General features: G+C 57.0%; 120 protein-coding genes and 1 tRNA gene (1 of these 121 only partly in view). 71 read left to right on the forward strand and 50 right to left on the reverse strand.

The genetic code is table 11. From position 1 onward, the window contains the following. Window positions 1-4 precede the first annotated feature (4 nt). The 3 genes from ACR0EO_RS16925 to ACR0EO_RS16935 all read left to right on the forward strand — a co-directional run bounded on the left by ACR0EO_RS16925 (window position 5) and on the right by ACR0EO_RS16935 (window position 2335). A tRNA-Met gene (locus tag ACR0EO_RS16925) sits at window positions 5-81 on the forward strand. A 286-nt stretch (window positions 82-367) separates the two neighbouring features. Further along, window positions 368-1678 (forward strand): type IV secretory system conjugative DNA transfer family protein, encoded by a 1311-nt coding sequence (locus tag ACR0EO_RS16930; RefSeq protein ID WP_480691762.1) that lies wholly within the window; start codon window positions 368-370, stop codon window positions 1676-1678. A 183-nt stretch (window positions 1679-1861) separates the two neighbouring features. Beyond that, a complete protein-coding gene (locus ACR0EO_RS16935) occupies window positions 1862-2335 on the forward strand; it encodes a phage regulatory CII family protein (RefSeq protein ID WP_480691764.1) in 474 nt (157 codons plus the stop codon). A 109-nt stretch (window positions 2336-2444) separates the two neighbouring features. Here the strand turns inward: ACR0EO_RS16935 and ACR0EO_RS16940 are convergent, their stop codons facing one another. Genes ACR0EO_RS16940 through ACR0EO_RS16960 form a run of 5 tightly spaced genes read right to left on the reverse strand, consistent with a single transcriptional unit; the run spans window position 2445 to window position 6415 of the window. After that, window positions 2445-2828, reverse strand: coding sequence for a carboxymuconolactone decarboxylase family protein (locus ACR0EO_RS16940; RefSeq protein ID WP_480691766.1), 384 nt, complete (start codon window positions 2826-2828; stop codon window positions 2445-2447). 17 nt (window positions 2829-2845) lie between these two features. Further along, on the reverse strand, window positions 2846-3586 hold the full coding sequence (locus ACR0EO_RS16945; protein WP_480691768.1) for a sulfotransferase-like domain-containing protein: 741 nt from the start codon (window positions 3584-3586) through the stop codon (window positions 2846-2848). 18 nt (window positions 3587-3604) lie between these two features. Then, on the reverse strand, window positions 3605-4423 hold the full coding sequence (locus ACR0EO_RS16950; RefSeq protein WP_480691769.1) for a hypothetical protein: 819 nt from the start codon (window positions 4421-4423) through the stop codon (window positions 3605-3607). A 19-nt stretch (window positions 4424-4442) separates the two neighbouring features. Continuing rightward, window positions 4443-5531 carry an aromatic ring-hydroxylating oxygenase subunit alpha gene (locus ACR0EO_RS16955; protein WP_480691771.1) on the reverse strand — a complete coding sequence of 363 codons (1089 nt, stop codon included), beginning with the start codon at window positions 5529-5531 and terminating at the stop codon, window positions 4443-4445. After that, window positions 5528-6415, reverse strand: a complete 888-nt coding sequence (locus ACR0EO_RS16960; protein WP_480691772.1) for a MurR/RpiR family transcriptional regulator — start codon at window positions 6413-6415, stop codon at window positions 5528-5530. Before ACR0EO_RS16960 ends, ACR0EO_RS16955 begins: the two co-directional genes overlap by 4 nt. A gap of 68 nt (window positions 6416-6483) precedes the next feature. On the opposite strand from ACR0EO_RS16960, the gene ACR0EO_RS16965 reads away from it, so the two are divergent. The 8 genes from ACR0EO_RS16965 to ACR0EO_RS17000 are packed head-to-tail and all read left to right on the forward strand — an operon-like array spanning window position 6484 to window position 15460. Beyond that, window positions 6484-8937 (forward strand): FAD-dependent oxidoreductase, encoded by a 2454-nt coding sequence (locus ACR0EO_RS16965; RefSeq protein WP_480691773.1) that lies wholly within the window; start codon window positions 6484-6486, stop codon window positions 8935-8937. Beyond that, window positions 8937-10019 (forward strand): alcohol dehydrogenase family protein, encoded by a 1083-nt coding sequence (locus ACR0EO_RS16970; RefSeq protein WP_480691774.1) that lies wholly within the window; start codon window positions 8937-8939, stop codon window positions 10017-10019. The genes ACR0EO_RS16965 and ACR0EO_RS16970 overlap by 1 nt, the downstream gene beginning before the upstream one ends. After that, the gene (locus ACR0EO_RS16975; RefSeq protein WP_480691775.1) at window positions 10016-10594 is read left to right on the forward strand and encodes a dimethylsulfonioproprionate lyase family protein; all 579 of its coding nucleotides are present in this window, start codon (window positions 10016-10018) and stop codon (window positions 10592-10594) included. The genes ACR0EO_RS16970 and ACR0EO_RS16975 overlap by 4 nt, the downstream gene beginning before the upstream one ends. Continuing rightward, window positions 10591-11697 (forward strand): mandelate racemase/muconate lactonizing enzyme family protein, encoded by a 1107-nt coding sequence (locus tag ACR0EO_RS16980; protein ID WP_480691777.1) that lies wholly within the window; start codon window positions 10591-10593, stop codon window positions 11695-11697. The genes ACR0EO_RS16975 and ACR0EO_RS16980 overlap by 4 nt, the downstream gene beginning before the upstream one ends. Beyond that, entirely contained in the window at window positions 11694-11978 is a 285-nt protein-coding gene (locus tag ACR0EO_RS16985; RefSeq protein WP_480691779.1) for a cupin domain-containing protein, read from the forward strand. The genes ACR0EO_RS16980 and ACR0EO_RS16985 overlap by 4 nt, the downstream gene beginning before the upstream one ends. Then, window positions 11975-13081 (forward strand): mandelate racemase/muconate lactonizing enzyme family protein, encoded by a 1107-nt coding sequence (locus ACR0EO_RS16990; RefSeq protein WP_480691781.1) that lies wholly within the window; start codon window positions 11975-11977, stop codon window positions 13079-13081. The genes ACR0EO_RS16985 and ACR0EO_RS16990 overlap by 4 nt, the downstream gene beginning before the upstream one ends. Beyond that, window positions 13078-14181 carry a mandelate racemase/muconate lactonizing enzyme family protein gene (locus ACR0EO_RS16995; RefSeq protein ID WP_480691782.1) on the forward strand — a complete coding sequence of 368 codons (1104 nt, stop codon included), beginning with the start codon at window positions 13078-13080 and terminating at the stop codon, window positions 14179-14181. Before ACR0EO_RS16990 ends, ACR0EO_RS16995 begins: the two co-directional genes overlap by 4 nt. A gap of 1 nt (window position 14182) precedes the next feature. Continuing rightward, the gene (locus ACR0EO_RS17000) at window positions 14183-15460 is read left to right on the forward strand and encodes an aspartate aminotransferase family protein (RefSeq protein ID WP_480691783.1); all 1278 of its coding nucleotides are present in this window, start codon (window positions 14183-14185) and stop codon (window positions 15458-15460) included. A gap of 223 nt (window positions 15461-15683) precedes the next feature. Here ACR0EO_RS17000 and hemC read toward each other — a convergent pair whose 3' ends face one another. Then, the gene (gene hemC / locus ACR0EO_RS17005; RefSeq protein WP_480691784.1) at window positions 15684-16643 is read right to left on the reverse strand and encodes a hydroxymethylbilane synthase; all 960 of its coding nucleotides are present in this window, start codon (window positions 16641-16643) and stop codon (window positions 15684-15686) included. Between the two features lie 107 nt (window positions 16644-16750). Between hemC and hemE the strand changes: the two genes are divergently transcribed. Continuing rightward, a complete protein-coding gene (gene hemE, locus ACR0EO_RS17010; protein WP_480691785.1) occupies window positions 16751-17785 on the forward strand; it encodes a uroporphyrinogen decarboxylase in 1035 nt (344 codons plus the stop codon). A 36-nt stretch (window positions 17786-17821) separates the two neighbouring features. Here the strand turns inward: hemE and ACR0EO_RS17015 are convergent, their stop codons facing one another. Then, on the reverse strand, window positions 17822-18949 hold the full coding sequence (locus ACR0EO_RS17015; RefSeq protein ID WP_480691786.1) for a CaiB/BaiF CoA transferase family protein: 1128 nt from the start codon (window positions 18947-18949) through the stop codon (window positions 17822-17824). A gap of 126 nt (window positions 18950-19075) precedes the next feature. On the opposite strand from ACR0EO_RS17015, the gene ACR0EO_RS17020 reads away from it, so the two are divergent. The 7 genes from ACR0EO_RS17020 to uvrC all read left to right on the forward strand — a co-directional run bounded on the left by ACR0EO_RS17020 (window position 19076) and on the right by uvrC (window position 27131). Next, window positions 19076-20341: a TAXI family TRAP transporter solute-binding subunit gene (locus ACR0EO_RS17020; protein ID WP_480691787.1), complete on the forward strand. Its 1266-nt coding sequence runs from the start codon at window positions 19076-19078 to the stop codon at window positions 20339-20341. Between the two features lie 94 nt (window positions 20342-20435). Continuing rightward, the gene (locus tag ACR0EO_RS17025; RefSeq protein ID WP_480691788.1) at window positions 20436-21365 is read left to right on the forward strand and encodes an ABC transporter ATP-binding protein; all 930 of its coding nucleotides are present in this window, start codon (window positions 20436-20438) and stop codon (window positions 21363-21365) included. Beyond that, on the forward strand, window positions 21362-22123 hold the full coding sequence (locus tag ACR0EO_RS17030; protein WP_480691790.1) for an ABC transporter permease: 762 nt from the start codon (window positions 21362-21364) through the stop codon (window positions 22121-22123). Before ACR0EO_RS17025 ends, ACR0EO_RS17030 begins: the two co-directional genes overlap by 4 nt. Before the next feature lie 113 nt (window positions 22124-22236). Beyond that, on the forward strand, window positions 22237-23034 hold the full coding sequence (locus ACR0EO_RS17035) for a S49 family peptidase (protein ID WP_480691792.1): 798 nt from the start codon (window positions 22237-22239) through the stop codon (window positions 23032-23034). Window positions 23035-23202: 168 nt separating this feature from the next. After that, window positions 23203-24165 (forward strand): calcium/sodium antiporter, encoded by a 963-nt coding sequence (locus tag ACR0EO_RS17040; RefSeq protein WP_480691794.1) that lies wholly within the window; start codon window positions 23203-23205, stop codon window positions 24163-24165. 21 nt (window positions 24166-24186) lie between these two features. After that, entirely contained in the window at window positions 24187-24966 is a 780-nt protein-coding gene (locus ACR0EO_RS17045) for an SDR family oxidoreductase (RefSeq protein WP_480691796.1), read from the forward strand. Between the two features lie 290 nt (window positions 24967-25256). After that, window positions 25257-27131: an excinuclease ABC subunit UvrC gene (gene uvrC, locus ACR0EO_RS17050; protein ID WP_480691798.1), complete on the forward strand. Its 1875-nt coding sequence runs from the start codon at window positions 25257-25259 to the stop codon at window positions 27129-27131. Here the strand turns inward: uvrC and ACR0EO_RS17055 are convergent. After that, window positions 27128-28012, reverse strand: coding sequence for a DMT family transporter (locus ACR0EO_RS17055; protein WP_480691800.1), 885 nt, complete (start codon window positions 28010-28012; stop codon window positions 27128-27130). The two genes, uvrC and ACR0EO_RS17055, sit on opposite strands and share 4 nt — an antisense overlap. A gap of 183 nt (window positions 28013-28195) precedes the next feature. Between ACR0EO_RS17055 and pgsA the strand changes: the two genes are divergently transcribed. From pgsA to ACR0EO_RS17070, 3 genes are read left to right on the forward strand one after another with little or no spacing between them, the layout of a single operon-like run. Next, on the forward strand, window positions 28196-28864 hold the full coding sequence (gene pgsA, locus ACR0EO_RS17060; RefSeq protein WP_480691802.1) for a CDP-diacylglycerol--glycerol-3-phosphate 3-phosphatidyltransferase: 669 nt from the start codon (window positions 28196-28198) through the stop codon (window positions 28862-28864). A 3-nt stretch (window positions 28865-28867) separates the two neighbouring features. Further along, the gene (gene moaD / locus ACR0EO_RS17065) at window positions 28868-29113 is read left to right on the forward strand and encodes a molybdopterin converting factor subunit 1 (RefSeq protein ID WP_480675514.1); all 246 of its coding nucleotides are present in this window, start codon (window positions 28868-28870) and stop codon (window positions 29111-29113) included. A 1-nt stretch (window position 29114) separates the two neighbouring features. Beyond that, a complete protein-coding gene (locus ACR0EO_RS17070; protein WP_480691804.1) occupies window positions 29115-29558 on the forward strand; it encodes a molybdenum cofactor biosynthesis protein MoaE in 444 nt (147 codons plus the stop codon). A 50-nt stretch (window positions 29559-29608) separates the two neighbouring features. Here ACR0EO_RS17070 and ACR0EO_RS17075 read toward each other — a convergent pair whose 3' ends face one another. The 4 genes from ACR0EO_RS17075 to ubiA all read right to left on the reverse strand — a co-directional run bounded on the left by ACR0EO_RS17075 (window position 29609) and on the right by ubiA (window position 33563). Further along, entirely contained in the window at window positions 29609-30139 is a 531-nt protein-coding gene (locus ACR0EO_RS17075) for a hypothetical protein (RefSeq protein ID WP_480691806.1), read from the reverse strand. Between the two features lie 173 nt (window positions 30140-30312). Then, window positions 30313-30633 (reverse strand): hypothetical protein, encoded by a 321-nt coding sequence (locus tag ACR0EO_RS17080; protein WP_475207887.1) that lies wholly within the window; start codon window positions 30631-30633, stop codon window positions 30313-30315. A 1-nt stretch (window position 30634) separates the two neighbouring features. Then, a complete protein-coding gene (locus ACR0EO_RS17085; protein ID WP_480691808.1) occupies window positions 30635-32536 on the reverse strand; it encodes an OmpA family protein in 1902 nt (633 codons plus the stop codon). Window positions 32537-32600: 64 nt separating this feature from the next. Beyond that, on the reverse strand, window positions 32601-33563 hold the full coding sequence (gene ubiA / locus ACR0EO_RS17090; protein WP_480691810.1) for a 4-hydroxybenzoate octaprenyltransferase: 963 nt from the start codon (window positions 33561-33563) through the stop codon (window positions 32601-32603). Between the two features lie 12 nt (window positions 33564-33575). Here ubiA and ACR0EO_RS17095 point away from each other — a divergent pair, with 12 nt between their 5' ends. The 10 genes from ACR0EO_RS17095 to ACR0EO_RS17140 all read left to right on the forward strand — a co-directional run bounded on the left by ACR0EO_RS17095 (window position 33576) and on the right by ACR0EO_RS17140 (window position 43820). Then, on the forward strand, window positions 33576-34301 hold the full coding sequence (locus tag ACR0EO_RS17095) for a 16S rRNA (uracil(1498)-N(3))-methyltransferase (protein WP_480691812.1): 726 nt from the start codon (window positions 33576-33578) through the stop codon (window positions 34299-34301). Then, window positions 34298-35146: a GNAT family N-acetyltransferase gene (locus ACR0EO_RS17100; RefSeq protein ID WP_480691814.1), complete on the forward strand. Its 849-nt coding sequence runs from the start codon at window positions 34298-34300 to the stop codon at window positions 35144-35146. The genes ACR0EO_RS17095 and ACR0EO_RS17100 overlap by 4 nt, the downstream gene beginning before the upstream one ends. Beyond that, window positions 35143-35670 (forward strand): hypothetical protein, encoded by a 528-nt coding sequence (locus ACR0EO_RS17105; RefSeq protein ID WP_480691816.1) that lies wholly within the window; start codon window positions 35143-35145, stop codon window positions 35668-35670. The genes ACR0EO_RS17100 and ACR0EO_RS17105 overlap by 4 nt, the downstream gene beginning before the upstream one ends. A gap of 65 nt (window positions 35671-35735) precedes the next feature. Then, window positions 35736-37106: a glutamate--cysteine ligase gene (locus tag ACR0EO_RS17110; RefSeq protein ID WP_480691817.1), complete on the forward strand. Its 1371-nt coding sequence runs from the start codon at window positions 35736-35738 to the stop codon at window positions 37104-37106. A 71-nt stretch (window positions 37107-37177) separates the two neighbouring features. Beyond that, entirely contained in the window at window positions 37178-38251 is a 1074-nt protein-coding gene (gene pheS / locus ACR0EO_RS17115) for a phenylalanine--tRNA ligase subunit alpha (protein ID WP_480691819.1), read from the forward strand. A 62-nt stretch (window positions 38252-38313) separates the two neighbouring features. Next, window positions 38314-38643: a hypothetical protein gene (locus tag ACR0EO_RS17120; RefSeq protein WP_480691821.1), complete on the forward strand. Its 330-nt coding sequence runs from the start codon at window positions 38314-38316 to the stop codon at window positions 38641-38643. Between the two features lie 337 nt (window positions 38644-38980). Next, entirely contained in the window at window positions 38981-39775 is a 795-nt protein-coding gene (locus tag ACR0EO_RS17125) for a CE1 family esterase (RefSeq protein ID WP_480691823.1), read from the forward strand. 78 nt (window positions 39776-39853) lie between these two features. Beyond that, window positions 39854-42250, forward strand: a complete 2397-nt coding sequence (gene pheT / locus ACR0EO_RS17130; protein WP_480691825.1) for a phenylalanine--tRNA ligase subunit beta — start codon at window positions 39854-39856, stop codon at window positions 42248-42250. Window positions 42251-42331: 81 nt separating this feature from the next. Next, window positions 42332-42778 (forward strand): YtoQ family protein, encoded by a 447-nt coding sequence (locus ACR0EO_RS17135; RefSeq protein ID WP_480691827.1) that lies wholly within the window; start codon window positions 42332-42334, stop codon window positions 42776-42778. A gap of 235 nt (window positions 42779-43013) precedes the next feature. Next, window positions 43014-43820 carry a mechanosensitive ion channel family protein gene (locus ACR0EO_RS17140; RefSeq protein ID WP_480691829.1) on the forward strand — a complete coding sequence of 269 codons (807 nt, stop codon included), beginning with the start codon at window positions 43014-43016 and terminating at the stop codon, window positions 43818-43820. A gap of 187 nt (window positions 43821-44007) precedes the next feature. On the opposite strand, the gene ald is transcribed toward ACR0EO_RS17140, so the two are convergent. Further along, window positions 44008-45126, reverse strand: coding sequence for an alanine dehydrogenase (gene ald, locus ACR0EO_RS17145; RefSeq protein ID WP_480691831.1), 1119 nt, complete (start codon window positions 45124-45126; stop codon window positions 44008-44010). A 136-nt stretch (window positions 45127-45262) separates the two neighbouring features. On the opposite strand from ald, the gene ACR0EO_RS17150 reads away from it, so the two are divergent. Further along, window positions 45263-45721: an Lrp/AsnC family transcriptional regulator gene (locus ACR0EO_RS17150; RefSeq protein ID WP_480691833.1), complete on the forward strand. Its 459-nt coding sequence runs from the start codon at window positions 45263-45265 to the stop codon at window positions 45719-45721. A 3-nt stretch (window positions 45722-45724) separates the two neighbouring features. Here ACR0EO_RS17150 and ACR0EO_RS17155 read toward each other — a convergent pair whose 3' ends face one another. Continuing rightward, entirely contained in the window at window positions 45725-46621 is an 897-nt protein-coding gene (locus tag ACR0EO_RS17155; protein ID WP_480691835.1) for a CPBP family intramembrane glutamic endopeptidase, read from the reverse strand. A gap of 222 nt (window positions 46622-46843) precedes the next feature. Between ACR0EO_RS17155 and ppk2 the strand changes: the two genes are divergently transcribed. Then, window positions 46844-47761, forward strand: a complete 918-nt coding sequence (gene ppk2, locus ACR0EO_RS17160) for a polyphosphate kinase 2 (RefSeq protein WP_480691837.1) — start codon at window positions 46844-46846, stop codon at window positions 47759-47761. A gap of 50 nt (window positions 47762-47811) precedes the next feature. Here ppk2 and ACR0EO_RS17165 read toward each other — a convergent pair whose 3' ends face one another. The 3 genes from ACR0EO_RS17165 to rpsU form a co-directional block, all read right to left on the reverse strand. Beyond that, on the reverse strand, window positions 47812-48993 hold the full coding sequence (locus ACR0EO_RS17165) for a CAP domain-containing protein (protein WP_480691839.1): 1182 nt from the start codon (window positions 48991-48993) through the stop codon (window positions 47812-47814). Window positions 48994-49201: 208 nt separating this feature from the next. Next, window positions 49202-50335, reverse strand: coding sequence for a CAP domain-containing protein (locus ACR0EO_RS17170; RefSeq protein WP_480691841.1), 1134 nt, complete (start codon window positions 50333-50335; stop codon window positions 49202-49204). Between the two features lie 293 nt (window positions 50336-50628). Further along, entirely contained in the window at window positions 50629-50835 is a 207-nt protein-coding gene (gene rpsU / locus ACR0EO_RS17175; protein WP_005614280.1) for a 30S ribosomal protein S21, read from the reverse strand. 111 nt (window positions 50836-50946) lie between these two features. Here rpsU and ACR0EO_RS17180 point away from each other — a divergent pair, with 111 nt between their 5' ends. Then, a complete protein-coding gene (locus ACR0EO_RS17180) occupies window positions 50947-51639 on the forward strand; it encodes a COQ9 family protein (protein WP_480691843.1) in 693 nt (230 codons plus the stop codon). Between the two features lie 56 nt (window positions 51640-51695). After that, a complete protein-coding gene (locus tag ACR0EO_RS17185) occupies window positions 51696-52682 on the forward strand; it encodes an NAD(P)H-quinone oxidoreductase (RefSeq protein ID WP_480691845.1) in 987 nt (328 codons plus the stop codon). Window positions 52683-52715: 33 nt separating this feature from the next. Here ACR0EO_RS17185 and ACR0EO_RS17190 read toward each other — a convergent pair whose 3' ends face one another. Continuing rightward, window positions 52716-53573, reverse strand: coding sequence for a DUF2189 domain-containing protein (locus ACR0EO_RS17190; RefSeq protein ID WP_480691847.1), 858 nt, complete (start codon window positions 53571-53573; stop codon window positions 52716-52718). A gap of 192 nt (window positions 53574-53765) precedes the next feature. On the opposite strand from ACR0EO_RS17190, the gene ACR0EO_RS17195 reads away from it, so the two are divergent. Further along, complete coding sequence (locus ACR0EO_RS17195; RefSeq protein ID WP_480691849.1) at window positions 53766-54749, forward strand: quinone oxidoreductase family protein; 984 nt, start codon at window positions 53766-53768, stop codon at window positions 54747-54749. Between the two features lie 54 nt (window positions 54750-54803). Here the strand turns inward: ACR0EO_RS17195 and ACR0EO_RS17200 are convergent, their stop codons facing one another. From ACR0EO_RS17200 to ACR0EO_RS17245, 10 genes are all read right to left on the reverse strand, one after another. Beyond that, a complete protein-coding gene (locus ACR0EO_RS17200; RefSeq protein WP_480691851.1) occupies window positions 54804-55337 on the reverse strand; it encodes an outer membrane protein in 534 nt (177 codons plus the stop codon). A 270-nt stretch (window positions 55338-55607) separates the two neighbouring features. Beyond that, window positions 55608-56084: a YHS domain-containing (seleno)protein gene (locus tag ACR0EO_RS17205; RefSeq protein ID WP_480691853.1), complete on the reverse strand. Its 477-nt coding sequence runs from the start codon at window positions 56082-56084 to the stop codon at window positions 55608-55610. A 194-nt stretch (window positions 56085-56278) separates the two neighbouring features. Then, window positions 56279-56548 carry a hypothetical protein gene (locus tag ACR0EO_RS17210; RefSeq protein WP_480691855.1) on the reverse strand — a complete coding sequence of 90 codons (270 nt, stop codon included), beginning with the start codon at window positions 56546-56548 and terminating at the stop codon, window positions 56279-56281. Then, window positions 56545-57150, reverse strand: coding sequence for a glycerol-3-phosphate 1-O-acyltransferase PlsY (gene plsY / locus ACR0EO_RS17215; RefSeq protein WP_480691856.1), 606 nt, complete (start codon window positions 57148-57150; stop codon window positions 56545-56547). Before plsY ends, ACR0EO_RS17210 begins: the two co-directional genes overlap by 4 nt. Continuing rightward, window positions 57150-58430 (reverse strand): dihydroorotase, encoded by a 1281-nt coding sequence (gene pyrC / locus ACR0EO_RS17220; protein WP_480691858.1) that lies wholly within the window; start codon window positions 58428-58430, stop codon window positions 57150-57152. Before pyrC ends, plsY begins: the two co-directional genes overlap by 1 nt. After that, window positions 58427-58888, reverse strand: a complete 462-nt coding sequence (locus ACR0EO_RS17225) for a hypothetical protein (RefSeq protein WP_480691859.1) — start codon at window positions 58886-58888, stop codon at window positions 58427-58429. Before ACR0EO_RS17225 ends, pyrC begins: the two co-directional genes overlap by 4 nt. Beyond that, window positions 58885-59271 carry a hypothetical protein gene (locus ACR0EO_RS17230; RefSeq protein WP_480691861.1) on the reverse strand — a complete coding sequence of 129 codons (387 nt, stop codon included), beginning with the start codon at window positions 59269-59271 and terminating at the stop codon, window positions 58885-58887. The genes ACR0EO_RS17225 and ACR0EO_RS17230 overlap by 4 nt, the downstream gene beginning before the upstream one ends. Then, a complete protein-coding gene (locus ACR0EO_RS17235) occupies window positions 59256-59774 on the reverse strand; it encodes a hypothetical protein (protein ID WP_480691862.1) in 519 nt (172 codons plus the stop codon). The genes ACR0EO_RS17230 and ACR0EO_RS17235 overlap by 16 nt, the downstream gene beginning before the upstream one ends. After that, the gene (locus ACR0EO_RS17240; protein ID WP_480691864.1) at window positions 59771-60706 is read right to left on the reverse strand and encodes an aspartate carbamoyltransferase catalytic subunit; all 936 of its coding nucleotides are present in this window, start codon (window positions 60704-60706) and stop codon (window positions 59771-59773) included. The genes ACR0EO_RS17235 and ACR0EO_RS17240 overlap by 4 nt, the downstream gene beginning before the upstream one ends. Before the next feature lie 457 nt (window positions 60707-61163). Continuing rightward, the gene (locus tag ACR0EO_RS17245) at window positions 61164-61349 is read right to left on the reverse strand and encodes a hypothetical protein (protein ID WP_480691866.1); all 186 of its coding nucleotides are present in this window, start codon (window positions 61347-61349) and stop codon (window positions 61164-61166) included. Between the two features lie 149 nt (window positions 61350-61498). Here ACR0EO_RS17245 and ACR0EO_RS17250 point away from each other — a divergent pair, with 149 nt between their 5' ends. From ACR0EO_RS17250 to ACR0EO_RS17275, 6 genes are all read left to right on the forward strand, one after another. Then, the gene (locus ACR0EO_RS17250; protein WP_480692224.1) at window positions 61499-62263 is read left to right on the forward strand and encodes a uracil-DNA glycosylase; all 765 of its coding nucleotides are present in this window, start codon (window positions 61499-61501) and stop codon (window positions 62261-62263) included. Continuing rightward, complete coding sequence (locus ACR0EO_RS17255) at window positions 62263-62862, forward strand: metallophosphoesterase family protein (RefSeq protein WP_480691868.1); 600 nt, start codon at window positions 62263-62265, stop codon at window positions 62860-62862. The genes ACR0EO_RS17250 and ACR0EO_RS17255 overlap by 1 nt, the downstream gene beginning before the upstream one ends. Continuing rightward, window positions 62859-63479, forward strand: coding sequence for a LysE family translocator (locus tag ACR0EO_RS17260; RefSeq protein ID WP_480691870.1), 621 nt, complete (start codon window positions 62859-62861; stop codon window positions 63477-63479). The genes ACR0EO_RS17255 and ACR0EO_RS17260 overlap by 4 nt, the downstream gene beginning before the upstream one ends. Before the next feature lie 6 nt (window positions 63480-63485). Then, window positions 63486-64028 carry a molybdenum cofactor biosynthesis protein B gene (moaB, locus tag ACR0EO_RS17265; protein ID WP_480691872.1) on the forward strand — a complete coding sequence of 181 codons (543 nt, stop codon included), beginning with the start codon at window positions 63486-63488 and terminating at the stop codon, window positions 64026-64028. Between the two features lie 105 nt (window positions 64029-64133). Further along, a complete protein-coding gene (locus ACR0EO_RS17270; protein ID WP_480691873.1) occupies window positions 64134-65588 on the forward strand; it encodes an efflux RND transporter periplasmic adaptor subunit in 1455 nt (484 codons plus the stop codon). 5 nt (window positions 65589-65593) lie between these two features. Further along, window positions 65594-68992: an efflux RND transporter permease subunit gene (locus ACR0EO_RS17275; RefSeq protein ID WP_480691875.1), complete on the forward strand. Its 3399-nt coding sequence runs from the start codon at window positions 65594-65596 to the stop codon at window positions 68990-68992. Here ACR0EO_RS17275 and ACR0EO_RS17280 read toward each other — a convergent pair. Then, window positions 68989-69408 (reverse strand): NUDIX hydrolase, encoded by a 420-nt coding sequence (locus tag ACR0EO_RS17280; protein ID WP_480691877.1) that lies wholly within the window; start codon window positions 69406-69408, stop codon window positions 68989-68991. The two genes, ACR0EO_RS17275 and ACR0EO_RS17280, sit on opposite strands and share 4 nt — an antisense overlap. A gap of 4 nt (window positions 69409-69412) precedes the next feature. Next, window positions 69413-70225, reverse strand: a complete 813-nt coding sequence (locus ACR0EO_RS17285) for a protein-disulfide reductase DsbD domain-containing protein (protein ID WP_480691879.1) — start codon at window positions 70223-70225, stop codon at window positions 69413-69415. Window positions 70226-70370: 145 nt separating this feature from the next. Here ACR0EO_RS17285 and ACR0EO_RS17290 point away from each other — a divergent pair, with 145 nt between their 5' ends. Beyond that, window positions 70371-70925: a YqgE/AlgH family protein gene (locus tag ACR0EO_RS17290; RefSeq protein ID WP_480691881.1), complete on the forward strand. Its 555-nt coding sequence runs from the start codon at window positions 70371-70373 to the stop codon at window positions 70923-70925. Here ACR0EO_RS17290 and ACR0EO_RS17295 read toward each other — a convergent pair whose 3' ends face one another. Beyond that, a complete protein-coding gene (locus ACR0EO_RS17295; RefSeq protein WP_480691883.1) occupies window positions 70926-71876 on the reverse strand; it encodes an L-threonylcarbamoyladenylate synthase in 951 nt (316 codons plus the stop codon). A 138-nt stretch (window positions 71877-72014) separates the two neighbouring features. On the opposite strand from ACR0EO_RS17295, the gene ACR0EO_RS17300 reads away from it, so the two are divergent. The 7 genes from ACR0EO_RS17300 (at window position 72015) to ACR0EO_RS17330 (ending at window position 78526) form a co-directional block, all read left to right on the forward strand. Further along, window positions 72015-73718, forward strand: coding sequence for an acyl-CoA dehydrogenase family protein (locus ACR0EO_RS17300; protein ID WP_480691885.1), 1704 nt, complete (start codon window positions 72015-72017; stop codon window positions 73716-73718). Then, window positions 73718-74764 carry an MBL fold metallo-hydrolase gene (locus tag ACR0EO_RS17305; RefSeq protein WP_480691887.1) on the forward strand — a complete coding sequence of 349 codons (1047 nt, stop codon included), beginning with the start codon at window positions 73718-73720 and terminating at the stop codon, window positions 74762-74764. Before ACR0EO_RS17300 ends, ACR0EO_RS17305 begins: the two co-directional genes overlap by 1 nt. Before the next feature lie 4 nt (window positions 74765-74768). Then, window positions 74769-75221: a DUF6173 family protein gene (locus ACR0EO_RS17310; RefSeq protein WP_480691889.1), complete on the forward strand. Its 453-nt coding sequence runs from the start codon at window positions 74769-74771 to the stop codon at window positions 75219-75221. A 64-nt stretch (window positions 75222-75285) separates the two neighbouring features. Beyond that, window positions 75286-77124: a glycerophosphodiester phosphodiesterase gene (locus tag ACR0EO_RS17315; protein ID WP_480691891.1), complete on the forward strand. Its 1839-nt coding sequence runs from the start codon at window positions 75286-75288 to the stop codon at window positions 77122-77124. Beyond that, complete coding sequence (locus ACR0EO_RS17320) at window positions 77111-77671, forward strand: hypothetical protein (protein WP_480691893.1); 561 nt, start codon at window positions 77111-77113, stop codon at window positions 77669-77671. The genes ACR0EO_RS17315 and ACR0EO_RS17320 overlap by 14 nt, the downstream gene beginning before the upstream one ends. A 67-nt stretch (window positions 77672-77738) precedes the next feature. Next, window positions 77739-77873: an aa3-type cytochrome c oxidase subunit IV gene (locus ACR0EO_RS17325; protein WP_117870443.1), complete on the forward strand. Its 135-nt coding sequence runs from the start codon at window positions 77739-77741 to the stop codon at window positions 77871-77873. Window positions 77874-77893: 20 nt separating this feature from the next. Beyond that, window positions 77894-78526, forward strand: coding sequence for a hypothetical protein (locus ACR0EO_RS17330; protein ID WP_480691895.1), 633 nt, complete (start codon window positions 77894-77896; stop codon window positions 78524-78526). Here ACR0EO_RS17330 and ACR0EO_RS17335 read toward each other — a convergent pair. Together ACR0EO_RS17335 and ACR0EO_RS17340 are read right to left on the reverse strand one after the other, a co-directional pair. Next, on the reverse strand, window positions 78515-78847 hold the full coding sequence (locus tag ACR0EO_RS17335; RefSeq protein WP_480691897.1) for an AzlD domain-containing protein: 333 nt from the start codon (window positions 78845-78847) through the stop codon (window positions 78515-78517). The genes ACR0EO_RS17330 and ACR0EO_RS17335 overlap by 12 nt on opposite strands. Then, complete coding sequence (locus ACR0EO_RS17340) at window positions 78844-79560, reverse strand: AzlC family ABC transporter permease (protein WP_480691899.1); 717 nt, start codon at window positions 79558-79560, stop codon at window positions 78844-78846. The genes ACR0EO_RS17335 and ACR0EO_RS17340 overlap by 4 nt, the downstream gene beginning before the upstream one ends. Here ACR0EO_RS17340 and ACR0EO_RS17345 point away from each other — a divergent pair. Genes ACR0EO_RS17345 through ACR0EO_RS17365 form a run of 5 tightly spaced genes read left to right on the forward strand, consistent with a single transcriptional unit; the run spans window position 79559 to window position 83415 of the window. Continuing rightward, window positions 79559-80497: a formate dehydrogenase accessory sulfurtransferase FdhD gene (locus ACR0EO_RS17345; protein WP_480691901.1), complete on the forward strand. Its 939-nt coding sequence runs from the start codon at window positions 79559-79561 to the stop codon at window positions 80495-80497. The genes ACR0EO_RS17340 and ACR0EO_RS17345 overlap by 2 nt on opposite strands. Further along, a complete protein-coding gene (locus ACR0EO_RS17350) occupies window positions 80494-81024 on the forward strand; it encodes a hypothetical protein (RefSeq protein ID WP_480691902.1) in 531 nt (176 codons plus the stop codon). Before ACR0EO_RS17345 ends, ACR0EO_RS17350 begins: the two co-directional genes overlap by 4 nt. Further along, window positions 81021-81665, forward strand: coding sequence for a molybdenum cofactor guanylyltransferase MobA (gene mobA / locus ACR0EO_RS17355; protein WP_480691904.1), 645 nt, complete (start codon window positions 81021-81023; stop codon window positions 81663-81665). The genes ACR0EO_RS17350 and mobA overlap by 4 nt, the downstream gene beginning before the upstream one ends. Then, on the forward strand, window positions 81662-82153 hold the full coding sequence (mobB, locus tag ACR0EO_RS17360) for a molybdopterin-guanine dinucleotide biosynthesis protein B (RefSeq protein WP_480691906.1): 492 nt from the start codon (window positions 81662-81664) through the stop codon (window positions 82151-82153). The genes mobA and mobB overlap by 4 nt, the downstream gene beginning before the upstream one ends. After that, window positions 82150-83415 carry a molybdopterin-binding protein gene (locus ACR0EO_RS17365; protein WP_480691908.1) on the forward strand — a complete coding sequence of 422 codons (1266 nt, stop codon included), beginning with the start codon at window positions 82150-82152 and terminating at the stop codon, window positions 83413-83415. Before mobB ends, ACR0EO_RS17365 begins: the two co-directional genes overlap by 4 nt. Here ACR0EO_RS17365 and ACR0EO_RS17370 read toward each other — a convergent pair. The 3 genes from ACR0EO_RS17370 to ACR0EO_RS17380 all read right to left on the reverse strand — a co-directional run bounded on the left by ACR0EO_RS17370 (window position 83412) and on the right by ACR0EO_RS17380 (window position 85409). Next, window positions 83412-84404 carry a hypothetical protein gene (locus ACR0EO_RS17370; protein ID WP_480691909.1) on the reverse strand — a complete coding sequence of 331 codons (993 nt, stop codon included), beginning with the start codon at window positions 84402-84404 and terminating at the stop codon, window positions 83412-83414. The genes ACR0EO_RS17365 and ACR0EO_RS17370 overlap by 4 nt on opposite strands. A gap of 13 nt (window positions 84405-84417) precedes the next feature. Continuing rightward, window positions 84418-84888, reverse strand: coding sequence for a transcription elongation factor GreA (greA, locus tag ACR0EO_RS17375; protein WP_480691911.1), 471 nt, complete (start codon window positions 84886-84888; stop codon window positions 84418-84420). Window positions 84889-85028: 140 nt separating this feature from the next. Continuing rightward, on the reverse strand, window positions 85029-85409 hold the full coding sequence (locus ACR0EO_RS17380) for a VOC family protein (protein WP_480691913.1): 381 nt from the start codon (window positions 85407-85409) through the stop codon (window positions 85029-85031). Between the two features lie 87 nt (window positions 85410-85496). Between ACR0EO_RS17380 and soxR the strand changes: the two genes are divergently transcribed. The 4 genes from soxR to ACR0EO_RS17400 all read left to right on the forward strand — a co-directional run bounded on the left by soxR (window position 85497) and on the right by ACR0EO_RS17400 (window position 90362). Then, a complete protein-coding gene (gene soxR / locus ACR0EO_RS17385) occupies window positions 85497-85952 on the forward strand; it encodes a redox-sensitive transcriptional activator SoxR (protein ID WP_480691914.1) in 456 nt (151 codons plus the stop codon). A gap of 135 nt (window positions 85953-86087) precedes the next feature. After that, window positions 86088-87734 carry an electron transfer flavoprotein-ubiquinone oxidoreductase gene (locus tag ACR0EO_RS17390; RefSeq protein WP_480691916.1) on the forward strand — a complete coding sequence of 549 codons (1647 nt, stop codon included), beginning with the start codon at window positions 86088-86090 and terminating at the stop codon, window positions 87732-87734. A 104-nt stretch (window positions 87735-87838) separates the two neighbouring features. Beyond that, window positions 87839-89551: a tetratricopeptide repeat protein gene (locus ACR0EO_RS17395; protein WP_480691918.1), complete on the forward strand. Its 1713-nt coding sequence runs from the start codon at window positions 87839-87841 to the stop codon at window positions 89549-89551. Next, a complete protein-coding gene (locus ACR0EO_RS17400) occupies window positions 89541-90362 on the forward strand; it encodes a 4-(cytidine 5'-diphospho)-2-C-methyl-D-erythritol kinase (RefSeq protein ID WP_480691920.1) in 822 nt (273 codons plus the stop codon). The genes ACR0EO_RS17395 and ACR0EO_RS17400 overlap by 11 nt, the downstream gene beginning before the upstream one ends. Here ACR0EO_RS17400 and ACR0EO_RS17405 read toward each other — a convergent pair. Further along, on the reverse strand, window positions 90355-91353 hold the full coding sequence (locus tag ACR0EO_RS17405; RefSeq protein WP_480691922.1) for a polyprenyl synthetase family protein: 999 nt from the start codon (window positions 91351-91353) through the stop codon (window positions 90355-90357). The two genes, ACR0EO_RS17400 and ACR0EO_RS17405, sit on opposite strands and share 8 nt — an antisense overlap. Window positions 91354-91409: 56 nt before the next feature. On the opposite strand from ACR0EO_RS17405, the gene ACR0EO_RS17410 reads away from it, so the two are divergent. From ACR0EO_RS17410 to ACR0EO_RS17420, 3 genes are all read left to right on the forward strand, one after another. Continuing rightward, entirely contained in the window at window positions 91410-91625 is a 216-nt protein-coding gene (locus tag ACR0EO_RS17410) for a putative signal transducing protein (RefSeq protein ID WP_037316655.1), read from the forward strand. After that, complete coding sequence (locus tag ACR0EO_RS17415; protein ID WP_480691924.1) at window positions 91622-92395, forward strand: tRNA1(Val) (adenine(37)-N6)-methyltransferase; 774 nt, start codon at window positions 91622-91624, stop codon at window positions 92393-92395. Before ACR0EO_RS17410 ends, ACR0EO_RS17415 begins: the two co-directional genes overlap by 4 nt. Before the next feature lie 121 nt (window positions 92396-92516). Continuing rightward, a complete protein-coding gene (locus ACR0EO_RS17420) occupies window positions 92517-92681 on the forward strand; it encodes a YdcH family protein (RefSeq protein WP_170327212.1) in 165 nt (54 codons plus the stop codon). Here the strand turns inward: ACR0EO_RS17420 and yddG are convergent. The 11 genes from yddG to ACR0EO_RS17475 form a co-directional block, all read right to left on the reverse strand. After that, on the reverse strand, window positions 92678-93544 hold the full coding sequence (gene yddG / locus ACR0EO_RS17425) for an aromatic amino acid exporter YddG (RefSeq protein WP_480691926.1): 867 nt from the start codon (window positions 93542-93544) through the stop codon (window positions 92678-92680). The genes ACR0EO_RS17420 and yddG overlap by 4 nt on opposite strands. Next, complete coding sequence (locus ACR0EO_RS17430; RefSeq protein WP_480691928.1) at window positions 93541-94488, reverse strand: transcriptional regulator GcvA; 948 nt, start codon at window positions 94486-94488, stop codon at window positions 93541-93543. The genes yddG and ACR0EO_RS17430 overlap by 4 nt, the downstream gene beginning before the upstream one ends. Before the next feature lie 299 nt (window positions 94489-94787). Continuing rightward, a complete protein-coding gene (gene phbB / locus ACR0EO_RS17435) occupies window positions 94788-95510 on the reverse strand; it encodes an acetoacetyl-CoA reductase (RefSeq protein WP_170573393.1) in 723 nt (240 codons plus the stop codon). 187 nt (window positions 95511-95697) lie between these two features. After that, window positions 95698-96873: an acetyl-CoA C-acetyltransferase gene (locus ACR0EO_RS17440; RefSeq protein ID WP_480691931.1), complete on the reverse strand. Its 1176-nt coding sequence runs from the start codon at window positions 96871-96873 to the stop codon at window positions 95698-95700. Between the two features lie 183 nt (window positions 96874-97056). After that, window positions 97057-97890 carry an EAL domain-containing protein gene (locus ACR0EO_RS17445; protein WP_480691932.1) on the reverse strand — a complete coding sequence of 278 codons (834 nt, stop codon included), beginning with the start codon at window positions 97888-97890 and terminating at the stop codon, window positions 97057-97059. Between the two features lie 89 nt (window positions 97891-97979). Then, window positions 97980-98168 (reverse strand): hypothetical protein, encoded by a 189-nt coding sequence (locus ACR0EO_RS17450; protein WP_480691934.1) that lies wholly within the window; start codon window positions 98166-98168, stop codon window positions 97980-97982. A 92-nt stretch (window positions 98169-98260) separates the two neighbouring features. Then, window positions 98261-99232 carry a sterol desaturase family protein gene (locus ACR0EO_RS17455; protein WP_480691935.1) on the reverse strand — a complete coding sequence of 324 codons (972 nt, stop codon included), beginning with the start codon at window positions 99230-99232 and terminating at the stop codon, window positions 98261-98263. Next, window positions 99229-99615 (reverse strand): hypothetical protein, encoded by a 387-nt coding sequence (locus tag ACR0EO_RS17460; protein ID WP_480691937.1) that lies wholly within the window; start codon window positions 99613-99615, stop codon window positions 99229-99231. Before ACR0EO_RS17460 ends, ACR0EO_RS17455 begins: the two co-directional genes overlap by 4 nt. A 60-nt stretch (window positions 99616-99675) precedes the next feature. Then, the gene (locus tag ACR0EO_RS17465) at window positions 99676-100005 is read right to left on the reverse strand and encodes a hypothetical protein (RefSeq protein WP_480691939.1); all 330 of its coding nucleotides are present in this window, start codon (window positions 100003-100005) and stop codon (window positions 99676-99678) included. Between the two features lie 89 nt (window positions 100006-100094). Beyond that, window positions 100095-100460: a hypothetical protein gene (locus ACR0EO_RS17470; RefSeq protein ID WP_480691941.1), complete on the reverse strand. Its 366-nt coding sequence runs from the start codon at window positions 100458-100460 to the stop codon at window positions 100095-100097. A 67-nt stretch (window positions 100461-100527) separates the two neighbouring features. Next, window positions 100528-101094 carry a TlpA disulfide reductase family protein gene (locus ACR0EO_RS17475; RefSeq protein ID WP_480691943.1) on the reverse strand — a complete coding sequence of 189 codons (567 nt, stop codon included), beginning with the start codon at window positions 101092-101094 and terminating at the stop codon, window positions 100528-100530. Window positions 101095-101115: 21 nt separating this feature from the next. On the opposite strand from ACR0EO_RS17475, the gene argH reads away from it, so the two are divergent. From argH to ACR0EO_RS17495, 4 genes are all read left to right on the forward strand, one after another. Then, on the forward strand, window positions 101116-102504 hold the full coding sequence (gene argH, locus ACR0EO_RS17480) for an argininosuccinate lyase (protein WP_480691945.1): 1389 nt from the start codon (window positions 101116-101118) through the stop codon (window positions 102502-102504). Continuing rightward, on the forward strand, window positions 102504-102686 hold the full coding sequence (locus ACR0EO_RS17485; protein ID WP_480691947.1) for an argininosuccinate lyase: 183 nt from the start codon (window positions 102504-102506) through the stop codon (window positions 102684-102686). Before argH ends, ACR0EO_RS17485 begins: the two co-directional genes overlap by 1 nt. A gap of 297 nt (window positions 102687-102983) precedes the next feature. Further along, window positions 102984-104249, forward strand: a complete 1266-nt coding sequence (gene lysA, locus ACR0EO_RS17490) for a diaminopimelate decarboxylase (protein WP_480691949.1) — start codon at window positions 102984-102986, stop codon at window positions 104247-104249. A 36-nt stretch (window positions 104250-104285) separates the two neighbouring features. Beyond that, complete coding sequence (locus tag ACR0EO_RS17495; RefSeq protein ID WP_480691951.1) at window positions 104286-106829, forward strand: TIGR02302 family protein; 2544 nt, start codon at window positions 104286-104288, stop codon at window positions 106827-106829. A 9-nt stretch (window positions 106830-106838) separates the two neighbouring features. Here the strand turns inward: ACR0EO_RS17495 and ACR0EO_RS17500 are convergent, their stop codons facing one another. Further along, on the reverse strand, window positions 106839-107558 hold the full coding sequence (locus ACR0EO_RS17500) for a zinc-ribbon domain-containing protein (protein ID WP_480691953.1): 720 nt from the start codon (window positions 107556-107558) through the stop codon (window positions 106839-106841). Window positions 107559-107740: 182 nt separating this feature from the next. On the opposite strand from ACR0EO_RS17500, the gene ACR0EO_RS17505 reads away from it, so the two are divergent. From ACR0EO_RS17505 to ACR0EO_RS17520, 4 genes are read left to right on the forward strand one after another with little or no spacing between them, the layout of a single operon-like run. After that, window positions 107741-108418 carry a cell division ATP-binding protein FtsE gene (locus tag ACR0EO_RS17505; protein WP_480691955.1) on the forward strand — a complete coding sequence of 226 codons (678 nt, stop codon included), beginning with the start codon at window positions 107741-107743 and terminating at the stop codon, window positions 108416-108418. After that, entirely contained in the window at window positions 108415-109314 is a 900-nt protein-coding gene (locus tag ACR0EO_RS17510) for a cell division protein FtsX (RefSeq protein ID WP_480691956.1), read from the forward strand. The genes ACR0EO_RS17505 and ACR0EO_RS17510 overlap by 4 nt, the downstream gene beginning before the upstream one ends. Then, window positions 109314-110054 carry a lysophospholipid acyltransferase family protein gene (locus ACR0EO_RS17515; protein ID WP_480691958.1) on the forward strand — a complete coding sequence of 247 codons (741 nt, stop codon included), beginning with the start codon at window positions 109314-109316 and terminating at the stop codon, window positions 110052-110054. The genes ACR0EO_RS17510 and ACR0EO_RS17515 overlap by 1 nt, the downstream gene beginning before the upstream one ends. Then, complete coding sequence (locus tag ACR0EO_RS17520; protein WP_480691959.1) at window positions 110041-110646, forward strand: pyridoxamine 5'-phosphate oxidase family protein; 606 nt, start codon at window positions 110041-110043, stop codon at window positions 110644-110646. Before ACR0EO_RS17515 ends, ACR0EO_RS17520 begins: the two co-directional genes overlap by 14 nt. A gap of 127 nt (window positions 110647-110773) precedes the next feature. Here ACR0EO_RS17520 and lpdA read toward each other — a convergent pair whose 3' ends face one another. Continuing rightward, on the reverse strand, window positions 110774-111540 hold the 3' portion of the coding sequence (lpdA, locus tag ACR0EO_RS17525; protein ID WP_480691960.1) for a dihydrolipoyl dehydrogenase. It continues 622 nt past the right edge of the window; 767 of the gene's 1389 nt are visible here — the last part of the coding sequence; the start codon falls outside the window, past its right edge; it ends in the stop codon at window positions 110774-110776.

Below are 111540 nucleotides of genomic sequence, written 5' to 3' on the forward strand. Positions count from 1 at the left end.
CTGACGCGGGATGGAGCAGCCCGGTAGCTCGTCAGGCTCATAACCTGAAGGTCGTAGGTTCAAATCCTACTCCCGCAACCAGCGTCAAATAGTTAATATACCTCTCCAACTAAGAAAATCCGGCAATGGCTGCACCTCTTTAGGTTCATAACCTGAAGGCCGTCTGTACAACGCATAACGCAAGTATAAAGCAACCAAAGATACCGACCCTCATTTGGTATCAACACGCTCCCATATCCAAACTCAGAAAATCGCCCGGCCTCGATCAGGTCGTTACCGCGTATCAAAATGACCCCGGACATTTTGAAAGCAATTCGTGCACCAGTTAAATAATTCAAGGCTCTCGGAAAAGTACAGGAGCTTGAAGATGGGTGCACACTTTCCAACTCAACAAAACATCCGGAAAAACAATACCCCAGAACTACCACTAGGCAGAGAAATTAACCAAAACACACAAAAGTCTGCCGGGTTCCGATGCTCCGAAGAAATAAGTGATATTGCACCTCCGGATTGGGTCACGCCCCATCGAGAAGGCCATGTGATATCGATAGCTCCGACTGGCGCTGGAAAGGGGGCAAGCCATCTCATCCCAGCTTTGTTGACTTGGCAGGGTCCCGCCGTGGTTCTTGATGTGAAAGGTGAAGCTTGGGCCACCACTGCAACGGCACGCAAGAACATGGGACACGACGTCGTCCTGCTCGACCCGTTTGACTTCTTTCCCGAGGAGGACGCCGGGGCTTTCAACGTGATGGACCTGATTGATCCGACGCGCCCTGATTTTCAGGAAGAGTGTTTTTCGCTCGCTAAACGAATTGCGCCTGGACAGTCGGTGACTGATCCGTTCTGGGACCAGAGCGCGGTACAAATGATTGCGGATCTGATTACCTACATTTGCGGTGAGATGCCTCGAGGTCTCAGAAATCTATCTGAAGTCGCGCATCAGGCATCGCAATCTCACAAGGAAATGGAGCTGACTTTCAAGGATTGCAGGCGCTCAAAGAACACGGTTGTTCGCAGGGCTTTGTCCCAGGTGTCGAACGCTGAAGCCAGAGTAAAGGCCTCCATTATCTCTACGGCACAGCGTTGGTTGCCTTCGTTTTCCAGCGCTTTAATCCAAAAGTCGATCTGTAAAACTACCTTTGATCCAGATGCCTTAGTACGCGGAGAGAACATAACCATCTACATTGTTGTGCCTCCTCATCGCCTTGCAAATGCTGGGCCGTTGTTGCGTGTTTGGCTTGGTGCATTGATGGCCTTGTTTCAAACCCGGATGTCTTTACCGCCGCGTGAAACACTTTTCCTCATAGATGAGGCATGGCATCTTGGATATCTGCCCGAGCTTGAAACTGCCACGACGTTGATGCGCGGTTATGGCATTAGGGTATGGAGTTTTTGGCAAGATCTCGAGCAGCTATCGTCGAGATACCCCAAATCCTCTGCGACTATCCTTAACAATACCGCCACTATTTGCGGCTTTGGCTTCCACAACGCCGCTGTGCAAAGGTCATTCGCTGACAGGTTCGGGTTTCCTGATTGGGCGCATCGGGCGCTTAAACCACGAATGGCGTTGCTTCACCGGGTTGGAAAGCCGGGTCAGGTGATCAATCTGGAGCGATACTACGAGATGGAGCATCTTCAGGGTCAGTGGCGCGCACCACCACTAAGCCCGCATCGTTGAGCGATTACCAATGTCGGGCGGACTTGGTTCGAACTAGCGGTAAAACCTTAGAAGAGCAGCCGCTGATCGAGGCATCTAAATCCAGCTTCTAGCCCGATCTAACACAAGGGCTGCCCAGCCCATGTAAAATTGACATCGTGGAAAGAACTGTACAGAAATAAAGGGAATTTTAGTGGAGAGATTATGGACAGAGGGCAGGAGTTCGCAGATTTCGTACACAGCCTTTTGGTGACGGATGAAAGGGGTCGTACCGCTTCCATCGCGGAGGCAATGGGTATGTCTTATGATGCCCTTTATGCCAGATTACGAAACCGCGTAGTCTTCGCACCCGAAGAAGTTCGTGACCTAATCTCGGTCCTACCTGATGCACGAATAGCAAGCTGGGTCCTTTCAGGCTCTGCCTTCTTTGCAGCGGAAAGAGGTGGCTTGGATCAGCCCGAGCTAGACGAAAAAGAGAGCTTGCGCCACTCAGTTATCAAAATGATGGTCGATGCGTCTGAAGCTGCGGCGCAGGTGGAATCCGCGCTGAGCGATGGTCGCATTGATCATCTTGAGGCCGCACAAATTCGCAAAGACATTGCTGCAGCCGAGCGTGCCATTGCGACGCTAAGAGCGCACGTCAATGAATACGAGGCGAACTCAGTTCGCTCTCGCTGAGTGGATGATAACCCGGCTGCAATACTCTGGTTAAAGTGCCCCATTTTCGAGCTTTGAACAGGTCCGGCCACCGCAAGGGCGACCGGGCCGAATTCCAAAAGTGTAAGCTCTACTCGGCGTTCAGAACTTTGCGGGCCACACGAAAACACTCAAGCGCTTGTGGAACGCCGCAGTAAATCCCGACGACGTGAATGATGGCGCGGATTTCTTCGGGGGTGACGCCGTTGTTGATCGCACCTTTGCAGTGGATCTCCCATTCGTGCATCTTACCCAGTGCACCGATCATCGACAGGTTCATCATCGATCGTGTCTTGGCATCGATCACATCGTCGCCCCAGCCAAAGCCCCAGCACCAAGCCGTCATGGCCTCTTGAAACGGACGGGTAAAGTCATCCGCCGCAGCCAGATTCTTTTCTACATACTCCGCGCCGAGAGTGTTTTTGCGTTGCTCCAGCCCTTTTAGGAAAAGGTCTTCGTCGAAAATGTCTGCCATTTGGGGTCTCCGGTTCTTCAGCGCGTCAGACGATGTTTGTAGAGGTGATCATAGTGCGGTTTCATGCGACGGTGCACCTGTTTCACCCGGTCAGGTGCGTTTTCAATTTCGATGTACTTACGGGGTTGCGGGGCTAGGCCGGTCGAGTTTGCAAGATTGGCGTGAAACGATCCTCCATCCCACCAACTGTGGGCTGAGGGGTCACCGCCTGCTTCCCAGCTTAGGGCGTCTTCGACAAAAGGGATGCCGACAGCGGAACAGAACGCTTGTGTCATGGCATGAGGGTTTTCCAGTAGATCATCGCTGTCGATAACTGGTGGAGGCGTGCCGTTCAGAGCAGTCAGCAAATCAAACAGGGCGCGTTGTTCGGGAAAACCAACCTCGCCCTCGGAAAAATCTGGCCAGCGTTTGTACATCGAGGTGATGGTTTTCGCCGGATCGCGGATCAGGAAGGCATGGTTGAAATGCGACAGGAACTCTGCATTCCACATGTGGTTGATGTAGTGGGGGAAGTCCTTGATGAAGACAGGGCCATTTTGAGCCCGCGCCTTTATGTCCTGCCAGACGCTGTCCAATGTCAAACCAGGTGTCGTAACATCCCCCGGTTTGAACCTATGCCACAGCGGGTCTTCGCCTTGATACCATGCTTCGCCGAACGGCTCGTGCAGACAATCCAGGTCACCGCGTTGCCGCATCATCCACTCAAAGGCGGTTGAGGTGGATCGGGGCACCGCCCAGAGTGCAAGAATTTTGTGCATGCTTTGGGGCCTCCGGGTTTAGAGCCGTTTCAAAAGCTGGCCATGCGGCGTTTCCGGCGCAAGACCCAACGACTTAAAGATGCGCCAGTAGAGTGCGATGTCGTGGCCGATGACCGGTTTGCCGACGGTAGCCTCTAGTTGATCGGCCAGATGCAGAGGTCTTTGAGGCAGGCCGTTTGGGCCTGTTCGGAAGTTGCACATACCGTTGATTAGTATGGCATCGGCCATTGGCGCCTGTTCGGCAACGTACACAAAGCTTTTGAATGCCAGATCGCCATCGAATACCCACCGATAGCTGTTCACTTCCTCTTGGCTGGCAAACCAACCCTGATCATGAAAGTTCCCTGCGTACAACACGTCGAACCCAGCCTCTTGCAGGAAACCGACCGTGCCTTGCCACCACTCAGGCCAGTGATAAGCGGCGTTCAAGGCGACCTTCTCGACGTTCATTTCCCGCAAAGCTTCCACCATGGCGTAACCTGCCATGTGAAACTGGGTTCCATATCTGTCGGACAGATCGGCGCAATGTTGGCGAACGCCCTCTACACCCAACCCGCAGGCATGGACCCAATTCGAACCGACCTGCCCGCACACATCGACGCCGTTTCGGGACATGCAGTGGACGAAATCTTCGAGCATCCCGAAGTTCTGCTTTCGCTGATCTAGTCCGTGCACGTAGTCCGGAACATGCAGCATCCACCCGTGGACACCCACCGTTTCGGGACACATGCGCAAGAAATCAGATGGCGCCGCATCAAAATCAAACGGTGGGCAGGTGAAACCCACTTGATGCGGGAACAGCTTGTGTTCCGGGCGCCAGTCTTCGGGCATCATCATGGGCGGAAAGCCACGTGCATTAGTCCACCGCCTCGCGCATCCATTGCTGAAGCCGCGCGATCGAATGTTCCGACATCACGCCACAGCCAGGGTCCAGCACCAGAGGGCCGGGGCGGTAGCCACGGGACTTCAAACCTCGATGAACAGATTCAACCAGATGGATGTCTTCCTCGACCGTGGTTTCGCGATCCTGAACGGCCAGTTGCCGAATCACCGCGCTTTCGGAGCCACCCTCGGTGTACCAACCACGCCAGACGGTGCAGTGGTCGGCATCGTTGGCGCGCCAGTGATACGTGTTCAACACATTGCCCGGATAGCACTGGAACGAGAACATCGGCCACAGGAACCATGACTGATAGTCCCCTGCATGGGGCACCGACAGGTCGATGGGATAGGTCATCTTGTCGAGGCTCTGGCATTCGGTCGTATGACGCAGAACATAGCCGCCACCCGCATCGGGTTGGATGTCATAGGTCTCGGGCTTGACCACACCTTCGGCAAAGGTCGGGTGGTTGGTCGGGCAATGGTAGCATTCCGAGTAGTTCTCGATACTGACCTTCCAGTTACAGTTTTCTGGGATCTCAACCCATTCCAACGGTTCCAGATCGTCAATATGTGGCACAAAGGCGCGGATTTCCTCGCGCACACCGGGGTACCATTCGTCCATTGGAGCGGCGTCATCGTCCAGGTTGACGAAGATGAACCCGTTGAACACTTCGGTCCGGACCGAGGTCAGGCAAATGGCGCTGCGATCAAAACCGGGGACGGACTTGATGTTGGGGCCAGCGCGCAGTTGGCCGGACAGTTCGTAGGTCCAGGCGTGGTAGGGGCAAACCACGACCCGTGTGTTGCCCGCGCCGGTAACCATCTCATGCGCACGATGCTGGCAGACGTTATAGAAGGTACGGATTTCTCCGTCTCGACCCCGGATACAGAATAGGTTCTGACCCGCGATCTCAAACGCAAAGTAATCGCCGGGTTCCCTTACCTGCGCCACGTGTCCGGCAAACTGCCACGTTCGGGCCAAAAGCCCCTGCATCTCCTGCTCAAAAATCGCAGGATCAGTGTAATAGCGCGCGTCCAATGAATGGGTCAGGGGTGCGTTCATTCGGGCTCCTCCGCGTAGATGCCGAGTTGGTGTCTGCGTTGATGAAACCGTTCCACCCGCTCGACGATTTCGTCACTGGAAACTGCAATCACGAAGGAAAGCAGTGTCTCAAGCAAAGCAATGGTCGATACGGACGACGGGAAGAATTGAGGTGTATCTGCGGCGATGACGAACCCATGATGGGCGCCGATGATAACCGGGCTGGCTGGGCTGTCGGATATGCCAATCACGGTCAGGCCTTGTTCACGCGCCAGTTTGAAGGCTTCGATCACCTCTGTTCGATAGGGTCGGCAGGTCATGGCGATCAGCACATCCTGATCATCTGCCCATGCCAGATCATCGACAGGCGTCGAACCAGGGCGTGGGATCGCGTGGAACTGTTTCATCCCTGTTGATGCCAGATAGGTGAAGTTGCGCGCGTTTGCGTTGTTCACACCGACCCCAAGCGTGAAAATCTGGCGGCAATTCCAGATATCTTTGGCTGCGGCCTCCAGTCGAGCAGGATCGATGCTGGCAAACGTCTCTTCTATGTTGCGGATCGTTGCGCCGATCATATCCGCGTAAAGGCCGCCCAGTTCTCCGGACTTGCCGATATCCTGTAGCCATTTGGCGCGATCGGGGAACGATACGTTGCCATTTCGAATCGCATCGCGGAACGGTGCACGAAAATCCTCGTACCCCTCAAAGCCAACTTGACGGGCCATACGCACGAACGTGTTGGGTTTCACATTTGCTGCTTCGGCGATCTCGCGCACCGTCGAAACCCCAACATCTGTCGGGTTTTCCAGAACATAGCGCGCGGCTTTCTGCGCCTCGGGCGTGAGGGCATCCCACTCTTCGGTCAGGCGGTCCAGAACGGTATATGATACATTTGTGTCATTCATGATTGACGATGGTACAAATGTGGAATTAGCCTGTCGAGCAGAAAAGCGACTCGGGAAGAGGAAATGTCATGTCCGAGAAGAAATTGCCGTCACATGCACGGGTGGTCATTGTCGGAGGAGGTGTCATGGGGGTCGGTCTGGCCTATCACCTTGCACATGAAGGCTGGGGCGATGATACCGTCCTGCTGGAAAAGGCCGAGCTGACCAGTGGCAGCACTTGGCACGCGGCGGGCCAGATCACGCATTCGACCTCAAGCTTTGGGCTGGGGAAATGCGTGGATTACAATATCGGTTTGTATTCGGGCCAGCTGGAAGCCGAAACTGGCCAGCCAGTAACATGGCACGGCTGCGGTTCATTTCGCCTTGCCTATACCGAAGATGAGATGGACTGGTTGCGCCACACCCTTTCTGTAGGTCGGTCGCTAGGCTTCAATATCGAACTGGTCGGCCCGGAGAAGGTGGCCGAGCTGCACCCGTTCTACAATCTTGAAGGTGTTCTAGGCGCTTTGCACACGCCGGATGACGGTCATGTGGACCCGACCAACGTGACAATGGCAATGGCAACGGGCGCGCGTCAGAAGGGCGTGCAAATCTTCCGCAACTGCCGCGCCACCAACATCACGCAGGCCGACAACGGCGAGTGGGTAGTTGAAACCGAGATGGGCACCATCACCTGCGAACATGTGGTGAACGCAGGCGGCACCTATGCCCGTCAGATGGGCGAATGGTCGGGTCTGCAATTGCCCATGACGTCAATGACTCACCATTATTTCGTGACGGAACCGGTGCCCGAGTTCCAAAATTTGGACAAAGAGCTCCCGGTCATCCGCGATGACCGCAAGGTCTCCGGCTACATTCGGATGGAACAGCAGCGCGGGTTGATCGGGATCTATGAGAAAGAAAATCCGAACTCGGTCTGGCATGATCATTGCCCTTGGGAGTACGAAAACTGGCTGTTCGACGCAGACTATGATCGGGTGATGCCGTGGCTTGAGGAAAGCCTGAACCGAATGCCGATCTTTGCCGAGCTGGGCATTCAGCGCGATGTGCATGGGGCGATCTCGCATCCGCCGGATGGCAATCCGCTGATCGGGCCTGCGCCAGGCGTGCGGAATTACTGGTGCTGCTGTGGGACGCAGATCGGTATTGGCTGGGGGCCGGGTCTGACCCGCGAACTGGCGCGCTGGATGGTGCACGGCGCCGCCGATATCTCGATGCGCGAATTCGATCCGCGTAGGTTCGGAAGCTATGCCAGCAAGGACTGGCAGGTGATCAAGGCCGAGGAAGACTACTGCCTGCGCCACGAAATCCCCTTTCCCCATTTCAACCGTCTGGAAGGGCGTCCGATCAAACCGTCGCCGCTCTACGAGCTGCTGAAATCCAAGGGCGCGGTTCATGAAGAGGTCTATGGCTTCGAACGTCCCCGTTGGTTTGCGCGGGACGGTGTCGAGCAGCGCGATCACTACTCCTTCCGCCGAACGCCCGCCGACGACATGGTTGCGGCCGAGGTCAAGGCGGTTCGGGAAAGTGTCGGCATCATGGATGTCACAGCCTTTACGAAGGTCGAGGTATCGGGACCGGACGCCTATGCCTTGCTGGACCGGCTGACTGCCAACCGGATGCCGCAAAAGGTCGGCTCAATCACGCTGACCCATATGCTGAACCGCCGGGGTCGGATCGAGCTGGAGACCACGATTGTCCGTTTGGCCGAGGACCGATTTTATCTGGTCTGCGCTGCCTTTTTCGAACAGCGCCTGCTGGACCATCTGACTCAACAGCGCGCGGATGAGGATGTGCAGATCACTGCGCTCTCCGCTGATTGGTCGGCCTTGTCGCTGAACGGCCCCCGGTCGCGCGATGTATTGGCGCGCTGCACCGATGCTGATCTGACAAATGCTGGGTTCCGCTGGCTGTCAGCACAAGAGATCACGGTCGCGGGCCATAAGGTCTGGGCCTTCCGCATGTCTTATGCCGGAGAGCTGGGCTGGGAATTGCACATGCCCAACGCTGCGTGCCTTGACGTCTACAATGCGCTTTGGTCGGCTGGTGAGCCGCATGGTATCGCCGACTATGGCAGCTTTGCCATGAATGTGATGCGGATGGAGAAGGGCTTCAAAGGTGCGGGTGAACTGACCAATGAGGTCACTCTGGCCGAGGCAGATGTGCTGCGCTTTGCCCGAACCGATAAAGAGTATCTGGGCAAGGACAAGACCCTGAACACTGATCTGCCATGGGTATGTGCCTATCTGGAAATTGAGCCGGATGGTGAGATTGACGGCCACGGCGGTGAGGCAGTGATGCTGGATGGTCGCGTTGTCGGCTCGACGGCTTCGGTGGCCTATGGGCATACGGTCGGCAAAATCCTGGCCTTCGCTTACATCAAGCCCGAGGCAGCAGCACCGGGAACCGCACTGCAAGTGGTGATTCACGGAACACCCCGCGCGGCCCGCGTACTTGGCGAACCGGCGTACGACCCGCAAAGCTTGCTTCCGCGCACTGACGCTGCATTGGAGACTGCATAATGAGCCTGCCTGATAAAATGAAAGCCATGGTCACAATGGGCCACGGTGGTTTAGAGCAGATGGTCCTTCACCCCAACTGGCCCCGCCCCGAACCTGACGCCGGCGAAGTGCTGATTAAGGTCGCGGCCTGTGGCCTGAACAACACCGACGTAAACACTCGATCGGGGTGGTATTCCAAGACCGTTACCGATGCGACTACCGGAGGCGCATTCGAAGAGGTCGGTGAGGACGATCCCACTTGGGGCGGCGCGCCGATAACTTTTCCGCGCATCCAAGGAGCCGATATCTGCGGTGAAATCGTAGCCGTAGGCGAGGGCGTAGACAGCGCCCGCATTGGTGAGCGTGTCATTACCGATGGGTGGCTGCGTGATCCGGCTGATCCAGAGAACAAGGACAAGACCGGCTATTATGGCTCGGAGCGCGATGGTGGCTTTGCTGAATATGCCACGACTCTGGCCATTAACGCGGTGCCGATCACGTCTGATCTGTCTGACGCAGAACTGGCGACTTTTTCGTGTTCGTATTCCACAGCCGAAGGCATGCTTGCCCGCGCCAACGTGACCGAAAAAGACACGGTTTTGGTCCCTGGTGCGTCAGGTGGCGTAGGTGGTGCTTTGGTGCAATTGGCCAAACGCCGTGGCGCGCGCGTGATCGCGATGGCGTCCGAGGCAAAGCATGCTGATGTCGCAAGGCTGGGGCCGGACATGATCCTGCCGCGTGCCCCCGAAAATTTGCGCGCGGCGCTGGGCGAGGAAAAAATCACAGTGGTCGCGGATGTTGTGGGGGGGCCGTATTGGCCGAACTTGATCGATGTCTTAGAGCGCGGCGGGCGTTACACATGCTCTGGTGCGATTGCCGGGCCGATGGTTGATTTCGATCTTCGCACATTCTATCTGCGCGACCTCACTTTCACAGGCTCGACAGTGATTGATCCTCAGGTCATGCGGAACCTTGTGAAATACATCGAAGCCGGTGAGATCAAACCCGCCCTCGCCGCAACCTACCCACTTGAGGAACTGCGTGAGGCACAAGCCGCCTTTATCGCAAAACAGCACACCGGAAATATTGTGGTGATCCCATGACTTTGGATGACGTATTAGAGGCCGCGCGGCAGGTGCATCAGGCGCATCCTGACTTGTCGGACTTTGGCACTTGGCCTTCGGACCTGACGCCAGCGTATGAACAACCAAACCATATTCCCGCAGCGGACTTGGTGCGGGATATCGATGCAGAAAACAGTGACCTGACCGGCGCACTTGTTTCAGCGATCAAGGCAACCACACATCTGGCCCAATGGAAACACACCTATACCGAAGAGGAAGTCGGCGCAGACTTCCTGAGCCGCTATGGGTATTTTGAGCTGTTCGGACCAACAGGGCATTTTCACTCAACACAGCTGCGCGGCTATGTCGGATACTGGGGGGCGGGTCTGGACTATGATTGGCACAGCCATCAGGCCGAAGAGATTTATCTGACACTCGCCGGTAGCGCCTTATTCAGGGTCGATGGCGATGAGGCTTTTGTTGGCCCCGGCCAGACCCGTTTGCATTCCAGTTGGCAGAGCCACGCAATGACCACAACCGACCAACCTATTCTGACCTTTGTCCTTTGGCGCGGCGAGGGGATGAATGATTTGCCTCGGATGGATGCAGCATGAAAATCACCCGTATCCGCATCTATCAGACCGGACTGCCCTATGTGGGTGGGGCTTACGTTTGGGGTGCGGGTAATGCGATTGAGACGGCCATTGCCTCAGTGGTGGTCATTGATACCGACGCCGGATTGCAGGGCTGTGGTGAGTTCACGCCCTGTGGTGAGAACTATATGGTCGCCCATTCCGAAGGGGTGCCCGCGTTAGCGCGGCTGGTAGCACCGTCTTTGCTAGGAGAAGATCCCCGGCAAGTGGGGCGGATCGAGCACCTCATGGATCATTTGGTGCAGGGCCACGGATATGCCAAGGCTCCGTTCGATGCGGCGTGCTGGGATATATTGGGGCAAGCTTGCGATCAGCCTGTCTGGATGTTGCTGGGTGGTAAGCTGACTGATGGTGCGCCGATGTACAGGGTCGCGCCGCAGAAGGCCGTAGACGAAACCGTGGTTGAGATGAACCGTTACCGAGAGCAAGGTTATCGGCAGTTTCAAGTCAAGGTCGGCGGCGATTGGGCCACCGATATTGACCGTATTCGCAGCACGGTGCCGCTGCTGAAGCCGGGTGAAAAGGCGATGGCCGATGCCAACCAAGGTTGGCGCGTTGACAATGCAATCCGCGTGGCGCGCGCGACACGAGATCTAGACTTCATTCTTGAGCAGCCCTGTCGAACATATGAGGAATGCCAACAGGTGCGGCGTGTGGCTGAACAGCCGATGAAGCTGGATGAGTGCGTAACGGGCATGCATATGGCGCAGCGGATTGTCGCGGATCGCGGGGCCGAGATCTGTTGTCTGAAAATCTCGAACCTTGGCGGGCTCAGTAAAGCGCGTCGGGTAAGGGACTATCTGGTCGATAACCGCATTCCGGTCGTTAGCGAGGACACCTGGGGTGGAGAGATAGCCACTTCGGTTGTGGCGCATTTCGCGGCTTCGACACCGAACGAGTATCTTCAGAACACAACGGATCTGATGAATTATAATACCCGATCAACCGGGATTGGCGGGCCAACGTCGCGGGACGGCAAGCTTTTTGCATCGGATACCCCGGGATTGGGTGTGACCCCGGATTTCGAAAGCCTGGGCGCGCCGTTGGAGGAGTACAGCCTATGAGACAACAAGCCGTAGCAACCCAGATGATTGATGATGATCGAGTGCGGGTAACACGTTTCGACTTCGCTCCGGGCGCAGAAACCGGGTGGCACCGCCACGCGATGGATTACGTCGTTACCGCGGTTACCGATTGTCAGATGCGATTGGAATTGCCCGATGGCTCGACCAACGAGGTCATGATCTCAGCAGGAACCTCGTATCGCCGCGACGAGGGCATCGAGCATAACGTTGTTAACGCCGGGGACGTACCGATGTCCTTTGTCGAAGTGGAACTGAAATGAAAATCACCCGGATCTCGGTCTTTCAGGTCGATTTGCCGTTGGAGCACCCTTATTGGCTGTCCGCCGGTCGACTGAAGTTCGAAAAGCTCGACGCGACGCTGGTAAAGGTTGAAACCGATACAGGTTTGATCGGCTGGGGGGAAGGAACCCCTTGGGGTCATACTTATGTACCTGCGCACGGGCCGGGAATTCGAGCCGGAATTCAAACGATGGCGCCGTTTATCGTTGGCCTTGATCCACGCAAGGTGCTGGAGGTGGAGCGTGCGATGGACCTCGCGTTGCCCGGACATCTCTATGCCAAAAGCCCTGTCGATATGGCCTGCTGGGATATCGCCGGGCAAGCGGCAGGTCTGCCGATTGCCGATCTGATGGGCGGAGGATCACGGACCCCAAGACCAATCGCTTCTTCGGTCGGGGCAAAGACCGTCGAGGAAACCCGCGAAGTGATGGAGCGCTACCGCAGTCGGGGTTACATTGCCCATTCGGTGAAGATCGGTGGCGATGTAGAGCGCGACATCGCCCGAGTTCGAGACGTGGAAAGCATCCGACGACCGGATGAGATTGTCCTTTATGACGTAAACCGAGGATGGACCCGGCAGCAGGCCCTCCGGGTGATGAGCGCCTGCGAAGACTTGAACGTGATGTTCGAGCAACCCGTTGAAACGCTGGATGATATCGCCGCGATTTCGGGTCTCCATGCCTCACCTGTTTCGGTGGATGAAAGCCTTGTGACTTTGCAGGATGCTGCCCGTATTGCCCGCGATGGATTGGCAGAGGTGTTCGGGATCAAGCTGAACCGCGTCGGTGGCCTGACCAAGGCCGCGCGGATGCGGGATATCGCGCTGGCGCACGGGATCGACATGTTCGTGATGGCGACCGGAGGCTCGGTTCTCGCCGATACCGAAGCCCTGCATCTGGCCGCTACTATCCCGGATGACAACTGCCATGCCGTTTGGGCCTGTCAGGACATGATCACCGTCGATGTCGCGGGCGGACGCGGGCCGCGCAACATCGACGGACATCTGCACCTGCCAGAAGCGTCGGGTCTTGGCGTGCATCCTGACGAAGATGCGCTGGGCGAACCGGTCGGAGTATATCAATGAAGATCAATAAGATAACGCTTTGGTCCGTCGATCTGACCAGCCACGAAACCTATCACATGGCCGAGGGCAAAACCTGCGCGACCGTGACATCGCATGTCCTGTGTCTTGAGACGGATACAGGGTTGAAAGGTTGGGGGGAGGTCTGCCCGATCCCGCATTACCTGCCCGCCTATGCGGGCGGTGTGCCGGCGGCGATTATGGAAATGGGGCCAGAAATTCTGGGAATGTCCCCGTTTGGCGTCGATGCGCCGATGCGCAAACTGGACGGGTTCCTGCAGGGTCATCGCTATGCCAAGTCTATGGTTGATATCGCCCTTTGGGACTTGTTCGGCCACGCCGCAGGCCAGCCGGTTTATGCGTTGTTGGGTGGGAGAACGCGCAAGGATATGCCGCTGTACCACTCGATCACCTGCATCGCCCCAGATGAGATGGCCCGGATCGCTCAGACCGCCTATCAGACCGGCATTCGGCAGTTTCAGGTCAAGCTGGGGGTCGAGGGCGACTGGCAGGCTGATGCCGAACGCTTGACCAAGGTGCGTGAGGCCGTGGGGCAGGGACCGTTGGTCTATTGTGATTGGAACTGCGGTGCATCGCGCTTACAGGCTACACGGACGGGTCGTGCCGTCGCACATCTAGATGTGATGCTGGAACAGCCCTGCAAGACGCTGGAAGACTGCGCTGCCGTTCGGCAGGCCACCGGCTTGCCAATGAAGATCGATGAAAACGCGCATGATCTGGCCTCGCTGATGCGTGCGCATGAGCTGGGTTGCATGGATGCCGTCGCGTTGAAGCTGTCGAAGTTCGGCGGGTTGTCGGCCATGCGCCGGGCGCGGGATCTGACAGTGCATCTGGGAGCTGAGATTTGCGCGGAATGCACCTGGGGGTCGGATATCGTTACTGCAGCTTCTCTGCACTTTGCGGCGTCGACCCCTCATGGATCGTTGCTGAACACCTGCGATCTGTCGTCCTATGTGGCCCCGCGAATTTGTCCCGACGCACCAAACCGTGAAGAGGGCCGGATTGCCCCGCCCGAAGGTCCGGGGTTAGGTGTGACCCCGGACCCCGAAACCCTTGGTTCCCCGATATTGGAGATCGTGTGAGATGCTGAAGATCAACACTCAATCCGAATGGATCACCCGCGCGAATGAGGCTCTGCCCGCCGGGGGATTTGGCAATTTCGACCCCGGTATCATCATTGCGCGTGGCGAAGGCAGCCGCGTCTGGGATGAAGATGGTACCGAATACATCGACTATTTGATCGGCTCTGGGCCAATGCTGTTGGGCCATGGTCACCCCGAGGTGATGGAAGCCGTACTGGAGCAATTGCCAAAAGGCATGACCTTTTTTGCTAACAATGCCAAAGGCATTGAACTGGCCGAGGCCATCGTCAACGCCGTGCCCTGCTGTGAGCAGGTGCGCTTTGTTGCCTCGGGCGGAGAGGCGGATATGTATGCGATCCGTTTGGCCCGCGCTTACACCGGACGCAACAAAATCCTGAAATTCGAAGGTGGCTACCACGGCATGAGCGCCGAAGCGCAGATGAGCCTTGCTCCCAGCCGGCAGGTTAATTTCCCGCAGGCCGTGCCGGACAGTGCTGGTATTCCTGACAGCGTGGCCGAGCAGATGCTGATTGCGCCGTTTAATGACCTTGAGGCTGTTGCGGCCTTGCTGGATGAGCATGACGACATCGCCGCAATCATGGTTGAGCCACTACAGCGGATCATCCCGCCTTTGCCCGGCTACCTGCAAGGCCTGCGTGATCTGTGTGACAAGCACAACGTCCTGCTGATCTTTGATGAGATCGTCACCGGTTTCCGGCTAGCTTATGGCGGCGCGCAGGAAAGATACGGAGTGACACCTGATATCTGCACATTGGGTAAGATCATCGGCGGTGGGTTCCCTCTGGCCGCGCTGGGCGCAAGTGCCGAGATCATGAAGCACTTTGACAAGTCCAAAGTGGGTGAAGACGGTTGGCTGATGCAGTTGGGTACTTTGTCCGGCAACCCGGTGGCCTCGGTCGCGGGTTTGAAGACCATGGAAGTCCTGAGCCGGGCGGGAGTTTACGATCAACTGCGTGCAACAGGTGCGAAGCTGCAGCAGATGCAGGTGGATGCGCTGGCAAAGGCTGGAATTCCACACCAGATATGTGGGGACGAAACTCTATTCGATATCTACTTTACTGACACAGTCTGCCGCGACTATCGCAGTGCCAAACATGATGATCCAAAACGCAACGCAATCTACAACGAAAAGTTGCGTGTAAATGGTATCTTTAAGTCGCCTGGAAAGCTGTATCCTTCTGTGGCTGTAACGGACGCCGATCTTGAGATGACACGCGAGGCCGTTGAAAAAGCCGTTCAAGCCATAAGCGCCATGTAAGGGGTGTGCCGGAAAGAAAACGGGCCGCTGTCAAACTATGACAGCGGCCCTTTCGGTTGGATTTCAGGGTAAGTCTCGCCCCCTCGAATACCACTTAAACGAACAAACAGACCAAATTTTTCGACTTATTCGAGACTGACCCGACTTCTCAACCGGTATGACATAGTAATGCCAGACGGGAACGTGAACTACAGTGAAGTAGTTCACATTACTCAAATTTTTGTTAATTTCTCCAATCGAAGAAGCCCGGCCCAGCCTTTTTCAACAGAGTTTCAGCCATTGCCCGACCCATCTGGGCACCGTCTGCGATTGTACCGGCCATCTCTTCGGCAATGGCCTCGGATCCATCCGGGCGCAACACTTCGCCACGCAGGCGCAACTGGTCATTTTGTATCTCTGCCAGCCCTGCGATCGGTGTTTCACAGGATCCATCCAGAGCCGCCAACAAGGCGCGTTCGGCTTTCAGTCTATGGCCGGTCTCTGTGTGATGAATGGCCTCCAACATTCCACCAGCGCGGGAATCGTCGCTGCGACGCTCGATACCGATGGTACCTTGGGCGATCGCAGGCAGCATGTCTTCGGGAGCGATGGCAGTAGCGGGGACTTCGTCCATGCTTAGGCGGCGGATGCCAGCCATGGCCAGAAACGTGCAATCGGCCACGCCATCGGCCAGTTTCTTGAGCCGAGTTTGAACGTTGCCACGGAATTCGACCACGTTCAGGTCAGGCCGCCGGTTCAGCAACTGTGCCCGACGCCGCAGGGACGAGGTGCCAACAGTCGCACCTTGCGGGAGATCGTGGATTGAGCTGAGGCTAGGTGAGATGAACGCATCCCGAACATCCTCGCGCGGTAGGAATGTGTCCAGCACCAAGCCCTCCGGCTGCTCCACCGGCATGTCCTTGGTCGAGTGCACCGCGATGTCGATATCGCCGCGCAGCATCGCCTCTTCGATTTCTTTGGTGAACAGACCCTTGTTGCCAATTTCCTTCAGCGGGCGGTCCGCATCGATCATGGCACGGTTGTCGCCAGTCGTTTTGATCACCACAATCTCGAACGCATCCTCCGGCAAGTCGAAGGCGGCACTCAGCCTTTGCCGGGTTTCATAGGCTTGTGCCAGCGCCAGAGGCGAGCCACGGGTGCCGATTTTCAGCGGTGAGGCGGGTGTGGGCAGGGTCAGTGTCATGGCCACAGCTTTAGTCGCGTCACATTGCCCTGACAATGGGGGCATGGCTTGACAAATTGCCGCCGAAGGCAGACCCGTTGCGACAAACCAGACGATTGGGGGCAAGCATGGCCGAGACAAAGAAACTGCTGAAGGCGCTGGCGGGCGAGGTGCAAGAGGTGCCACCGATCTGGATGATGCGCCAGGCCGGGCGGTATCTGCCAGAATATCGGGCGACGCGGGCACAGGCCGGAGACTTTTTGTCGCTGTGTTATAACCCAGAACTTGCCGCCGAGGTGACTTTGCAGCCGATCCGCCGTTATGGGTTCGACGCCGCAATCCTTTTTGCAGACATTCTCCTGGTGCCTCAGGCATTGGGTGCTGATCTGTGGTTCGTCACGGGTGAGGGTCCGCGTTTGTCGACCATCACGCAGCAATCAGAGTTCGACGCGTTGAAATCGGTCGAGGCCATCCATGAAACTCTGTCCCCTGTTTACGAAACTGTGCGCATCCTGTCGCGGGAGTTGCCGTCCGAGACCACTCTGATCGGATTCGCGGGCGCGCCGTGGACGGTGGCTACTTACATGATCGCTGGGCGAGGCACGCCCGATCAGGGTCCGGCACATGCCTTGCGCGAACAAGACAATGCCCTTTTCGAAGCGTTGCTGGAGCGTATTACTCTGGCGACCATAGAATACCTGTCGGCTCAGATCGAAGCCGGGGCTGAAGTGGTCAAGATCTTTGACAGCTGGGCCGGGTCGCTGAAGGGCGAGGCGTTTCAGAAATACGCAGTTGAGCCCTGCCGCGTGATCACGCAGGCCATCAAAGAGCGTCACCCTGGCATCCCGGTGATCGGTTTCCCGCGTGAGGCGGGCGACGGCTATATCGGTTTCGCCAAGGCGACCGGCGTCGATTGTGTTGCACTGGACAACTCGGTCTCGCCGGAATGGGCGGCCGAGCACGTGCAGGTGGATGGATGTGTGCAGGGAAACCTGGCCTCATCGCATATGGTCACCGGAGGGCAGGCGCTGGTGGATGAGACACGCCAGATCGTCGAGGCGTTCTCGAAAGGGCCGCACATTTTCAACCTCGGTCACGGCATCACACCGGATGCGGACCCCGATAACGTGCAGTTGATGATCGACACAGTGCGCGGAAAGTAACGATCTGGGGGCGCCCCTCATCAGTTTGATGTCATGTCATCCCTTGGGGTGTTTTTCATCAAACAACGCAGCGGGCGCACCCTTTTCGTCGAGTTCATTGAGAATCTCCTGACGGTGTTCACCGCGGTTGGGGCTGGGTTTGGGAGTCCATTCGGCTGTCGAGAACCTTGGTGCCGCAGCGGCTTGAAATGTATCGTCGATCATTTGCCAAGTTTGTCGGGCCGCGTTCATCGGATGGGTTTGCGCCTCAGTCGGGCTAAGGACAGGCGCGACACAGGCATCGCTGCCTTGGAACAGTTCTGCCCAATACCTCCGAGGCTTGGTTGAGAAGATTTCGCTCAGTCGCTGAGTGAGAGTGGGCCAGGTCGTACGATCGTATTGGTGTTGAAAGTCAGGGTCATCCGACAGCCCCAACTTCTTTAGAAACAGAGCGTAAAACTTGGGTTCCAGGCATTGCACAGTGACGAAGCCGCCGTCGGAACAGGCATAGGTGCGGCTCCAATGGGGGCCGTCCAGCAGGCTTTGGCCGCGTTTTTCTGACAGGTTTCCAGTTTGGCCGAGACTCATGAGCAGGTTCATCATGTGCGCCGAGCCGTCGTAAATAGCGGCGTCGACCACCGTGCCTTTTCCCGTTTTCTGCGCATTCAGAAGCCCAGCCAAAATACCTGCGACGAGGTACATAGCTCCACCGCCAATGTCACCGACCAGAGTAGCCGGGGTTTGCGGTGGTTGATCTGGTGCCGAGCCGTACCAGAGAGCTCCGGACAGGGCGATGTAATTCAGATCATGCCCTGCCGTGTCTGACAGTGGGCTTTCCTGCCCCCAACCTGTCATTCGGCCATAGACCAATTGTGGGTTCAGATCATGGCAAGCCTCCGGTCCGAGTCCCAGTTTCTCCATCACCCCGGGTCGGAAGCCCTCGATCAGGGCGTCGGCCGAAGTGATCAGGCGTTTGGCGATTTGCAGGTCGCCGGCGTCTTTCAAGTTCAGGTCAATCGACCGTTTACCACGATCCAGCACGGATTGTTCCGGCATGCCGGGCGCCACCGCGGAACCTTTGCGGTGAATGGTGATGACGTCTGCCCCTAAATCCGCCAGCAACATGGCAGCGAAGGGACCGGGACCTAACCCTTCGATTTCGATGATCCGAAAACCGTTCAGCATTGCGCCCCTCCTGTTTGGTGCAGGTTTTCGGGATCACAAGCGGATTGCAAGCTCTGAGTCTGGTGACTTGTCAGATGCTTGCGTGCCCCTTAGCGTTTGAACTGGGATGGAGAGCGAGGCTCGTTAATGCGGTTGTGGATTTTTTTTGCAAGCGCCGTGGCGCTAGCGGTGTTGTTGGGTATTCTTACGCGACTGCACCCGCCCAGCAACGTTGTCCTGGCTGCCGGTCCGGCTGGCGGCGCCTATGAGACAGTTGCGCAGGATTATGCAGGCATACTGGCCCAAGACGAAATTCAGCTAGAGATCCTTGAAACCGCCGGTTCCGTGGAAAATGCTCAGTTGCTGGAACAGGGTGTGGTTGACGCAGCCTTTTTGCAGGGTGGCATCAGGGTAGACCCCAAAAAGGCCGAGGCAGTGGGCGCCGTGTTCTTTGAGCCGGTCATTTTTCTCGTGAACCAAGGGGCCAACATTCCTCTGAATCCTGCGTTGTGGAGAGGTCTGCGCATAAACAGTGGCGCGCCCGGATCTGGAACGGCGGCTGCATTCCGGGATTTCGAGCGCGCTGTCGGTTTGTCAGAAACAGATAACACGCATCTGCAAATCCCTTATGCAGACGCAGCTGCGGCCCTATTGAACGATCAGCTGGATATCGCGGTCTATGTTGCCCCGATCGAGGCGCCATATCTGAAAGCCGCGTATGAAGAGCCTGGTCTGCGGGTGCTTGGTCTTGATCACGTTGAGGCCATTTCGCGGAGGTTGGAATACGCGAGTGTCGTGACCGTTCCTGCAGGTGGAATGGCGCTTGATCCGGTGCTGCCGCCGCGCCCTGTAGATTTGATTGCAATCGAAGCGCGGCTGGTCGTGCGACCCGACCTACATCCGGCGCTGGTCAACCGGCTGACGATGGCCGCGATCGAGCTTCACAGGTCCCGAGGCATTATCACCGACCCGGGTGTGTTTCCCAGATTGGAGGGAACAGGGCTGAACGTCAGCAATACGGCCCGGCAACTGATCCTGGATGGCCCTTCGACATGGCACAACTGGTTGCCTTATTGGATCGCCGCGCAGATCAATCGCGTGTTGCTATTGCTGTTGCCTTTCTTCTTCATCGTCGTGCCGCTGATACGTATTCTGCCATTTGCTTACGGATACGCGATGCGTTGGAGGGTTTGGCAGCATTACCCTGAAATTCGAGAGATCGAGGAAGAATTGGCCAAGGATCCCGATGATCAGGCCCTTACTAACATGCAGGCCCATCTAAGCGCACTCGACGAGCGTCTGGCCTCGCTGCGGCTTCCTGCGGCGTTTCGGCAGGGCCAGTATGATGCCCGACTGCATATCGAGTTGGTGCAAAAGCGTATCGCTGAAATGCGCCAGACCGGTCAGGTTTGATTCACTGTGCTAAAATGCGCTTGGCGTTGTGCGGAATTGATCTGTTCTGTCCTCAGCGGGCGGGGTAGGGTCGCCGCCAGAACAGGGAACGTGCATGACGACCATTCTTTCAATCAAGGATTTGCGTAAATCCTATGCCGACGGATTCGAGGCGCTGAAAGGCGTATCTCTGGATATCGAGCAGGGGGAAATCTTGGCGCTGTTGGGTCCGAACGGGGCCGGGAAGACGACGCTTATATCAACTGTCTGCGGGATCACCACGCCAAGCTCAGGTTCTGTTACAGTGGGTGGCCACGACATCCAGACCGATTTTAGAGCCGCGCGCAGAATGATCGGGTTGGTGCCGCAGGAGATTGCGTTAGAGCCCTTTGAAAAGGTCTGGAATACGGTTCGATTCTCGCGCGGTTTGTTCGGCTACGGCAAGGACAATGCGCGGATCGAAGAAATCCTGCGCAAGCTGTCTCTTTGGGATAAGCGCAAGAACGCAGTCAAAGAACTATCCGGCGGGATGAAACGGCGCGTTCTGATCGCCAAGGCTTTGGCGCATGAGCCGCGTGTGCTTTTTCTGGACGAGCCGACTGCTGGTGTCGACGTCGAGTTGCGCAAGGATATGTGGGAGATCGTGGCCGAGCTGAAGCAAGCAGGTGTAACTATCATCCTGACAACGCATTACATCGAAGAGGCCGAAGCGATCGCCGACCGCATTGGCGTCATCGACAAGGGTGAACTGCTGTTGGTGCAGGAAAAAGACACCTTGATGGCCCAGATGGGTAAAAAGCAGATCGAAGTCATGCTCACTGAACCGATCACGGCTATACCGGATAGCTTGGCGGCGCATAACCTGGCGCTGAACGGCAACGGAGATGCTCTGGTTTACACCTATGATACAAATGCCGATCGCACCGGGATAACGACGCTGCTGAACGACGTGGCGCAAACGGGACTGGTATTGCGTGATGTACAAACCAGGCAGTCGAGCCTGGAAGAAATCTTTGTCAATTTGGTGTCCGGAGAATCTTCATGAACTGGTCCGCCATTGCCGCCATCTACCGGTTCGAAATGGCCCGGTTCTTTCGTACTCTAGCACAGAGTTTTCTGTCTCCGGTCCTATCGACCTCGCTGTATTTCGTAGTGTTCGGCACCGCTATTGGTAGCCGTATTCAAGAAGTCGAAGGGGTCTCCTACGGCGCATTTATCGTGCCAGGTCTGATTATGTTGTCGGTTGTGATGCTGGCAATCTCAAACGCGTCTTTCGGAATCTATTTTCCCAAGTTTCTGGGTACGATTTACGAACTTTTGTCCGCACCGGTGAATTTTATTGAGATTGTGATCGGTTATGTGGGGGCCGCGGCGACCAAATCTTTATTCGTTGGCGTCGTAATTCTGATCACGGCCAGCTTCTTTGTGGATTTGCGGATTGAGCATCCCTTTGCAATGGCGGCCTTCCTGATCCTCACGTGCCTTAGCTTTTCATTGCTCGGGTTCATCATCGGTATCTGGGCCAGCAATTTTGAGCAGATGTCATTGGTGCCGCAGCTTGTGGTGACGCCATTGATCTTTCTGGGGGGCACGTTTTATTCGATCTCCATGCTGCCACCCGTTTGGCAGACGATCACTTTGTTCAATCCGGTGGTCTATCTGATCTCGGGATTTCGGTGGTCATTCTATGGTTTGGCCGATGTTCCGATTGGATTCAGTCTGCTTGCTATTCTGGCGTTCACCGGACTGTGCCTTGGTGTTATCTGGTGGATCTTTAAAACGGGCTGGCGCATTCGCAGCTAGGTTGTATCGGGCGTTGCATTTTTGCCCACCACCTTCAGGAAATGTGTTCACGTCACGTCTAAGGGTTCAGCGGTCCCTTGTTTACCGCTGGGGTGCACTCTACATCGGCACCCATGAAACTCAGCCTGCCGTTTCTCAAAAAACAACCTTGCGTCGCCGTTGTGCGCCTGTCCGGTGCCATCGGGATGGCGGGGCGTGGATCGATGTCCGATACCGCGCTTGCCCCTGTCCTCGAGAAAGCTTTTCGCAAGGGTAAGCCTGTCGCCGTAGCGTTAGAGATCAACTCGCCTGGTGGATCACCTGTGCAAAGCTCGTTGATCGGAGCGCGAATCCGACGTCTTTCCGAAGAGCTCAAGGTTCCGGTTTTCGGCTTTGTCGAGGACGTAGCCGCGTCGGGCGGTTACTGGTTGGCTGCTGCAGCGGACGAGATTTATGCGGATGACAGCTCGGTGCTGGGTTCGATCGGTGTGATCTCTTCGGGCTTTGGTGCGCATATTCTGCTCAAGCGGCAGGGGATTGAGCGGCGTGTTCATACAGCAGGGCAATCGAAGTCCATGCTCGACCCATTTGCGCCGGAAAAGAAAGAGGATGTCGCGCGGCTCGAAGGTTTGCTGGCGGATATCCATGAGAACTTCATCACCCACGTCAAAACGCGCCGTGGTGACAAACTGGACGAAAGTCAGGATTTGTTCACGGGTGAAATCTGGTTGGCGCGCCGTGCGCAGCAACTTGGTCTGATTGACGGCATCGCGCATCTGAAGCCAAAGATGCAAGAGCGGTTCGGTGACAAGGTCAAATTCCGCCGTTATGGGCTGCGCAAACCGCTTTGGTCGCGCTTTGGTGCATCGCTGGCGCAGGACGCCATCGCCGGAATTGAGGAGCGTGCTGCTTACGCGCGTTTCGGTTTGTGACGTGATAATCAAGATTGTCACCCTCTTCCTGATTGCCATGGGCGTCCTGGCGATGTTCGGAAAGCTGCGCTTTCCCGGACAGAAGCGGCTACAGTCTTCAAGATGTCCGCGATGCGGGCGGTTCAGGATCGGTAAAGGCCCATGTGCCTGCGAAAAAGGAGGCCGTAAATGACGGCATGGCTGTTATCCGGCCTTGGGTTGTTGATCCTGCTATTGGCGGGTGACGCACTTGTGCGCGGCGCAGTAAACCTGAGCCTGCGGCTTGGCGTGCCGGCACTGATTGTCAGCCTTACGATTGTGGCCTTTGGCACCTCAGCGCCCGAGCTTTTGATTGCCATCAGTGCGATCAAGGAAAACGCGCCGGGTATCGCGTTGGGTAACGTTGTCGGGTCAAACACGGCAAACATTCTTTTGGTATTGGGCCTTCCCGCATTGCTGGCCACGTTGCACACCAGCGAATGCGATAGCCGCAAAAATTATGTATTCATGCTTATTGCCTCGGTTCTGTTCATAGGGCTGGCATTCATCGGTGTGTTCAATCTGCTAAGCGGTGCCATTTTGCTGGCTGCGCTGGGCCTTGTTCTTTGGAACGCTTTTCGCGAAGCCCACGCGCATCGCAAAGCCTGCGGCGCGGCCTGCGCCGACGAAGAGGAACTGGACGGTTTGGAAGAAGCCGATCCAGACATGCCCTATTGGAAGATTTCGATCTACTTGGTGTTGGGTCTGATCGGGCTTCCGATGGGCGCGCATTTGTTGGTTGAGAATGCCACCGTGATCGCACTGACCTACGGGGTTAGTGAAACGGTTATCGGTTTGACCCTGATTGCAGTCGGAACGTCTCTGCCAGAGTTGGCTACGACCGTCATGGCCGCATTACGCCGTCAGGCAGACGTTGCGCTGGGCAACGTGATCGGGTCGAACATGTTCAACTTGCTGGCCATTATCGGTATCGCCACGCTGTTTGGCCGCATTCCCGTCGACCCCGAGTTCCTACGGTTCGACCTTTGGGTGATGTTGGGAGCGTCGCTTTTGTTGATCCCGTTTGTGTTCCTGAAAAAGGATATCACGCGCGGGTGGGGCCTGCTGTTGACACTTCTGTATGCGGTCTATGTCATCTCTCTGTTGGCGTGACGTGACAGAAAGAGGAAAGCCATGAACCGAGCCCTAGTAACCGGAGCCGGAATTCGCCTTGGACGGGCTATGGCCCTGTACCTTGCGCGGCGCGGGTATGACGTTGCAGTGCATTACGCCACCTCACAGCAACCTGCGTTGGATACTGTTGCCGAAGTTCAGGCCATGGGGCGCCAATCTGTTGCCTTGCAGGCTGACCTGCTAGATGAGGCGCAGGTTGAAACCCTGCTGCCACGTGCAGCTGAGGAATTGGGTGGACCGATCACGTGCCTGGTCAACAACGCCTCGATCTTTGAATACGACAACATCCATACCGCCACTCGGAAAAGCTGGGATCGCCACCTCGACAGCAACCTGCGCGCGCCTTTCGTGCTGACGCAGGCCATGGCGGCACAGGAGCTGGAGCCAGACACCGATGACGCAGGCGAACCCGTTGCCGTTGGTCTGATCGTCAACATGGTGGATATGCGGGTGCGTAAGCTGACGCCCGAGTTTATGTCTTATACGATTGCTAAAATGGGGCTTTGGGCGCTGACCCGTACCGCTGCACAGGCCCTGACACCCGCAATTCGCGTCAACGCAATTGGGCCGGGCCCGACGATGCAGGGTCATAGGCAATCCGAAGATCACTTTAAGGCACAGCGGGCGAATACGGTTCTGGAGAGGGGGGCAAACCCGTCAGACATTACAGCCGCGCTGGGGTACTTTCTGGACGCTCATGCGGTCACAGGGCAGCTTTTGTGCGTGGACGGTGGTCAGCATCTCGGCTGGCAAACGCCGGACGTACTGGGTGTAGAATAAGTATATTTCGTGCAAGTTTTGCACTGCTCTCGTTTCCGTTACCTGCCCGTTACAAAAATGTCTTTTTTTTCATACACTTGTCTTGTGTACGATTTTATTTACTTTAAAAACAACAAGTTAGTCTTGTGCCTATTTTTTGTGCAAATCAATGAATCCCTATGTATACAAGGGAATTTCGCTATCCTCTGAAACTTATCTTCATAGTTATCCACAGAAATCGTGGATTTGTTTTCTCTTGAACTGACGCGCTCAAGATTGCAGCCATTGTCAGGGAATCATATCTCAGGCCAATGACGATCCAACACGAATCGAATCCAGAGACTCAGCCAACCGGCTATGCCTGTATCCAGCGCTATGTGAAAACGCTGGACAGCTCGCCCGGTGTGTACCGGATGTTGGATGCGGACAGCCGGGTTCTATACGTGGGCAAGGCGCGGAACCTGAAGGCACGGGTGTCGAACTATACGCGCCCTGGCCATTCCGGCCGGATCGAGAAGATGATCGCATTGACCGCCTCGATGATGTTCCTGACCACGCGGACCGAGACCGAGGCGCTGCTGCTGGAACAAAATCTGATCAAGCAGCTCAAGCCCAAATACAACGTGTTGCTGCGTGATGATAAGAGCTTTCCGAATATTCTGGTCGCCAAGGATCATGCATATCCTCAGATCAAAAAGCACCGTGGGGCAAAGAAGGAAAAGGGCGCATACTTCGGCCCGTTCGCCAGCGCCGGCGCGGTGAACCGAACGTTGAACCAACTGCAAAAAGCTTTCCTGCTGCGCAATTGCTCTGACTCTATGTTCGACAGCCGAACACGGCCGTGTCTGCTCTATCAAATCAAGCGGTGCTCTGGGCCATGCGTCGGGTTGATCTCTGAGGCCGATTACCGCGAAAGCGTAAGGGATGCCGAGCGTTTCCTGTCGGGCCGTTCGACCAAGGTGCAAGAGGAATTGGCCGAACAGATGATGGCCGCTTCTGAGGCGATGGAGTTCGAACGCGCCGCTGGTCTGCGCGACCGTATCCGAGCGCTGACGCAGGTGCAGACCTCGCAAGGAATCAATCCGCGTGGCGTGGCCGAGGCGGATGTGATCGGCCTTTATATGGATAGCGGTCAGGCCTGTGTGCAGGTGTTCTTTATTCGCGCCAACCAGAACTGGGGGAACAAGGATTTCTACCCTCGGGTCGGGGCAGATGTGTCTCCGGCTGAGGTGATGGAGGCGTTTATTGGCCAGTTCTACGACAACAAGGAACCACCGCGTCAGCTGATCCTGTCCGATGGAATCGAAAACGCGGACCTGATGGAAGAAGCCTTGGCAGAGAAGGCTGGGCGCAAGGTTGAAATCCTGGTCCCGCAACGTGGTGAGAAACAGGAGTTGGTTGCCGGTGCCTTGCGCAACGCGCGCGAGTCGTTGGCACGGCGCATGTCAGAAAGCGCTACGCAGGCCAAGCTGCTGCGCGGTGTAGCCGAGGCGTTTGATCTGGATAACCCGCCGGGCCGGATCGAGGTGTACGATAACTCTCATATTCAGGGAACCAATGCGGTGGGCGGCATGATCGTCGCTGGCCCTGAGGGGTTCATGAAGAACGCCTATCGTAAGTTCAACATTCGTGGTGATGATCTGACGCCTGGTGACGACTTTGGCATGATGAAAGAGGTTCTGACCCGCCGCTTCACCCGTTTGCAGAAAGAGGATCCGGATCGCGACAAGGGAATGTGGCCCGACCTTTTGCTGATTGACGGTGGAGCCGGGCAGGTAAGCGCCGTGCATGAGATCATGGTTGAGCATGGTGTTGAAGACATCCCGATGGTCGGCGTCGCCAAAGGTGTCGACCGGGATCACGGCAAAGAAGAGTTCCACCGCATCGGTCAACGCCCCTTTGCGTTGAAACGCAACGATCCCGTATTGTATTTCATTCAGCGAATGCGGGATGAGGCGCACCGCTTTGCCATTGGAACTCACCGAGCGAAACGGGCCAAGGCCGTGGGTGCGACGCCTTTGGATGAAATCCCTGGTGTGGGCGCTGCGCGCAAACGGGCCTTGTTGGCTCATTTCGGCAGCGCGAAGGCAGTCAGCCGCGCGAACCTGGCTGATTTGAAAGCTGTTGATGGGATCTCAGCCGGGCTGGCGCAAAAGGTCTATGATTTCTTCCACGACAAGGGCTAGGCCTTCCGACCACGCCAAAGGATATACAGCCCTGAGGCAACGATCAGTGCGCTGCCGATCCACATGGTCTGGTCTAGCTGCTCACCAAACATGACCACGCCCAGACCCACGCCAAACAGCAGCCGGGAGTAACGGAACGGCGTCACGGCCGAAACCTCTCCAGTCCGCATAGCTTTCATCAGCGATGCGTAGGCGGCAGTACCCATAAGGATTGCGCCGCCAACATGCAGGCTTGTGTGCAAGTCCAGCGGAGCCACCGGCGCGCCCTCCCAGAACCGATAGGCCAGACCCGCTACCACGATGCAGAGGAAGCCGTAGAAGCCCAGCACTTCAGTGCTGAGCGTGGCAGGCGCAGCGCGGCTGGCCAGATCGCGACCTGCAAAGCCCAGCATTCCCAGAACCGCCAGGATCGATAGGGCCGAGAAACTGTCTCCGGTTGGTTGGATAATGATCACCACGCCGATCAGGCCGATCAGGATGGCGCTCCAGCGTCGCCAGCCGACGGCCTCGCCAAAGAACAGAGCCGCGCCTGCTACAACGACCAGTGGAGTGGCTTGCAGGATGACGGTAGCCGCAGACAGAGGGGTCAGCGTGATTGCCAATACATAGAACAGCCGCCCGAGAATCTCGAACAGCACCCGCACTTTCATCGGGCGCGATAGCACGTCGGGATGAAACAGGTTGGTTCCACGCACCAAAGCCACTGCAGCAAAGATCACTGTGCCGCCCGTACCGAAGAGGATCAGGATCTGCCAGATCGGCAACGCGGCGGATGCACCTTTCAGCAAGGCGTCTTCCAGCGCGAACAACGCCATTCCAGCGATCATCCATGCACTGCCGATCAGATTGGATCGGGGGTCGGTTTGAATATGTGCGGTCATGCTGTCCGGTCGCTCCTGAGCCGTCCGACAATCTGACCGCAAAGTCGCCGCGCGCCAAGCCGTATCTGACTGAGAGTTCCCGGTTGCGACCCTTTGCCCTTTGGCCCTGCAACTGCCTGTGATCGGGTCAGTTTTTTGCTGGGCCGTCTTTTCTGTCACCGACCGGCGATGTAGGGTCATCCTATGAAGTGGAACCTACCCAATATCCTGACCGTTCTTCGCCTGCTGGCGGCCCCCGGTCTGGCCGTGATGTTTCTGTATTTCACCCGTCCTTACGCAGACTGGTTCGCGCTGATCCTGTTTATGTCAGCTGCGATCACCGACTGGTTCGATGGCTATCTGGCCCGAGCGTGGAAGCAGGAAACCAAAATAGGGGCGATGCTTGATCCGATCGCCGACAAGGCGATGGTGGTGATCGCGCTGATGATCCTCGTTGGGTATTCGACCGAACACTGGACGCCGTGGCTGGTGCTGCCTGCCACCGTGATCCTGTTTCGCGAAGTGTTTGTCTCGGGCTTGCGTGAGTATCTTGGGGATGTCGCTGGAACGCTTAAGGTGACAAAGCTGGCCAAGTGGAAAACGACCGCGCAGATGTTCGCCATTGCGATCCTGTTTTCACAGGGGATTTTTGAGCACTATTTTGTGATGGCCACCTTTGGGATGGACGCTGTAACGATGGATCAGGTTCTGACCGGAGAGGTTGAGGACATAAATCACATTCGCTGGCATCTTGAAGGTATGTTCTGGTCCGGTCGTCTTGGGTTGTGGCTGCTTTGGATCGCTGCAACGCTTACATTGATCACTGGCTATGACTACTTTCGTAAAGCCATGCCCCATCTGAAGGAGAGCTAACCGATGGACGTTCTGTATTTCGCCTGGGTACGCGAGCGGATCGGCCTGCCGAAAGAGAAGGTTGAAACTCAAGCTGCGACTGTATCCGATTTGGTAGCAGAGCTTAGCGCACGCGAAGATCGTTACGCCGCGGCCTTTTCTGATCTTTCTGCATTGCGAGTTGCGTTGGATCAGGAGCTTTCGGACTTTGACGCCTCGCTCGCCGGGGTGCGTGAGGTAGCTTTTTTCCCACCCATGACCGGCGGCTAAGATGCGCATCGCGGTTCAGCAAGAAGAGTTCGATCTGGGGGCCGAAGCCAATGCCTTTGCTGCTGGTGACGGGGCAAACGGTGCGATCGTTACTTTCACAGGCGTAGTGCGCGATCTGGCCTCTGGCGATCTGGATGTGATGGAGATCGAGCACTACCCCGGCATGACCGAACGGGCCCTAACAAAGATTGCCGAAGAGGCTCAGAAACGCTGGTCATTGGGTGATGTATTGGTGATCCACCGTCATGGGCGCCTGGCCCCGGGGGATCGGATTATGATGGTGGCTACAGCCGCACCTCATCGAAAGGATGCGTTTGAGGCAGCAGAGTACCTGATGGATTACCTGAAATCCCGCGCGCCATTCTGGAAGAAAGAAATCACCAAGTCCGGCTCTGAATGGGTCGCTGCAAAAGACGAAGACGAAGACGCGCTGACCCGCTGGTAGGCGCGGTACCCGGCACCGGGTCAACAGGTGCCGGGGTTGCCTAATGCAGACTAGGCGTTTTGCTCTGAGTTGCACTGTCGGGCTGCTTCGATGGCTTTCTTGGTGCCATCCAGGCTTACGGTGAATGCGAACTCTTTTTCCGGGAACACAGTCATTTCGTATTTGTTCATGACGTCGTCTACAAACTGCGCGTTGTTCGCAAGGATATAGCCACCGGTATACCCTTCGGCCAGGTGCTTGGTCTTTTTGTGCGCTTCGGCTTCATAGACATTACCGTCAAGTGACAGGAAAATCTTTTCCTTCTTGCCCTTCAGGCCGATGTCATTCTGGGTGAATACGCCGAGATAGCCCATTTCCTGGTCTTTGGTCAGGCCCATTTGAACAACGTTCCCGTTTGCGTCCATACGCTCGATCAGGCAGGAACCACGTGTGTCATCCACAAAGATGGTCCATCCGGATTCTTCACCCCAGTTAGAGAACGTATCGTTTTCCGATGGGATAACGTCACTGCTGGCAAAAGCAGTGGTCGCTGCAAAAGTGCAGAGGATTGCGGCGGTCTTCAAAGTTGTTTGGGAATTCATAGTGCACTCCAATTTTCTGGGTAGTGAACAGTGATGCGTGTAGGCAAAAATACACCAATTCAGAATATTGAATTTATTGGAAAATTGAAGGTTGTAGAATTCAACCGGCTGGAATCTGCCGATTGTTCGGTTTGGGGGCAACAAACAGTGAGCCCCGACTGAATGCTGAGGTGTTAATCCGCGTTGTTGATGCGACCGCGAAGCTCCTCGGCCTCTTGTCGGGCGGCGCGTAGACCATCCATTGCAGCGGCCAATTCAGCTTCGGCTTGAGTAAGCTGATTGGTCAGCTCTGCCTCGCGTTGCTGCAGGTATGTGATCGCCTGATCCCGGGTTTCTTCGGCCTCATGCAACTCCTGACTCATTCGGTCCAGATCGGCGACGTCGCTTTGGCGCACACGTGACAGGCGATGGGCCAGCCAGTTTGCGAACCAACCCATGCAGAAGGCCGCGAACAGGATGACGGCGGTGGCGATGATGAATTCGATTCTGTTCAACTTATTGGTCCTCTGCTTCCGCGTCGGCGGCGGGCGTGTCGGTTTCTGATTGGGCCTCAATCTCTTCCAGCGCAGTTTCCGATTCAGCGATCGGCTCTGGCCGGATCAGACGGAATTCGATGCGCCGGTTCTCTTCGCGGCCCTCTTCAGTGCTGTTATCGGCAATGGGTTGTGTTTCGCCGTAGCCGACGGCGGTAAAGCTTGCTGTTGGCACACGCCGCCCACGCAGTTCGTTCAAAATCGATTGAGCGCGCGCCTGACTAAGCTGCTGGTTCATTTCTTCACGGCCCTGGCTGTCGGTATGACCCTGAATCTCAAGCCGTATTGGTCCGCATTCCCGAAGAATATTGGCAATTTGATTCACTGTATCGCGCGACTCAGAGGCGACGGTGGCTGAACCCGGTTCGAATGCGATTTTGGTACCTGTCTGAACCTCGGCAATACGCTCTTCGCAAACTTCGGGGTCTGGCAGTTTGTCCTCGGGTTCGGGGGGTTCCTGATACGTGATCGAAAGAGTGAATTCTTTCGCGTCACCGAGTTTCTCTGACAAAAGCCCTGCCACCTGTGCCCGGGTTTCGGGGTCGTGGCTGATCCCGCTGAGCAAGACATCGTCCGGGGTGACGGTTAGTACGCCATTGTGCAGCTGAGATAACGCTTCGAGCCCAGCGAGAACGCGAATAGGCCAGTCCGATGGCAAGTCCGAGGCGATGCGGGTGGTGGTATGGACTTGCTCAGTTCCAAAAGCGGCCCGGGCGTAGCTGTCGACCATGTCGCGCAGAGTCTCGTCACTTAGACGACCGCGTAGTTGAACCAGCCCTTCCGGGCTGCGTGTGGCTGAAAACTCAGGCGGTCCGGACTGATCATCTGCGACAGGTGCTGGAAGTACGGCGTGCAGCGCGAACACATCCGGCAGTGCATTTTCAAGTTCGCCGACCACGCGATCAAACGTCCCAGCCGCAGTTCCTTCAGCGGCGACCAAAGTGATGTCGGCGTCGGAAATGGTCACGGATCCTCCGCCAATTTCAGACAGCGCGCGAATGCTTAGGGATGCGGCGTCGGGCCAACGGGGGGACGGTACGCCCAATCCAATGGTACAGGTATAGGCTCCGGTCAGGCCGGCCTCTTGCGCCGCTGCGATGATTGTATCGCGCGCCTTTTCGTTCTGTGCGGAACAGGCGTCAAACTGTCCACCATTTTCATCAATCAGATAGCGCAAAGTAAACGGCGTGATCACGGGCCGCGGGGCCGAGATCGCAAGGCCGATTCGAAGGCTGGGCGGGGCTGCTCGGGTCAGATCTTGCTCCAGCCGCTCTTTTTCTTGCTGGCTGTCCGCAATTGCCGTGATCTTGACCAAGCCCGGGCTGGCCGAGATTTTTGCGCGTGGAAGACGTGTCAGCGCTTCGATCGCATAGCTGACCGCATCGTCCCACCCTTTGGGCTTGGGATAATCGGCCGTTTCCATCAAATCAGCGACGGACGCGTTGCTGTCCAACCGGCGCAACCGATCCATCAGAGCTTCTCGGTCTTCGCTGGCTGGGATCAGGCCAATTACAGAAATCCCGCTGTCATTTCGAAGAATTTCAGCCGAGAACCGCGGGGCTGCAAGCTCAGTTGTTGGGGCGACCTGCATTTCGTCAATCACGCGCGAGGTGTCGACCTCGGTACCAGCGGCGGTTAAAGCATTGAACCGCGTGGCCTCGTCTTTGGCGGTTCCGGTCAGAACAACGCGAAGCCCGTCCGAGTGGACCTCGGCCCAGTCGTGCCCTTTAAGGTCCAGCGCACGCCGAACAGCAAATTCCGAGCTTTCCTCAACCTTTGTCACGGCATATCCGGCGGCCAGCAGGCAGACCCCGGCAGAGACAAAGAAAATAAGAGCAACGGCAAAGAAATAGGGTAAGCGCATGTGCGGTCAATCGACTCCTCGGGCGGTTGGCAGAACTCTTACAGAGGCCCGCGTCGGGGTGCAATCAGAGCAGCAATGCGACGCAGAGGAAGATCAGCGGAATCAGGCCAGTGTCTCGGTTGGAGCGGAAAAGCTGCAGCAGCTTTGCGTTGTCCTCTGTATCCAATCCGCGCAATTGCCAATTCATGTGCCATCCCATTGCCCATGGTCCTGCAAGGGCGACGGCCAGAGCCAAAAAGGAAGCCTGAGTCGTCACAGTGTCGATAATGGCCAAGGCCATCAGCGAAACTGTGGCGATGAGAAAGTATTTTAGCCATCGTGCGGTATCGGTGCCAAAAAGGCGGGCGGTGGATTTGATTCCAATCAGTTCGTCGTCTTCGGCGTCCTGATGGGCATAGATCGTGTCATAGAACAGCGTCCAGGCAATGCCAGCGAGATAAAGAGTAATTGCCGGCACGCCCACCGTACCGGTGTGCGCTGCCCAGGCAAGAAGAATGCCCCAATTGAAGGCCAGGCCCAGAAAGGCTTGTGGCCACCAGGTGAATCGCTTGGCAAAGGGATATACGGCAACTGGTAGCAAAGACAGGACGCCCATGGCTATTGCCGCGCGGTTGAATGTCAGCAGAATCGCCAGCGCCAGCAGGCTTTGCAGCCCCATCCAAAACACTGCCTGACGAACGCTGACCTGCCCCGAAGGAATCGGGCGCGACCTTGTGCGTTCGACCTGTCCGTCGAACTTCCGGTCCGTGATGTCATTCCACGTGCAGCCTGCACCGCGCATCAGAAAGGCTCCGATCGCGCAGCCGATTGCGATCCAAAGATCTTCTAACCGCGGAGAACCATCGCTGAGGATCGCCAAAGCCAGTCCCCACCAACAGGGAATCAGCAATAGCCACGTCCCAATCGGGCGGTCAGCCCGGCTTAGGCGCAAGTAGGGGCGGGCGAAAGCCGGTGCATAAGTATCGACCCAGTTGCCGGATACAGCATCGGCGACCTGACCGTCTGGTGTTGGGGCGTTGCCTTGCATATGTAACATCTCATGAGTGCAAAGATCAGACTGTATGTAGAGCACGCTCTGGGTCCGGGGCAATCGGTAGATTTGACGCGCGAGCAGGCTCATTACCTGTTCGGTGTCATGCGTATGGCCGTTGGAGGGCACGTCTCTTTGTTTAACGGCACGGACGGAGAGTGGTTGGCCGAGGTGACCGAGGCAGGCAAACGCGGTGGCGTTCTCACCTGTATTGAGCAGACCAAACCTTTGCAGTTGCCGCCGGACCTATGGTTCCTGTTTGCCCCTATTAAAAAGGCCCGCACCGATTTCATCGTTGAAAAAGCAGCGGAAATGGGTGCAGCGCGTATTCTTCCGGTGCAGACAGAGTTCACCAATTCCGAACGTATCCGGCAGGACCGCCTGCAGGCGCACGCCGTGGAGGCAGCCGAGCAATGCGGTGGTACCTTCGTGCCCGAGGTTGCCGACCTTCAGCGCTTGGACCGTGTTTTGGACAATTGGCCCACAGGTCGCCAGTTGATGTTCTGCAACGAGGCCGAGGTTGGTTCCGCCCTGCGTTTGGCAGCCAATGAAAAGGGTTTGCCCTGGGCGATTCTGATAGGCCCCGAAGGTGGTTTTTCTGAGCGTGAGCGTACCCGCCTTTCAGCATTACCCTATGCGCATGTGGTCAGCCTTGGCCCACGAATTCTGCGCGCGGATACGGCAGCTGTGGCGTCTTTGACCATGTGGCAGCAAGCTCTGGGAGACTGGTCGTGACATGGCGGTTGGCGCAAGACGCCGACGTGCCAAAGATTGAGAGATTTCTGTCACAGCACATCCAGACATCAATGTTCCCGCTGGCCAATTTGCGTGACTTTGGTCTGAATGGCTCAGATCCGCGCGCATTGACGGTGTGGATGCTGGGCGAAGGGCCGAGCGATATCTTTGCCATCACAAACGAAGGTATGGTCCTTTCGCAATGCCCAAGTTGCTCTGACGAAGACCTGAGCGAGGCTGTTGCCTTGATCCGGGGGCGTAAGCTGTTCGGTCTGGCCGCCGAAGCCACGCAGGCCCGCCGTATTATGCGGATTGCGGGTTGGGAAGAACGGCCAGCAACGCTGAACAGCGATGAACCAGGCTTTACACTGGATTTGAGTCAACTCGTTCTGCCGGATGCAACTGGTGCGGAATTGGTGCCACTGGGAGCGATTGGTCGTTCTGTTCCAGAGGCATGGCGGAAGGACTATCTGATCGAGGCAATGGACTTTGCCCCGGATCGCGCACTTATTCAGGCCAAGAAAGACATCTCGGCATATCTGGGGCGCAACTCGCACCGGGTTTTACTAATGGATGGCGCCCCCGTTGGCATGACCGGGTTCAATGCACGCCTGCCAGTCGTTGTTCAGGTCGGAGGGGTCTATACGCCTTCCGAGTTTCGCGGCCATGGCTATGCACGTTTGGCTTTGGCGCTGCATTTGAGCGAAGTGCGAGGTTGCGGCGTCTCACGCGCAGTTCTCTTTGCGGCTTCCGATGCCGCTGCGCGTGCCTATATTGCTATAGGATTTAAACCAGCAGGTCATTTTTCGTTGATCCTGTTCGTAAACCCAGAGGATACGGCATGAGTTTCATCCGACCCGAAGCCAAACTGGCTCTTTGGCGCTGGCGCGAAATGCTGGCGGCGGGATTTACCCTGCTGTTAGGCCTAAGTTGGATTGGCGGCCCTGGCGGGTTGCTCGGTTGGCTGGGCTGGGTTTTGGTTGCAGTTTCGATTGCCCTAGCTGTGATCGGGGCGCAGCGTGCCCGGTTCCGGACCGGTGCCGGCGGCCCAGGGGTCGTCACGATAGACGAAGGGCAGATTACATATCTTGGTCCGCTTGACGGGGGAATCGTCGCGACGCAAGAGATTGAACGTCTGGCGCTGGACCCAACTCAAAGCCCGGCGCACTGGGTTTTGGATCAGCCAGGTCAGCCGACGCTTCACATTCCTGTGAATGCCGAGGGGGCCGAGTCGCTGTTTGATGTTTTTTCGACGCTACCGGGGCTGAAAACCGAGCAAATGCTGACAGAATTGAACGGCGGAGCGGTTCATCCGGTTGTGATTTGGGAGCGGACGCCATCCCGTCCGGCTCATATCCGCCTGCATTGACACTGGCGGCGTTTGCCCCCACGACTGACCAACTAGACAGACACATCAGGATCGGAGCACGGTTCATGTCCATCCCCCAGTCCGGCGGCGGACCGATCGAACGCCATGAGCAACTTGCCGAATATCTGGAATCGGGTTGTAAGCCCAAACAAGATTGGCGCATCGGTACCGAACACGAAAAATTCGGGTACTGCAAAGACACCCTGAAACCGCTGCCATTCGAAGGCACACGCTCGATCGTCGCTGTCTTGGAAGGATTGCGTGATCGTCACGGCTGGGCCGAGGTGCGCGAAGGTGGCAAGCTGATTGGTTTGGAAAAAGATGGTGCCAATGTCAGCCTGGAGCCGGGCGGTGCGCTGGAGCTTTCGGGGGCTCCGCTTGAGACGATCCACGAGACCTGCGACGAGGTGAACACTCACCTGCGCGAGGTTAAGGACATCGCCGACGAGATTGGCGTCGGTTTCATAGGTCTGGGCGCAGCTCCGATCTGGACCCATGAAGAGATGCCGTTGATGCCTAAAGGGCGTTACCGGCTGATGAACGACTACATGGAGAAGGTCGGCACCATGGGTCGCGCGATGATGCGGCGGACCTGTACCGTTCAGGTCAATATCGACTTCGGGTCTGAGGCCGACATGGTGCAGAAACTGCGCGTGGCACTGGCCTTACAGCCGGTCGCGACAGCGCTGTTTGCGAACTCTCCGTTTTTTGAAGGCAAGGTGAACGGCCAGAAAAGCTGGCGCAGCTATATCTGGCGGCATCTGGACGATGCGCGCACCGGTATGTTGCCTTTTGTATTCGAAGACGGCTTTGGCTTTGAGCGGTATGTACAGTATGCGCTCGATGTGCCGATGTATTTTGTCTACCGCAACGGTGAGTATATTGATGCGCTGGGCATGTCCTTCCGCGACTTCTTGCAGGGCAAACTGCCTGCGCTGCCCGGTGAGACGCCGACCTTGTCCGACTGGGCCGACCACCTGACCACCGCTTTCCCCGAAGCTCGCATCAAGAAATTCATGGAGATGCGTGGCGCTGATGGTGGCCCATGGCGCCGTCTTTGTGCACTGCCTGCGTTCTGGGTGGGCCTGACCTACGATCAAACCGCACTGGATGCGGCGTGGGACCTGGTCAAAGGCTGGGATGCTGAGACCCGCGAGGCTCTGCGCATTGAGGCTGCAAAAGACGGTCTGCAGGCCCAGGTCGGTAACATCAACATGCATGATCTGGCGCGTGAGGTTGTTGCGATCTCTGAAGCTGGTCTTAAGTCCCGTGCCTTCCCTGGTGCTGGTGGCTTGGTGCCGGACGAGACACATTTCCTGAATGCGCTGAAGGACAGCCTAGAGTCTGGCAAGGTTCCGGCAGATGAGCTGCTCGATCACTATAATGGTGACTGGAACGGCGACCTGACCCGGATTTTCCCCGAATACAGCTATTGATCCGCCCGGTCCCGCTTGCATTCGCGGGGCTGGCCCGATAGCAGGTTCTCGACCAATTTCAGGGGACCGTCATGGACGATCTTAAGGCAAAGTATCTGGGCCAAATCGCCGAAGCAGGCGACGAAAACGCACTTGAGGCGATCCGTGTCGCTGCGGTGGGCAAAAAAGGCGAGGTCGCGCTTAAGATGCGCGAGCTCGGTAAAATGACCCCCGAGGAACGTCAGATCGCTGGCCCCGCGCTGAACGCCCTGAAGGATGAAATCAACTCGGCGCTCTCCGCCAAGAAATCCGCGCTGGCCGATGCCGCGTTGGATGAGCGTCTGCGCACCGAATGGCTGGACGTCACCCTGCCGACCCGCGCGCGCCGTCAGGGCTCAATCCATCCGATCAGCCAGGCGACAGAGGAACTGACTGCGATCTTTGCCGAACTGGGATTCTCGGTGGCCGAAGGGCCGCGGATCGAAGACGACTGGTACAACTTTGATGCCCTGAACATCCCCGGCCACCACCCCGCGCGGGCCGAGATGGACACGTTCTATATGCACCGCGCCGAGGGCGACAATCGCCCGCCGCATGTGCTGCGGACGCATACGTCTCCGGTACAAATCCGCTCGATGGAGAAACAGGGCGCGCCGATCCGCGTGATCTGTCCGGGCGGCGTGTACCGAGCCGACTATGACCAGACCCACACGCCGATGTTCCATCAGGTTGAAGGTCTGGCCATCGACAAGGACATCTCGATGGCGAACCTGAAATGGGTTCTGGAAGAGTTCGTGAAGGCGTTTTTCGAGGTCGATGACGTCGAACTGCGCTTCCGCGCCTCGCACTTCCCCTTCACCGAACCGTCGGCCGAGGTCGATATCCGCTGTTCGTGGGACAACGGTCAGCTGAAGATCGGTGAGGGCGACGACTGGATGGAGATTCTGGGCTCGGGCATGGTCCACCCCAAGGTGATCGCCGCCGGTGGCATCGACCCCGAGGTCTATCAGGGCTTTGCGTTCGGGATCGGGATCGACCGTCTGGCGATGCTGAAATACGGCATTCCGGATTTGCGGGCGTTCTTCGATAGCGACCTGCGCTGGCTGCGCCACTACGGATTCGCAGCGTTGGATATGCCGAACCTGCATGGTGGTTTGAGTCGGTGAAGCGTCCTAGCAAGCCTCACCTACTACTTGGATCAGACAATCTAGATGTTGAATCCAATCGAGTGGGCTGGGAACGCTCAGAGAAGCTGTTCAGTTCAATTTTTGCCTTGATCCAAGCTGGGATCGTGCTTGGCTTGCTGGAAGTTGCCATATTCAAGCTAGAGTCTAATTTTTTGGCGGTGTTATGGCTGCTCGGTTACGGTGCCACAGGCGTGTACATTTTGAGTAGCTGTAACTACATGCTGGCGGTGTTGTTTCAGCGCTTTGATTGGAGCGCAGAAAATAAAATCGCAAAATGGGGGTTCGTTGCACTGACTTCGATAGTCGCGTTTTCGGTCCCTTATCTTCTAAGCGCGTTGACTTCTGAAGCAGTATTAAACGCCCTAAAATGAGGCTGTGGGTCGGAGAAACACTCCAGTTTAACCAAAGCACTGGATAAAAGACTCAATAGTAGTTCTGTAAAAGTGCGGAGCAAAGGCCGATAGGCCGCCGCGCTATCGCCAGACCGCCCGCACGGGCTGGCGATTTGTCTCCGCCAGCGCAACGCACGAACAGCGCGCGGATTTGGCTGGCATAAAGTGCCCAACACTCCCCGAGGATCGCCATACCGCGGTCTGGCGACAGCGCGGCTCGTGATTTGATCTGACAACTTGACGATGGCGCGGCTTGTCACAGTCGCCCACGGGGTTGTGACGTGACATGGCGCGCTGTCCGGGTAGGGTCGGGCGCATGATGTACCGACTGCTCTGCCTTTTCCTGCTGGCCGCCACGCAAGCCGCCGCCATTGAAACCTGCCACGGTGACACCGCCTGTCGGGTGGGGGACCGTTCGTACCATGTGTTGGAGCCCGAAGGGTGGGATGGCGAAACGCCTCTGCCGGTGCTGATGCATTTTCACGGCTGGGCGCGGCAGGGCACTGTGGTGGTGAACCATGAGCGGATCGCCAGGGCCACGAAACTGCGTGGCGTGCTGCTGGTGGCACCGAACGGGCTGCGGAAAACATGGGATTTCTGGACTTCGGATACCGGCGATGTCCCCTTTGCCGACCAGGTGCTTGAAGACGTTGCCAAACGTTATCCGGTAGATCCGGACCGTATCTATGTCTCGGGCTATTCATACGGTGGTGCGATGGCGTGGCGCTATGTCTGCCAGTCGGGCAATGACACGGCGGCGCTTCTGGCCGTTGCGGGCAGCATCCGTCAAACAGAAGCCTGCCCGGAAGCCCCACGCGAAGTGCGCCATGTGCATGGGCTGGACGATACGGTGATGGATTTCCCCTTTGGTCCCGGTGGCGACACGACCTATCCAGTGGCCCTTTGGCGGGAAAAGTATAACTGCAATGGCGCGACCCCACGCGGGGATTGGAGCGTGAAACCCTTCCTGACGCTCAGCCGCGTGGAATGGACCGATTGCGCGCAGGGGCAGGTGGTGCTGGACACGCACCCCGGCGGGCATTTTATCCCACATGGCTGGATCGGCTGGCAATTGGACGAACTTTTGGGCCGCACCCCTACCTATCCGTGACCCGCAGCGCTTGCACCTTGGCGCAATCTTTGCCATTGCCTGTGCCGACTGGATGTTTGCCAAAAAAGGCCCCGTGCAATGAAATTCACTCTGTCCTGGCTGAAAGACCACCTCGACACTGACGCTTCGGTTGATGAGATTGCCGAAGCGTTGACCGACCTCGGGTTAGAGGTCGAAGAAATCGTGAACCCTGCGGACCGGTTGGCGGACTTTACGCTGGGCTATGTGAAACATGCCGAGAAACACCCCGATGCCGACAAGCTGCGCGTTTGCAGGGTCGAGACGGACGAGGGTGAACTGCAGATTATCTGTGGTGCCCCGAACGCGCGTGAAGGCATTACCGTCGTGGTCTGTAAACCGGGCATGTACATCCCCGGTCTGGATCTCACAATCAGTGTCGGCAAAATCCGTGGTGTCGAAAGCTTTGGTATGATGGCGTCCGAGCGTGAGCTGGAGCTGTCGGATGAGCATGATGGTATCATCGAGCTGCCCTCGGGCGAAGTTGGCGACAAGTTCATCGATTGGCTGGCTGAGAACGATCCGTCCAAGGTCGACCCCATGATCGAGATTGCGATCACTCCGAACCGTCCGGATGCACTGGGCGTTGAGGGAATCGCTCGTGATTTGGCAGCACGTGGAATCGGGACGCTCAAACAGCGCGACTATGCGCCTGTGCCGGGTGATTTCGAAAGCCCGATCAAGGTGACGATCGACGAAGATACGCTGGACGGTGCGCCGCATTTCACCGGCCGTTTGATCCGTGGCGTCAAGAACGGCCATAGCCCGCAATGGCTGCAGGACCAGCTGAAGGCGATTGGTCTGCGTCCGATCTCGGCTTTGGTCGATATCACCAACTACATGACCTATGATCAGAACCGCCCGTTGCACGTGTTTGACGCGGATAAGGTACACGGCAACCTGCGGGTTCACCGCGCCAAGGGCGGTGAGAAGCTGGTGGCGCTGGATGAAAAAGAATACACCCTGCAGCCCGGTATGATGGTTATCTCGGACGACAAAGGCCCCGAGTCCATTGCCGGCATTATGGGCGGCGAAGAAACTGGCTGTACCGATGAGACAGTGAATGTCTTCCTCGAAAGCGCGTTCTGGGACCACGTGCAGATCGCGCTAACTGGCCGTGCACTGAAGATCAACTCGGATGCGCGTTATCGGTTTGAACGTGGAGTCGACCCTGAATACACGCTGGAAGGCTTGGAACAGGCGACGCAGATGATCCTGGATATCTGCGGCGGTGAGGTGTCCAAAGTGGTCGAGGCCGGCAAAGCGCCGAACCACACACGGGCCTATAAGCTGGACGCGGCGCGTGTGCAGTCTCTGGTCGGGATGGATATCCCCGAAAGCGAACAACGCCAGACTCTGACCCGCTTGGGCTTCCGACTGGAAGGTGAGATGGCCTATGTCCCGAGTTGGCGTCCCGACGTCATGGGAGAGGCTGATCTGGTGGAAGAGGTTGCGCGGATTGCGTCTCTGACCAAGCTGCAGGGCAAGCCTCTGCCGCGTGTGACAGATGGCATCCCCAAAGCGGTTATGACCCCCACACAACGCCGTCAGTCGATGGCGCGTCGCACCTGTGCTGCTCTGGGCTATAACGAGTGTGTGTCGTACACATTCATCGATCAGGCTTCGGCTGCTCTGTTTGGTGGCGGCGATGATACGACCCGTCTGGAAAACCCGATCTCGTCTGAGATGAGCCATATGCGACCCGACCTGCTGCCTGGTCTTCTGCAGGCAGCGGCGCGTAATCAGGCGCGTGGTTATGCGGATGTCGCGTTGTTCGAGGTTGGCCCCGTTTTCCATGACGGAGAACCCGGCGATCAGAAAACTCAAGTCTCTGGCTTGCTGGTTGGTCGCGACGGTCCCAAAGATGTTCACGGTGCCTCGCGTGCTGTCGATGTTTTCGACGTTAAAGCGGACGCCGAAGCCGTTTTGGCCGCCATCGGTGCGCCCGCCAAGGTACAAATCCTGCGCGACGGCGATGCTTGGTGGCATCCGGGTCGTCACGGCAAGATCTGCCTGGGTCCGAAAAAGGTACTCGGCGTCTTTGGCGAGCTACACCCGCGTATCCTGCAGGCGATGGATATCAAGGGCCCGGCGATGGCGTTTACCATTTGGCCGGATGAGGTGCCGCTGCCCCGTAAGTCCGGTGCAACCCGTGCCGCATTGGAAATGCGCGACCTTCAAGCGGTCGAGCGTGACTTTGCATTTGTCGTCGACGAAAGCGTTGAAGCGCTGACGCTCGTAAACGCCGCGGCTGGTGCCGACAAAGCGCTAATCGAGAATGTTCGTGTATTTGACGAATTCATCGGTGGCAGCCTGGGTGAAGGCAAGAAATCCTTGGCCATCACAGTGCGTCTGCAACCAACGGACAAAACGCTGAAAGAAGAAGACATCGAAGCGGTCAGCGGAAAGATCGTGGAAAAGGTTGCTAAGGCAACCGGTGGTACTCTGCGTGGCTGATGCTGTCCGCTTATGGCGGAAGTAATGTCGAAAAGATGAAGGGGCGGATTCGCCCCTTTTTTCATGTAGGAGGAGAAAATTATGCTGAATGTCTATCTATCCGGCGAAATCCATACTGATTGGCGTGAACAGATCATCGATGGCGCTCAGGGTTTGGACATCACCTTTAACAGCCCCGTCACTGATCACGAGGCTAGCGATGATTGCGGTGTGGCCATACTTGGGGCAGAGCCGAACAAGTATTGGCACGACCACAAGGGTGCGATGGTCAATGCGATCCGCACACGCAAAGGAATCGCGGACGCAGATGTTGTCGTGGTTCGGTTTGGTGAGAAGTACAAGCAGTGGAACGCTGCTTTCGATGCGGGCTATGCGGCGGCATTGGGTAAATCGCTGATCGTATTGCATGGCCCTGATCACCAGCATGCCTTGAAAGAGGTGGACGCCGCTGCGCTGGCGGTGGCCGAAGAACCCTTTCAGGTGGTTGAAGTTCTGCGCTATGTGCTGACCGGTAAGCTGCCGGCTTAAGGTGCGGCAAAGGTGGACGCTTTGTTCGGCGTCCACCTGCGAGCTGGGCCTTTCGGGCATAATACGGCGGCAACATACCTGAGGTCGTGCGTCGAAGGACAAATCCAACGCGTTCTCGGCCTGACGGGGAAAAGCCACCTATCTCGCACCTAGACCAACGACTGTTTTTATCTCAAACTCTTGTGAATCCCGCGCAGCTGTCGCGGGTTTGTTGTGGCTCGGATAGGAGAAGCGTGTGGAAGAGGTCGTAACACAGGTGGGAGCCTTCGCCCCGCTGATCATGAACGCAGTCAAGGCGCTGATTGTACTGATACTTGGCTGGATTGTCGCCGGCGCTATTGGTGGGATGGTGCGGCGTCGAATTAATGCGACACCGCAAATAGACCCGACACTCGGCAACTTTATGGCCAGCCTGGTGAAATGGGCAATTCTGGCGATGGTGCTGGTTGCCGTACTGGGTATTTTCGGAATTGAAGCGACAAGTATCGTTGCCATTTTGGGTGCTGCATCGCTGGCTATTGGTCTGGCTTTGCAAGGCACACTCAGCGATCTTGCGGCCGGCGTGATGCTGGTCGTTTTCCGACCCTACAAACTGGGTCAGTACGTGGATATCGGCGGAACGTCCGGTACCGTGAAAGACCTGAATCTGTTCACCACGGAATTGGTAACGCCGGACAATATTCAGATCATTGTTCCAAATGGCCAGTCCTGGGGCTCGATCATCACCAACTACTCCGCGCACGATACACGGCGGGTCGATTTGGTGTTTGGCATTGACTATGGCGACAGCGCGGATGAAGCGATGCAAGTCATCATGGACGTTGCCAAAGCGGACGAACGTATCCTGGACGATCCTGAACCATGGGTGCGCGTGACCAATCTGGGCGACAGCTCGGTCGATCTGACCGCACGCCTGTGGTGCGCAGCGGCAGATTACTGGGACGTGAAGTTCGAAATAACAAAAGCGGTGAAGGAGGCGTTCGACGCCAAAGGCGTATCGATCCCATACCCGCATTCGGTGGAAATTCACAAAGAGGCGTAAGGCCTCCCGTCCGTCGATCAGGCATTAAAATGTCCTTCTCCGGTTGGGCAAAGCGCCGCGCTAATCGCGCGGCGCTTTTTTGTTTTGGGGCACCCGGGTTCGTTTTAACTGCGCCGCACCGTGGGTGCGGCGCCCCGGCCCAACACTGTAAACGCCCTTTAAGAGGGCGCTTTCAGCGGCGGGAGTATTACGACTTGATGACCACGTTAGGAGATACCACGTCGATGCCAAGTGCTTTGCCAACTGCGTAATATGTCAGCTGTCCGGCATGAACGTTCAGGCCAGCCAGCAAATGAGGATCGTCCTGGCAGGCCTGTTTCCAACCCTTGTCCGCCAATGCCAGCATAAACGGCATTGTCGCATTCCCCAGAGCGATCGTGGACGTTCGTGCTACTGCGCCCGGCATGTTGGCGACGCAGTAGTGCATAATGCCGTCTACTTCGTAGATTGGTTCCGCATGAGTGGTCGCCTTTGAGGTTTCGAAGCATCCACCCTGGTCAATGGCCACGTCAACGAGAACTGCACCTGGCTTCATGGTGGAGAGTTGTGCCCGCGTCACAAGTTTGGGGGCGGCAGCGCCGGGGATCAGAACGGCGCCGATAACCATATCCGCAGATTGGATCAACTCGGCTGTCGCGCCAGCTGTTGAGTACTGGTTCTTGAACTGACGGCCGAACACATCATCAAGATAGCGCAGGCGGGGCAGCGACCGATCCAGAACAGTGACGTCGGCGCCCATTCCAGCGGCAATTTGTGCCGCGTGCGTGCCAACCACACCACCGCCGATAACGACGACTTTCGCTGGGCCAACACCTGGGACGCCGCCCATCAGAACGCCGCGGCCGCCATTGGCTTTTTGCAGGGTCCACGACCCGACTTGTGGGGCCAAACGTCCGGCGACTTCTGACATCGGGGCCAGCAGAGGGAGCCCTCCGGCGTCATCCGTCACTGTTTCATAGGCGATGGCTGTACAGCCAGAGGCCAGAAGATCATGGGTCTGATCCGGGTCCGGTGCCAGGTGAAGATATGTGAACAGCAACTGGCCCTCGCGCAGCATCTTGCGCTCAACCGCCTGAGGTTCTTTGACCTTTACGATCATGTCCGCGGTGGCAAAGATCTCTTCTGCCGTATCGACAATCTGCGCACCTGCAGAGATGTAATCCTCGTTGTTGAACCCGGCACCATTGCCAGCGCCGGTCTCGATAATGACCTCGTGACCGCGCGCAACGGCCTCCTGCGCAGCGTTGGGGGTCATACCGACGCGGAATTCCTGTGGCTTGATTTCCTTGGGGCAACCGATCTTCATTTTGCTCCTCCATTCATAAACTGCCTAAATTATGTGCATTTCGGAGCGCAATTTCTATGAAACTCTACCCGTAAGTGGGCTTTTATTCGGGAGATTCTTCGGTAATCTGCGTAAAACTTGCAATGGACTTGCGTGCATGAGCCTCGACACGACTGATAGAAAGATTCTGGCGGCCCTTCAGCGAAACGGGAGGATGTCGAATGCAGAGCTGTCCGAGCAGGTTAACCTGTCGCCTTCAGCCTGCCATCGGCGCGTTCAGCGGCTGGAAACAGATGGCTATATCCGCAACTACGTAGCACTATTGGATGCACGCAAAATGAATGTCCCGACAACAGTGTTTGTCGAGATCACGTTGCAAGGGCAGGCAGAGGAATTGTTGGATGCCTTCGAAAAGGCGGTCGCTCGCATTCCCGATGTTCTGGAATGCCATCTGATGGCAGGGACTGCCGATTACATCCTGAAAGTAGTCGCCGAGAATACCGAAGATTTTGCTCGTATTCACCGCCAATATCTGTCGCGCCTGCCCGGTGTGGCGCAGATGCAAAGCTCTTTTGCTTTACGGACAGTGTTCAAGACTACGGCGTTGCCAGTGTAAAACTCAGGCCGGGCCGGGGTAAGTAAACAGTGCCAGATGCAACGCGTTAAAGCTGAAATGCATCAAAACCGGCACCCAAAGCCGACCCGTTGCAAAATACCCCAAGCCGCAAGCTGCCCCAAGAAGTGATGCAAAAACCACCAAAGCCGAACCGCCCCCAATGTGGGCGAAACCGAACATCAAGCTGGCCAGAGCGATACCCGCAACCGTGCCAAATTTCGACGAGATGGCCGATTGCAGGTATCCGCGAAAAAAGGCCTCCTCTGTCAGGCAGGTCAGAAACAAGTTGGATAGGGCGAAAATCATCCACCAATGCGGTAGCCCAATCTCAGGTTTGACAGCCCCTGTCGCGAACCCAAGTGCAAACAGCGCAGGCAGGATCAGCAAGCCTGCAATCAAAGGAGCGAATTTGGTGGGGATGGCGCGGCGGATCAAGTCGGGCCAGGCAAGCAGGACCGCGAAAAGAACCAGCGGCTTGTCGAGATTCAGGTACATCGAGAAAGTGGCGCTATCCGGCCCGGCCTGAACTTTGTTCAGGACAAGCAAATTGTGAAACCCGGGGATCAGGTGCGCTCCTAGCGCGAGACACCAAAGGATGAGCGCCAGATGCCCAGCCAAAGCAATAGTCCCGGATAGCTGTCTTAGACGGGACGCTCCAAGAAGTCCTACAGCTGCAAATGCCAGGGCAAGCGGAGTCACCATGCCAAGGCTCAGCGCGACAATTGAGAATAACCCCAGCAAGGTTAAACTCAGGGTTTGTTTGCCGGATACCGCGCAGATTTGCGAGGCAATCAGGATAAGCCAGGGCCAGATAAACGGTAGTAGGGAAAGGAAGTGCGCCAAGTGGTCCTCGGGGTTTTTTACGCTGAAATTGATGCCGACAGAAGCAAACGCTGGCAAGCAGATCCATCCAATCTGTTGGTAATGCGTCAATTCTGACGCTTGTATCCTGAGGCTTACAAGTTCAAATATGGGGAAAGACCGGACTTCCTTTTGCATTGCCTGGACCCGCCCGTGTGTGCGGTGTCGGCTTGGATGGGGTTTCATCAATTATTCTGATGACATCAGGTGGTTACATGCGCCCTGTACGGTCCAAACCCGATAGACGATAAGGAAAACATCTTGGCTTACGAAAACGACAATGCCCCCAAAGACTGGCTGGAAGCCGAGTTGGAAGACACGCTGGACGAAGATTTTGAAATCGAATTCAGCGAACCCATGCTTTCGATGGAAATCCGCAAAATCTACAAAGATCAGCATCCCGACATGCTGGACCGCAAGGTCTACTTCCGTAATTTGCTGCGCCTACAGGCCGAGCTGATCAAGGTTCAGGACTGGGTACAACATACCGGAGCCAAGGTTTGCATTCTGTTCGAAGGTCGTGACAGTGCGGGTAAGGGGGGCGTGATCAAGCGCATTACCCAGCGCCTGAACCCACGGGTGGCCCGCGTGGTGGCCTTGCCCGCGCCCAGTCGTCGCGAGCAAAGCCAATGGTACTTCCAGCGCTATGTTCCGCATCTACCTGCGGCGGGCGAGATCGTATTGTTCGACCGGTCGTGGTACAATCGCGCCGGCGTTGAGCGCGTGATGGGGTTCGCGACCGAAGATCAAGTGGAACAGTTTTTTCAGGACGTTCCCGAATTTGAACGGATGCTTGTACGTTCTGGGATCATCTTGCTGAAATACTGGTTCTCGATCACGGATGAAGAGCAGCAGTTGCGATTCCTCATGCGTATTCATGATCCGATGAAACAATGGAAGCTTTCCCCGATGGACTTGGAATCTCGTATTCGCTGGGAAGCTTACACCAAAGCCAAGGAAGACATGTTCTTCCGCACCAATATCCCCGAGGCACCTTGGTATATTGTCGAAGGCAACGACAAGAAGCGCGAGCGATTGAACTGTATCGAGCATCTTTTGACTAAGATTCCGTATACAGACGTTCCGCAGGAAAAGGTCGATCTGCCGGACCGTAGATACAATCCTGAGTATGAACGCCGCATCCTTCCGGATGAGTTACACGTGCCCAAAATCTATTGATCAATAACAAAGGCCCCCGAAACTCGGGGGCCTTTTTCTCGTGAGTGGACTTAGAAAATAAAGTTATCGCTGCTGAGGCTTGCAAGTTGGGTGTCCTCAAGGATCAACTGGTTCGCGCCGTCTTGGATAATGACATCGGAACCTTCTTGCCTGATGTGATTGTTCATCAGGTCGCTATAGTCAGTGATCCCTTGGGACAGCCGCATAAATACTTGCTCTCCTGCAGCGAAATCACGAACGCGGTCGATACCAGTTTGGAAAACAAAGTTGTCGAAACCATCGCCGCCGACCAGCAGATCGTTTCCGCCGCCGCCCATCAATCTGTCATTCCCAGCACCGCCAAAAAGCCGGTCGTTGCCGCTGTGGCCAACCAGAACATCACGGCCAGTGCTGCCATGGGCATAGTCGTTCCCGCTTCCTCCGTAGACCCTGTCGTTGCCGGCACCGCCAAACACTTTGTCGTCGTTGGTTTCGCCGGAAAGAACGTCATTTCCTGCCGCTCCGATCAGGTAGTCTTCTCCGCGGCCACCGCGTAACAGGTCGTCTCCGGATCCTCCGTTCAAGTGATCTTCGCCAGGCCCACCCAAGAGCGTGTCGCGCCCGTTATGGCCGACCAATCTGTCGTCGCCGTCATGACCGTTTAGCGTTCCAGCTTCGCCGGCGCGCATAACAAACCAATCATTGAGCGCCGTACCCTCAGTGCCGGCAAAGACGTATTGCGGCTCGATCGGTGCTGGATCAGGAGTGTCGCCACCACCTTGGTCGGCGCCTCCGTTGTCCAGCTGCACCGGGGCCGATGTGCGCGCAAAGTTTTGCGTTACGATAATGGCGTTCCAGCCATCGAAGTTGCCGACCTCAATGCCGATCCCGACGAGGGTTACATTCGGATCAAGGATGTTAGCCCGGTGGCCAGGGCTGTTCATCAAGCTGGTATGAAGGTCCTGCACATCATCGGACAGTCCCGGTGCGCCGCGAACGCTTTGCCAGGCAATGTTCTCGGTCGCACGCCAACTACCGGAAAAGTTGAAGCCAGCGTCCTCCATCCGGTCCCACGGGGCCGAGTTGTTTACACCCGTGTGACTAAACTGATCCGTGCGTAGCATCCATTGGCTGTGGTCTTCAGCGGCGTCATTCAATCTGAGTTCAAGTTGTACGGGGGAAAGGCCGGCACGCTCGCGCTCTGCGTTGATTAACGCAAGCATTTGCCTTTCCAGGTTGCTGGCCACTGACATGATTCTGCCTCCAGTAAAAGTTGAGTTATTTTGTCGGGGCATTAATGGCGAGAATTTGGCGGGATATAGTCACAATGTGGACAGCCACTCTCGCTCGGCGGTTTGCCACCGCCGGATTCACCCTTTTTGTGCAATAAGTTGCGCAACGGTGCTGATTTGCGCTGTCGCGGTGCATCCGAGCGATGCACCGCAGGGTTGAGTGGAAATTTTAGGCAAAGTTCATCATGCAAGCATCGCCAAAGAAATCAGGGTTGAAGAACATGCCATCGAATTGTTCGGTGCCCATGTCCGCCGTAGTCTCAGGCATGGTCGCGGGAACGTCGCAATGTTCACCTGTCAGCATGAAATCGTCCTCCGACACGGGCTGCATCTCTGTCTCGGGCAGCCAGAAGTCGTCGACCATCGCCATAAGGTTGTTCACGAAATCGTTAATCTCTGTGAGGAACTCTTCGACGTCGAAACAACCGTAGTCCGGTGTCTCAGCATCCGTCATATCGAAGTCGGGGGTTTCCGTTACCGGGACTTCTGTTTCAGTAACGTCGGTTTCCGGTGTCTCGATTTCCTCAACTTCGGGCTCCTCCACGTTCGGAGTACCCGTGATGTCCTCTGCCGGTGTTTCCTCGAAAGTCTCATCAAGCTCGACTGTGTCGACCTCTGGCACTTCGGGCTCAGTCAACTCGGGTGCTGGAGTTTCGGGTGCAGGCACGGCAGTTTCAACTTCGTCGGTTTCGGGTTCTTCGGCAACCACCGGCTCTTCAGTCTCGGTCGCAATGGGTTCGGGTGTTTCGGCCGCAGGTGCTTCAACAACATCCGTCTCTGGCGCTTCCGTTGCGGGTTCTTCAGCGTCGACCACTTCCTCGATCGGCGGCAGTGGGGCGTTGCCATTGTCGACTATCACTTCACCGTCCGTAGTGGCAAAGTTTTGGGTCACCATGACAGCGTCCCAGCCGTTAAAGTCCCCTTCTTCGATTCCGATCCCAATATACTCATAGTCCGGGTTCAGGATGTTTGCGCGATGACCTGGGCTGTCCATCAGGCTTTGGTGCAGTTGTTCTACATCATCACTGATGCCTGCGGCGCCGCGCTCTGATTGCCAGGCAATGTTTTCGCCCGACCGCCAGCTACCGTCAAAGTCAAACCCGGCGTCTTTCATTCTTTGAGTTGCGCTGGATCCGCCAGACCCGGTGTGGCTGAACGTGTTCGAATTCAGCATCCAGGTGCTGTGATCCTCGGATGAATCGTTCAGGCGGGTTTCCAGTTGCAGCGGGTTCAACCCTCGGGATGTGCGCTCTTGGTTAATCAGCGCCAGCATTTCTTGCTCGAATGTATTTGCTGTAGACATGATGCCTCCGTTTGGTTTGTCGTCTTAATGGACGAGGCCAGTTACCGGGGGCGTCTGGTCGGCTGATAGAGGGGACTGAATTTACGGCAGAATTTGGCAGGCCCGTGCTGCCGGAAAGAGATTCGCTGCGCTGCAATACGCCGGGCAAAATCCTGCTGACATCGAAATGGCAGCTTGTCGCGCATTAGGGGATTCGATTCGGCGGAATACAACCTGACCTAGAAACGACAAACCCCCGGGCTGTGCCTCGGGGGTCGTCAAATAGTGTCATCCAAAGCTGGACGAGTGAGATCTTAGAGCAGACCTTCGCGCTGGGCTTTCTTACGTGCCAGTTTACGGGCACGGCGGATCGCTTCAGCTTTCTCGCGCGCTTTTTTCTCGGACGGTTTCTCGAAATGTTGCTTGAGCTTCATTTCACGGAACACGCCTTCGCGCTGCAGCTTTTTCTTCAGGGCACGAAGCGCCTGATCGACGTTATTGTCGCGAACACTAACCTGCATGTGGTTGTCACCACCTTTCTAGATAGAGTTGCAAGGAAATTGCAGGAGTTGGCCGTATAGCAAAGCCGCTCTATCTTGTCTAGTACTGGCCCCGAGAACCGGAGAACCGCCATGACAACCACCTATGAAGACGCCAAACAGCAGCTTTTGGATGCGATGCTGAGCCATGTGCCGTTCGACGGCTGGTCGGAAACCAGCTTTCGCGCGGCGATTACAGAGTGCAATTTGGATGACGCTTTAGCGCGCGCGATCTGCCCACGCGGAGCGGTTGATCTGGCGTTGGCATTTCACGCACGCGGGGACGCTGCGATGGTTGAGCGCCTGAAAACAACAGACCTGAGCGAGTTAAAGTTTCGCGATCGCGTGGCGTCCGCGGTTCGTTTTCGGCTTGAGGCGGTGGAAGACAAAGAGCTGGTCCGACGTGGCATGACGTTATTTTCGCTGCCGACACATGCGGCCGATGGTGCCAAAGCACTGTGGCAAACCTGCGATCTGATTTGGGATACGCTGGGTGACACATCCGATGATGTGAACTGGTATACCAAGCGCGCGACTTTGTCGGGTGTGTACTCCTCTACGCTGTTGTTCTGGTTGGGGGACGATTCGCCCGACCAACAGAAAACGTGGGAGTTTTTGGACCGGCGGATAGATAATGTCATGCAGTTCGAAAAGCTTAAGGCGCAGGTGAACGGCAACCCATTGTTCAAGCCCTTCCTAGCTGTGCCGAACTGGTTCGCAAGTCAGGTCAAGCCGCCAATAAAAATGCGGGCCGACTTGCCGGGAATGTTGAACCCGCGCAAGTAAGCGTCTGGGCCTTCCCGTTTATGCCTGCTAGGCATTGGGCAAAGGAGGATTTGCCCATGACAAAGATGATGCGTGCCGTAGAAATCTCGCAGCCCGGCGGCCCGGATGTTCTGCAACTAACTGAACGCCCGGTACCCGAGCCGCAAAACGGCCAGGTAATCCTCAAAGTAGCCTATGCAGGTGTGAATCGCCCCGATGCGTTGCAGCGGGCAGGGGCCTATGATCCGCCTCCTGGCGCGAGCGATCTGCCCGGGCTAGAAGCGTCGGGCGAAGTTGTTGCCGTCGGCGCGGGGGTTGAGGGGGTTTCTATCGGCGATCAAGTCTGTGCGTTGCTGCCTGGCGGTGGATACGCGGAATATGTCGCTACGCCCGCTGCTCATTGTTTGCCGGTTCCGGCAGGGATGGGAATGAAGGAAGCAGCCTGCCTGCCCGAAACCTTCTTTACTGTCTGGTCGAACGTTTTCATGCGCGGGGGATTAAAGGCGGGCGAACGCTTTCTGGTTCACGGCGGTTCCAGCGGTATCGGCACAACTGCGATCCAACTGGCGAATGCTTTTGGTGCGCGGGTATTCGCAACCGCGGGCTCTGCTGAGAAATGCGAGGCGTGCGAAAAACTTGGTGCCGAAAAGGCAATAAACTATCGCAATGAAGACTTCGTAGGCGCCATGCGGGCTGAGGGTGGTGCGAACCTAATACTTGATATGGTGGGCGGAGACTATATCCCGCGCAATGTCAAATCTCTTGCTGAGGATGGTCGCCTGGTCCAGATTGCCTTTTTGCAAGGCCCGAAGGTTGAACTGAACTTTGCGCTGATGATGGTCAAACGTCTGACGCTGACCGGCAGTACCTTGCGTCCGCAAAGTGATTTGGCAAAAGCGAAAATTGCGCAGGATCTGCGTGAGGCAGTCTGGCCTCTGTTAGAGGCCGGAAAAGTGGCACCGGTCATGGACAGCGAATTTGACCTGACAGATGCAGCAGCTGCGCATAAGCGGATGGAAAGCTCTGGCCACATTGGCAAGATCGTTTTGAAAGTCGCAGGCTAATACGGTCGCGCGGGCTTGTCCCGCGCCCGTTCGTCAGACCACTGCCCGACGATACAAATGCCAAGTCGCATGGCCGAGAACCGGTATCACAACGATCAGGCCAAGCATCATCGGAATTGCTCCGATGACCAACAGAGTAGCCACGATAAAGCCCCATGCCAGAATAACACCTGGGTTTTGGCGCAGTACGCGCACCGATGTCACAACTGCAACTGGCAGCCCGACTTGACGGTCCAGTAACAGCGGAAAGCTCACAACACTGATCGCAAGTGCAACCAGTGCGAACATGAAGCCCACGGCGTTGCCGACAAGGATCATGGTCCAGCCTGCGCCCGTGGTGAACACCTGCGTCATGAATGCGCCGAACGATGTAGGCAGATCAGGTCCAAGAGTGTGGGCATAGATACTCTGCGCTGCCATTAGCCAAATCAGCAATAACATGACCAGATAGAACCCTAGCGCGAGTATCGCGCCGAACGAAGGTGATCGGAATACGCCAAATGCGTCCAGCCAATGCACTTCGCTGTTTTGTTCACGCTTGCGGCTTATTTCATAGAGGCCTACCGCCGCGATTGGGCCGATCAAGGCAAAGCCCATTATCAATGGGGCCAGCAACGGCACCATGTTCCGGTTCAGCCCAAAACCGAACATCAAAAGCCCGGCAATAGGGTAAATCAGAATAACGAACACTGCGTCTGCACGGGTTTCCAGAAAGTCTTGATATCCGGCGCGTAAACAGGATCGCAGGTCCTGCAGTGTCAGCGTCTGCACCGTAGGTACGTGGCGCGTATCAGTGCTGCCAATACGTGTGATGCTTTCTGCGATATGATCGCTGGTCGCGCCGATATTCTGGGCGGCCCAGCTGATTGGATTTCCAATTGTCTTGGCCATCGTCATCCCCTCCCTTTGCATATCAGCGCAGCGGAGTGAATCCGGCATCAGTTGCCTTCGGCCGGACCAGCCGGCAACGCTTGAACCCTTAGTATAGCACATTTTTTGTGTTTTGCCCGCGTCATGCGGAATCGTGCCGATTGCCCTGAATAACAGGCGTGTTAGCTTGGCGTCAGGTTACAGGAGGTGAGTATGCATCAAACGGCACGTACAGTCGTCATTCATCAACACGGTGGACCCGAGGTTCTTCAGCTGGAAGAGCACTTTGTCGGCGACCCTGGACCCGGAGAGGTTCGCATTCGCCATAAAGCCTGTGGATTGAATTTCATTGATATTTACCAACGGGCAGGTCTGTATCCGATGGAATTACCACACGCCTTGGGGATGGAGGCGTCTGGAGTGATCGAGGCCGTTGGCGAAGGCGTTACGCATTTGGAGCCCGGTCAGCGGGCGGCCTATGCTGCGGCTCCGGCTGGGGCATACTGCGAAGTGCGTGTAATGCCTGCAACGCAGGTTTGCCCTTTGCCCGATAGGATTTCGTTTGATGTAGCTGCGGCGATGATGCTCAAAGGAATGACGGTCGAGTACCTGTTCCACCGCACGACACCGCTCAAGCGAGGGGATACGGTTCTGTTCCATGCCGCCGCGGGCGGTGTCGGACTGATTGCTTGCCAATGGGCCAAGTCCGAAGGGATCACTCTAATCGGCACTGCGGGAACAGATGAAAAATGCAGCCTTGCACAGTTCAACGGAGCATCGCACTGCATCAACTACCGAAAGGAAGACTTTGCGGAACGCGTTGCCGAAATCACGAAGGGCAAGGGCGTGGACGTGGTCATGGACTCTATCGGGGCAGACACGTTTGAAGGGTCCTTAAACTGCCTTAAACCTTTGGGGATGATGATCTCCTTCGGCAATGCGTCAGGGACCGTACCGTTAATTGATATCGGAACCTTGGCCAGCAAAGGGTCCCTAAAAATCACCCGACCGACGCTGTTTACACATATTTCCGACCACGTGGTCTGTCAGGCGATGGCGCGGCGTCTGTTCGGCAAGGTTGAGGGTGGTGAGGTCAAGATCCATATCGATCAACGCTTTCCGCTTGAGCAGGTGGCCGACGCGCACCGAGCGCTCGAGGCGCGCCAAACAACCGGTAGTACGATACTGGAGCTTTAAAACCATGAAAAACCCGGCGCCTGAACGCCGGGTTTGTTTCTTTCAGAATTTTGCTCAGAAACGGTAAGAAGCCCGCACCTGAAGTGTTGTGGCATCCACGTCGATGCCGGTAGAGTCAAAGTCGTTGAATTCGTGGTACAGGATTTCACCGCCAACACTGACATTCGGGGCAACGATCTGTTCATAGCCTGCACCGATAAACCAGCCGTCGTCGCTGCCGAGGCTGTCCGTCCCTGCTTCGGCAAATCCACCGACACCATAAAGCAGGCTCTGAGGATTCAATTTGTATCCTGCACGCGCTTTGATACGCCAGACATCCTCAACTTCGACGCCGGGCGTCAGGTCAATGCCAGTCCAGTCATAGTCGAAACCGGCACCGACGACCCAATCCCCAAGGTCATAGTCATAGCCAAGGATGATACCGCCGATTGCGCCGTCGCCGTCCACACCTGAAATGTTGGTGTCGATGTCCGCATAGCCGACCTGCAAACCGCCGTAGAAACCGGTCCAGTTGCCGGAGGACTGTGCCATCGCAGCCCCCGCGGTAAGAGATGCGATTGCAGAGGCGAGAAGAATTTTACCTGTCATTTTGTTATCCTTTCGTCCGAAATTGGTCGCGGCAGACCCGCTGCCCGTTTGTCTGTATTGATCACTACGACCCGGCCGAGTGACCGGATCAAACTGTGTTTTGGTATTCCGACCCGGAAAGATAAGCCGGCAATCTGCAATCCGGCTGAATTGGTCCGGTTCAATCCGAACTCGTTTCCTAAAAAAGACGTAGGGTTGCTAAAGAGCTGTTTCAAATGACAATCGGCGGCAGAGTAATCTGCCGCCGACCAGAGGAATTTTTTAGGCGGTTTATTGCGCTTGCAGTTCCGCAGGGGATTTGTCCGAGATGGTTTCCCAGTTGGTGCTGGCTTGTTCGATAAAGCCTGGGATGTCGCCTTCCCAACGTTCCTGAATGTCCTGCGACAGGTTCAGGTACAGTTTGTTGTCGACGATTTTCCAGTGGTTCGGGTCACCGTCGAATTTGAAGCCCATCGCCGCACCAAATGCACAGTAGCCGCCATATGCAGGCAGGTATGCTTCGGGGTTTTCTTCGAATGCAGCTTTGTTTTCTTCAGTGGCGAAGCGGTACAGTGCCTCGTTGTGCAGCGCGGTGATGCGGTAGTCGCCTTTAGTCGGCGCGCCCTCGGTGAAATAGGCCACCGGGTCGTACCCTTGCATGGCCAGGCCGGTCGAGCTTGCGTTCAGTTCAACGCCAGCCGCCAGGGCCGAGCTTGCGATTGCAACAGACAGCGCGACGCCGCCAATGAGAGATTTGAACTTGTTCATTGTTTTCACCTTTCGTGAAACGGGCAGCCGAGCGACGCGGAAATTGCATCAGGACCACCCTGGAGATTTTTGTCCGTGGGACCGGTAATTGGCCGTCACGGCACCGAAGTGGGCAATCGCTCCATCACGTTCAAAACAATCAATTGTGAATGTGCGCGGGCGAAGGGTGGTTGTTCAGAAATGCAAAGGTCGGATCAGGGATCGCATCGGTAACCCAGGACGAAATCCAAGACTTTCTGGACCGGCATTTCACAGGGGCGCAGCAAGGCACCGCTTTTGCCAGTCAGATAGAGGTTCAGGCTGATGTAATCCCCGCCGCCCAGTTCGTGGGCAACCAGCTTGTGGGATTTTCCTTTGGCCAGTTCGGTGCGGCTGACGATGTACCGTCTGTTGTTGCTTTGTCCCGTGGACGAGCCTGAAGGAATGGCAAAGAACGCCTGTAAAAAAGCGTCTGATGCAGTCACGACTTTCCGATTTTAGGCTCAGTGCCAGCTCGGATTCGAGCAAGGTTTTCGCGGTGACGCCAATAAACCAACAGGGTCAGAACAACGCCAAGAAGGAATGCAGAAGAGTCCGTCAAAATCATGACCCAGATGGTTGACATGGCAGCCGCAGTCAGCGCGGCGAAGGACGAGATCCTCCAGATTGCAGCCGCAACCAGCCATGTAAGGCAGCATGCCACGCCTACGCGCCAGTCCAGCGCCAGCCAAAGGCCAAGGAAGGTTGCTACGCCCTTACCGCCTTTAAAGCCCAGCCAAACAGGAAAACAATGCCCTAAGAATGCCGCAAGCGCAGCGATCTGCGCAGCGTCCTCTCCGGCCAAGGCGCGCGCCAACAGCACGGCAACGGCACCTTTGGCAGCGTCGAATACGACGGTGAGCGCTGCGGCTGTCTTGTTGCCAGTGCGCAGTACATTGGTCGCGCCGATATTGCCCGATCCGATGTTGCGCAGGTTGCCCAGCCCCATGACCTTGGCGATGACCATGCCATAGGGGACTGAACCCATAAGATACCCGAATACGGCCCAGAGGATCAGCTGGGTCGTCGTGCTGTCGATTGGGGGCATCAGGGTCTCCGGTAAACTTCTTGGCCTGCTACATAGGTTGCCGTGACCTTACCTTGCATTCGCTGGCCGTCAAACGGTGTGTTCTGCGATTTCGATTTTAGGGAAAATCGGTCGAGCACAAAAGGCACATCTGGGTCAAACACGACCAGGTCGGCCGGTGCGCCCTTGGACAGTCGGCCGGATTTCAGCCCCAGTCGTTTTGCCGGATTCAACGCCATAGCGCGGAACAAGGTAGGCAGGTCCAACTGGTCCGCATGGTAAAGGCGCAGGGCCGCAGGCAACAGGGTCTCCAATGCGACGGCGCCCGAGGCGGCCTCTTCAAACGGCAGGCGCTTGCTTTCTTCATCCTGCGGGGTGTGCATCGAACTTATCGTATCGATCAGGCCCGTCCGCACCGCTTCGATTACCGCCTGCCGATCATCTTCGGAACGCAAAGGCGGTTTGACCTTAAAGAAGGTGCGATAGTCGGAGACATCCAGCTCGTTCAGTGTCAGGTGGTGGATTGAGGTGCCGGCGGTGATGTCCAAACCGTTGCGCTTGGCTCGTTCCAACGCGGGTAGGGCGCGGGCGGTGGTGATCTGGTCGGCGTGATACGCAGCTCCGGTCATTTCCAACAGTGCAATGTCGCGGTCTAGTCCCATCCGTTCGGCCATAGGTGAAACGGCCGGTAAGCCGCGCAGAGCGGCGAACTTGCCGCTGGTCGCCGCCGCGCCGGAACTTAGGCCCGGTTCCTGAGGGTGGGCGATGACCAGTGCACCGCATGATCGTGCATAGGTCAGCGCACGGGAAAACACCTTGGTATTGGTAATAACATGGTCGCAATCGGTAAAGGCGACTGCCCCGGCGTCTTGCAGAAAGCCAAGCTCGGTCATCTCGCGACCTTCTCGGCCCTTTGTCAGTGCTGCCATCGGCAGAACGTTTACAGGGGTGTCTGCTTGCGCTCGGCGGGTGACAAACTCCAGACTTTCGGGTGTGTCGATGGTGGGGCTAGTGTCGGGGCGCGTAACGATGGTGGTCACACCACCGGTGGCCGCTGCCAGACCAGCGGACTTATAGCTTTCTTTATGGCGCTCGCCCGGTTCGCAAACCTTAACACCGATATCCACGATCCCAGGTGCGAGGCAGTGTCCGCGACAATCGATAACCTGCGCATTGCTAGAAGGCGCGTCGCCTTCGCCGCGGTCTGCAATATTGCCGTTCGAGACCAGCAGCCAGCCGAGGCTTTCCGTCCCAGCCTCAGGGTCGATCAGACGGGCGTTGGTAAAGATTTGGTCGGTCATGTCGAGGCCTCTTGGGCTTGGGTCAGTGCCTTCAATGCGGCATCGTGGTCGGACAAATGATCAAAAGAGAGAAGAGGGTGGCGGGAAAACAGAACCCCGCGACGCCCGGATCGGAAGTTCAAAAAACGATCGATTTTCAGGGATTTTGCCTTGAGACTCTTGTTGAGTTCCCATGCATTTTCCGAAGTCACGACATAAATCCGTTGTGACCGAATAAATTGATCGGTCCAAAGTATAAAACCACACACGATTGTGCAGAAAAACAACTTCCAAAAATCCCGCACAGTTTCGAAGAGCCATGGGCTAGCCAGCCAAAGAGCTGCAAACAGACCTATTGCGCTTTTGTACAGCCATCCAAACGAATGAGGGAAATATCCCTGATCCGGACGGCCCGCCCACAACACTTCTTCCCCATCGGGAAGTTGAGCGCGCCACCAGTCTTCTGTGGCTGCGGTCATCCCATTGCCCTTTCAATGGCGGCTTTGGTGGCGGCAGGGTCGGCCTGATACTTGATCAGGTGTTTATCGCCGCCCTTTGTGACGATTTGAACAAAGCTGCCCATGGTTTTGACCGCTTCAATCTGATTCAGGGCCACCTTGCGCGGGCCGGGGCCGGTAAGTGTCGTTTCGGTCATCTCCCACGTGGCGACCAGTTCCTCTGAGGCCAGGAACCACGCGCGAATACCGATGGCGGCAAGGCCTGCCGGTGCGCCAGTCCAGGGATAAGGATTGCCGATCAGCCAAAGGATGATCATCGCACCTGCCATCGCTGCGGCAGCCAACCACGCATTGGTGCGGATGTATGCGGATTTGTCAGGGGCAAATGTCACAGCGCCAGCCATAATACACCTCCGATCACCAGAAGGACCACAAGTGCGAGAATGGCCGAGCCAACGCGGCGTGGGCTGTCATTCTGCGTAGAGGTTTGGGGGGCTGAATAGGGCTTGGCGCTTTCGGTTTCGATTGGACCACCGGTCCAGTTGGTGGCTTCTTCGGTGAACAGACCGATCAGTTCCACTCTGGGATCCGGCGTAAGGGTCGCTGCCTTTCCGCCAAAGGCTGCGCTGCGGAGCACCATGACCCAGCCTTCGATTGCGTCTAGTGCAGTGCGGTTCAGTTGATCTGCAGAAACGCCGCATCCTTCGTTCAGGTATCCATAAAGCCCGAGATCTTCGAGGTCCGACACCGGAAAAACATCAATCTGATCGAGATCTAACCCCGTCACCCCCAAAATTTGATCAGCCGCTCCGGCTTCGCGCAGGAACTTCGCCTCTTCGGGGCGCATGTTCAGCGTGAACAGGCGGATTACACCGCGTTCATGGGGGGCGACGGAAAGATCGCTCATGCGGCGTCTCGATGATTGCGGGCCAAAAGCTCCATCGCGGCCATTCGGACTGCGACGCCCATTTCGACCTGTTCCTGAATTACTGATCTGTTGATGTCGTCGGCCAGCGTTCCGTCGATCTCGACACCACGGTTCATTGGGCCAGGGTGCATCACAATCGCGTCGGACTTGGCCAGCGTCAGCTTTTCAGCATCCAGCCCGTAGCGGTGGTAATACTCACGCTCGGACGGGATAAAGCCGCCATCCATACGCTCTTTCTGAAGACGCAGCATCATAACGACGTCGACGTCTTTCAGGCCTTCGTTCATGTCGTCGTAAATCTCGGCCCCGAATTCAGCGAATTGCGAAGGAACCAGCGTCGGCGGGCCAATAAGGCGGATGCGGTTCTCCATTTTGCCCAGCAGGATCAGATTCGAACGAGCCACGCGGGAATGGGCGACGTCACCGCAGATCGCGATGTTCAGACGGTGCAGACGCCCCTTGGCCCGGCGAATGGTCAGTGCGTCCAGCAAAGCTTGTGTTGGGTGTTCATGCCGCCCGTCGCCGGCGTTCAGCACGGCGCAATTTACTTTTTGAGCCAGCAGATCGACCGCTCCCGAATGCGGGTGACGCACGACCAGAAGATCGGGATGCATCGCATTCAACGTCATCGCGGTGTCGATAAGGGTCTCACCCTTTTTGATCGAACTGGCCTGCATCGCCATGTTCATGACGTCCGCGCCCAGCCGTTTGCCTGCCAGTTCGAAACTGGCCTGTGTGCGCGTGGAGTTCTCGAAGAACATGTTGATCTGCGTAAGCCCTGACAACACGTCGGAATGCTTGGTCGACTGACGGTTCAGGTCAACGTACTTTTCGGCCAGATCAAGAATGGCGGTGATATCAGACTGGGACAGGTGCTCGATGCCAAGTAGGTGACGATGGGCGAAACGCATGGGCGGGCTCCTGTCTGACAATCGAGCCGCTTATAAGAAGCTGCGCGCGTCAAGGCAACCTAAGGATCAGAACCTTCTGGTAGTTTCTCGCATCCGCCCTCGGGCAGGCATTGCTCGCCTGGCTTGCACCACTTGCCGTATCCACAGTCAACGGCCTTGATGGGGACGCATCCCTGGTGTTCTGAACACTTGAAGCCCGGGCGGCATTGTGAATCAGTCTCTTCACATAAGAACCAGCCGGGGCGTGAACATCCACCACCCGGCAGACAGGATGAGCCCGTGGAGCAGGATGAGCCGTCGTCACACAGGGTCGGAAGCCCTTTGATTGCTTCGTTCGGGTTAAATTCCGGCGTGCTCGGCTCGCATTCACCGCGAGCATTGCAAACATTTCCACCAGGGCAGTCCATGCGTGACGCGCATTTATTGGCCCCCGCTGGCGCACAGCGTGTTCCGCCGGCTACACAACGCTCAAACGGTCCACAAGTGCGTCCGCCGCCGCAATAGGTTCCGCCCAAGGGGATGCAGTAGCCGTCAAAGCTGCATCTTTGTCCGCCCGAGCAGCATCGGGCGCCGCATTGAAACTGTCCGCCCAGACACTGGCCCCTGCGGTCGAACGGACCGTTGCGGTCGAACAATTGCGCAAGAGCTGGGCCGCTGAGCGTGGTCAGCAGCAGGGAAATACAAAAGAATCGCAACAGAACAAGCATGAATACCCCAATGGTCGGCGCGACAGGCTGGCCAATCAAGGCCTATTCGCTTTCCCTCAGTCAAAAGCTGGTTAGATTGAGGGGTATGGAATCGGCTTTGGACTATCATACCGCGCGAGCTCTGCTGGAGTGGCAGATCGAGCTGGGCGCAACAGACGCAATTGGCGACGCGCCAGTTGATCGCTATGCGCTGCCTGATACTACTACCAAGCCCAAGAAACCTGCGGCTGTTCAGGCTGCGCCCGAAAAGCCCCAAAAGATAGATCCGGTCGCAATAGCCAAAACTGCGGCACAAGGCGTCGGGTCGCTGGACCAATTGCGAAACACGATGGAGGCGTTCGATCACTGCGAGCTCAAACGCGGAGCGCGGCAGTTGGTCTTTGCCGACGGCGTTCCGGGTGCGCGGGTGATGATCATCGGCGAGGCTCCGGGCCGCGAGGAAGATCGCGAAGGTAAACCTTTCGTAGGTCGTGCTGGGCAATTGCTGGATCGTATGCTGGCGGCGATTGATCTGGACCGTGGAAAAAACGTCTACATTACTAACGTCCTGCCGTGGCGACCCCCGCAGAACCGGGATCCGAAACCCGAAGAGATCGGGATGATGACGCCATTCCTAGAACGCCATGTAGCGTTGGCCAAACCAGAGGTTCTGGTGATCATGGGCAACATCAGTTGTCAGGCTTTGCTGGGCAAGCGCGGTATTACACGGTTGCGGGGACATTGGGACCAGGCACTGGATTTGCCGGTCATTCCGATGTTTCACCCTGCCTACCTGCTGCGCCAACCTCAAATGAAGCGACAGGCCTGGGCGGACTTACTGGAGCTGAGGGCCCGGCTGGAGGGCAAGTGATGCGTATTCTGGCTTTTTCTGACCTGCATATGGCTCGTAACCGGGCGGCCGATGTCGTGGCCGCCAGTGCCGAGGCCGATCTTGTTATCGGAGCTGGGGATTTCTGCAACATGAGGCAGGGTCTGGAAGAGGCCATGGCCATGTTGTCTGGAATATCCGCGCCTTTCGTTATGGTGCCAGGTAACGCGGAAAGTGCTCAGGAACTCGCGGAAGCGTCGCCCGAAGGCGGCCATGTGCTGCATGGAACCGGAATGACACTGGACGGGCTGCGCCTGTTCGGTTTGGGCTATGGTGTGCCGGTTACGCCTTTTGGTGACTGGTCCTGCGACCTGACCGACGCCGAGGCTTCAGAGCTACTGGATCGTTGTGATGGGGCGGATATTCTGATCGCGCATTCGCCGCCCAAAGGGTACGGCGATACGACATCTCAGGGCGATGCGGTCGGTTCGGTGGCCGTGCGTGACGCTGTTGAACGCCTGCAGCCGCAATACGCACTTTGCGGTCACATCCATGATAGCTGGGGCTATCGCGGTACTATCGGACGCACCCAGATTGCTAATCTGGGCCCCAAGGTAAACTGGTTCGAGGTCACTCCATGATAGAAATGGTTACTCTGCTGGCGTTCATCCCGGCAGCTCTGGCGCTGAATTTCACCCCCGGCGCCGACATGATGTTCTGCTTTGGCCAAGGTCTGCGATCAGGTGCCCGACCGGCGCTGATTGCCAGTGCGGGTATCTCGCTGGCGCTAATGGTGCACGTTCTTCTGGCTGGTCTTGGCCTTGGCGCTGCGGTGAACAGCCTGCCGTGGCTGTTCGATGTAATTCGCTGGATGGGCGTGGCCTACCTGCTGTATCTGGCATGGGGTGCAATACGAAATGGCGCGGTGTCTGCCGATGCGCCTGCGAAACCCACAAGCCACGCGTTTCGTGATGGGATGGTGGTCAACCTGACCAACCCCAAGGTCATCCTGTTTGTGCTGGCCTTCATCCCGCAATTTGTAAACCCGGCCACGGGCCCGATCCTGCCGCAATTCCTGATCTTTGGCCTCATCATCGCGCTGGGCGGTTTCATAGTGAACGGGCTGGTAGGCATCTTTGCTGGCGGAGCGGGGAAGGTTCTGATCTCGAACCCGCGTGCCTCACGTATTATGGGTTGGATGACAGGGGGGATATTTACCGCTCTTGCCATCCGGCTTGCCATCATGGAAAGGGCCTGACGCCACATGTCGCGCATTGACGAAAGCATGGAATTCATTCCTGTTCGGATCGCTGTACTGACAGTCTCGGATACACGATCGATTGAGGAAGACCGGTCCGGTCAAACGCTGGTCGACAGGATCGAGCGCGCGGGCCACTTCGTAGCCGACCGCAAGATTATTCGGGACGAACGCACCGAAATCGCGGCGCAGTTGCGTTTGTGGGCCGGGGACCCTGAGATTGACGTTGTAATCTCGACAGGTGGCACGGGCCTTACAGGCCGCGATGTTACGGTGGAGGCGCATCGGGACGTCTATGAGAAAGAAATCGAGGCGTTCGGTACTGTATTTACCATCATCTCGATGGATAAGATTGGAACCTCGGCTGTTCAATCCCGCGCCACGGGCGGAGTGGCGCAAGGTACCTATCTATTTGCGCTTCCCGGCAGCCCTGGTGCTTGCAAGGACGCGTGGGATGGGATTCTGGAAAAACAGTTCGATTATCGCCACCGTCCCTGCAACTTTGTAGAAATTATGCCCCGATTGGACGAACATCTGCGACGGAAGTAGACTGGTCGTACGTTCAACAGTTCATAAACGCTTTGTGGCTTGGCATTTTTTCGCGCCCGGCTACATTTTGAATTAGGCAGCCTGATGCAACCCGGGTGAGTGATAATGCGATTTCTACGGCAAAGCCTTGTCGGTGTCTTTCTGGCGTCTTTGACGCTAGCTTTGTTGTTTGTTGCTTTTCAGATGATTGCGGGTGCAGTGCAGGATGTGTTGAACCGCGATGAGACTCCGCCGGAAGCGCGTGAAAGGATTTTCGCTGTCAGCGTCAGACCGGCCGAGTTAGAGACTGTTACGCCTTATCTGGAAGCCTTTGGTGAGGTTCAGAGCCGTCGCAGGCTTGAATTGCGTGCTGCGCTGGGCGGTCGAGTGGTTTCGCTGGCTGATGATTTCGAAGACGGCGGCACGGTAACTGCTGGCGAGGTTTTGGTCGAACTAGACCCGGCAGACGCGCAATCGGCGCTGGATCGCGCCAAATCGGACTTGCTTGATGCTCAGTTCGAAGAGCGTGACGCGGAACGTTCATTGCTGTTGGCGCAGGATGAGTTGAATTCTGCCGAAGCGCAGGCCGGGTTAAGAGGTCGCGCCCTTCAGCGTCAAAAAGATCTGCAAAGCCGAGGTGTTGGTACACCAGCGGCCGTTGAAGAGGCCGAATTGGCCGAAGCGTCTGCGCAACAAGCAGTTTTGGCTCGCCGTATTGCTTTGGCACAAGCAGAATCGCGTGTCGATCAGGCGACCACCTTGCTGGCCCGTGCGCGTATCGCGCTTGAAGCGGCCGAGCGTGATCTGGACGACATGACTGTTCGCGCCCGCTTTGGTGGCACCCTTACTGATGTGACACTGGTCGAAGGACGGCTGGTTTCGGCCAACGAAAAGCTCGCCGAACTTGTCGACCCGACTGCGCTTGAAGTGGCTTTCCGTGTTTCGACCGCGCAATTTGTGCGCTTGCTGGACGCTGGCGGCGATCTGATCAATGCACCCGTGACCGTATCGCTTGAGGTGACGGGAACCGACCTGACAGCAACGGGCCGCATAAGCCGTGACAGCGGTTCGGCAGGCGAAGGTCAGACTGGACGGCTGATCTATGCGCGGCTGGACGATGCGCCCGGCTTCAAACCCGGCGATTTCGTTACGGTCACGGTGCAAGAGCAAGCGTTGGACAATGTGGTGCGCTTGCCATCGTCGGTGCTTGACGCAATCGGAACAGTCCTGGTTCTGGGCCCGGATGACCGGCTCGAGGCGCTGCCCGTGCAGTTGATCCGTCGACAAGGTGATGAGGTCTTGCTTCGCGGCGAAGGGCTGGTGGGGCGCGAAGTTGTCATTGGCCGGACGCCTCTGCTTGGGGCGGGCGTCCGCGTGCGCCCTCTGCGCATCGAAGCCAGTGCTGGGGTTGAACCGAACATGGTTGAACTGTCGGATGAGCAGCGCGCTCAGCTTGTAGCGCAGGTCGAAGCCAGCGACCGGATGAGTGACGATGCCAAAGCTCAGTTGCTGGGACAATTGGGTGAGGCCAAAGTTCCCGCGTCGCTAGTGCGGAGCATCGAGAACCGGGCAGGGGGCTAGGCGCCATGATGCGCGACATCCCCGGAGCGGCGGGCGGCATCTTAAGCTATTTCACTCGGCATCGGACTGTGGCGAACCTGCTCTTGCTGGTCATGCTGGTTCTGGGTGCAGCGGCCATCCCAAACATGCGCGCACAGTTTTTTCCGGATGTAATTCTGGAGCGTGTCGATGTCGACGTTGAGTGGGATGGCGCGGGCCCGGAGGACGTCGATAACGGTGTTGTCCAACTGCTGGAACCTGTCCTTCTGGCCGTTGAAGGGGTCGCCAGTACGACGTCGACCTCTCGTGAAGGCAGAGCGAGCATACGATTAGAGTTCGAACCCAACTGGGACATGTCTCGCGCAGTTGAAGAGGTTAGAACCGCCGTCGATGGCGTAACCGATCTGCCCGAGGACGCTGAGGAACCAACAATCAAGCGCGGTGCATGGCGAGACCGGGTCACAGATGTGGTGGTTACGGGTCCGGTGGCCACCGAACAGCTGGCCAAATTCACGGACGAACTGATTAATCGCCTGTTTGCTGTCGGTGTAACCCGAACCACCATCAGGGGGTTGGCAGCTCCGCGTGTTGTAGTCGAGGTGCCAACGGCCCAGTTGATTGCAAATGACATCACCTTGTCCGAGATCGCATCCGCGATTGCGGCGGAAGTGACTGCAAATCCGGCTGGTGATGTAACGGGCGCCAACGCTCGCATCCGTACAGGCACAGAAAAGCGCACGCCCGAAGAGATCGAAGGCATAGCGCTGCGCAATTTCCCCGACGGATCTAAGCTGTTTGTAAGTGACGTGGCCCAAATTCGAGTCGAAGGGGTAACACGCAACCGCAGCTATTATGTGGATGAGAATCCAGCCATGTCGGTACGCGTCGATCGTTCAAATCTGGGCGACGCAATTGCGATACAGCGTACCGTTGAGGACGTGGTCAAAGAAATGCAGGCCAGCCTGCCTCAAGGCGTCACAGTTGAACTTATCCGAACCCGCGCACAGGCAATCACTGACCGTTTGGACATTCTGGTGGACAATGGCCTTGTCGGGCTGGGCCTTGTGGTTTGCCTGCTGTTTCTATTCCTGAACGCCCGCATTGCGTTCTGGGTCGCTGCGGGTATCCCGGTGGCCATGTCTGCTGCGATTGCATTTATGTATATCGGCGGGTTGTCCATCAACATGGTGTCACTGTTCGGGTTGATCATCACATTGGGCATCGTAGTGGACGATGCGATTGTAGTGGGTGAGCACGCCGACTTCCGTGCTCGTCGTTTGGGTGAGGCTCCGATGGTGGCAGCCGAGCGCGCAGCGCGGCGAATGGCAATGCCGGTATTTGCGGCCACTCTGACGACTGTTATCGCGTTTTTCGGTCTGACTGCTATCGGAGGTCGGTTCGGGGAATTGATCCGCGATATTCCGTTTACCGTGATCGCGGTGCTGATCGCGTCGCTGATCGAGTGCTTCCTGATCCTGCCCAATCATATGGCCCACGCCATTACGCACTCGGCCAAGGAACACTGGTATGACTTGCCCAACCGTGTCGTGAACCGTGGATTCCGCTGGGTCCGCGACCACCTATTCCGACCGTTGATCGCTTGGGTAGTCTGGGTGCGTTATGTGGTTGTTGCCGTGATGGTCGTCATCCTGGCCAGCCAAATCGCGCTGTTTATCAAAGGCGACGTGAACTGGCGATTCTTCAATGCGCCGGAACGCGGTTCGGTCACTGGTAACTTTATTATGGTCGAAGGCGCCACGCGCGCTGACACTCTGGCGATGATGCACGAGTTGCAAAGGGCCACTGAGGAGCTGGGTCAGATCTATGAGGAACGTCACGGGCGTAACCCGATTGATTATGTTCTGGCCGAGATTGGCGGCAGCGCTGGCTATGGGCTGTCAGCCGCCGAGGGTAAAGATACTGACCTGTTGGGCGGCATTTCGATCGAACTCATTGACGCAGACCTGCGCCCGTATTCAAGTTTTGAGTTTGTAGGTGAACTACAGGAATTCGTGCCGCGCCATCCCAAGGTCGAATTGATCAGTTTCCGCGGCTGGCGTTCGGGGCCCGGTGGTGATGCGATTGATGTGCAATTCTACGGCGCCGATGTGAACACGCTCAAGGCCGCGTCCGAGGACTTGCAGGCAGAACTGTCGAAATACCCCGAGGTTTCGGCGCTGGAAGACAATCTTACCTATGACAAGGAAGAGTACATTCTCGACCTGACGGCGCAGGGGCAGGCTTTGGGCTTCAGGATCGAAACGCTGGGGCGTGTGCTGCGGGACCGGTTGAACGGTATCGAAGCTGCGACTTTCCCGGACGGTCCGCGTAGCGCAGAAATCCGTGTTGAGCTGCCTGACGGTGAGCTGACGGCCGACTTTCTCGAGCGCACTCTGATGCGAACGCCTGATGGGGTCTACGTGCCTTTGGCTGACATAGTCTCGGTCGAACGAAAGGCCGGGTTTTCTACGGTGCGCCGAGAAAACGGTCTGCGGGTAATTTCAGTCATCGGAGACATCTCTGAGGATGATCCGGTCCGCGCGGCGGAAATAGCCCGGGCGCTCGGCGAGGACATACTGCCCAATATCGCTGCGGAAAAGCAGGTCGAATGGCAAATGGCCGGTTTGAGCGAACAGGAAGACGAATTCCTTTCAGAGGCGCGAACCGGTTTGATTCTGTGCCTGACGGGAATTTACCTCGTTTTGGCTTGGGTCTTTGCCAGCTGGTCACGCCCGTTGGTAGTGATGGCGATTATTCCATTCGGATTGGTGGGTGCTATTTGGGGGCATTACATCTGGGATGTTCCGCTGAGTATGTTCACCGTGGTGGGGCTGCTAGGGATGACGGGGATCATCATCAATGACTCGATCGTTCTGGTGACGACGATAGACAGTTATCAGCAAGATCGCGGCTTGGTTCCTTCGATTGTTGAGGGGGCGGCTGACAGGTTGCGGCCCGTGATGCTGACGACGCTGACAACGGTGCTGGGGCTGACACCTTTGCTTTACGAGGGGTCGCAGCAGGCGCAGTTTTTGAAGCCAACAGTGATTACTCTGGTCTACGGACTGGCCTTTGGGATGTTGCTGGTATTGCTTTTGGTGCCGGCGCTGTTGGCAATTCTGAACGACCTTTCCCGCCCTATGACCGCAATGCGCCGGGCGCTTCGCGCACCTGACCGAGTGGTACAAGGCGCGCTGATTGGCACCGGGTTGGTGCTTGCATTTTGGTTTGGTCTGACGATGGTTTGGCCGGCAGTTTCCGGTACACCGGTGGCTGTGTTGTCTGGTCTTTATGCTGGTGAGGGCGGGGTTGCAGCGCTGCAAATGGGCCTTGGTGCTTTTGTCGTGGGCGCAGCGGTTATCCTTGCGTTGAGCATCACGGTTTCCAGCCTGCTCTATGTGCGCCTCAAAGGGTCAGCGACTTAGACTTTGCGTAGAGCTGTCTCCAGTAGGTCGATTACCCGATCGCTCATCTCAAGATTGCCTTGGCGGATCTGCTCAATAGGGAACCATTGCGCGTCCAGCGCATCATCCCCCGCGGTCGGTGAACCTGATTGATAGTGGCAGGCAACCCCCACAAGCAGGTAATGCGAGAGGACCGCACCCGCGGGGTCGTGTCGAAGAAGATCCAGATTGTCGAGGTAATGCTTTGGCTCAGCCAAAACAGACGTCTCTTCGCAGAGTTCCCTCTGAGCGGCCTGCAAAACTGTCTCTCCCCATTCCACATGGCCGCCGGGGAATCCCCAAAGCCCCGCGTCGGGTTGCTTGCTGCGTTGAACCAGCAAAACGCGGTCTTCATGCACAACAACCGCCAAGGCTCCGATTTTTGGTGTTTGGGTCATGAGGTCAGCCCGCGCTGCACCCTCTGATGTCGACCGAATGATTGGCGCCCAGCACAGTGATCCGGATTTCCGACCGATCCAGCGCGAAAGGGCCACCCGAGGCGTTTATCACCTCTGATGTTGCAATCAGAGTATCTCCGTGCCGCGTCGTTTCGGGTTGAGAAGCCCAGAGCGCCGGGTTTCCGGGTTCAATCACCGCAACTTCTCGCCCGCCGGCTGAGGGCATTGTTACGCGCGCTTCTATCTGCATGCCGTCCGAAGTGGGGGACAAATGGCAGCTGGCAGAGGTCACGCGCGCTTCTTTGGCTGAATAGGGGCGCTGGGCCAAGGCAGCAGCGATAGCTGGGTTGCGCGCGGCGTTGGCGTCCAGAGTATGGTCGAAATCCAACCGTTCCGGGATGCAGACATCCTTGCAGACACCCAAATCCATATCTCCCCGCAACCTTACCGGCTTGGCTGGGTTTCGCGGAGTGATCTCCACCGGCAAGACCAGCTGGTCTGCATAGCCTATGGATTGAAGGCCGTTTTGCACAAAAACCTCGGGCGCGGGCCAAGTAATCGAAACTTCACCCACATTGTCCGAGCCTTTCCAGTCAAACTGCGGAGGAATACCCGCATCGCCCGGTGCGCGCCAATATGTCTTCCAGCCGTCTTTCAGCGTGAGCCGCAAAGCCCCGAGATAGGTGCCGTTCGCGGTGCGCCCGCCATCCAGAACATCCAGTTGCACAACACCGTTCAAACCCTGAGCTTGGGTTGGGGCAGTCAAAAAGAGGCTCGCGGTCAATGCGATCGCGGTGGATGTAAGATAGCGCTTCATACCTCATAAATGCGTGGTCTGGGCCGTGATTCCAAGTCACGTTCCGGTCAATGCAATGAAATCTTCGGAAAAATGCGCTGATCCCTTGCCAATCCTCATGCCTCGGGGCCATTGTTGAGAAGAGCTTTGCAAGAGATTATTACCGATGGACCTAACCGGAAAACTGTTGATTGCGATGCCTGGCATGGGAGATCCGCGCTTTGATCATTCCGTGGTTTACATGTGCAGCCACGGCGACGATGGAGCGATGGGGCTGATCATCAACAAACCTTCGGATTTGCGGATCAAAACGTTGCTGAGCCAGTTGAACATTGCCTGTCGAATCCCGGTTGTGGGAGAGAGGCTGGTTCACTTTGGCGGTCCAGTCGAAATGTCACGCGGATTTGTCCTGCACAGTTCTGACTACGACGCCAACCTTCATTCGATGAAAATATCGGATGATTTCAGCATGACGGCAACGTTGGACATACTCGAGGATCTGGCCTCGGGGCGCGGGCCACTGAATTCCACTCTGACGCTTGGCTATTCCGGCTGGGGGCCGAGCCAGCTTGAGGATGAGATTGCCATGAATGGCTGGCTGACCACCGAGGCGACCTCGAAACTGGTCTTCGACGTGCCTGATGATGAAAAGTGGGAGGCCGCGCTGGCGACACTCGGGGTCGACCCGTTGACGCTGTCGGCCAGCGCAGGGCGCGCATAGTTAGCTGTCACGTGGTGCTGCAGCCCGGCGCAGGCGATCATTGATTGCAGCCCCAAGTCCATGATCCGGAATCGGTGATACAGCAATCGGGCGACCAGTAGCATTCAACGCATGCAGGGCCGAGAAAAGATTCGCGGCTGCTTCGGTCAGGTTCCCATTCTCTGAAAGGTTCTGGTCACAAGAAACAGCTCCGAACCCTAGTAAAACTTCGTCTCCCTGAGTGCTTTCTGCATTCAGCCGCACTGGCGCGTCCGGAGCATAGTGAGATTGCAACTGGCCAGGTGCGGTCAACAAGTCCCCGGCCTGATGAACATGAAGCTCGGCGCTCAGAACCTTTTCGATCTGTTCCAACGCCACTCCGCCGGGACGCAGCAAGGATGGCTCTCCGGCCAGGCCAACGATAGTGGATTCCAGACCTACACCGCAGGGACCGTCATCCAGAATGGCAGCGATACGCCCGTTTAATCCTGCCCGTACGTGTTCGGCAATTGTCGGACTGATCTGGCCCGAAGGGTTGGCCGAAGGGGCCGCGACCGGCCCGTCAAACGCCGCGAGTAACGCCCGGGCCGTTCCATGAGCGGGCACTCGCACCGCCAAGGTATCCAGTCCTGCGGTGACCAATGGTGATATCCCATGCCCGTCCCGCAGCGGTAGAACCATGGTTAGCGGGCCGGGCCAGAAGGCAGTCGCCAAAGCCTCTGCCCGCCCGGACCATTCAACAAAGCGCTGTGCGGCTTCGACGGATGCAACATGCGCGATCAATGGGTTGAAGCTGGGCCGCCCTTTGGCTGCATAGATGCTGGCTACGGCCTCGCCGTTGCGGGCATCGCCGCCTAGCCCGTAAACCGTTTCGGTGGCAAAAGCGACCAGCAGGCCTTGCCTCAGCAAGTCCGCAGCTTGTGCAATTCCGCCCGGATCGGCGGACAAGTTCAATGTGCCGTTAGGGATCATATCTGGTGACGCCGCGTTTTGATTGCCTGTACCATCTGGCTGGCTAGGTATTTGAATTAATCAAGAATGCATAAAGGTGGGCATTGCAATTTCCAACCCCACCCGCGAAAAACTGAACAGATAGCCCCGAGGGAACTCATGCCATACCGCGCGCCCATTTCCGACTATGAACTGCTGTTCCGCCATGTAGTCGGGTTCGACCAGATAGCCGCAACCGAGAAATTTTCGGAAGCCAGCGAAGATGTCGTTGGTGCGATTCTGACCGAAGCTGGCAAAATGTGCGAAGAGGTGATGGCCCCTCTGCAACGTCCCGGCGATCTGGAACCTGCACGGTTGGAAAACGGCGTGCTGCGGACCTCGCCCGGTTATGCCGACGGTTGGAAGGCGATTGCCGAAGGCGGCTGGATCGGGATGAGCGGTGATCCTGAATATGGCGGTATGGGCCTGCCGATGGCGTTGACCACAGCAGTCAATGAAATGATGTCTGCCGCCTGCCTGTCGCTGCAATTGGCGCCGCTTATGACACAGGGTCAGATCGAAGCGTTGGAACATCATGCCAGCGACGAACTGAAATCACTGTACCTGCCTAAGATGATGTCCGGCGAATGGGCCGGAACCATGAACCTGACCGAGGCGCAGGCCGGGTCGGATGTGGGGGCGTTGTCTTCGAAAGCAGAGGCTAATGGCGATGGCACCTATTCGGTAACGGGGCAAAAGATCTTTATCTCGTGGGGTGACAACGACTTTACTGAGAATGTCTGCCATCTGGTGCTGGCGCGTCTGCCTGACGGTGTGCCGGGGACCAAAGGGATTTCGCTGTTTCTAGTACCCAAGTATCTGCCCGACGAAAATGGAAACCCCGGTGTAGCGAATGATCTCAAGGTGGTTTCGGTTGAACATAAGATGGGCCTGCACGGGTCACCGACCTGCGTGATGCAGTATGACGGTGCAAAAGGCTGGCTCGTGGGCAAGGAACATGGCGGGATGGCCGCAATGTTCACTATGATGAACAATGCGCGTCTGGGTGTTGGTGGTCAGGGTGTAGGTGCTGCCGAAGGCGCCTATCAGCACGCGCTTGCTTATGCGTTGGACCGCAAGCAGGGCAAGACACCTTCAGGAACGATCATCGACCACGCAGACGTGCGTCGCATGCTGATGAGCATGCGTGCTGATACATTTGCCGCACGGGCAATCATGTTGGCCAATGCTGCCGCTATCGATATGGGCAATGCGACTGGCGACCAAGAATGGAGCGCACGTGCCGCGCTTTTGACCCCGATCTGCAAAGCTTTCGGAACCGAAACCGGGATGCGCGTGTCCGAGACGGGTGTTCAGGTGCATGGCGGCATGGGTTTCATCGAAGAGACGGGCGCGGCGCAATTCTACCGCGATGTCCGTGTCACTGCGATTTACGAAGGAACCAATGGCATTCAGGCTATGGACCTTGTGGCCCGTAAGATGATGGATGGTGGCGATGCCGCCTCACGCCTGCTGGACGAGATCGAAGATCATGCGGAAGAGGCGCGGGCCACAATGCCTGATTTGGCCGGGCCTGTTTGGGAAGCCACCGAAAGCTTGCGTGAAGCGACGGAATGGATCGTTGCGCAGTCTGACATGAACGCCCGTTTTGCCGGTGCGGTCCCATATTTGCAGGCATTTGCACGTGTGTTGGGTGCGCACTACCACCTGAAGGCTGCCTTGGCCGAGCCTGATGGACCGCGTTTCAAGCTGGCACGTTTCTACATCAACGCGCTGTTGCCGGAATACGCTGGTCTGTTGGCACAGGCACAGAACGGTGCCGATGATCTCTACGCATTAAGCGTCGAGGAATTGGTGGCGTAATGGACGGGGATACTCCTTTGGCAATCCGATACCCTTGGCCCGAGCCTCCGGCATCAGGTCAGGCGGTTGAGATTGCCGAAGGTGTACTGTGGATGCGCCTGCCGCTGCCCATGGCGTTGGATCACGTTAACATCTATGCGCTGGACGATGGCGACGGATGGACGGTGATCGACACGGGGATGTCCTCGAACAAGACACGCCGAATTTGGGCCGAACTGCTGGCAGGTCCACTTGCCGGCAAACCCGTGACACGCGTCGTTGTGACCCATCACCATCCTGATCACGTTGGAAATGCCGGGTGGTTCCAGTCTGAACACGGCGCTGAGTTGGTGGCATCGCGCACCGCTTGGCTGTTTTCGCGGATGCTACAACTGGATGTGCAGGAAAACTGGCCGCAGGAAACGCTGGATTATTACCGCAGCGCAGGTATGCATCCGGATGTATTGGCCAAGCGCATGACCGAGCGCCCGTTCAATTTCTGCGACACAGTCTACCCGATGCCCCTGGGCTTTACCCGCATCAAACAGGGAAGTGTGATCCGCATGGGGGGACGCGACTGGGACGTCCATATGGGCAACGGTCACGCGCCCGAACATGCCACCTTTTGGAGCCGGGATGACAATCTGGTGATCACCGGGGACCAGATTCTCAGTTCAATCAGCCCTAACCTAGGCGTTTACGTGACAGAACCGATGGCTGATCCGGTAGCGGAATGGCTAGAGGCCTGTGAGCGTCTTCAGGCACTGGCGCGACCGGATCACCTTGCGCTGGGCGGTCATAAATTGCCCTTTACTGGCTTGCCATTGCGCATGCGTCAGTTGATCGACAATCACCATGGCGCGCTGGATCGGTTGCAGGACTATTTGGACACCCCGCAAACTGCGGCAGAGTGTTTTACCCCTTTGTTCAAACGTCAAATTGGCGAGGGAGAGTATGGGCTGGCGCTGGTCGAGGCGGTTGCACATCTGAACCATCTCTACCACATTGGTTCTGTAACCCGAACGCGGCGCGCGGACGGGGCTTGGGAGTTTCAGCGCAAAGGGTAAATCCATGCAGGACCAGATCGAAACATCGGCCGAAGCGGCAGAAGCAGCGGCCCTGCCTCGATGCTACGAAGTGCATTCCAACCCAAACGCGAAATCGGGTGCGAAAGACCTGCCTGGTCAACTGAAGAAACCCGTGGAAACAAAGAGTCCGGCCCAATGGGCGTATGAGCGGCTGATCATGTATATCCAGAATTTTGAACAAACCCTGGATGGCGATCAAGAGGTCGCAATGGGCTTTACCGGTGGCGATGCAGGTGTCATGCGGATCGAAGGTATGGGTTATTTCGATCCCGATATCATCACCTTCTACGGCTCGGACGCGACCGGGGCGCGGACCCAACTTGTGCAGCATGTCAGCCAGTTGAACGTTATGCTGCGCGCGTTGCCAAAATCGGTCGAGGATAAACCCGCAAACCGTATTGGGTTCCGACTGGCCGCGGATCTGGAAGAAAGCTGATCGCCTGACTTGCAATTCACGTCTGCGCAGCCTTGAATGAGTGCACCATTCAGGGGGGTGCCGCGTGTCCGATTTCTCAGCCGTTACAAACGCCTACAAGGGCGCATGGGCGCGTCGGCGCGTCTTTGTGCCGATTTACATCGCTGTGCGTCTGTTGCTGGTCGCTTTGATCGCGCCGGGCGTGGCAATCACTGTGAATCTTGCGGTGTCTTTGTCCAACCAGACCGCACTGACAGATCAGGCGATCGCCGCGTTTATCCTTTCGCCCATGGGCTTTGTCGCGGCCGTCGCTGTGCTTAGCCTGTTTTTGCTGGCTGAGGTGTTTGTTTTCTCGGTTATGGCAGGGTCGTTGAGGATGGGCGAAACCGACCCGTGGCGCGCCGGTAGTTCGGCCGTAGGGCTGATCCTTTCGCGCTTGCCATCTCTGTTTGGATTTGCCGTGCGGTTTGTCCTGCGTGTTCTGCTGTTGGTTCTGCCCTTTGCAGCCGTTTCAGCTCTGATCGCTTGGTGGACGCTGACTGAATACGACATCAACTACTATCTGACGTTCCATCCGCCCTCTTTCTGGATTGCAGTTGTGCTGATTGGGGCTGTTGTCGTGGTCATGGCTTGGGTGCTGATCCGGCGGTTGTCAGCCTGGGCGCTGAGCTTGCATCTGGTTTTGTTCGAAGGGGTTCATCCCGCGCATGCATTCAACATCAGTGCGACCCGGATGGAGGGCAAACGCGGGCGCCTCAAGATCGAATTGGCGATTTGGGTGATCTTGCGCCTGATCATCGCGGGTTTGATCGCTTGGGTCGCGGGGTTGCTCTTTGCCATCGTACCGCTGCAAGGGGCCAGCAATCTGCGATTGGCACTAATCTATAGCTTGTCGGTGGCAGGTCTTTGGTCTTTGGCGGGTCTGGTGTTGGCGGCAACTGCGCTGGGTGCGCTGGCAGTGCTGCTGGACGGGTTCTTTGAGATCAAAACCAAAGAGCCACCGCATCCCGAACCTGGGAATCTGCGCATCCCGATGATTGCCGTTCTGGGTGCGGCGGCGGCTGCAGTCCTGATCGGGTTGTGGTTCGGGCAACACTTGTTAGAGCGCGTTCAGGCCCCAGATCGGGCCGAGGTCATTGGCCACCGAGGCGCGGCAGCCTTGCGGCCGGAAAACACAATGGCCTCTGTGCTGAAAGCAATTGAGGATGGTGCGGACTGGGTTGAAATCGACGTACAAGAGTCCGCAGATGACGTAGTCATCGTTGCCCATGACAGCGATTTCATGAAGCTGGCTGGCGTGAATCTCAAGGTTTGGGATGCCACGATGGAGGACATTGCCGAAATCGATATCGGCAGTTGGTTCGACCCTGAATATGCCGACGAACGCACTCCGACCCTGCGCGAGGTGCTGGAGGCCGCGAAAGGCAAGTCCAAGGTCATTATCGAACTGAAATATTATGGCCACGACGTCGATCTTGAAAACCGCGTTGCTGAGCTTGTCGAAGAGATGGGAATGCAGGACGACATAGCGACTATGTCTCTTAAATATCCGGCGGTGCAAAAGATGAAGAAACTACGTCCTGATTGGAGGGCGGGCGTTCTTGCCGCGACGGCCGTGGGTGATTTGTCGGGGCTTGAGGGGGATTTCGTAGCTGTAAACGCCGCTATGGCTACACCGGGGCTGGTGCGCTCTGTGCATGAGGCGGGCAAAGATATCTACGTCTGGACAGTGAACGACCCGCTGCAAATGTCTGCAATGGCGTCGATGGGTGTAGATGGGCTGATCACCGATCGTCCGGCGATGGCAAATGAGGTGTTACGGGTGCGCGCTGAAATGGGCCCGGCAGAGCGGTTGCTACTGTGGCTGGCGACTGCGTTTGGTATGTCCTTCGATACAGAGGCGATGCGCGATGAGAGTCCGTGATCTGGGCGTTGTCCTCGCCTTGATCGCTGCCCCCGCAACAGCGCAGGACCTCATACGCAGCATCGAAATGCCCTCTCATCGGGCTTTGTTTGCGCAGAGAGGAGACGCCGAACTCATTCCATTCGAAACGGATGGGTGCTCGGGCGGGTTGTCTACCAGTTGGCGTTTTGTGGCCGATACGTTCCCAAAGTTCCGGGCGCTCTACGAAGAGCACCCACCGTGGGAATACTGCTGTGTCACACATGATCGGGCCTACCATAATGCAGGCGGGGCCACGCAGGCCGAGGGAAGCTATGACGCGCGCCTGAGTGCGGATGAAACTCTGCGCGCCTGCGTGACCGAGCATGGAGAGGCTCATGCCGAAGAATATGCCAAACGTTATGAGATGACGCCGGACCAGATTCGTACGGCCCATTCTGTCACTGCTGAGGCCATGTATGCAGCGGTTCGCCTTGGTGGTGGCCCGTGTTCCGGCCTGCCTTGGCGGTGGGGGTTCGGCTATCCCGGTTGTTCTGTCTTCCAGACTCAATCACCTGCGCTGGAATGACGTGGTGACAGGCCTGATATTTTCGATTATCCAGATCTGAAACACGCGAACCAGGAATCTGAAAGTCATGGCTGAATACAAGCACGGTGAGATGGACATCACAGTCCAAACCAAAACCTTCAACGGTTTCATCAAGGCCACCACGTGGTGTGTGGTTGCGATCGCATTCCTCTGCCTGTTTCTGGCGGTCTTCGCCTCTTAATCCATAAACGGGGTCAATTTGTGATCAGGATTTTGTTTGCTTGCCTTTTGGCAGCAATCGTTGCGGGCTGCACCGGATCGCAACGACCTCAGGCGGATCAGTCGGAAATTGTGGCTCGGTCTTATAGTGACCCGGGGCCGTCTACATTGACCCTTTACACCATGATCAGCACTCGGACAGGTTCGGGTGCTCATACATCATTGATGATCGGTGGCAGCGAACGGGTGATCTTTGACCCGGCGGGTTCGTTCCGGGCCGATGTTGTGCCGATCAAGGACGACGTTCTGTACGGAATAACGCCGGCCGTAGAGCGCGCTTATCGCAGCAGTCACGCGCGCGAGACGCATTACGCGCGCATTCAAACCGTCGAGGTTTCTCCTCAGCAGGCTGAGATTGCTCTGCAACTGGCCAAACAGATGGGGCCTGTGCCGGGAGCGTTCTGCGCCAATTCGACTGCGCAATTGTTGCAGCAGGTGCCGGGGTTTGAGCAGATTCAGACCACGTTCTACCCGGTCAATCTGTCCGAACAGTTCGGCCAGTTGCCGGGCGTACAGACGGCTGAATATCGTGAAAACGACGATGCGGATCTGCAAAAGGGGTTAGCGTTCAACAACGAGCGTTTGAACCAACTGGAATCAACGTCAACCCAGTAGATAAAGAAGACTGTACAGCGTACCTGCGCCGGAAAAGATCGCAGCAATTACATTTTTGGTGAACAAGCCAACAGTCAGGGCAACAGCCGCCGCTGCCATCCGCGGAATATCCGGCTGGCCGCCGGTCGCCGTTGGCCATGCGACCAAGGGTGCGATCAGGGCGGGAATAATCGCGACTGCGGTATAGCGCAAATGACGTAGCAGCCACGGTGGCATCGGGCGATCCCCGACCAATCCGATGAAGACAAACCGCAGGGCGTAACTGCCAATGGCAAGCCCGATGATGATCGTCCAGATGGTGACGGGATCCGGCTGGGTCATGCGTTGGCCTTTCTACGTTCACCAATCACCTCGGCTTGAGCTCCTGCGATCATGCCTGCACACCCCGCAATCAGCAGGCCCAGATTGTACGGAATCGCCACAGTCAGCAGCGAAACGACAATTGCCACAAGCGCAGCCACAACATGAGGGAAGGTGCGCATCATGGGTCCGATCATGGCGAGAAACGTGATGGGCAAGGCGAAATCCAACGCCCAGCTTTCCGGAATTCGCGTGCCCAGAACTGCCCCGAGATAGGTTGCCAGTATCCAAAGCGGCGTGATTGGTGTGACCGAACCCACAAAATACGCCATGCGCTGGGGCACGGTCATCTTCGGCTCTTTTTCGAACTGAACGATCGAACTCGCGTAAGACTGATCAACCGTCAGATAGGCAGCGCACGCCCTTTGCCACATCGGAGCCGCGCCCAGATAAGGCGTCAGAGAGGCAGAGTACATCGCCATCCGAAGGTTCACTGCCAAGGCGGATATTAGAATAATCGCCGTAGGGGTCTGATCCTGCAACAATTGCAACGCAGCGAACTGGGCAGCCCCCGCAAACACCGTTGAAGTGAAGGCCATGGTCTGGACGATGTTCAGCCCGGCCTCGGTCGCGAACACCCCAAACAGGGTTCCAAAAGGGATTGCGACAAAGATGAATGGGGTCCCGTCGCGAAAACCCTTCCAATAGTATGACTTGGATGTGGTGTCTGCCATGGCTAAATCCTATGGTGTCAGCCGCAGCAGTAGCGGTCTTGGGAAAGGGTTGCAATTGGCCACGGAATTGGACGTCACCGACTACATCATCGCCCCCGATCCCGGTGCGGCGCGCCTGACCCGCGCTGTTGAGGGTGTAGATCAGAACGGTGAGATCAGCCAGATCTCAGTCGTCGAAGAGCGACCCCTGACGATTTTCCTCAACTCGCAGGAAATTGTGACGGCGATGACCATTGGAGATTATCCAGAGTATCTGGCGCTGGGCTTCCTGCGAAATCAGGGAATGCTGTTGGCCGATGACGAGATAACCCGCGTCGATTACGACGACGATCTGGAAACCGTTGTGGTTCGCACTGCGCGAGAGACGTCATACGAGGACAAGCTCAAGAAAAAGACTCGCACCAGTGGTTGCGCCGTGGGCACTGTATTCGGTGATATGATGGAGGGGCTTGAGGATGTTCGTCTACCCCAAGTTCAGGTGCGTACATCGTGGCTTTATGAGCTGGCCGCCAAGATAAATCGTACCCCGTCACTATATCTTGAGGCCGGGGCCATCCACGGCACAGTCCTGTGTCGTGAAAACCGCCCGTTGGTCTACATGGAGGACGTGGGTCGCCATAACGCAGTCGATAAGATCGCTGGTTGGATGTTGTCCGAGGGCGAGCTAGCCGATGATAAAATTCTTTACACCACTGGCCGGCTGACATCCGAGATGGTGATCAAGACCGCGATGATGGGCATTCCGGTTCTGGCATCTCGTTCGGGCTTCACCGCGTGGGGCGTCGAGATCGCGCGCGAGGTCGGCTTGACCTTGATCGGCCGCATGCGCGGGCAACGGTTTGTATGCCTGTCCGGTGAGGACCGCCTGCTCCGCGACGTGGACCCGGCCAGCGTGGCGGTCGAGGACAAGAAACATCGGCGGAAGAGCGCGGGATGAGTACTACACTGTATATCATGCCGGCTCTAATGTTGTTACTCGCCGGGTGGATCATGGTAAAAGTTGCCCTCCACTATGAGCGCAGCAAGAAAGCCGTCGTTAACAGGATCGCAGCGATAGACCGAGACACGCTGGACCAGCTTGGATGGAAAGCTGGTCCCTACATTAATTTATGGAAGAGCCTTCCGTTTCTGGGACCGGAGTGGAAGCTCAGTGCTCCAAGCCTGCGCGATCAGATGCACGACCTTCAACGGGTGGCGATCCACGGCCTGCCTGCGTCCGATGAGATGGACGTATCTGTTCGAAAATCGGCGCGTAGTTTTCGGCTCTATTTCTGGATGATCGGGGTTCCAGGGTCGTTTTTGGTCTATTTTATTGGGGCTGCGAAGATCGGTAATTGGTTGGGCGGGGTCACCTCCACTCCTCCGATCTATTGGTTTTCTGTAGTGGTGGCCGGTATTGCTATCACCTTAATTCTTCCGTTCGAGAAATATCGAAAATGGCCTAACGTCGAGGAAATGAAATGACCCAACCGCTCGGCGTAATCCTCGCAGGCGGCCTGGCCACCCGAATGGGCGGCGGCGACAAGGGGCTGCTGCAGATCGGTGGGCAGAGCCTGATGTCTCATGTCATTGACCGCCTTGCGCCGCAGGTGGCGGGTTTGGCGCTGAACGCCAACGGTGATCCCGAACGGTTCGCTGACCTGAACCTGCCCATTTTACCCGACACGATCGAAGGGTTCGCAGGTCCTTTGGCGGGTGTACTGGTGGGGTTGGATTGGGCGGCAGAGCAAGGCGCTGACAGCATTGTCACAGCCGCTGCCGACACGCCGTTCTTCCCGCGTGATCTGGTGGCGCGCCTGACCGACGCTGCAAAGGGACAAACCCATCCGCTGGTGCTGGCCACCACGCCGCGAACCGGCGATGAGGCGTTGAAGTCTGGTGGGGGTAAGCGCGTCAACCGGCATCCGACCTTTGGCCTATGGCCCGTTGCGTTGCGCGACGACCTGAGGGCCGCTCTGGACGACGGTTTGCGTAAGGTTGTTCTTTGGACCGACAAACATGACGGTCGCGAAGCGCTGTTCCCGGCGGAGCCGTTCGATCCCTTTTTCAACGTCAACACGCCCGACGATCTGGCGCGGGCGGAAAAACTGCTGGAGCAGGCATGAGGGTCTACGGCGTCACCGGTTGGAAAAACGCGGGCAAAACTGGGTTGATGGAGCGGTTGGTAGCGGAGATCACCGGGCGAGGGTTTTCGGTCTCGACGGTCAAGCATGCGCACCACAACGTCGATGTAGATCAGCCGGGTACCGACAGTTACCGCCATCGCATCGCAGGCGCATCCGAAGTCCTGTTGGCCTCGGGGCGGCGCATTGCGGTCATGCAGGAATTAAGGGGGGCTCCCGAGCCTTCTTTGGCCGAGTTGCTGGAGCGGCTGTCGCCGGTGGATTTGGTATTGATCGAGGGCTTTAAACGTGAAGCCCACCCAAAGGTCGAAGCGTTTCGGGCTGAGGCGAACAATCCGTTGATGGCTCCCGAGAATTCGACCATCCGCGCCGTCGCAAGCGACTCGGTTTTGACAGTGGATTGCCCCGTTTTTGATCTGGATGACACCAGCGCAATCGCAGACTTCATCCTGCAGGAGGTCGGATTATGACCAAGCCTAACATCGCTCCACCGCCCTTGCGCAATGATTGTTTTGCCTTACCCGCAGGGGTGAATTGGACGCCGGTGGATGATGCGCTGGCGTTGCTGCGTACGCGTCTGACGGTGGTCGCTGCGTCTGAGACAGTTCCTTTGACACAGGCTACCGGTCGTATTCTGGCTGAGGACGTTCGGGCGAACCGTTCAAACCCGCCGCAGCCGAATACGGCCGTAGATGGCTACGGTTTCGCTGGCGCCGTGTCGGAGGGCGCCCAGGTAATGGCATTGCATCAGGGGCGTGCCGCAGCAGGCATTCCATTTGAAGGGACGGTTCCAGAGGGTCATGCTCTTAGGGTTCTGACAGGAGCGGCCCTGCCTGCTGGTGTGGACACCGTGATTTTGGAAGAGGACGTTACTGTTCAGGAAGGCCATATTGCTTTTCATGGTCCCCTGAAACATGGCGCGAACACGCGTCGCGCGGGTGAAGATGTGACAGAGGGTGATTTGGCCCTAGCTGCCGGACGCAGGCTTACACCAGCCGATTTGGCCTTGTTGTCCGCGACGGGTATCGCTGAGTTGCCTGTGCGCAAGACGCTGCGCGTGGCAGTTTTGTCCACGGGGGATGAGTTAGTCGAACCCGGAGAGGTCGCTGGCCCCGGTCAAATTTACGACGCCAACCGCCCGATGTTACTGTCTCTGTTGCAGCGCATGGGGTTTCAGCCAGTTGATATGGGGCGGGTCGAGGATGATCGCGAAACCCTTCGGGACCGCCTGGACCTTGCGGCTCAGCAAGCGGATGTAGTCCTGACCAGCGGTGGAGCCTCAGCCGGGGATGAGGATCACGTTTCGGCCCTGCTGCAAGAGGCAGGGGCGATGCAGGAATGGCGCATTGCGCTAAAGCCCGGGCGCCCTCTGGCGTTGGGTATGTGGGACGGCACACCGGTGTTTGGTCTGCCGGGTAATCCAGTTGCAGCCATGGTCTGCACACTGATCTTTGCCCGTCCGGCTTTGGGTTTGATGGCCGGTGAGGGCTGGCAGGAACCGCAAGGCTTTGATCTGCCCGCCGCGTTTGAAAAACGTAAGAAGCCAGGCCGCCGCGAATACCTGCGCGCTCGTGTTCGCGATGGGCACGCAGAGGTGTTTGCATCTGAAGGATCGGGGCGGATCAGTGGGCTTAGCTGGGCCGAAGGGCTGGTCGAGATCGAAGATGGGGCACGTCATATCAAACCGGGCGACAAAGTCCGGTTCATCCCCTACGGCAGTTTTGGTCTTTAATCGAAGGTACCAGCCACGCGCCCAAGCAGCATAAAGGCTCGTGCGGTTCTGGTATCACCAAGCGCGGTCAGATCTGCATCGCTGGCTTCGGGTTCAAACGCGACGATCATATGGTCAAAGCGGCGCAGGAAATGGTGCGCAGCATCGCGAAAGATCGGATCCTGTTTCATGCGCGCTGCGGTCAGTGCCAGCGACGAACGATCCCGAATGCCACCCAAGGCCGCAACGGAACGACCTCTGGCGCCCTGTGCGAACTGCCGCCAGACCTCAGGCCGGGCCATGTCGGGGCGCAGGTCATCCATATAGATGCCTTCCTGGCTGAGTAAGGTCAGAACATCCTGAGAGGCCTGAACTAACTGAGCGGTCTTGCGATCCTTTAGCGCAAGACGCAGGGCATTGAAGCCTTCGGTGTCGTCCTGCGTTTCGGGGAAGTTCAATGCGCGAATAAAGACGTCTGTGCTGAGCGGAGGCGTGATGTCCTCGGCCTGTGTCCCCAGTTCCAGAGACGTTTGATCGCCAGTTCCACTGGGGGCGGCCGCGCGGGCAGGTTCGGTACGCTTTGACGAGAAAGTTGCCAATGCGCTTTCTGTCTTTTTGGCGGTTTCAGCAATCTCGTCCAGTTTCTTGCTGACAGCTGGCTCGCTCGTGATCGCAGTGCGCTGCTGCTGAGCCACATAGGCCTGACGGATCGCATCAATCGCAGTTTGCAGACGGGCGCTTTCCTCGCGCATGATTCTGCTGGCGCGCATGGCTGTAGCGGCTACCCAGATCATTGCCACTGGCATGAATACCGCCAGCAGCGTCACCACGAAACCGCCGCCCTGAGTCTTGTCTGGCAAAACAAGAAACACCACCGACACGACCAGCCAAATCAGGCTGAGCACAATCGCAACAATCTCAATCTCGGTCACAGAGGGCCGGGATGGCTTGTCGTAGATACCCAGCGAGGTCGGTCGCTCGGTTTCTTGCTCAGGCGAGGGCTCAGACATGGGAACGCTCCGGTCAGGCGTACTCGATACTCAGAACTTCATAGGACCGCACACCGCCGGGGGTGCGAACTTCGACGCTGTCGCCTTCGTCTTTGCCGATCAGGGCGCGGGCCATTGGGGACTTGATGTTCAACAGGCCATTTTCGATATTGGCCTCATACTCACCCACGATTTTCCAGGTTTTTTCTTCGTCGGTGTCTTCATCAACCAGCGTGACCTTGGCGCCGAACTTGATCGCGCCGGACAGTTTGGCGGGGTCGATCACATCGGCCAGAGACAGAATACCCTCAAGCTCTTTGATGCGACCTTCGATGAAGCCCTGCTTTTCACGGGCCGAATGGTATTCAGCGTTTTCCTTCAGGTCGCCCAGTTCGCGAGCTGACGCGATCGCTTCGATAATAGCCGGGCGCTCTACGGATTTCAGGTTTTTCAGCTCTGCTTCGAGCGCGGCATTGCCCGCAGGCGTCATTGGAATCTTTTCCATACTCTTGTCGTCCACGCATAAATTGATGCGCCCCGCCGCATGGAACCAGCGTCGGGGCGATTTGATGGGTTGGCGAATACCTGACCCAAATGAGGCGTGAAATGCAAGAGGGCTTGGCCACCCATCGGGCGGATTACAGCCTAGGCGTAACTAATCACCTCGAATTCGATGTCATTGTCATCGTTGAAATAGAATCGCCGGCCGGGCTCGTAATCGGCATGGGATTTGGGAGTAAAACCTGCGTCGATCACTTTTTGCTCTGTGGCGTCGATATCTTCGACCAGAACGCCAACATGATTCAGTCCGCCAACGATGTCGTAACTGCTTTCGCCTGAGGCTTTCGGGTCGCTGGGTGCATAGAGCGCCAGATAGGTATGCTTGCTGCCCACATGCACCGTGTAACCGCCCGCAATGGCCGGGCCTTCCCAGCGTGTTTTCCAGCCAAACACCTTTTGCATCCAAGCGGCCGAGGCCTGTGGGTCGCGGACGGTGAAATTGGTGTGTTCAAGCGTCGCCATCATGGGGTCTCCTATTCGAATTGAGGCTTGTCCCGACTCACCGTAATTTCTAAACCTAACTTTAGGTCAAGGAATTTTTGCGAGGATGAAATGGCGGTATCAGAAGGGCTGGCAATAGGTGCTTTGGCACAACGTACAGGATTGGCTGTTTCTGCCATTCGGTACTACGAGGCACAGGGGCTGATCTCTCCGTGGCGTAATGCCGGTGGGCAAAGGCGTTATCAGCGTGCAGACATTCGGCGGTTGAGTTTCGTCATGATCGCTCAACAGTTCGGTCTGACCTTGCCAGAGATTCGGGACGTCCTGTCGGACTTGCCGGGGAGCCGCACGCCGACGCCCGCAGATTGGCAAAAAATCAGCATTGGCCTTCGGTCTCATTTGGACCAGCGAATCGATACCCTGACGCGATTGCGCGACAATTTGGACGGCTGTATCGGCTGCGGCTGCCTGAGCCTGCCGAAATGCGCCCTTTACAACCCAGATGACCGCGCCAAATCCAATGGTAGCGGTCCCAGGTACCTCATGGGAGATGCTCCGGAGACATAACTGCCGCATTGCAGCAATGTTACGCCGTGTTTTGATTGACCAAGGTCTTTCAGACCATGTAATCAGCCGTGAAACAATATTGCGCAGACCACGCAGTGAAAGCGCCAATTCGGAAAGTTAGCTAAGGAGCCCGCGATGGCCGAGATTGAACGCGAAGCGATGGAATACGATGTGGTGATCGTGGGTGCAGGCCCCGCGGGCCTGTCGGCGGCCATCCGTCTGAAACAGCTGGATGCCGACCTGAACGTTGTCGTTCTGGAAAAGGGTTCCGAAGTGGGCGCGCATATCCTGTCGGGTGCGGTTCTTGACCCGTGCGGTCTGGACGCCCTGATCCCGGACTGGAAGGAAAAAGGTGCCCCTCTGAACGTGCCGGTGCACGAAGACAATTTCTACATGCTGGGTGAGGCCGGGAAAATCCGCATCCCCAACTTCCCGATGCCGCCGCTGATGAACAACCACGGCAACTACATCGTTTCGATGGGAAATGTCTGCCGTTGGATGGCCGAACAAGCCGAAGAAATGGGTGTTGAAATTTTCCCCGGTATGGCCTGTTCCGAGCTGGTTTACGGCGAGAACGGCGAAGTCAAAGGCGTTGTCGCCGGTGTCTTTGGTCTGGAAGCGGACGGTTCCTATGGTCCGGGCACCGAACCCGGTATGGAGCTGCACGGCAAATACGTCTTCCTGTCGGAAGGTGTCCGTGGTTCGCTGTCCAAAGAAGTCATCGCTAAATACGACCTGTCTGCCGGCAAAGAGCCGCAGAAATACGGCGTTGGCATGAAAGAGATCTGGGAGATCGATCCGGCCAAGCACAAAGAGGGCTCGGTCACGCATACTATGGGCTGGCCCTTGGGCAGCAACGCAGGTGGCGGGTCATTTATCTATCACCTAGAAAACAATCAGGTCTATGTCGGTTTCGTGGTTCACCTGAACTACAAGAACCCGCACCTGTATCCCTACATGGAATTCCAGCGCTTCAAGCACCACCCGATGGTCGCTGAGCTGTTGAAAGGCGGCAAGCGCGTTGCTTACGGTGCGCGTGCGATCACCGAAGGTGGTTACCAGTCGATGCCGAAACTGGTTGCTCCGGGTGTGGCGCTGCTGGGTTGTTCTGCGGGCATGGTCAACGTGCCGCGCATCAAGGGTAACCACAACGCTATGTTGTCGGGCAAAGCCGCAGCCGAGGCCGCCTTTGACGCGATCAAAGCCGACCGTTCGGGTGATGAGTTGACCGCCTATGAGGTTGACGTGCGCGACGGAGCCATCGGCTCGGACCTGAAAAAGGTACGCAACGTGAAACCGATCTGGTCGAAATGGGGCCTGACTGCGTCGCTGATGCTGGGTGGTCTGGACATGTGGACCAACACGCTGGGCTTCTCGCTGTTTGGTACAGTCGGCCACGGCAAGAACGATGCACTGTCGACCGAAGAGGCGAGCAAGCACAAGCCGATCGACTATCCCAAGCCGGATGGTGTGCTGTCCTTTGACCGCCTGACCAACGTCTCGTTTGCAATGACGAACCACGAGGAAAGTCAGCCATGCCACCTGAAGCTGGCTGACCCGTCGATCCCGGTCAACGTCAACCTGCCCAAGTTCGATGAACCGGCGCAGCGTTACTGCCCGGCTGGCGTGTACGAGATGGTTGAGGATGAAGAGGGTGCGCGATTCGTGATCAACTTCCAGAACTGCGTGCACTGCAAAACCTGCGATATCAAGGATCCAAGCCAGAACATTACCTGGACCACTCCGCAGGGTGGGGATGGTCCGAACTATCCGAACATGTAAGCGAAAACATGGGCAATGGCAGGGTCGTGAAGGCTCTGCCATTGCCTCTTTCCAGCCAAAGCCCTAGCTTATTGCGCAGGCAATATCAGCAAGGCAGGATTTTGGTGGCTTCTTTGGTTCGTCGTGCAGCGTTGGCTGTGCTGTTCACCTCGTCTTTTGTTATTTCGGTCCAAGCGGATACGGGTTCCGGCGCGTATTTGGCCGGGCGTCAGGCGATATATGAAAGCGACTATACAGCTGCCGAGCAATATTACGCGCGTGCTCTAAGCGCTGATCCCGAAAATGCCACACTGTTGGAAAGCGTCGTCGTAGCGCGGCTGTCTCTCGGTGAAATCCGTAAGGCATTGCCAGTTGCACAGGTCATCGAAGATCTGGGCTACCCGCTTCAAGCTGCGAAAATGGCCATTGCTGCCAATCTTATCGCCGACGGAAATCTGGACGAACTGCTGAAACGTGACCCTGAAACGCAAGGCGTGGGTCCTTTGGTTGATGGCTTGTTGCAGGGCTGGGCGCATGTGGGTCAGGGTTCCATGACAAGCGCCATGGACCAGTTTGACTACGTCTCTAACCAAGAGGGTCTGCGCGAATTTGCGTTGTACCATAAGGCCCTGGCTTTGGCGTCCGTCGGTGATTTCGAGGGAGCCGAAGCGATTTTCGGCGCTGACAATGCAACTGTAGGCCGGTTCCTGCGCCGCGCGGCGTTGGCCCGAGTAGAGGTGCTGTCGCAGCTGGATCGAAACGAAGACGCGCTGCAATTCCTCGATGAAGTGTTTGTCGCGGGCAGTGATCCGACGATTGAGGGGTATGAAGCCCGACTGGCTGCTGGCGAAACGCTTCCGTTCACGCATGTCGGCTCCGCTCAGGATGGAATGGCCGAGGTGTTCTTTTCCGTTGGCGCCGCGCTCAGCAGCGAGGCCGCTGAGAACTACGTCCTGTTGTACGCGCGCCTAGCCGCATTCCTGCGTCCCGACCATGTAGATGCCATCCTGCTGACCGCCGAATTGCTCGAGGAGTTGGGGCAATATGATCTCGCCGTCGAAGCCTATCGCAAAGTCCCGGCCAGCAGCAGTGATTATCACGCCGCAGAACTTGGTCGTGCCGATGTTCTAAGTCAGTCAGGCAAAAAAGACGCTGCGGCGGAGGTTCTGCAAACTCTGGCCAGTCAGAACCCGGATTTGCCGAGTGTTTATGTAGCGTTGGCTGACTTGCAGCGCCAGGAAGAGAACTATTCGGCCGCTGTTCAATCCTATGACCGGGCCATCGAGTTGAATGAGCGCAGTTCTGGAGCGAACTGGTTCTTGCACTACGCCCGCGGTATTTCGCACGAACGGCTCAAGCAGTGGGATCAGGCTGAAGCTGATTTTCGTCGCGCTTTGGAATTGAACCCTGACCAACCCCAGGTGTTGAATTATTTGGGTTATTCGCTGGTTGAACGGCGCGAGAAGCTGGACGAAGCGCTTGAAATGATCGAACGCGCTGTCGCTGCCCAACCGGAAAGCGGCTACATCGTAGACAGCCTTGGATGGGTTCTGTTCCGTTTGGCTCGCTATGAAGAAGCTGTCGAGCATATGGAACGCGCAGTTGAGCTGATGCCGGTCGATCCGGTTGTGAATGACCATCTGGGTGACGTCTATTGGGCGGTAGGGCGTGCGCGCGAGGCCGAGTTCCAATGGAAACGTGCGCTGTCTTTCATCGACCCTGAAGATGCTGACGGAGAAGCCGATCCAGAACGTATCCGCCGCAAGATTGAGGTTGGGTTAGATGCGGTTCTTGAAGAAGAAGGTGCCGAACCTCTGAAGGTGGCCAATGAAGGTTGAGGCCTTCGCGCCCGCCAAGATCAACCTGTCCCTGCATGTAACCGGCCGCCGAGAGGATGGCTATCATCTGTTGGACTCTTTGGTTGTGTTTGCGGACATTGGCGACACTCTGAACTTTACACCCGGAGAGCAGTTGTCGATTGCGGTAAGCGGTGAACACTCGGCAGGTGTTCCGACCGATAACCGCAACCTTGTCTGGAAAGCAGCAGAGGCCGCTGGTTGGACTGGTCACATCAACCTGAACAAAGTGCTGCCCCACGGGGGTGGAATTGGCGGCGGTTCCTCTGATGCCGCCGCAACTTTGCGCATGATTGCAGATCAAAAGGGGGCGTTGCGGGATGGCATGGCGCTGTCACTTGGAGCGGATGTTCCGGTGTGCATGATTTCCCAGGCAACACGGATGCGCGGTATCGGTGAGCAATTGGATGCCGTCGACCTGCCGGAGCTTCCAGCCTTGTTGGTAAACCCCGGTGTCGAAGTGCCGACTGGCGCAGTTTTTTCGGCCCTGGAGAGCCGTGAAAACCCGCCAATGCCCAAAGGCGTACCAGCGTTCGAAACATCCAAAGACTGCGCGGACTGGCTGCAAGATCAACGTAACGATCTGGAACTGCCGACCAAGAGTTTGGCCACTGAGGTTGGTGTCGTTCTGGATGAGTTGGCGGGTACGAAAGAAGTATTGCTTGCCCGAATGTCGGGTTCAGGCTCAACCTGTTTCGCGCTTTATCCTTCAATGAAAGATGCGCATTTTGCAGCTTACGAGATTGGCGCAGCACATCCAGACTGGTGGTGCCGCGCGGTAAAGCTCAATTAAGGCGCGAGACGACGTAGTCGGCCAGATCGCGCAGCAATGTACGGATTTCGTGGTCCGGCAATACGTCCAGTGATGCCTTGGCCTTGGCTGCCCAGCCAAACGCATCCTCGCGCGTGGCTTCCAGCGTGCCGTACTTGTTCATTAAGGTCAGCGCATGATCCAGATCGCCGTCTTCCTGCCGACCGCGACCGATCGTACGTTCCCAGAAAGCGTGTTCTTCAGGGGTTGCTTGGGCTACCGCCTTGATCACGGGGAGGGTCAGCTTGCGTTCGCGGAAGTCGTCGCCGACGTTTTTTCCGGTTGATTTGCTGTCGCCTTGGTAATCCAGCAGGTCATCCGCGATCTGGAATGCAATACCCAGGGCGTCGCCGTAGTCAAATAGCGCTTTGACCTGCTCCTCGGCTGCTCCGGCAATCACCCCGCCGACCTCGGTTGCAGCAGAAAACAGCGCTGCGGTCTTGCCGCGCACAACTTGCAGGTAAATCGCCTCATTGGTGCCCAGATCGGTTGCTGCGGTCATCTGCAGCACTTCCCCTTCGGCGATGGTTGCCGACGCATTGGCCAGAATATCCAGAACGCGCAGCGAACCGGTTTCCACCATCAGCTGGAAACTGCGGGAAAACAGGTAATCACCGACCAGAACGCTGGATTTGTTGTCCCACAACAAGTTTGCAGTCGGTCGTCCACGCCTTTGGGCGCTTTCGTCGACCACGTCATCATGCAGAAGTGTAGCTGTGTGAATAAATTCAACAGTTGCCGCCAAGCGGATGTGATGGTCGCCTGGGTAGCCGAACAGGCGCGCGGCAGCCAATGTCAGCATCGGGCGCAGACGCTTGCCGCCGGCCTCAACCAAGTGCGCTGTGACTTCGGGGATGCGCGGTGCATGCTCGGACGCCATACGCGTGCGGATCAGCTCATTCACAGCGTCCATCTCGCCGGTCAGAAGTTCTGCCAGCCGCTCATGCGGTTTTGAGATCGTGTCGATATCCATCACACTCCTGATACAAGGCTCGACTTCCGGCGCACCTTGCCCTTACATCCATCCCCATGAAAGAACTTTTGCGCAGCACCGATCCGACGATCCTGGCCTTTGCATCCGCTCTTCTTGAGGGCGAGGATATAGACTGCTTTCAGATGGACGTAAATATGAGCATCCTCGAAGGTGGCATCGGAATCTTCCCTCGTCGCCTGATGGTACGGGCCGATGACCTGACCCGAGCCGAACGAGTGATGCGCGATAACGAAATTCCGTTGGGAAGATGACCCAGTTTGCTGATAGTGAGCTGACCCGGAATGATTTTCTGGGTGGCCGGGTGCGCTTGTGGCAACCTCGGACGGGCTACCGCGCAGGGGTTGACCCTGTGTTGTTGGCAGCTTCGGTCCCGGCGACACGTGGTCACACCGTCTTAGAACTTGGGTGCGGGGCGGGGGCTGCGGTCTTGTGCCTAATGGCCCGAGTTTCCGGCTTGAAAGGGACCGGAGTAGAGCTTCAAGCGCCTTATGCCGATCTGGCACGTCGAAACGCCACTGAAAACGACGCTGCGCTCGAGGTGATCGAAGCAGACCTGAGTGAATTGCCAGCTGAACTGAAACAACGGCAATTTGACCATGTGATCGCAAACCCCCCTTACTATCGTGCGGGGGCTCACAGTCAGGCAACCGATAAAGGGCGCAGTGTAGCGCTGGGAGAAGAAACCCCTTTGGACTATTGGTTCGACGTCGCAGCCAAACGCCTAGCTCCACGCGGATACCTGCACATGGTGCAAAAGGCCGATCGCTTGCCCGATATGTTGGCGGCCTGCACTGGGCGGTTGGGGTCGATCGAGGTTTTGCCATTGGCTGCGAGAACAGGCCGGGCCGCTGAGCTGGTGATTTTGCGGGCCAGAAAGGGAGGGCGGGCGGCATTTCGGTTGCACGCTCCCTTGATTTTGCACGCAGGCGATCGGCACGAAAAAGACGGTGAAAGCTATACGCCACAGGTCTCAGCGGTGCTGCGTGACGGGTCTGCGATCTGCGGCATTTTCAACCTATAGGCATTAACCAGCCGAAATTGTCGGATTTATGACAGATTCTGTGCGTCTGCAGCGTGACAGGGTGGAAACGATGTGGTCAACTTCTTACGTGAAACTCAGACACCAACAAAGGAGTATCGCCATGAGCGTGAGCGCACACCTGACCGAACTGAAGAAAAAACACGAATCTCTCGGTCTTGAAGTTGAACAAGCCCAACGCTCGCCTGGCATCGACGATCTCCATATAGCTCAACTCAAAAAGCAAAAGCTTAGGCTGAAGGAAGAGATCGAGCGATTGTCAAACTAGCGTCGCAGACTGGCTCGCGCGGCTATGACTGCGCCGCCTGTGATTAACACGGCCGCGATCGCCAGACCCCATGAAGGGGCGGCGATCCCGGCCAACACCAAAACAAGCGTAGACAACAATGGGGCTGCATAAGAGGCTGTACCCAAGACCTGAATGTCGCCTTGCTTGACGCCAATATCCCAAACATAAAACGCAAGCCCGACTGGCCCCAGACCGAGCGCCAGTACAGAGGCCCAGCCGATTGTACCATCGGGCCAAACAGTGTCTTCGACCGCTACATGCAGGACCCCGGACGCAATCGCTGTCGCGACGCAGAACACGGCCACTGAACTTGTTGGCGTGTCCCCCAAGCGCCTGGACAACACCGAATAGCCCGACCATGTCAGTGCGCACATTAACGCCAGACCATAGCCAGGCAGGTGGTCCGCCTGAAAGCCGGTGCTGCCGCCGCCGGCGATGATGACCGCAGCGCCTGCAAATCCCAAGCAAGCACCGAAAAGGTGCCCGCTCCGGAGGTGCTCGCCGGGCAGAAGTCCTGAGAACAGAACAATGAGCAGTGGCCAGAGATAAGCGATCAACCCGGCCTCAGCCGCGGGCGCCATGCGCAACGCAGAGAAATACAGCGCGTGGTAACCAAATAACCCAATGGTGCCGAATAAATATGTTGTCCAAGGCACTGCGCGCAGTTGACCCAGCCCTCCATTAGCCCAAGTCCAGATCAACCCCAGCGTGCCGCCGACTGCGAAACAGAGAGTGTTCAGCAATAAGGGCGGTGTAGGGGTCGATCCGACGGTAAAAAGGGCCAACAAGGACCACAACAAAACGGCCACAAATCCTATGGCCGTAGCGCGTTGTCTTGTCATGGGGCGGGAACCTCTTCGACGGGAATGATCTTGAAGTCATCCGAGATATGAGCGGTTTTTTCAATCTCTGACATGAACCAGTCGCGAAAGGCCGCAACCTGCGGTCTGTTTTCGGCACCCGGGAGGCACAGAAACCGGAAACGCCCCCGAGTTTCGATGGCGACTTTGAATGGAGCAACGAGCCGGCCTTCGGTCAGGTCCTTGATGATCATCGCGCGTCGGCCCAAGGCAACTCCGACGCCTGCCACGGCAGCATCAATGGCGTGATCCGCATTCGAGAAATGCGCGCCGTGTGACGGGGTGAATTCAACGTCTACGGCCCTAAACCACGTAGGCCAGTCACTTGGCGGCTGCAGGAACGCGATGGAATCGTCAAAGATCAACGGAGCATCGCGCAGGCTGTCCGGGGTCGGGAATTGCTCAGCCAGTTCCGGCGTCATCACAGGGGTTAGCCACTCTTTGCGCACAGGCAGGGAATACAGCCCTTCGTCCCCGCCGTAGCCAAATCGAATCGCAACATCCACGTCGTCGCGTTCCAGATCCATAATTCGCAACGTGGCCGAGAACTTGAGGTCGATTTCTGGATGTGTCCTGGCAAAGTCATATAGCCGAGGTGCCAGCCACTTGGCCGTTAACGCTGGCCCGGCGGTCACTGTCAGACTGGTGTCGTTACCTTGCCGGCGCGCCGCCTGCCAGGCGGCTTGCAGGGCCGCAAACCCTTCGGCTGTGCCGGGGGCCAGGGCGCGCCCGGCTTCGGTCAGGTCAACAGCCCGGTTCAATCGGTGGAATAGAGCGCGGCCCAAGTGTTCTTCGAGTGACTTGATCTGGAAGGACAAGGCCGCCGGGGTCACGTGCAGCTCTTCAGCGGCTTTCGCAAAGGACATGTGGCGTGCTGCAGCATCAAATGCACGCAATGCGGTCAAAGGGGGAAGGGTGTTGCTCATATTGATAAGAAAAAATTAACTGAAGTTCCCAAATTGCTCGTTTGTCAACTTTAAAATTAAAGTTCATATTCTCCTAAAGTCAAACAAAACTGAATTGAAAGGATACTGCCATGATTGAGATCACCAGCAACCCGGCAATGGCCCGCGCCTTTCAACGCGCGCATCTTGAACGATCCCGCGTGATTAATGACGCTCTTAAATGGCTGTTTGGTTCCCGCTGAACGCAGCGCGCGCGTTCTTACGGGATAAAAAAGGGCCGGTCCAAAAGGACCGGCCCGCTTTTCTTTTGAAAGTCTGAATTAGACGAAGAACTGTGCACCGTTCGCTGAAATCGTCGAACCGTTAATGAACTGAGAGTCCTCCGACGCCAGGAATGCTACGCAACGAGCGATTTCTTCCGGCTCACCCAGACGACCTGCCGGGATTTGGCCGATGATGGCTTCGCGTACTTTCTCTGGCACGGCCATGACCATCTCAGTCGCGATATAGCCGGGGCAGATGGCGTTGGCGGTGATACCTGCACGGGCGCCTTCCTGCGCCAAAGATTTTACGATGCCCAGATCGCCCGCCTTGGTCGCGGCGTAGTTCACTTGTGCGAATTGACCTTTTTGACCGTTGATCGAGCTGATGACGATTACGCGGCCAAACTTGCGTTCACGCATGCCAGGCCAGATAGGGTGTACGGTGTTGAAAACACCAGTCAGGTTGGTGTCGATTACATCTTTCCACTGATCAGGGGTCATCTTGTGGAAGGGCGCGTCACGGGTGATGCCTGCATTGGCAACCACGATGTCGATGGGGCCAACCTCGGCCTCGACCTTTTCGATACCCGCTTTGGATTCGTCATAGTCGGCTACGTTCCACTTGTAAGTGGCGATGCCGGTTTCCTCGGTGAACTTTGCCGCGGCTTCGTCATTCCCCGCATAGGTGGCTGCAACGTTGTATCCTTCGGCCTTGAGCGCCTTGGAAATTGCTGCGCCGATGCCGCGGGAACCGCCGGTGACGAGTGCTGTACGTGCCATTTATGACTCCTCCAATTTTAGTCGTCTTGGTAATGCTGTTACTTTGTGGGGTTGTATTGCGCAATATTGTTTCGTCATGAATTTCGCTATTCTAGGTGGCAATATCGTCGCATCTAAGGGTTAGTGTCCTATTGTAACAAAAAAGGGCGCCCAGTGGACGCCCTTTGCTATTCGGTTATTCAAGCACTTAGTCGCGCTCCACACACAGGGCGACACCCATGCCGCCGCCGATGCAGAGGGTCGCCAGACCCTTTTTCGCGTCGCGGCGCTTCATCTCGAACAGAAGCGTGTTTAGAACCCGGCAGCCCGACGCACCGATCGGGTGACCGATGGCGATCGCTCCGCCGTTCACGTTCACGATCGACGGGTCCCAGCCCATGTCCTTGTTCACGGCGCAGGCTTGTGCGGCAAAGGCTTCGTTGGCTTCAACCAGGTCCAGATCGTCAACCGACCAGCCTGCTTTTTCCAGCGCTTTACGCGATGCGTAGATCGGGCCGACGCCCATGATCGACGGGTCCAGACCGGCTGTTGCATAGGATGCGATGCGGGCCAGAGGCTCGATACCGCGTTTCTCAGCGTTTTCCGCTGACATCAGCAGTGTGGCCGCGGCACCGTCGTTCAGGCCCGAGGCGTTGGCCGCAGTGACCGAACCGTCCTTGGTGAAAGCCGGGCGCAGTTTGGCCATGGCTTCCATGGTGGCGCCGTGACGGATGTATTCGTCGCTGTCCATCACAATGTCACCCTTGCGGGTCTTGATGGTGAAAGGTGTAATCTCATCAGCGAATTTGCCGGCCTTTTGGGCGGCCTCGGCCTTGTTTTGCGAGGCCACGGCGAACTCGTCCTGCATGTCGCGGCTGATCTGCCACTTCTCTGCTACGTTTTCCGCAGTCTGCCCCATGTGATAGCCATTGAAGGCATCCCACAGGCCGTCCCGGATCATGGTATCAATGTATTTCATGTCGCCCATTTTTTGGCCAGCGCGCAGGGCGGCAGCGTGAGGGGACAGAGTCATGTTTTCTTGACCACCGGCGGCAACGATCTCGGCGTCGCCAAGTTGAATGTGCTGCGCACCCAGCGCAACCGCACGCAGGCCCGAGCCGCAGACCTGGTTGATGCCCCACGCAGCGCTTTCCTGCGGCAAACCGGCGTTGATGTGAGCCTGACGCGCAGGGTTCTGACCCTGAGCGGCCGTCAGGACCTGACCCATGATGGTTTCGCTTACCTCGCCCTTTTCTACTCCGGCGCGCTCAACGACCGCCTCGAGAACGGCGGTACCCAGATCGTGCGCTGGTGTATTTGCGAACGAGCCACCAAAGCTGCCGACACCGGTTCTTGCTGCGGATGCGATTACTACGTTGGTCATTTAGACAATCCTTTACCGTCAAGGTCCTGTGGGAACCCTATCGGCGCAGAACGCAGAAGCAATGCCTCTGTGAACCAGAGCGCCTCATGATCCCCCGCTCCAACTGTTCATGGCATAACGTAATGCTGCAATTGCAGCAACGGTCAGCTTGTCTCAGATGACCTAGGGGCAGTTTTTTCGCCTCTAGCTACCTGTTTGACGGGCTTTTTGGTCCTTCCACGGGGCCGAGACCGTTGGTGCGCCGAACAAAAATCCCTGAAGACAGTCCACGCCGTTGGCCACCAGAAACTCTGCGTCTTCTTTCGCTTCGACTGATTCGGCGGTCACCAGGATTTCGAATTCACGTGCGACAGCAACCAAAGCGCGGACCAGTGCCTGATTGTCGGGGTTGTCGCTGACGCCGCGCACGAATTGTCCGTCGATTTTGGCAGCATCAAAAAGAAATTCACGAAAATGGCGGAAACTGAAATTGCTGGCCCCAAAATCATCCAGTGCAAAAGCTATGCCACGTGGCTGTAGGCGGTCCATGAAATCGACCACCAGTTCGGGCACCGTCATGGCTGAGCTTTCCGAGATTTCCAGAATGAGGCGCTCGCCAATTGTGCTGTCCTTCTTCAAGAACCGTTCCAGTACACGGGCCCATCGCGCGTATCCAATCGAGCGGGCGGACATGTTAATGGATAACCGGATCTCGGGGTTTCTGACTAACGTGCGCAACCCCATCTCAAGTGCGATACAGTCCAGTTCACGCCCGATAGGCGTGTTTTCAAGCTGTGGCATGAACTCACGCGCGGGGATGACCCGCCCGGTTTCGTCCAGAACACGGATGAAACCTTCGTAGAAGGCTACGCCGTGTGGGGGGTGGGCCTGCATCACTGGTTGAAAAGCCAGTTTGCATTGCTTGTGTTTCACCGCGTCGGTCGCCATCTGAACGGTAGAGCTGTCGCGAGATGTGACAGCCGCATTCAAGGGGCTGTCTGTACCTTCGGGCATGTCTGCCACATTCCTGTCCCGCATAGTTCTACCAAGCCCCTTCACGTCAGTGATCAGGGTTCGATATCAGGACAAACCTATGAATCTGCGGTTAAGGAAAAACCTTTTGAGGGTCAGCGTACCGTTTCCCATACGCGTCCCAAGGAAGCAGCTGCGCCAATCACGGCTCCCATAAAGCCTAGGGCCATCAAAACGAAGCCAAATGCAACAATGGCAGATGCACCACCAGCGAGCGCTGTCAGCATGGCCAGAACCAGCCCCACAAGGCCCACAATCGTAGAAAGGAACGTCATTCGGTTCATGAAGGCCTCCGACTACTCGATACGCTGCACATCCGATGAACATGGAATGTGAAATCCCGTTTTCAAGGAAAGGGGGCGCGCGATCGGCGGATTTAAGCCTGTTTTGCCTGTGAATTAGGCGCTTTGACCTCCAAATGCTCGAATCCGGGCGTTCCGCGGTCTTCCGGATGCCGGGCCAGATGCTTGGCTTTGATCTGCTCGGAATTATCCCGGCTGCCATCATGGCTGTAGCCTGGAGGTGCAAAACAATAGGCCAAACGTTCGCGCAGGGTTAGTCCGGGTTGGGTTGCATCTCGCCAGATGCCGACCCATTCGTGGAACGCGACACGCAGCGGGTTGAACGTGCCGATATTATGAACCAGCCCGTAGTCAACCTTTTCGTCCTCTTGCTCCGGAACAAAGGTTCCGAACAGCTTGTCCCAAATGATGAAAACTCCCGCATAATTGCAGTCCAGATAGCGCGCATTGCGCCCGTGGTGAACGCGATGGTGGCTTGGAGTGTTCATCACCGCCTCGAACCAGCGGGGCATTTTACCGATGGCCTCGGTGTGGATCCAGAATTGGTACACCAAGTTCAGGCCGCCGCAGAACAGCACCATTGCCGGGTGGAAGCCCAACAGGATTAGCGGGGCGCGGACAACCATCATGAAGGTAAAGGTATAGGTCCAAGTCTGTCGCAGCGCGGTTGTCAGGTTGTAGTGCTGAGAGCTGTGGTGGTTCACGTGGCTGGCCCAGACCCAGCGGATTCGGTGCCCGAAACGGTGCACCCAATAGTACCGTAAATCATCCAGAACAAAGCACAGGATGATAACGGGGATTGAGGTGCCAAGGTTCAAGGGCGTTATTCGCCACAGCCACATAAAGAAGGCATAGGCGATGAAGCCCAGCACAAAGCCCGACGCAATGTTGCCGGCGCCCATGATCAATGAGGTCACGGCATCGCGAGTCTCATATCGGCCGCCTTTGCCCTTGATGGCGATCCACAGAAACTCAGCCAGAATGGCAGCAATAAAGAACGGCACCGCCCATTGTACGGCGTCGGGAAAGGTCACTTGGTCGGTCATGTGGGGTCCATCAGGTGTTGCCAATGAGAACGTTCAAAGTCGTCGAGGCGGACAATAACGCCTGGGGTGCCGAACTCGTGAAACTGGATTTCGAAGCCCTGCGGATGCTCCAGCCAGTCGAAATCAATCAAATGGCGCGCTACGGTGTCGGCCCCAAAGGACCAAAGCAGACCGTTGCCCGCGCTTGTGCGGATTAAAGCAGAATGCCCATCATGCGCGACAGTGACGTCGATAATATCATCATCCGGTGCATGGCGTTGCCACTCCGAACGCGCACTTTCGGGCGTCAGTGAACGCAATTCCGACTTGCCTGTCAGGTGCAGCAACACCGTCACCCCGACGATGCCCCCAACAACCAGTATCAGCAGAATTTCTAGCGCCATTCCGTCCTCCCGCTCAGCAGAGTGCAAAGCGGCAAACGCGCTGTCAAAGGTGGCGTTGCGTCAGCCTGTTTCTAGAACGTCCAGAACTTCGTGTTGAACGACGCGTTCGACAAATGGCACCAGCCCATCCGGACCAGAGGCCCGATCCTTGAGGTGAATACAGATATCCGGTCTGCGGGCGGCAATTATGCCTACCAGTTCACCGCGAACTCTGTCCTCCAGTCCAGCTCCCATGATCGCGCAGACGATCCTGGGTTCAGCATCCAGTTGCCGCCGGACCTCATCCTGATCATGCGCACCAAGCCATTGGATCGGCATGTGATCCAATTGCCGCGCCACGTCGCCGATGACATTTGGTAAGCGACCTATCAACAGTACTACGGGTTTCATTGTCGCCTCCGTAACCAGTTTCGCACCGCCACCGTTTCGGATGGCGGTAACGTTAGTGTAGCATGGAATTCAGTCAGCAGCGTGATTGGCTATTGCAACGTGTAGATCGTCGAGCTTCCCTTGCCCTTCTCACGTGTCATTTTCACAGTGGTTCCGTCGACTTCGAAAACCTGACAATCAGTGCCAAGGGCTTTGCCATCCAGCACGCCATTGCGGCACCAGAACTTCTTGTTCCACACCCAGTTGCCGCTGAACTTTTTCCCGCTGGTCAACTTGGCCGAGATTGTACCATCTGCGTTGGCAATAAAAACATTGCCTTTGTCATCGACGAGCTTTTTGCCAACAAGTTCCTTGTTGAACTGCTCGACCGTTTTGACCCTCTTAAAGTCAGCCTGAGCAGTTCCCGCAATAACCAATGCGGCGGCAACAATTGGTATCAGTTTAAATCCAGTCATTACTATTCCCCCAAAAATAATTGAGATCGGGAGAATAGCACGAATCGGGTCAGAAAGGGTGCAAGCGTTAACTTTCAGCGCCCACCAGCGTCGAGATGATCGCCTTGGCGCTGTCCGAATTCCACTCGGCATCGCCAATCAGACGGGCAATCTCGTCGCCATTGGGATCAAGGATCACCGTGATCGGCAGGGCAATCACGCCGAATTCCCGCGCCACGGCCGAGCCTTTGTCCTGATGACGGGGCAGGTTTTCAATGCCGTTCTCTTCGAAGAACTTCTTGATCCCGGCAGGGGAATTACGTCCGGTGGCCAGTGTCAGAACTTCGAATTTGTCGCCTCCGAACTCTTCCTGCAGCTCGGCGATCTGGGGCATTTCCTTACGGCAGGGTGCGCACCACGTCGCCCAGAAGTTCACCAGAACATACTTGCCTTTGTAATCTTCCAGCGTCGCGACGCCGCCGTCGTCTTCAAGTTGGAATTCGACCGGTGCATGGGGTTTGGGTTCCTTGTGCAGGATAAGCCGCTTCAACGAGCCGTCACGCAGCGCGCCCAGAGTTTCAGCATCGGCGGCGAACGCCGTATTTGCACCCAGCGCAAGGGCCATATAAAGGGGGATCAGACGAATTAGGCGCATATCAACTCCGGGTTTTCTTACATGACCGATCAATCCTCGAACCAGATGTGGGGCGGCCGCTTTGCCGCTGGTCCAGACGCGATCATGGAGGCAATCAACGCCTCGATCGGGTTCGATCAGCGGATGGCAGCCCAAGACATTGCAGGCTCGCGCGCCCATGCCGCCATGTTGGCTGCCACAGGCGTCATAAGTGATAGTGACGCCGAAGCTATTCGGGAAGGGCTGCTCACCGTTTTGTCAGAAATCCAGAACGGAGAGTTTCAGTTCTCGACCGCGCTTGAAGACATTCACATGAACGTCGAGGCACGGCTGAAAGAGGTTATCGGAGAGCCGGCAGGCCGTTTGCACACAGGCCGTTCGCGGAATGATCAGGTTGCGACCGATTTCAAACTGTGGGTGCGTGATCAGTTCGACGCAGCCGAAACCGGCCTGCTGGCCCTGATCCGCGCGCTTTTGGCGCAGGCCGAAGCTGGCGCCGAATGGGTCATGCCTGGGTTTACGCACCTTCAAACTGCACAGCCGGTAACTTGGGGTCATCACATGATGGCTTATGTCGAGATGTTTGGCCGTGACCTGAGCCGCGTTCGCGACGCACGTGCTCGGATGAATGAATCCCCGTTGGGCGCTGCTGCGTTGGCGGGAACCTCATTTCCTATCGACCGCCACATGACGGCCGAGGCGCTGGGCTTTGACCGTCCTGCTGCCAACTCTCTGGACGCCGTGAGCGACCGCGATTTCGCGCTGGAATTTCTGTCAGCGGCGTCGATCTGTGCCGTGCACCTGTCGCGCTTTGCCGAAGAATTGGTGATCTGGTCCTCGGCCCAGTTTCGGTTTGTTACGCTGTCTGACCGCTTCTCGACCGGTTCATCGATCATGCCGCAAAAGAAAAACCCCGATGCGGCGGAGTTGATCCGCGCCAAAGTGGGGCGGATATACGGCGCGAACACCGCGCTGATGATGGTGATGAAGGGGCTGCCGCTGGCCTATTCCAAGGACATGCAAGAAGACAAGGAACAGGTCTTTGACGCGGCCGACAACTGGATGCTGGCGCTGGCGGCGATGGAAGGCATGGTCAAGGATATGACCGCCAACCGGGAAAGCCTTGCCGCCGCTGCGGGCTCTGGTTTCTCGACCGCGACAGATCTCGCGGACTGGCTGGTTCGGGTTTTGGGCCTGCCCTTCCGCGACGCACACCACGTCACGGGCTCGCTGGTTGCTATGGCCGAAGGCAAAGGCTGCGACCTGCCTGATCTGACGCTGGAAGATATGCAATCCGTGCACGCCGAGATCACTGATGACGTCTACACTGTGCTTGGGGTCGATAATTCGGTAAACTCGCGCCAATCCTATGGCGGTACGGCCCCCGATCAGGTGCGTGCCCAGGTCAAGCGGTGGAAGGCGCTGGTGTGATGCATATTCTACGTGTGGTCCTTTTGATTGCGGCCGGGTTTGCCCTGGCCGCCTGCGGTGCTGATGGTGAGCCGATCCAGCCGACGATGAGCGCGAATGTCGGTGTCGGCAGCAGCGGTACTCATGTCGGCGGAGGCGTCGGCCTGCGTCGCGGAGGGCTGGGTGTCTATTTAGGCATCTAACGCGTTTGCAATTTGAAGGGCGCGTGCACATGTGAACTGTATCCACGGCCTTGCGCCAAGTTCCCGAGCTATAGACGACACAATGAAATTCAGTATTTTGATTCTGACCGTTACCCTTCTTGCGGCCTGTGATCCTTCTTACAGTCCCCGCCCGGAACCAGAGACAAAGTCTAGCGGGTCTGGCATCTCAATCTCGGGTTATGGCCGGGTCGGTGTATCGACGCGCAACTAAGTGATCGCGGCGAAGCGTGCGGAATCCATTGATCCGTTGGGCAGTTTTGGTCTAAGCGCGCAGTTATGGATCACTTTCTCTACCGCGACGGCGCGCTTTACGCCGAGGATGTCCCGATCTCCGAAATCGCTGCTGCGGTCGGAACCCCTTTCTACGTTTATTCGACGGCAACACTGCTGCGGCACTTCAAGCTGTTTGATGACGCGCTTGAGGGCACCGAACACCTTGTCTGCTATGCGATGAAGGCGGCCAGCAACCAGGCGATCCTGAAGACTCTGGCTCAGGCAGGTGCCGGGATGGATGTGGTCTCGGGCGGAGAGTACTTGCGCGCCAAGGCAGCGGGCGTGCCGGGCGACAAGATCGTGTTTTCCGGCGTAGGTAAAACGGCAGATGAAATCCGCACTGCGCTGACCGGCGGTATCCGCCAGTTCAACGTAGAGTCCGAACCCGAGATGGAAGTGATCAACGCCGTCGCGCTGGAATTGGGTGAGGTTGCACCAATTACTGTGCGCGTAAATCCGGACGTAGACGCCAAGACCCACGCCAAGATCGCCACTGGCAAGTCAGAGAACAAGTTTGGTATTCCCATCGTTCGTGCGTCAGAGGTTTATGCCCACGCGGCTACTCTGCCCGGTCTCGAAGTGATCGGCATTGACGTACATATCGGCTCACAACTGACTGAGTTAGAGCCGTTCGAGCTGGCGTATACCAAGGTTGCGGAACTGACCGAGCAACTGCGAGCCGAAGGCCACAACATCCGCCGTCTCGATCTGGGCGGTGGTCTGGGCATTCCCTACACCCGTGCCAATGACGCACCGCCGCTACCGGTGGAATACGGCGCGTTGATCAAAAAGACGCTGGGCCACTTGAACTGTGAGATCGAGATTGAACCGGGCCGCCTGATTGCCGGTAATGCGGGCCTGATGGTCAGCAAAGTGATTTACGTGAAATCCGGCGAAGGCCGCGATTTCCTGATCCTTGATGGTGCCATGAATGATCTGATCCGCCCCGCAATGTACGAGGCGCATCACGATATTGTAGCGGTGAAAGAACCTGAGCCGGGTGTTGAGCAGCAGCCATACGACATTGTCGGGCCGGTCTGCGAAACTGGCGATACATTTGCCAAACAACGCAACATGCCGCCGCTGTCGCCGGGCGATTTGGTCGCCTTCCGCAGCGCCGGAGCTTATGGCGCGGTGATGTCCAGTGAATACAATACCAGGCCTTTGATACCCGAGGTGCTGGTGCACGAGGATCAATTTGCAGTTATTCGTGAACGCCCAAGCTTTGACGAAATCATAAACCGCGATACCATACCTGAGTGGCTCTGACGCGATAGGCGCGCGGGCCCGTTCAGGAGGCCCGCCTTGACTGCAAGACCGACCTTGCCGATCCCGAGATTATCTCTGCTGCTGACGCATGCAGGGATGCTGGCCGAGCAGGTTTTGCGTGCTTTCTGGCCGTTTTTCTCAATTTTGATGGCCATTCTGGCCGTTTTGATGCTGGGGCTGCAGGACCTTGTTGGGGTCGAGGCAGTCTGGGGTGTGGGCGCTGTTGTGCTGATGGGCTTGCTGGCATCGCTGGTCGTAGGGGCAAAGCGATTCCATCTGCCTTCGCGTGCCGAAGCCCTGATGCGGCTTGATGAATCTCTGCCGGGGCGACCGATCCAAGCATTGATGGACGATCAGGCCATTGGATCGATGGATGCGGATTCGGTTGCTTTGTGGCGCGCGCACCAGGCTCGTATGGCACAGCAAGCAGCGCAGGCCGAGCCGGTAACACCTGACCTGAGACTAGCTGACCGCGATCCCTATGCCTTACGCTATTCTGCTCTGCTGGCGCTGGTAATTGCAGCGTTGTTCGGGTCGTTTTGGCGTATTGGCTCTGTGGCTGAGATGACGCCGGGTATAGCTGAAGCTGGTCAGGGGCCGAGCTGGGAAGGCTGGGTGGAGCCACCACGTTACACCGGACTTCCGACGCTTTATCTGGCGGATCAAACCGACCCAACGCTTTCCGTTCCGGAAGGCAGTCGCATAACTCTTCGCTTCTACGGAGAGGTTGGCGCGCATACTCTTTCAGAAACCACAACACCATTGGGAACCGAAGCCGAAGGAGAACCTGAACAAGAGTTTGTTGTAGAGCGTTCGGGGCAGTTGCAGATTATAGGCCCGTCGGGTCGCGATTGGACGCTGGATGTAATTCAGGATACGCCACCCAGTATTGAGGTCGCGGGCGTAGCAGAGTCAGAGGCCGGTGGGCAGATGAAGCTGCCGTTTGTAGCTAACGATGACTACGGCGTTGTGTCGGGCACCGCAACGATCGAGCTTGATCTTGCGGAAGTCGATCGCCGCTATGGTTTGACCACAGATCCAGAACCACGAGAGGTGATTGAGGTCGAACTGCCAATGCCGATTACTGGTGACAGGGTCGATTTCACCGAAGATCTGATCGAAGACTTTTCGCAGCACCCGTGGGCGCATCTGCCTGTCAAAATCACCTTGATGGCGCGTGATGCAGCAGATCAGGAAAGCTATTCCAAACCCTATATGACGGAACTACCGGCGCGGCGCTTTTTTGATCCGTTGGCGGCAGCGGTGATCGAACAGCGTCGAGATCTGCTTTGGTCTCGCGAGAATGCACCTCGGGTTGCTCAATTGCTAAGAGCGGTTTCGCATTTGCCCGAAGAGTTCTTTCGGTCGGACACCGCTTATTTACGCCTGCGCGTCACTCTGCGTCGGTTGGAGGCGTTTACCAAGTACGACCTGAAACCCAAACAACAGGCAGAGATTGCTCAGGCGTTGTGGGATCTTGCGGTTATAATCGAAGAGGGCACGCTTGCCGATGCGCTCGAACGTATGCGCCGCGCTCAGGAGCGCCTGACCGAAGCAATGAAAAACGGTGCCACCGATGAGGAAATCGCCGAGCTGATGCAAGAGCTACGCGAGGCGACGCAGGACTATATGCGCCAGCTACAACGTTTGGCGCAGGAAAACGGTGAGTTTGACGAGAACCAGCAAGGTCAGAATGGTGAAAGCCTGCAGATGACGCAGGACGACTTGCAGCGGATGATGGATCGTATCCAGGAACTGATGGAACAGGGCCGTATGGCCGAGGCGCAGCAAGCGCTGGAGGAGTTCCAGCAGATGATGGAAAACATGCGGGTCACACAAGGTCAGGGACAGGGTCAGCAATCTGAAGGTCAGCAGGCGATGGAAGGGCTTGCTGAAACGCTGCGTGAACAACAAGGTCTTAGCGATCAGGCGTTCCGAGATTTACAGGAACAGTTCAACCCGGATGCTCAGGCAGGTGAAAGCCAGGGCAACGAAGGCCGTAATGGCGGCCAGGGTCGGGGCCAGAGCCATGAGGGCCAAGGTGGTCAGGGGCAAGGCTCGGATCAGGCGGATGGCAACCAGCAGGGTCAGGGATCGTTGGCCGATCGGCAGCAAGCCTTGCGTGACGAGTTAGGTCGCCAGCAGCAGAACCTGCCCGGCAGAGGAACGCCCGAAGGCGATGCCGCACGCGATGCGCTAGGTCGCGCCGGTCGAGCCATGGATGACGCTGAAGAGGCCTTGCGCAGTGACGATTTGGCTGAAGCGATTGACCGTCAATCCGAAGCAATGGAAGCCTTGCGGGAAGGGATGCGCTCCTTGGGTGAGGCGTTGGCTGAAAACCAGCAAAATCAGCCGGGGCAGGGCGCTCAGGAAGGCGATATGCAGGCCAACAACCGCGATCCTTTGGGCCGCAGCCCGGGTGCGAACGGTTCGATGTCGACCGATGACAGCTTGCTGCAAGGCGAAGATGTCTATCGCCGAGCGCGTGAACTTCTGGACGAAATCCGCCGCCGCACGGGCGAAACGGATCGTCCTCAGATTGAGTTGGAATACCTCAAACGTCTGCTCGAAAGATTCTGACAGTCAGGCTTAGTTCTGTGACGTTCCAGAAGTCTGTGCCTCAAGCCATACGCGCGCTTGATCGACAAGGGAAACGTACGAATCCAGTACCGGATCGGCTTGCGGCATCGCCTCACTGATCCGCTGTGCGTTGCTGTAAAGCAGCAGCAGTAGAATGCCGATGATCACAATCAAAGCAAACCCGCGCATGAACCCTTTTGATTTGCGCTGGGCAGCTTGTTCTGAATCCGCCGGAGGATCGGTTAGATCACTGCGTAAGCTGGAATTGATTGCTTCTACATCCGGCAGAGCGTCTTTTTGGCCTGCGTCGGCTGAAGTCTCCGTAGCTGTCAGCTCTTTGACAGCATCTTCGGGAGACGGCTCAGGTGGCGTATCCAGCGCCAGATCGGGCTGGGTTTCCAGACCGCTTCCTTCCTGGGCGCGAAGTTCGGATTCCCGAGCGGCCTCTTCTTTCAGGATGCTGGCAACGGCGGGGTCGATGTTACCTGCTGAGACAGGTTCTTCGACTGCAGCTTCGGTTTCCGGCTCAGCCGCAGGCGGTGCGGCCGGCTCTTCTACTTTTGGCGCTTCAGCAGCAGGCGCGGCCGACTGGGTTTCTGTGTCCTCTGGGTACTTGGCCTGGAACCATGTTTTCTCGCAGTTCGAACACTGAACGTCGCGGCCTTCCTCCGGGATGACCTCGTCTGGGACCTCATACTGGGCCCCGCAGTTCGGACAAGTAAGACGCATGCTGCCTCCTGACCGGCGAACCGGCCGATAATAGTTTTTTCAGGGATGATATTCCGTTAAGACCTGACCGCAAAGGGTGTTTTCGGTTTCACGGCTTAAGTGTCACCAATTCGACCCGGTGCAGGCATTGAAACCACAACCGCGCTCGGGCAAGAAGAGCGGCAACAATAACGGGGGCCCCTGTGATCGAGCTGGAAAACGTCAGCTACACCTATGGCGGTGGTGAATTGCTGTGCAACGTGTCGCTGCAATTGCAACCGGGGTCATTCCACTTTCTGACTGGGCCCTCGGGTGCGGGAAAGACGACCCTTCTTAAGCTGTGCTATGGCGCGCTACTGCCGACCTCGGGGCGCTTGAGCGCCTTTGAAGAGGATATCGCGCGTCTGGACCGTGATCAGATGGCGTTGCTGCGCCGCCGGATCGGGGTAGTGCATCAGGAATGCCAATTCCTCGACCATATGACACTGGCGGAAAACGTCGCCCTGCCTTTGATGGTGTCAGGGCGGGGCGAAAACGCAAAGAAGGAAGATTTGACCGAACTGCTGAGTTGGGTCGGATTGGGAGCCCGACTTGATGCCCATCCTCCAGAATTGTCGGGCGGAGAACGCCAGCGTGCGGCGCTGGCCCGCGCCGTGATCCTTTCACCGGATGTCGTTTTGGCGGATGAGCCGACGGGCAATGTGGATTGGGAAATGTCTCAGCGTTTGTTGCGCCTGTTGGTCGAGTTGAACCGGATGGGTAAAACCGTTTTGATTGCCACACATGACCTCAGCCTGATCCGTGCGGCCAAAAGCCAGGTCCAAGCCCGTGTTTTGCGTATTTCCCAACGCCAAATTCAACTGGCGGGGGCAGACCTATGAATCAGGAAACTATCCGAAGCCTGCTAAAACGGGATTCACGCGCAGATCGTGTCGTGCCACCCACGGGCTACACTGCGCATCTGACGCTGTTTGTGTCTGGCGCAATGGCATTTCTGGCTGTGTTTGCTCTGGCCTTGTCGCTGGCCTCGGGGCGTTTAGCCGACCGGTGGGCAACCGAACTTGCTGGGGCTGCAACCTTACGGATAAATGCCCCCGCCGAACAGCTTGCCGCGCAGACCGAAGCGGCCTTGACCGTTTTGACCCAGACCCCCGGCGTTGCTTCGGCCCGTGCTCTGACGGCCGAAGAACAGGCCGCCCTTTTGTCCCCGTGGTTTGGACCAGACCTGCCCCTTGATACTTTACCTATCCCGCAACTGATCGAGATCATCGAAGGCGAGCCGGGATTGGATGCTGCCGGACTGCGCTTGCGGTTAGGTGCCGAAGTGCCTGGTGCAGTGCTGGACGACCACACGCGCTGGCGCGAACCTTTGGTTGATGCGGCGGTATCCTTACGCCGGTTGGGATGGGTTTCGATTCTTTTGATCGGCGGAGCGACGGCGGCAATGATTACTTTGGCGGCCAACGCCTCTTTGGCCGCCAATGCACAAATCATCGAGGTTCTGCGATTGGTCGGCGCCCAGGATCGCTTCATCGCCAGTGCTTTTGTGCGTCGCTTTACCTACCGCGCGTTCTTCGGGGCTGTCGTTGGGGTGCTGTTCGGGATGACTGGTGTTCTTCTGTTGCCAGAAGCCTCTGACGCGGGCGGGTTTTTGACCGGCCTTGGGTTTAAGGGTTCCGGCTGGCTCTTACCTATTCTGATCCCGTTTATGGGCGCAGCTGTGGCCTTTTTGGCCACTTGGACCGCCGCAAACCGCAAATTGAAGGAGCTTTCCTGATGGCCACCGCGTTTCAATGGATACGCTCGCTGATCTTCATGATCGTGATTTATGCGTGGATGCTGATCCTTGGCATCGTGTTTGCACCTTACGCCCTGTTTACCAAGCGAGGCGCTTTGCAGGCTTGTAAGACCTATGCACGTACTACGATGTGGCTGGCAAGCTGGATGGTTGGCATCCGTTGCGAAGTACGCGGGCAGGTTCCTGTAGATGAGGTTGTGATTGGCGCAAAACACCAATCGTTCCTGGATATCATCATGATCTTCGACGCGCTTCCCCACGGCAAGTTCATCATGAAAAGAGAGCTTTTGTGGACTCCCGTCATAGGAATGTATGCGCGCCGGCTGGGGTGTATTCCCGTTGATCGCGGCAAACGAGGCGTTGCCGTTGCTAAAATGGTGAAAGATGTGGCCAAGGAATTCTCTGAACCCGGCCAGCTGGTGATTTACCCACAAGGAACGCGTGTCGCTCCGGGTGCGGAAAAACCCTACAAGGTTGGCACCGCCGTTTTGTATGAAGGCTTGGGTTATCCTTGTATTCCGGTCGCCACAAATGCCGGTGTTTTCTGGCCGCGTTCGGGCGTCCTGCGTAAACCCGGGCTGGCGATTGTTGATTTCCTCGAACCTATTGAACCGGGTGTCGGACGGCGTGAATTTCTGGCCCGGCTGGAAGATGTCATCGAAACTCGTTCTAACGCACTGATGGAAGAAGTGGGGTTCGATCCGCATGGAGTACATTGAGGACATAACAGCGCTAGAAAGCCTTTATGGGACCCCCGGTGCGCCGTCCATCCGCAAGGTGGCCAGCGCGCTGACACCGCTCTACCGTGAATGGATAATGGCGTCACGGCTGTGCGTTCTTAGCACCGTAGGTCCGGAGGGCGTCGATGGTAGCCCGCGTGGCGATGACGGGCCGGTCGTGCTTGAACTGGATCCGAAAACACTGGCTCTGCCTGATTGGCGTGGAAATAACCGGCTGGTTTCATTGCGCAACATCGTCCGGGATCCGCGCGTGTCGCTGATGTTCATGGTTCCAGGGTCGAACAATGTTGTGCGTGTGAACGGTACAGCTCGTCTGACGGCTGATGAAAATCTTCGTGCGCGCTTTGAGAAAAAGGGCAAACGTCCGGCGACAGTTGTCGTTATCGAAATTGCCGAGGTCTACACGCAATGCGCACGGGCTCTGATGCGCGCACGGACTTGGACCGCAAACGACGAAAGCAGTTCTCTGCCAACCGTGGGTGATATCCTCGCCGAAGTTTCCGAGGGTGAAGAAGGCGGAAAACGTTATGATTCCGAGTGGGGTGCCCGCGCGGCAAAAACAATGTGGTAGAGGGCTTTGCCCAACTGTCATTTCGTAGGGGCATTCAGGCCAGTCAAAGCTTCCGCTTCATCTGGCCTCTAGCATCACGGAGCGCGAGGCAGAGCCCCGCGTCTTCCGGTTTGATTTCGAATAAGTTCTACGAGTGAATTGGTCCGTCGCCACAAGCCAGCGCCGCTTCGCGTACGGCCTCAGAGTAGGTTGGATGCGCGTGGCAGGTCAGGGCCAGATCTTCGGCTGACGCACCAAACTCCATCGCAACGCAGACCTCATGGATCAGGTCGCCAGCCGCCGGGCCGATGATGTGGCAGCCCAGAATGCGGTCGGTTTCCTTGTCGGCCAGAATCTTGACGAAGCCGTCGGCGGCAAAGTTCGCCTTGGCGCGGCCATTGCCCATGAACATGAACTTGCCGACCTTATACGCACGGCCGGCAGCCTTGAGCGTCTCTTCGGTTTCACCAACATTGGCAACTTCGGGCCAGGTGTAGATCACACCGGGGATGACGCCATAGTTCACGTGGCCATGCTTGCCCGCAACCTGTTCTGCGGCGGCCATACCTTCATCCTCGGCCTTATGCGCAAGCATCGGGCCTTCGGTGACGTCGCCGATCGCGTAGATGCCTGGCACGTTGGTTTGCCAGTCGCTACCCACTTTGATTTGACCGCGCGGTGTCATTTCAACGCCGAGGGCCTCAAGGCCCAGCCCGTCCGAGAATGGCTTGCGCCCGGTCGCGACCAGAACTGCGTCAGCGTCAATCACGTGCTCGCTGTCATCCTTACGCAGTTTGTAAGTAACTTTTGCCTTGGTCTTGGTGGCTTCGGTCTTTTGAACCGCCGCACCCATGACGAACTTCAGCCCCTGTTTCTTCAGGATACGCTGGAAGGTTTTCTGTACCTCGGGGTCCA

The sequence above is a fragment of the Ruegeria sp. BE9 genome (genome assembly GCF_056538765.1).

Coding starts and splice junctions, on each gene's coding strand:
- ACR0EO_RS17240 (WP_480691864.1), bottom strand. CDS start 60,706: ATGCGTTTCGCCCATCGTCACCTACTTGGCATCGAGCACCTGTCCCAG.
- ACR0EO_RS17185 (WP_480691845.1), top strand. CDS start 51,696: ATGACAAAGATGATGCGTGCCGTAGAAATCTCGCAGCCCGGCGGCCCG.
- ACR0EO_RS16965 (WP_480691773.1), top strand. CDS start 6,484: ATGTCCGAGAAGAAATTGCCGTCACATGCACGGGTGGTCATTGTCGGA.
- plsY (WP_480691856.1), bottom strand. CDS start 57,150: ATGCCCCCAATCGACAGCACGACGACCCAGCTGATCCTCTGGGCCGTA.
- ACR0EO_RS17135 (WP_480691827.1), top strand. CDS start 42,332: ATGCTGAATGTCTATCTATCCGGCGAAATCCATACTGATTGGCGTGAA.
- ACR0EO_RS16935 (WP_480691764.1), top strand. CDS start 1,862: ATGGACAGAGGGCAGGAGTTCGCAGATTTCGTACACAGCCTTTTGGTG.
- ACR0EO_RS17340 (WP_480691899.1), bottom strand. CDS start 79,560: ATGGCAGACACCACATCCAAGTCATACTATTGGAAGGGTTTTCGCGAC.
- ACR0EO_RS17415 (WP_480691924.1), top strand. CDS start 91,622: ATGACCCAGTTTGCTGATAGTGAGCTGACCCGGAATGATTTTCTGGGT.
- ACR0EO_RS17040 (WP_480691794.1), top strand. CDS start 23,203: ATGACGGCATGGCTGTTATCCGGCCTTGGGTTGTTGATCCTGCTATTG.
- ACR0EO_RS17510 (WP_480691956.1), top strand. CDS start 108,415: ATGAATCAGGAAACTATCCGAAGCCTGCTAAAACGGGATTCACGCGCA.
- ACR0EO_RS16960 (WP_480691772.1), bottom strand. CDS start 6,415: ATGAATGACACAAATGTATCATATACCGTTCTGGACCGCCTGACCGAA.
- ACR0EO_RS16940 (WP_480691766.1), bottom strand. CDS start 2,828: ATGGCAGACATTTTCGACGAAGACCTTTTCCTAAAAGGGCTGGAGCAA.
- ACR0EO_RS17270 (WP_480691873.1), top strand. CDS start 64,134: ATGCGATTTCTACGGCAAAGCCTTGTCGGTGTCTTTCTGGCGTCTTTG.
- ubiA (WP_480691810.1), bottom strand. CDS start 33,563: ATGCAAGGCAACGCCCCAACACCAGACGGTCAGGTCGCCGATGCTGTA.
- ACR0EO_RS17105 (WP_480691816.1), top strand. CDS start 35,143: ATGAGTTTCATCCGACCCGAAGCCAAACTGGCTCTTTGGCGCTGGCGC.
- ACR0EO_RS17320 (WP_480691893.1), top strand. CDS start 77,111: ATGAGAGTCCGTGATCTGGGCGTTGTCCTCGCCTTGATCGCTGCCCCC.
- ACR0EO_RS17165 (WP_480691839.1), bottom strand. CDS start 48,993: ATGTCAGTGGCCAGCAACCTGGAAAGGCAAATGCTTGCGTTAATCAAC.
- ACR0EO_RS17460 (WP_480691937.1), bottom strand. CDS start 99,615: ATGGCGCTAGAAATTCTGCTGATACTGGTTGTTGGGGGCATCGTCGGG.
- ACR0EO_RS17335 (WP_480691897.1), bottom strand. CDS start 78,847: ATGACCCAGCCGGATCCCGTCACCATCTGGACGATCATCATCGGGCTT.
- ACR0EO_RS17075 (WP_480691806.1), bottom strand. CDS start 30,139: ATGAATTCCCAAACAACTTTGAAGACCGCCGCAATCCTCTGCACTTTT.
- pheT (WP_480691825.1), top strand. CDS start 39,854: ATGAAATTCACTCTGTCCTGGCTGAAAGACCACCTCGACACTGACGCT.
- pgsA (WP_480691802.1), top strand. CDS start 28,196: ATGAAGTGGAACCTACCCAATATCCTGACCGTTCTTCGCCTGCTGGCG.
- ACR0EO_RS17295 (WP_480691883.1), bottom strand. CDS start 71,876: ATGATCCCTAACGGCACATTGAACTTGTCCGCCGATCCGGGCGGAATT.
- ACR0EO_RS16990 (WP_480691781.1), top strand. CDS start 11,975: ATGAAAATCACCCGGATCTCGGTCTTTCAGGTCGATTTGCCGTTGGAG.
- ACR0EO_RS17250 (WP_480692224.1), top strand. CDS start 61,499: ATGGAATCGGCTTTGGACTATCATACCGCGCGAGCTCTGCTGGAGTGG.
- ACR0EO_RS17125 (WP_480691823.1), top strand. CDS start 38,981: ATGATGTACCGACTGCTCTGCCTTTTCCTGCTGGCCGCCACGCAAGCC.
- ACR0EO_RS17450 (WP_480691934.1), bottom strand. CDS start 98,168: ATGAACCGAATGACGTTCCTTTCTACGATTGTGGGCCTTGTGGGGCTG.
- ACR0EO_RS17365 (WP_480691908.1), top strand. CDS start 82,150: ATGACCAAGCCTAACATCGCTCCACCGCCCTTGCGCAATGATTGTTTT.
- ACR0EO_RS17300 (WP_480691885.1), top strand. CDS start 72,015: ATGCCATACCGCGCGCCCATTTCCGACTATGAACTGCTGTTCCGCCAT.
- hemC (WP_480691784.1), bottom strand. CDS start 16,643: ATGACACTGACCCTGCCCACACCCGCCTCACCGCTGAAAATCGGCACC.
- ACR0EO_RS17445 (WP_480691932.1), bottom strand. CDS start 97,890: ATGCGGGACAGGAATGTGGCAGACATGCCCGAAGGTACAGACAGCCCC.
- phbB (WP_170573393.1), bottom strand. CDS start 95,510: ATGGCACGTACAGCACTCGTCACCGGCGGTTCCCGCGGCATCGGCGCA.
- ACR0EO_RS17280 (WP_480691877.1), bottom strand. CDS start 69,408: ATGACCCAAACACCAAAAATCGGAGCCTTGGCGGTTGTTGTGCATGAA.
- ACR0EO_RS17195 (WP_480691849.1), top strand. CDS start 53,766: ATGCATCAAACGGCACGTACAGTCGTCATTCATCAACACGGTGGACCC.
- ACR0EO_RS17190 (WP_480691847.1), bottom strand. CDS start 53,573: ATGGCCAAGACAATTGGAAATCCAATCAGCTGGGCCGCCCAGAATATC.
- ACR0EO_RS17485 (WP_480691947.1), top strand. CDS start 102,504: ATGCATATTCTACGTGTGGTCCTTTTGATTGCGGCCGGGTTTGCCCTG.
- greA (WP_480691911.1), bottom strand. CDS start 84,888: ATGGAAAAGATTCCAATGACGCCTGCGGGCAATGCCGCGCTCGAAGCA.
- moaB (WP_480691872.1), top strand. CDS start 63,486: ATGTCGCGCATTGACGAAAGCATGGAATTCATTCCTGTTCGGATCGCT.
- ACR0EO_RS17235 (WP_480691862.1), bottom strand. CDS start 59,774: ATGAGCGATCTTTCCGTCGCCCCCCATGAACGCGGTGTAATCCGCCTG.
- ACR0EO_RS17520 (WP_480691959.1), top strand. CDS start 110,041: ATGGAGTACATTGAGGACATAACAGCGCTAGAAAGCCTTTATGGGACC.
- hemE (WP_480691785.1), top strand. CDS start 16,751: ATGGCCGAGACAAAGAAACTGCTGAAGGCGCTGGCGGGCGAGGTGCAA.
- ACR0EO_RS17255 (WP_480691868.1), top strand. CDS start 62,263: ATGCGTATTCTGGCTTTTTCTGACCTGCATATGGCTCGTAACCGGGCG.
- ACR0EO_RS17015 (WP_480691786.1), bottom strand. CDS start 18,949: ATGCTGAACGGTTTTCGGATCATCGAAATCGAAGGGTTAGGTCCCGGT.
- ald (WP_480691831.1), bottom strand. CDS start 45,126: ATGAAGATCGGTTGCCCCAAGGAAATCAAGCCACAGGAATTCCGCGTC.
- ACR0EO_RS17150 (WP_480691833.1), top strand. CDS start 45,263: ATGAGCCTCGACACGACTGATAGAAAGATTCTGGCGGCCCTTCAGCGA.
- ACR0EO_RS16980 (WP_480691777.1), top strand. CDS start 10,591: ATGAAAATCACCCGTATCCGCATCTATCAGACCGGACTGCCCTATGTG.
- ACR0EO_RS17475 (WP_480691943.1), bottom strand. CDS start 101,094: ATGCGCCTAATTCGTCTGATCCCCCTTTATATGGCCCTTGCGCTGGGT.
- ACR0EO_RS17325 (WP_117870443.1), top strand. CDS start 77,739: ATGGCTGAATACAAGCACGGTGAGATGGACATCACAGTCCAAACCAAA.
- pyrC (WP_480691858.1), bottom strand. CDS start 58,430: ATGACCGACCAAATCTTTACCAACGCCCGTCTGATCGACCCTGAGGCT.
- ACR0EO_RS17085 (WP_480691808.1), bottom strand. CDS start 32,536: ATGCGCTTACCCTATTTCTTTGCCGTTGCTCTTATTTTCTTTGTCTCT.
- rpsU (WP_005614280.1), bottom strand. CDS start 50,835: ATGCAGGTTAGTGTTCGCGACAATAACGTCGATCAGGCGCTTCGTGCC.
- ACR0EO_RS17345 (WP_480691901.1), top strand. CDS start 79,559: ATGGCTAAATCCTATGGTGTCAGCCGCAGCAGTAGCGGTCTTGGGAAA.
- ACR0EO_RS17350 (WP_480691902.1), top strand. CDS start 80,494: ATGAGTACTACACTGTATATCATGCCGGCTCTAATGTTGTTACTCGCC.
- ACR0EO_RS17310 (WP_480691889.1), top strand. CDS start 74,769: ATGCAGGACCAGATCGAAACATCGGCCGAAGCGGCAGAAGCAGCGGCC.
- yddG (WP_480691926.1), bottom strand. CDS start 93,544: ATGACAAGACAACGCGCTACGGCCATAGGATTTGTGGCCGTTTTGTTG.
- ACR0EO_RS17515 (WP_480691958.1), top strand. CDS start 109,314: ATGGCCACCGCGTTTCAATGGATACGCTCGCTGATCTTCATGATCGTG.
- ACR0EO_RS17455 (WP_480691935.1), bottom strand. CDS start 99,232: ATGACCGACCAAGTGACCTTTCCCGACGCCGTACAATGGGCGGTGCCG.
- soxR (WP_480691914.1), top strand. CDS start 85,497: ATGGCGGTATCAGAAGGGCTGGCAATAGGTGCTTTGGCACAACGTACA.
- moaD (WP_480675514.1), top strand. CDS start 28,868: ATGGACGTTCTGTATTTCGCCTGGGTACGCGAGCGGATCGGCCTGCCG.
- ACR0EO_RS17275 (WP_480691875.1), top strand. CDS start 65,594: ATGATGCGCGACATCCCCGGAGCGGCGGGCGGCATCTTAAGCTATTTC.
- ACR0EO_RS17260 (WP_480691870.1), top strand. CDS start 62,859: ATGATAGAAATGGTTACTCTGCTGGCGTTCATCCCGGCAGCTCTGGCG.
- ACR0EO_RS16985 (WP_480691779.1), top strand. CDS start 11,694: ATGAGACAACAAGCCGTAGCAACCCAGATGATTGATGATGATCGAGTG.
- mobA (WP_480691904.1), top strand. CDS start 81,021: ATGACCCAACCGCTCGGCGTAATCCTCGCAGGCGGCCTGGCCACCCGA.
- ACR0EO_RS17035 (WP_480691792.1), top strand. CDS start 22,237: ATGAAACTCAGCCTGCCGTTTCTCAAAAAACAACCTTGCGTCGCCGTT.
- ACR0EO_RS17430 (WP_480691928.1), bottom strand. CDS start 94,488: ATGAGCAACACCCTTCCCCCTTTGACCGCATTGCGTGCATTTGATGCT.
- ACR0EO_RS16955 (WP_480691771.1), bottom strand. CDS start 5,531: ATGAACGCACCCCTGACCCATTCATTGGACGCGCGCTATTACACTGAT.
- ACR0EO_RS17410 (WP_037316655.1), top strand. CDS start 91,410: ATGAAAGAACTTTTGCGCAGCACCGATCCGACGATCCTGGCCTTTGCA.
- ACR0EO_RS17465 (WP_480691939.1), bottom strand. CDS start 100,005: ATGAAACCCGTAGTACTGTTGATAGGTCGCTTACCAAATGTCATCGGC.
- ACR0EO_RS17230 (WP_480691861.1), bottom strand. CDS start 59,271: ATGGCTGGCGCTGTGACATTTGCCCCTGACAAATCCGCATACATCCGC.
- ACR0EO_RS17110 (WP_480691817.1), top strand. CDS start 35,736: ATGTCCATCCCCCAGTCCGGCGGCGGACCGATCGAACGCCATGAGCAA.
- ACR0EO_RS16995 (WP_480691782.1), top strand. CDS start 13,078: ATGAAGATCAATAAGATAACGCTTTGGTCCGTCGATCTGACCAGCCAC.
- ACR0EO_RS16945 (WP_480691768.1), bottom strand. CDS start 3,586: ATGCACAAAATTCTTGCACTCTGGGCGGTGCCCCGATCCACCTCAACC.
- ACR0EO_RS17500 (WP_480691953.1), bottom strand. CDS start 107,558: ATGCGTCTTACTTGTCCGAACTGCGGGGCCCAGTATGAGGTCCCAGAC.
- ACR0EO_RS17055 (WP_480691800.1), bottom strand. CDS start 28,012: ATGACCGCACATATTCAAACCGACCCCCGATCCAATCTGATCGGCAGT.
- ACR0EO_RS17390 (WP_480691916.1), top strand. CDS start 86,088: ATGGCCGAGATTGAACGCGAAGCGATGGAATACGATGTGGTGATCGTG.
- ACR0EO_RS17225 (WP_480691859.1), bottom strand. CDS start 58,888: ATGACCGCAGCCACAGAAGACTGGTGGCGCGCTCAACTTCCCGATGGG.
- ACR0EO_RS17180 (WP_480691843.1), top strand. CDS start 50,947: ATGACAACCACCTATGAAGACGCCAAACAGCAGCTTTTGGATGCGATG.
- ACR0EO_RS17205 (WP_480691853.1), bottom strand. CDS start 56,084: ATGAACAAGTTCAAATCTCTCATTGGCGGCGTCGCGCTGTCTGTTGCA.
- ACR0EO_RS17025 (WP_480691788.1), top strand. CDS start 20,436: ATGACGACCATTCTTTCAATCAAGGATTTGCGTAAATCCTATGCCGAC.
- ACR0EO_RS17095 (WP_480691812.1), top strand. CDS start 33,576: ATGAGTGCAAAGATCAGACTGTATGTAGAGCACGCTCTGGGTCCGGGG.
- mobB (WP_480691906.1), top strand. CDS start 81,662: ATGAGGGTCTACGGCGTCACCGGTTGGAAAAACGCGGGCAAAACTGGG.
- ACR0EO_RS17305 (WP_480691887.1), top strand. CDS start 73,718: ATGGACGGGGATACTCCTTTGGCAATCCGATACCCTTGGCCCGAGCCT.
- ACR0EO_RS16975 (WP_480691775.1), top strand. CDS start 10,016: ATGACTTTGGATGACGTATTAGAGGCCGCGCGGCAGGTGCATCAGGCG.
- lysA (WP_480691949.1), top strand. CDS start 102,984: ATGGATCACTTTCTCTACCGCGACGGCGCGCTTTACGCCGAGGATGTC.
- ACR0EO_RS17170 (WP_480691841.1), bottom strand. CDS start 50,335: ATGTCTACAGCAAATACATTCGAGCAAGAAATGCTGGCGCTGATTAAC.
- ACR0EO_RS17070 (WP_480691804.1), top strand. CDS start 29,115: ATGCGCATCGCGGTTCAGCAAGAAGAGTTCGATCTGGGGGCCGAAGCC.
- argH (WP_480691945.1), top strand. CDS start 101,116: ATGACCGATCAATCCTCGAACCAGATGTGGGGCGGCCGCTTTGCCGCT.
- ACR0EO_RS17380 (WP_480691913.1), bottom strand. CDS start 85,409: ATGATGGCGACGCTTGAACACACCAATTTCACCGTCCGCGACCCACAG.
- ACR0EO_RS17000 (WP_480691783.1), top strand. CDS start 14,183: ATGCTGAAGATCAACACTCAATCCGAATGGATCACCCGCGCGAATGAG.
- ACR0EO_RS17400 (WP_480691920.1), top strand. CDS start 89,541: ATGAAGGTTGAGGCCTTCGCGCCCGCCAAGATCAACCTGTCCCTGCAT.
- ACR0EO_RS17440 (WP_480691931.1), bottom strand. CDS start 96,873: ATGACCAACGTAGTAATCGCATCCGCAGCAAGAACCGGTGTCGGCAGC.
- ACR0EO_RS17405 (WP_480691922.1), bottom strand. CDS start 91,353: ATGGATATCGACACGATCTCAAAACCGCATGAGCGGCTGGCAGAACTT.
- ACR0EO_RS17045 (WP_480691796.1), top strand. CDS start 24,187: ATGAACCGAGCCCTAGTAACCGGAGCCGGAATTCGCCTTGGACGGGCT.
- ACR0EO_RS16930 (WP_480691762.1), top strand. CDS start 368: ATGGGTGCACACTTTCCAACTCAACAAAACATCCGGAAAAACAATACC.
- ACR0EO_RS17030 (WP_480691790.1), top strand. CDS start 21,362: ATGAACTGGTCCGCCATTGCCGCCATCTACCGGTTCGAAATGGCCCGG.
- ACR0EO_RS16950 (WP_480691769.1), bottom strand. CDS start 4,423: ATGATGATGCCCGAAGACTGGCGCCCGGAACACAAGCTGTTCCCGCAT.
- ACR0EO_RS17200 (WP_480691851.1), bottom strand. CDS start 55,337: ATGACAGGTAAAATTCTTCTCGCCTCTGCAATCGCATCTCTTACCGCG.
- ACR0EO_RS17290 (WP_480691881.1), top strand. CDS start 70,371: ATGGACCTAACCGGAAAACTGTTGATTGCGATGCCTGGCATGGGAGAT.
- ACR0EO_RS17370 (WP_480691909.1), bottom strand. CDS start 84,404: ATGTCTGAGCCCTCGCCTGAGCAAGAAACCGAGCGACCGACCTCGCTG.
- pheS (WP_480691819.1), top strand. CDS start 37,178: ATGGACGATCTTAAGGCAAAGTATCTGGGCCAAATCGCCGAAGCAGGC.
- ACR0EO_RS17470 (WP_480691941.1), bottom strand. CDS start 100,460: ATGACTGGATTTAAACTGATACCAATTGTTGCCGCCGCATTGGTTATT.
- ACR0EO_RS16970 (WP_480691774.1), top strand. CDS start 8,937: ATGAGCCTGCCTGATAAAATGAAAGCCATGGTCACAATGGGCCACGGT.
- uvrC (WP_480691798.1), top strand. CDS start 25,257: ATGACGATCCAACACGAATCGAATCCAGAGACTCAGCCAACCGGCTAT.
- ACR0EO_RS17020 (WP_480691787.1), top strand. CDS start 19,076: ATGCGGTTGTGGATTTTTTTTGCAAGCGCCGTGGCGCTAGCGGTGTTG.
- ACR0EO_RS17285 (WP_480691879.1), bottom strand. CDS start 70,225: ATGAAGCGCTATCTTACATCCACCGCGATCGCATTGACCGCGAGCCTC.
- ACR0EO_RS17420 (WP_170327212.1), top strand. CDS start 92,517: ATGAGCGTGAGCGCACACCTGACCGAACTGAAGAAAAAACACGAATCT.